This window comes from Pseudomonas sp. GW821-FHT11G12 (assembly GCF_058808055.1).
This window is the reverse complement of record NZ_JBXARH010000001.1, coordinates 1,188,711-1,304,053: the sequence shown is the minus strand read 5'-3', so window position 1 is coordinate 1,304,053 and position 115,343 is coordinate 1,188,711. Positions and strand designations below refer to the sequence as shown.

The 115,343-nt window shown below is 55.7% G+C and carries 88 protein-coding genes and 5 pseudogenes (2 of these 93 cut by a window edge); 58 read left to right on the top strand and 35 right to left on the bottom strand.

Features of this window, described 5'->3' with window-relative positions:
- Window positions 1–877 carry the end of an AAA domain-containing protein gene (locus AC1RR7_RS05855; RefSeq protein WP_493156613.1) on the top strand. 2,753 nt of this gene lie to the left of the window's left edge, so only the last 877 of its 3,630 coding nucleotides appear in the window; its start codon lies off the left edge, out of view; it ends in the stop codon at window positions 875–877.
- Window position 878: 1 nt separating this feature from the next.
- On the opposite strand, the gene AC1RR7_RS05850 is transcribed toward AC1RR7_RS05855, so the two are convergent.
- On the bottom strand, window positions 879–2,174 hold the full coding sequence (locus AC1RR7_RS05850) for an OprD family porin (protein WP_493156611.1): 1,296 nt from the start codon (window positions 2,172–2,174) through the stop codon (window positions 879–881).
- A 163-nt stretch (window positions 2,175–2,337) separates the two neighbouring features.
- On the opposite strand from AC1RR7_RS05850, the gene AC1RR7_RS05845 reads away from it, so the two are divergent.
- On the top strand, window positions 2,338–3,948 hold the full coding sequence (locus AC1RR7_RS05845) for a mechanosensitive ion channel family protein (RefSeq protein ID WP_102619863.1): 1,611 nt from the start codon (window positions 2,338–2,340) through the stop codon (window positions 3,946–3,948).
- A gap of 5 nt (window positions 3,949–3,953) precedes the next feature.
- On the opposite strand, the gene AC1RR7_RS05840 is transcribed toward AC1RR7_RS05845, so the two are convergent.
- Both AC1RR7_RS05840 and AC1RR7_RS05835 read right to left on the bottom strand, forming a co-directional pair.
- Complete coding sequence (locus AC1RR7_RS05840; RefSeq protein WP_273539112.1) at window positions 3,954–5,288, bottom strand: ATP-binding protein; 1,335 nt, start codon at window positions 5,286–5,288, stop codon at window positions 3,954–3,956.
- The gene (locus AC1RR7_RS05835; RefSeq protein WP_102619865.1) at window positions 5,285–6,010 is read right to left on the bottom strand and encodes a response regulator; all 726 of its coding nucleotides are present in this window, start codon (window positions 6,008–6,010) and stop codon (window positions 5,285–5,287) included. Before AC1RR7_RS05835 ends, AC1RR7_RS05840 begins: the two co-directional genes overlap by 4 nt.
- Window positions 6,011–6,156: 146 nt before the next feature.
- Here AC1RR7_RS05835 and AC1RR7_RS05830 point away from each other — a divergent pair, with 146 nt between their 5' ends.
- Window positions 6,157–6,483: a hypothetical protein gene (locus AC1RR7_RS05830; protein WP_096820422.1), complete on the top strand. Its 327-nt coding sequence runs from the start codon at window positions 6,157–6,159 to the stop codon at window positions 6,481–6,483.
- Entirely contained in the window at window positions 6,483–7,163 is a 681-nt protein-coding gene (locus AC1RR7_RS05825; protein WP_493156609.1) for a DUF3313 domain-containing protein, read from the top strand. Before AC1RR7_RS05830 ends, AC1RR7_RS05825 begins: the two co-directional genes overlap by 1 nt.
- An 11-nt stretch (window positions 7,164–7,174) precedes the next feature.
- Here AC1RR7_RS05825 and AC1RR7_RS05820 read toward each other — a convergent pair whose 3' ends face one another.
- From AC1RR7_RS05820 to AC1RR7_RS05810, 3 genes are all read right to left on the bottom strand, one after another.
- A complete protein-coding gene (locus AC1RR7_RS05820) occupies window positions 7,175–8,461 on the bottom strand; it encodes a carbohydrate porin (RefSeq protein ID WP_493156607.1) in 1,287 nt (428 codons plus the stop codon).
- 84 nt (window positions 8,462–8,545) lie between these two features.
- On the bottom strand, window positions 8,546–10,951 hold the full coding sequence (locus AC1RR7_RS05815; RefSeq protein ID WP_493156605.1) for a glucose/quinate/shikimate family membrane-bound PQQ-dependent dehydrogenase: 2,406 nt from the start codon (window positions 10,949–10,951) through the stop codon (window positions 8,546–8,548).
- A 272-nt stretch (window positions 10,952–11,223) separates the two neighbouring features.
- On the bottom strand, window positions 11,224–12,357 hold the full coding sequence (locus AC1RR7_RS05810; protein WP_493156603.1) for an aminotransferase class V-fold PLP-dependent enzyme: 1,134 nt from the start codon (window positions 12,355–12,357) through the stop codon (window positions 11,224–11,226).
- A 148-nt stretch (window positions 12,358–12,505) separates the two neighbouring features.
- On the opposite strand from AC1RR7_RS05810, the gene AC1RR7_RS05805 reads away from it, so the two are divergent.
- Window positions 12,506–13,117 (top strand): dTMP kinase, encoded by a 612-nt coding sequence (locus AC1RR7_RS05805; protein ID WP_493156601.1) that lies wholly within the window; start codon window positions 12,506–12,508, stop codon window positions 13,115–13,117.
- Here the strand turns inward: AC1RR7_RS05805 and AC1RR7_RS05800 are convergent, their stop codons facing one another.
- Window positions 13,118–13,684 (bottom strand): TetR/AcrR family transcriptional regulator, encoded by a 567-nt coding sequence (locus AC1RR7_RS05800; protein ID WP_493156600.1) that lies wholly within the window; start codon window positions 13,682–13,684, stop codon window positions 13,118–13,120.
- A 118-nt stretch (window positions 13,685–13,802) separates the two neighbouring features.
- Between AC1RR7_RS05800 and AC1RR7_RS05795 the strand changes: the two genes are divergently transcribed.
- From AC1RR7_RS05795 to AC1RR7_RS05785, 3 genes are read left to right on the top strand one after another with little or no spacing between them, the layout of a single operon-like run.
- Window positions 13,803–14,960 carry a MexC family multidrug efflux RND transporter periplasmic adaptor subunit gene (locus tag AC1RR7_RS05795; RefSeq protein ID WP_096820429.1) on the top strand — a complete coding sequence of 386 codons (1,158 nt, stop codon included), beginning with the start codon at window positions 13,803–13,805 and terminating at the stop codon, window positions 14,958–14,960.
- A gap of 27 nt (window positions 14,961–14,987) precedes the next feature.
- A complete protein-coding gene (locus AC1RR7_RS05790; RefSeq protein ID WP_493156598.1) occupies window positions 14,988–18,119 on the top strand; it encodes a multidrug efflux RND transporter permease subunit in 3,132 nt (1,043 codons plus the stop codon).
- Window positions 18,120–18,123: 4 nt separating this feature from the next.
- Window positions 18,124–19,527, top strand: a complete 1,404-nt coding sequence (locus tag AC1RR7_RS05785; protein WP_493156596.1) for an efflux transporter outer membrane subunit — start codon at window positions 18,124–18,126, stop codon at window positions 19,525–19,527.
- An 83-nt stretch (window positions 19,528–19,610) separates the two neighbouring features.
- On the opposite strand, the gene AC1RR7_RS05780 is transcribed toward AC1RR7_RS05785, so the two are convergent.
- On the bottom strand, window positions 19,611–20,177 hold the full coding sequence (locus AC1RR7_RS05780; protein ID WP_493156594.1) for a TetR/AcrR family transcriptional regulator: 567 nt from the start codon (window positions 20,175–20,177) through the stop codon (window positions 19,611–19,613).
- A 536-nt stretch (window positions 20,178–20,713) separates the two neighbouring features.
- Between AC1RR7_RS05780 and ectB the strand changes: the two genes are divergently transcribed.
- From ectB to AC1RR7_RS05710, 14 genes are all read left to right on the top strand, one after another.
- A complete protein-coding gene (ectB, locus tag AC1RR7_RS05775; protein ID WP_493156981.1) occupies window positions 20,714–21,967 on the top strand; it encodes a diaminobutyrate--2-oxoglutarate transaminase in 1,254 nt (417 codons plus the stop codon).
- Window positions 21,964–22,431 carry a GNAT family N-acetyltransferase gene (locus AC1RR7_RS05770; protein ID WP_493156592.1) on the top strand — a complete coding sequence of 156 codons (468 nt, stop codon included), beginning with the start codon at window positions 21,964–21,966 and terminating at the stop codon, window positions 22,429–22,431. Before ectB ends, AC1RR7_RS05770 begins: the two co-directional genes overlap by 4 nt.
- A gap of 10 nt (window positions 22,432–22,441) precedes the next feature.
- Complete coding sequence (locus AC1RR7_RS05765; protein WP_096820435.1) at window positions 22,442–23,746, top strand: SidA/IucD/PvdA family monooxygenase; 1,305 nt, start codon at window positions 22,442–22,444, stop codon at window positions 23,744–23,746.
- A 50-nt stretch (window positions 23,747–23,796) separates the two neighbouring features.
- Window positions 23,797–24,420 carry a LysE family translocator gene (locus AC1RR7_RS05760; RefSeq protein WP_102619876.1) on the top strand — a complete coding sequence of 208 codons (624 nt, stop codon included), beginning with the start codon at window positions 23,797–23,799 and terminating at the stop codon, window positions 24,418–24,420.
- Between the two features lie 9 nt (window positions 24,421–24,429).
- Complete coding sequence (locus AC1RR7_RS05755; protein WP_493156590.1) at window positions 24,430–24,732, top strand: hypothetical protein; 303 nt, start codon at window positions 24,430–24,432, stop codon at window positions 24,730–24,732.
- Window positions 24,733–25,006: 274 nt separating this feature from the next.
- Window positions 25,007–26,500 carry a tyrosinase family protein gene (locus AC1RR7_RS05750; RefSeq protein WP_493156588.1) on the top strand — a complete coding sequence of 498 codons (1,494 nt, stop codon included), beginning with the start codon at window positions 25,007–25,009 and terminating at the stop codon, window positions 26,498–26,500.
- 2 nt (window positions 26,501–26,502) lie between these two features.
- Window positions 26,503–26,970, top strand: coding sequence for a hypothetical protein (locus AC1RR7_RS05745; protein ID WP_493157001.1), 468 nt, complete (start codon window positions 26,503–26,505; stop codon window positions 26,968–26,970).
- The gene (locus tag AC1RR7_RS05740; RefSeq protein WP_493156979.1) at window positions 26,853–27,311 is read left to right on the top strand and encodes a copper chaperone; all 459 of its coding nucleotides are present in this window, start codon (window positions 26,853–26,855) and stop codon (window positions 27,309–27,311) included. The genes AC1RR7_RS05745 and AC1RR7_RS05740 overlap by 118 nt, the downstream gene beginning before the upstream one ends.
- Window positions 27,312–27,549: 238 nt before the next feature.
- Window positions 27,550–27,966 (top strand): TetR family transcriptional regulator C-terminal domain-containing protein, encoded by a 417-nt coding sequence (locus AC1RR7_RS05735; protein ID WP_102619880.1) that lies wholly within the window; start codon window positions 27,550–27,552, stop codon window positions 27,964–27,966.
- On the top strand, window positions 27,963–29,603 hold the full coding sequence (locus AC1RR7_RS05730; protein WP_493064847.1) for a GMC family oxidoreductase: 1,641 nt from the start codon (window positions 27,963–27,965) through the stop codon (window positions 29,601–29,603). The genes AC1RR7_RS05735 and AC1RR7_RS05730 overlap by 4 nt, the downstream gene beginning before the upstream one ends.
- Window positions 29,600–30,832: a ferritin-like domain-containing protein gene (locus AC1RR7_RS05725; RefSeq protein ID WP_493156586.1), complete on the top strand. Its 1,233-nt coding sequence runs from the start codon at window positions 29,600–29,602 to the stop codon at window positions 30,830–30,832. Before AC1RR7_RS05730 ends, AC1RR7_RS05725 begins: the two co-directional genes overlap by 4 nt.
- Before the next feature lie 655 nt (window positions 30,833–31,487).
- Window positions 31,488–32,369: a hypothetical protein gene (locus tag AC1RR7_RS05720; protein ID WP_102619883.1), complete on the top strand. Its 882-nt coding sequence runs from the start codon at window positions 31,488–31,490 to the stop codon at window positions 32,367–32,369.
- A gap of 46 nt (window positions 32,370–32,415) precedes the next feature.
- On the top strand, window positions 32,416–33,126 hold the full coding sequence (locus AC1RR7_RS05715; RefSeq protein ID WP_102619884.1) for a ribonuclease T2 family protein: 711 nt from the start codon (window positions 32,416–32,418) through the stop codon (window positions 33,124–33,126).
- Window positions 33,127–34,067: 941 nt separating this feature from the next.
- Window positions 34,068–34,490: a type II toxin-antitoxin system HicB family antitoxin gene (locus tag AC1RR7_RS05710; protein ID WP_493156584.1), complete on the top strand. Its 423-nt coding sequence runs from the start codon at window positions 34,068–34,070 to the stop codon at window positions 34,488–34,490.
- A gap of 225 nt (window positions 34,491–34,715) precedes the next feature.
- On the opposite strand, the gene istB is transcribed toward AC1RR7_RS05710, so the two are convergent.
- Both istB and istA read right to left on the bottom strand, forming a co-directional pair.
- Entirely contained in the window at window positions 34,716–35,519 is an 804-nt protein-coding gene (istB, locus tag AC1RR7_RS05705; protein WP_493156582.1) for an IS21-like element helper ATPase IstB, read from the bottom strand.
- Entirely contained in the window at window positions 35,512–37,011 is a 1,500-nt protein-coding gene (gene istA, locus AC1RR7_RS05700) for an IS21 family transposase (protein ID WP_213632054.1), read from the bottom strand. Before istA ends, istB begins: the two co-directional genes overlap by 8 nt.
- An 87-nt stretch (window positions 37,012–37,098) precedes the next feature.
- Here istA and AC1RR7_RS05695 point away from each other — a divergent pair.
- Window positions 37,099–37,426: pseudogene (locus AC1RR7_RS05695) on the top strand (histone-like nucleoid-structuring protein, MvaT/MvaU family).
- A 118-nt stretch (window positions 37,427–37,544) separates the two neighbouring features.
- Here AC1RR7_RS05695 and AC1RR7_RS05690 read toward each other — a convergent pair.
- Window positions 37,545–37,772 carry a hypothetical protein gene (locus tag AC1RR7_RS05690; RefSeq protein WP_493156581.1) on the bottom strand — a complete coding sequence of 76 codons (228 nt, stop codon included), beginning with the start codon at window positions 37,770–37,772 and terminating at the stop codon, window positions 37,545–37,547.
- A 598-nt stretch (window positions 37,773–38,370) separates the two neighbouring features.
- Here AC1RR7_RS05690 and AC1RR7_RS05685 point away from each other — a divergent pair.
- The 14 genes from AC1RR7_RS05685 (at window position 38,371) to AC1RR7_RS05620 (ending at window position 59,152) form a co-directional block, all read left to right on the top strand.
- Window positions 38,371–38,886 carry an Hcp family type VI secretion system effector gene (locus AC1RR7_RS05685; RefSeq protein ID WP_007918282.1) on the top strand — a complete coding sequence of 172 codons (516 nt, stop codon included), beginning with the start codon at window positions 38,371–38,373 and terminating at the stop codon, window positions 38,884–38,886.
- Window positions 38,887–39,014: 128 nt separating this feature from the next.
- Entirely contained in the window at window positions 39,015–41,921 is a 2,907-nt protein-coding gene (locus tag AC1RR7_RS05680; RefSeq protein ID WP_493156579.1) for a type VI secretion system Vgr family protein, read from the top strand.
- A complete protein-coding gene (locus AC1RR7_RS05675) occupies window positions 41,918–46,525 on the top strand; it encodes an RHS repeat-associated core domain-containing protein (RefSeq protein ID WP_493156577.1) in 4,608 nt (1,535 codons plus the stop codon). Before AC1RR7_RS05680 ends, AC1RR7_RS05675 begins: the two co-directional genes overlap by 4 nt.
- A gap of 11 nt (window positions 46,526–46,536) precedes the next feature.
- Window positions 46,537–47,043, top strand: coding sequence for a DUF4265 domain-containing protein (locus AC1RR7_RS05670; RefSeq protein WP_493156574.1), 507 nt, complete (start codon window positions 46,537–46,539; stop codon window positions 47,041–47,043).
- A gap of 165 nt (window positions 47,044–47,208) precedes the next feature.
- Window positions 47,209–47,694 carry a DUF4265 domain-containing protein gene (locus AC1RR7_RS05665; protein ID WP_493156572.1) on the top strand — a complete coding sequence of 162 codons (486 nt, stop codon included), beginning with the start codon at window positions 47,209–47,211 and terminating at the stop codon, window positions 47,692–47,694.
- 57 nt (window positions 47,695–47,751) lie between these two features.
- Entirely contained in the window at window positions 47,752–48,093 is a 342-nt protein-coding gene (locus AC1RR7_RS05660) for an immunity protein Imm33 domain-containing protein (protein WP_493156570.1), read from the top strand.
- Window positions 48,094–48,127: 34 nt separating this feature from the next.
- Window positions 48,128–48,391, top strand: coding sequence for a PAAR domain-containing protein (locus AC1RR7_RS05655; protein WP_077572604.1), 264 nt, complete (start codon window positions 48,128–48,130; stop codon window positions 48,389–48,391).
- A gap of 701 nt (window positions 48,392–49,092) precedes the next feature.
- Window positions 49,093–51,699 (top strand): AAA family ATPase, encoded by a 2,607-nt coding sequence (locus tag AC1RR7_RS05650; protein ID WP_493156568.1) that lies wholly within the window; start codon window positions 49,093–49,095, stop codon window positions 51,697–51,699.
- 473 nt (window positions 51,700–52,172) lie between these two features.
- On the top strand, window positions 52,173–53,519 hold the full coding sequence (locus AC1RR7_RS05645; RefSeq protein ID WP_493156566.1) for an AAA family ATPase: 1,347 nt from the start codon (window positions 52,173–52,175) through the stop codon (window positions 53,517–53,519).
- 5 nt (window positions 53,520–53,524) lie between these two features.
- On the top strand, window positions 53,525–54,370 hold the full coding sequence (locus tag AC1RR7_RS05640; protein WP_493156565.1) for a DUF4435 domain-containing protein: 846 nt from the start codon (window positions 53,525–53,527) through the stop codon (window positions 54,368–54,370).
- 301 nt (window positions 54,371–54,671) lie between these two features.
- Window positions 54,672–55,403, top strand: coding sequence for a GntR family transcriptional regulator (locus AC1RR7_RS05635; RefSeq protein ID WP_096820453.1), 732 nt, complete (start codon window positions 54,672–54,674; stop codon window positions 55,401–55,403).
- A 133-nt stretch (window positions 55,404–55,536) separates the two neighbouring features.
- Complete coding sequence (locus AC1RR7_RS05630; protein WP_493156563.1) at window positions 55,537–56,826, top strand: MFS transporter; 1,290 nt, start codon at window positions 55,537–55,539, stop codon at window positions 56,824–56,826.
- A 28-nt stretch (window positions 56,827–56,854) separates the two neighbouring features.
- Complete coding sequence (locus AC1RR7_RS05625) at window positions 56,855–57,685, top strand: amidohydrolase family protein (protein WP_493156561.1); 831 nt, start codon at window positions 56,855–56,857, stop codon at window positions 57,683–57,685.
- 90 nt (window positions 57,686–57,775) lie between these two features.
- Window positions 57,776–59,152, top strand: a complete 1,377-nt coding sequence (locus tag AC1RR7_RS05620) for a GntP family permease (RefSeq protein ID WP_493156559.1) — start codon at window positions 57,776–57,778, stop codon at window positions 59,150–59,152.
- A 423-nt stretch (window positions 59,153–59,575) separates the two neighbouring features.
- Here AC1RR7_RS05620 and AC1RR7_RS05615 read toward each other — a convergent pair whose 3' ends face one another.
- The 4 genes from AC1RR7_RS05615 to AC1RR7_RS05600 all read right to left on the bottom strand — a co-directional run bounded on the left by AC1RR7_RS05615 (window position 59,576) and on the right by AC1RR7_RS05600 (window position 63,534).
- On the bottom strand, window positions 59,576–60,574 hold the full coding sequence (locus AC1RR7_RS05615; protein WP_493156977.1) for an NADP-dependent oxidoreductase: 999 nt from the start codon (window positions 60,572–60,574) through the stop codon (window positions 59,576–59,578).
- A gap of 67 nt (window positions 60,575–60,641) precedes the next feature.
- Entirely contained in the window at window positions 60,642–61,511 is an 870-nt protein-coding gene (locus AC1RR7_RS05610) for an alpha/beta fold hydrolase (RefSeq protein WP_493156975.1), read from the bottom strand.
- Between the two features lie 82 nt (window positions 61,512–61,593).
- Complete coding sequence (locus AC1RR7_RS05605; RefSeq protein ID WP_493156557.1) at window positions 61,594–62,382, bottom strand: SDR family NAD(P)-dependent oxidoreductase; 789 nt, start codon at window positions 62,380–62,382, stop codon at window positions 61,594–61,596.
- A 51-nt stretch (window positions 62,383–62,433) separates the two neighbouring features.
- A complete protein-coding gene (locus tag AC1RR7_RS05600; protein ID WP_493156555.1) occupies window positions 62,434–63,534 on the bottom strand; it encodes an alkene reductase in 1,101 nt (366 codons plus the stop codon).
- A gap of 149 nt (window positions 63,535–63,683) precedes the next feature.
- On the opposite strand from AC1RR7_RS05600, the gene AC1RR7_RS05595 reads away from it, so the two are divergent.
- The 3 genes from AC1RR7_RS05595 to AC1RR7_RS05585 all read left to right on the top strand — a co-directional run bounded on the left by AC1RR7_RS05595 (window position 63,684) and on the right by AC1RR7_RS05585 (window position 66,497).
- Window positions 63,684–64,280, top strand: coding sequence for a TetR/AcrR family transcriptional regulator (locus tag AC1RR7_RS05595; RefSeq protein WP_493156553.1), 597 nt, complete (start codon window positions 63,684–63,686; stop codon window positions 64,278–64,280).
- A gap of 126 nt (window positions 64,281–64,406) precedes the next feature.
- On the top strand, window positions 64,407–65,027 hold the full coding sequence (locus AC1RR7_RS05590; RefSeq protein ID WP_493156551.1) for a TetR/AcrR family transcriptional regulator: 621 nt from the start codon (window positions 64,407–64,409) through the stop codon (window positions 65,025–65,027).
- 198 nt (window positions 65,028–65,225) lie between these two features.
- Window positions 65,226–66,497 (top strand): OmpP1/FadL family transporter, encoded by a 1,272-nt coding sequence (locus AC1RR7_RS05585; protein WP_493156549.1) that lies wholly within the window; start codon window positions 65,226–65,228, stop codon window positions 66,495–66,497.
- Between the two features lie 88 nt (window positions 66,498–66,585).
- Here the strand turns inward: AC1RR7_RS05585 and AC1RR7_RS05580 are convergent, their stop codons facing one another.
- Complete coding sequence (locus AC1RR7_RS05580; protein WP_493156547.1) at window positions 66,586–68,046, bottom strand: efflux transporter outer membrane subunit; 1,461 nt, start codon at window positions 68,044–68,046, stop codon at window positions 66,586–66,588.
- Window positions 68,047–68,253: 207 nt separating this feature from the next.
- Between AC1RR7_RS05580 and AC1RR7_RS05575 the strand changes: the two genes are divergently transcribed.
- The 3 genes and pseudogenes from AC1RR7_RS05575 to AC1RR7_RS05565 form a co-directional block, all read left to right on the top strand.
- Window positions 68,254–69,363: an efflux RND transporter periplasmic adaptor subunit gene (locus AC1RR7_RS05575; protein WP_493156545.1), complete on the top strand. Its 1,110-nt coding sequence runs from the start codon at window positions 68,254–68,256 to the stop codon at window positions 69,361–69,363.
- Entirely contained in the window at window positions 69,360–72,449 is a 3,090-nt protein-coding gene (locus AC1RR7_RS05570; protein ID WP_493156543.1) for an efflux RND transporter permease subunit, read from the top strand. Before AC1RR7_RS05575 ends, AC1RR7_RS05570 begins: the two co-directional genes overlap by 4 nt.
- Window positions 72,450–72,512: 63 nt before the next feature.
- A pseudogene (locus tag AC1RR7_RS05565) lies at window positions 72,513–73,129 on the top strand (DMT family transporter); the annotation flags it as partial.
- Window positions 73,130–73,280: 151 nt separating this feature from the next.
- Here the strand turns inward: AC1RR7_RS05565 and AC1RR7_RS05560 are convergent.
- The 3 genes and pseudogenes from AC1RR7_RS05560 to AC1RR7_RS05550 all read right to left on the bottom strand — a co-directional run bounded on the left by AC1RR7_RS05560 (window position 73,281) and on the right by AC1RR7_RS05550 (window position 75,638).
- The gene (locus AC1RR7_RS05560) at window positions 73,281–74,495 is read right to left on the bottom strand and encodes an aldose 1-epimerase family protein (RefSeq protein ID WP_493156541.1); all 1,215 of its coding nucleotides are present in this window, start codon (window positions 74,493–74,495) and stop codon (window positions 73,281–73,283) included.
- Between the two features lie 194 nt (window positions 74,496–74,689).
- Window positions 74,690–74,908 (bottom strand): annotated as a pseudogene (locus AC1RR7_RS05555) (hypothetical protein); the annotation flags it as partial.
- Window positions 74,909–75,356: 448 nt separating this feature from the next.
- On the bottom strand, window positions 75,357–75,638 hold the full coding sequence (locus AC1RR7_RS05550) for a helix-turn-helix domain-containing protein (RefSeq protein WP_234205289.1): 282 nt from the start codon (window positions 75,636–75,638) through the stop codon (window positions 75,357–75,359).
- A gap of 85 nt (window positions 75,639–75,723) precedes the next feature.
- Between AC1RR7_RS05550 and AC1RR7_RS05545 the strand changes: the two genes are divergently transcribed.
- Window positions 75,724–76,173 (top strand): hypothetical protein, encoded by a 450-nt coding sequence (locus AC1RR7_RS05545; RefSeq protein ID WP_493156539.1) that lies wholly within the window; start codon window positions 75,724–75,726, stop codon window positions 76,171–76,173.
- A 508-nt stretch (window positions 76,174–76,681) separates the two neighbouring features.
- Here the strand turns inward: AC1RR7_RS05545 and AC1RR7_RS05540 are convergent.
- From AC1RR7_RS05540 to AC1RR7_RS05530, 3 genes are read right to left on the bottom strand one after another with little or no spacing between them, the layout of a single operon-like run.
- Window positions 76,682–78,796, bottom strand: a complete 2,115-nt coding sequence (locus tag AC1RR7_RS05540; RefSeq protein WP_493156537.1) for a hypothetical protein — start codon at window positions 78,794–78,796, stop codon at window positions 76,682–76,684.
- A complete protein-coding gene (locus AC1RR7_RS05535; protein ID WP_493156535.1) occupies window positions 78,783–80,303 on the bottom strand; it encodes a site-specific integrase in 1,521 nt (506 codons plus the stop codon). Before AC1RR7_RS05535 ends, AC1RR7_RS05540 begins: the two co-directional genes overlap by 14 nt.
- An 11-nt stretch (window positions 80,304–80,314) precedes the next feature.
- On the bottom strand, window positions 80,315–81,568 hold the full coding sequence (locus AC1RR7_RS05530; RefSeq protein ID WP_122742404.1) for a tyrosine-type recombinase/integrase: 1,254 nt from the start codon (window positions 81,566–81,568) through the stop codon (window positions 80,315–80,317).
- A gap of 1,226 nt (window positions 81,569–82,794) precedes the next feature.
- Here AC1RR7_RS05530 and AC1RR7_RS05525 point away from each other — a divergent pair.
- Entirely contained in the window at window positions 82,795–83,862 is a 1,068-nt protein-coding gene (locus tag AC1RR7_RS05525) for an HNH endonuclease (RefSeq protein WP_493156533.1), read from the top strand.
- Between the two features lie 127 nt (window positions 83,863–83,989).
- Here the strand turns inward: AC1RR7_RS05525 and AC1RR7_RS05520 are convergent, their stop codons facing one another.
- Both AC1RR7_RS05520 and AC1RR7_RS05515 read right to left on the bottom strand, forming a co-directional pair.
- A complete protein-coding gene (locus AC1RR7_RS05520; RefSeq protein ID WP_493156531.1) occupies window positions 83,990–85,615 on the bottom strand; it encodes an RNA repair transcriptional activator RtcR family protein in 1,626 nt (541 codons plus the stop codon).
- A 235-nt stretch (window positions 85,616–85,850) separates the two neighbouring features.
- Entirely contained in the window at window positions 85,851–86,516 is a 666-nt protein-coding gene (locus AC1RR7_RS05515) for a nitroreductase family protein (RefSeq protein WP_493156529.1), read from the bottom strand.
- A gap of 110 nt (window positions 86,517–86,626) precedes the next feature.
- On the opposite strand from AC1RR7_RS05515, the gene AC1RR7_RS05510 reads away from it, so the two are divergent.
- The gene (locus tag AC1RR7_RS05510) at window positions 86,627–86,941 is read left to right on the top strand and encodes a DUF7693 family protein (protein WP_493156527.1); all 315 of its coding nucleotides are present in this window, start codon (window positions 86,627–86,629) and stop codon (window positions 86,939–86,941) included.
- A gap of 57 nt (window positions 86,942–86,998) precedes the next feature.
- On the opposite strand, the gene AC1RR7_RS05505 is transcribed toward AC1RR7_RS05510, so the two are convergent.
- Both AC1RR7_RS05505 and AC1RR7_RS05500 read right to left on the bottom strand, forming a co-directional pair.
- Entirely contained in the window at window positions 86,999–88,420 is a 1,422-nt protein-coding gene (locus AC1RR7_RS05505; RefSeq protein ID WP_493156525.1) for a Shedu immune nuclease family protein, read from the bottom strand.
- A gap of 859 nt (window positions 88,421–89,279) precedes the next feature.
- Window positions 89,280–93,866, bottom strand: a complete 4,587-nt coding sequence (locus AC1RR7_RS05500) for an AAA domain-containing protein (protein ID WP_493156523.1) — start codon at window positions 93,864–93,866, stop codon at window positions 89,280–89,282.
- A 350-nt stretch (window positions 93,867–94,216) separates the two neighbouring features.
- On the opposite strand from AC1RR7_RS05500, the gene AC1RR7_RS05495 reads away from it, so the two are divergent.
- Window positions 94,217–95,512 (top strand): ImmA/IrrE family metallo-endopeptidase, encoded by a 1,296-nt coding sequence (locus AC1RR7_RS05495; protein WP_493156521.1) that lies wholly within the window; start codon window positions 94,217–94,219, stop codon window positions 95,510–95,512.
- Between the two features lie 124 nt (window positions 95,513–95,636).
- Here AC1RR7_RS05495 and AC1RR7_RS05490 read toward each other — a convergent pair whose 3' ends face one another.
- Together AC1RR7_RS05490 and AC1RR7_RS05485 are read right to left on the bottom strand one after the other, a co-directional pair.
- Complete coding sequence (locus AC1RR7_RS05490; protein ID WP_493156519.1) at window positions 95,637–96,329, bottom strand: ImmA/IrrE family metallo-endopeptidase; 693 nt, start codon at window positions 96,327–96,329, stop codon at window positions 95,637–95,639.
- 296 nt (window positions 96,330–96,625) lie between these two features.
- Window positions 96,626–97,693, bottom strand: a complete 1,068-nt coding sequence (locus AC1RR7_RS05485) for a DNA-binding protein (RefSeq protein WP_493156517.1) — start codon at window positions 97,691–97,693, stop codon at window positions 96,626–96,628.
- Window positions 97,694–97,889: 196 nt separating this feature from the next.
- Here AC1RR7_RS05485 and AC1RR7_RS05480 point away from each other — a divergent pair, with 196 nt between their 5' ends.
- The gene (locus AC1RR7_RS05480) at window positions 97,890–98,837 is read left to right on the top strand and encodes a site-specific integrase (protein WP_493156515.1); all 948 of its coding nucleotides are present in this window, start codon (window positions 97,890–97,892) and stop codon (window positions 98,835–98,837) included.
- Window positions 98,838–99,224: 387 nt separating this feature from the next.
- On the opposite strand, the gene AC1RR7_RS05475 is transcribed toward AC1RR7_RS05480, so the two are convergent.
- Together AC1RR7_RS05475 and AC1RR7_RS05470 are read right to left on the bottom strand one after the other, a co-directional pair.
- Window positions 99,225–100,016, bottom strand: a complete 792-nt coding sequence (locus AC1RR7_RS05475; RefSeq protein WP_493156513.1) for a hypothetical protein — start codon at window positions 100,014–100,016, stop codon at window positions 99,225–99,227.
- Window positions 100,009–100,425 (bottom strand): hypothetical protein, encoded by a 417-nt coding sequence (locus AC1RR7_RS05470; RefSeq protein WP_493156511.1) that lies wholly within the window; start codon window positions 100,423–100,425, stop codon window positions 100,009–100,011. Before AC1RR7_RS05470 ends, AC1RR7_RS05475 begins: the two co-directional genes overlap by 8 nt.
- A 105-nt stretch (window positions 100,426–100,530) precedes the next feature.
- On the opposite strand from AC1RR7_RS05470, the pseudogene AC1RR7_RS05465 reads away from it, so the two are divergent.
- The 3 genes and pseudogenes from AC1RR7_RS05465 to AC1RR7_RS05455 form a co-directional block, all read left to right on the top strand.
- Window positions 100,531–100,710 (top strand): annotated as a pseudogene (locus AC1RR7_RS05465) (histidine phosphatase family protein); the annotation flags it as partial.
- 65 nt (window positions 100,711–100,775) lie between these two features.
- Window positions 100,776–101,273 (top strand): 3'-5' exonuclease, encoded by a 498-nt coding sequence (locus tag AC1RR7_RS05460; protein WP_493156509.1) that lies wholly within the window; start codon window positions 100,776–100,778, stop codon window positions 101,271–101,273.
- A gap of 338 nt (window positions 101,274–101,611) precedes the next feature.
- On the top strand, window positions 101,612–102,739 hold the full coding sequence (locus AC1RR7_RS05455) for a DUF3800 domain-containing protein (RefSeq protein ID WP_493156508.1): 1,128 nt from the start codon (window positions 101,612–101,614) through the stop codon (window positions 102,737–102,739).
- Between the two features lie 399 nt (window positions 102,740–103,138).
- On the opposite strand, the gene AC1RR7_RS05450 is transcribed toward AC1RR7_RS05455, so the two are convergent.
- Window positions 103,139–104,344 (bottom strand): RES family NAD+ phosphorylase, encoded by a 1,206-nt coding sequence (locus AC1RR7_RS05450; protein ID WP_493156506.1) that lies wholly within the window; start codon window positions 104,342–104,344, stop codon window positions 103,139–103,141.
- A gap of 175 nt (window positions 104,345–104,519) precedes the next feature.
- Between AC1RR7_RS05450 and AC1RR7_RS05445 the strand changes: the two genes are divergently transcribed.
- Entirely contained in the window at window positions 104,520–105,272 is a 753-nt protein-coding gene (locus tag AC1RR7_RS05445) for a HEPN domain-containing protein (RefSeq protein ID WP_493156504.1), read from the top strand.
- A 121-nt stretch (window positions 105,273–105,393) separates the two neighbouring features.
- A complete protein-coding gene (locus tag AC1RR7_RS05440) occupies window positions 105,394–106,773 on the top strand; it encodes a DUF6035 family protein (protein WP_493156502.1) in 1,380 nt (459 codons plus the stop codon).
- A 307-nt stretch (window positions 106,774–107,080) separates the two neighbouring features.
- Here AC1RR7_RS05440 and AC1RR7_RS05435 read toward each other — a convergent pair whose 3' ends face one another.
- The 3 genes from AC1RR7_RS05435 to AC1RR7_RS05425 are packed head-to-tail and all read right to left on the bottom strand — an operon-like array spanning window position 107,081 to window position 110,699.
- Window positions 107,081–109,075 (bottom strand): DUF3732 domain-containing protein, encoded by a 1,995-nt coding sequence (locus AC1RR7_RS05435; RefSeq protein ID WP_493156500.1) that lies wholly within the window; start codon window positions 109,073–109,075, stop codon window positions 107,081–107,083.
- Window positions 109,072–109,527, bottom strand: coding sequence for a three component ABC system middle component (locus AC1RR7_RS05430; RefSeq protein WP_493156974.1), 456 nt, complete (start codon window positions 109,525–109,527; stop codon window positions 109,072–109,074). Before AC1RR7_RS05430 ends, AC1RR7_RS05435 begins: the two co-directional genes overlap by 4 nt.
- A 2-nt stretch (window positions 109,528–109,529) precedes the next feature.
- Window positions 109,530–110,699, bottom strand: a complete 1,170-nt coding sequence (locus AC1RR7_RS05425; RefSeq protein WP_493156498.1) for a hypothetical protein — start codon at window positions 110,697–110,699, stop codon at window positions 109,530–109,532.
- Between the two features lie 436 nt (window positions 110,700–111,135).
- Between AC1RR7_RS05425 and AC1RR7_RS05420 the strand changes: the two genes are divergently transcribed.
- The 5 genes and pseudogenes from AC1RR7_RS05420 to AC1RR7_RS05400 all read left to right on the top strand — a co-directional run bounded on the left by AC1RR7_RS05420 (window position 111,136) and on the right by AC1RR7_RS05400 (window position 114,107).
- On the top strand, window positions 111,136–111,981 hold the full coding sequence (locus AC1RR7_RS05420; RefSeq protein WP_493156496.1) for an abortive infection family protein: 846 nt from the start codon (window positions 111,136–111,138) through the stop codon (window positions 111,979–111,981).
- Window positions 111,982–112,230: 249 nt separating this feature from the next.
- Complete coding sequence (locus AC1RR7_RS05415) at window positions 112,231–112,848, top strand: 3'-5' exonuclease (protein ID WP_493156494.1); 618 nt, start codon at window positions 112,231–112,233, stop codon at window positions 112,846–112,848.
- A gap of 97 nt (window positions 112,849–112,945) precedes the next feature.
- Window positions 112,946–113,262, top strand: a pseudogene (locus tag AC1RR7_RS05410) (DUF7693 family protein).
- A gap of 258 nt (window positions 113,263–113,520) precedes the next feature.
- Window positions 113,521–113,802, top strand: a complete 282-nt coding sequence (locus tag AC1RR7_RS05405) for a hypothetical protein (protein ID WP_223527276.1) — start codon at window positions 113,521–113,523, stop codon at window positions 113,800–113,802.
- A gap of 62 nt (window positions 113,803–113,864) precedes the next feature.
- Window positions 113,865–114,107: an AbrB/MazE/SpoVT family DNA-binding domain-containing protein gene (locus AC1RR7_RS05400; RefSeq protein WP_493156491.1), complete on the top strand. Its 243-nt coding sequence runs from the start codon at window positions 113,865–113,867 to the stop codon at window positions 114,105–114,107.
- A gap of 273 nt (window positions 114,108–114,380) precedes the next feature.
- On the opposite strand, the gene AC1RR7_RS05395 is transcribed toward AC1RR7_RS05400, so the two are convergent.
- On the bottom strand, window positions 114,381–115,343 hold the 3' portion of the coding sequence (locus AC1RR7_RS05395; protein WP_493156489.1) for a UvrD-helicase domain-containing protein. It continues 258 nt past the right edge of the window; 963 of the gene's 1,221 nt are visible here — the last part of the coding sequence; its start codon lies beyond the right edge, outside the window; the stop codon is at window positions 114,381–114,383.

Genomic DNA, 115,343 nt, shown 5'->3' with positions numbered 1-115,343 from the left:
CCAGGACGTTGGCATCATCACGCCATACTCCAATCAGAAAAACCTGTTGATCAAAGCCTATGGCGAGCGGGTCGCTCAGCGAAAGGCACTCAAAATCGGATCGGTACACCAGTTTCAGGGTGTCGGTTTCGAGGTGATCATTTACTCACCGGTGATTTTTCAACGGACCGATCGCGATCACTTCCAGAATGGCAAGCCCAACCTGTTGAACGTCGCCGTATCGCGGGCCAAGCAACAATTCATTGTTGTCGGTAACCAGCACCGCTTGTTAAGCGCCGGAAAATCGCTGGAAAAAATGGCGCGGGTCTGCTCTGCCTCGTTTTTCGTCAGCATGGAGCATCAGAGTCCATCCTTTGCCGGTGTCACACCTGGTGGCGTCAGGCACTACTTCGATTGCGACCACATCCAGGCATTCGAATCGCTTATTACGTCCAGCCAACGCTCTTTCGTTGCAGTGGTGCCGTGGATTCGCCAGGGAATCAGTCATAACCATCCACCGCTCAAACTGCTGCAAGCGGCGCAACAGCGTGGTGTTGAAGTGAAGGTCTACTACGGGCATGACCATATCGAGCATCCCAATGCCGATGACGGTGAAACAGGCTTGATAAAAGCCTATCAAAACAAGCTCGGTCCCGAGAACGTCATCCGCCTTCCCGAAGGTACGCACGAAAAAATCCTGCTGGTTGATGATCAAGTCGCAATGGTGGGAAGCTGGAACTGGCTTTCGCACAGTTATTATCGCTACTGCGAAATGTCCACCGGCACGCCGCTGGCGTTACGTCGGGAAACGAGTGTCGAGTTGCGGGACCCCGCATTGATTAATCAATTGAAGTCGCGCATCACAAGCCGCAATGAGGGGCAATCGCCGATGCGCTGATTCAGAACCCCAACGGGTACTGAATCACCACGTAGATCCGGTCAATATCATCCCCCGCCTGAGCACTGTTGGCCCGGTGCGAGACGTGGGACAGCTGCACGGAAAGATCCTTCGCGGCGCCGGACTGGACGATGTAGCGCAGGTCGATGTCACGCTCCCAGTGCTTGCCGCCGTCGCCTTGCTGTGGCTGGTATTGGCCGCTGTCTGCGTCGAACGGGTTGTAGGCGCCGCCCTTGGGCGCGTGAGTACCGTCGATGTGGCTGCCGGAGACGTAGCGGGTCATGAAGTTCAGGCCGGGAATGCCGAACGCACCGAGATCGAGGTCGTAGCGGGCTTGCCATGAGCGCTCGTGGGCGCCGTTGAAGTCGGCGTATTTGATCGAGTTGGCCAGGTAGATCGAGTCGCCACCGACGAAATCGAATGGTGTGTCACCGTTGACGCGTTGCCAGCCGAGCATCACCGCGTGGGCGCCAAAGGTGTATTTGCCCGAGAGGCTGAACGCGGTGTTGTCGATTTCGCCGGCCAGAGCCTGCCCGGTATCGCGGGTGTGGTAGATGTTGGCGTCGATCAATACGCCGGACTGTTTGAAATGCAGGTTGGCGTAGTACTGGTGCCAGGTTTCGCTGAGGTCAGACGCGTACAGCGCGCCGCCTACCGGGCTTTCACTGAACAGGTCTGCGCCGATGAAGCTGATCCCGCCGGCCTTCGTATTGGCGCCATAACCCTGGAAATCGCCTTTGCCGGTAGAGCTGTCCTGATTCTTGAACGCCGTGAAATGCCCGGCCACCAGATTCACATTGTCGATTTCGCGGCTATTGAGTAGAAAACCGGTGGCGTATTCCGGTTGCAGACGTTTGTCCGAGGTGTCGAACACGGGCGTCTCTACCGTCATTTCGCCGAAGGCGAGGGTGGTTTTCGAGGCCTTGAGTTTCAGCGCACCGCCCGCGCTGGAATAGTCACTTTCGCTACGCCCGTCGCTGTCCACGGGCAACAGACCGGTGCCCGAATGTCCTCGGCCACCATCCAGTTTCAGCCCATAAAAGGCATGGGCATCGAGACCGAACCCGATCGTTCCGTCGGTGAAACCGGATGCGAAAGTGCCGATAAAACCCTGAGCCCATTCCTGTTTGTAGTTCTTGCCGCTGGGCGAGGGCGAGCGGTAGTCGTTGCTCAGGAAGAAGTTGCGGCTGAGCACTTCGCCTTTGGCGTCATCCAGAAAACCACTGGCGCAGGCTGAGTTGGCCAGACCGCCAAACAGCAGGGCCAGCGTGATACGCGATGGCGGAAAACCTTTCATGTGTCAGTGACCGGCGTTGATGAAATGTCGCCGGATAATCGTGCTGTCTGCTTCCGGAAGATTGAGCGGGTGTGCTGAGTTGCCTATCTGACAACCCTTGATCGCTGAACTACGCTGCGTTCTGTATTCCCGCACTCATAACTGTGGCGTAAGGAACTGACACATGCGGAGCCGGTTGCCTGCGTTGTTGATGGTTGTTTTCAGCGTGTTCTGCTCGACACTTCTGTGGGCTGAAGACAGCGCAAAACCTGCCGACGAGCCTGTCGAGTTGAAGGTAGCCAACCGCAGCATCATGGTGTTTCGCGCCACGCTGCTCGGGGAGGCGCCGGCATCTCGGGTCAAACGGGCCAAAGCGGTCATCGCCGAAGCCCTGGATGAGTCGGATGACCGTACCGTCACTGTTGACCCGATGCAGGACAACTACCTGGTGCTGCTGGGCAACAAACGGGCCTTTATCGTCTCGCCCAAGGATGTCGACAGCCTCGACTATCCCTCCGTGCAGATGGCGGCGCAGGGCGCGGCGGAAAAGTTGCGTCAGGTCGTGGCGGAAACGCAGGAAGCCAGGAGCCTGCATCGGATGCTACGTGCGCTCGGCGCTGCGGCGCTCGCCACCGGCATTTATTTCGTGCTGCTGTGGGGCATCGCCTGGTTGCAGCGTCGATGGCTGAAGAGATTGCCCGAGCTGATGCGTCGGCATACCCAGGCGCTGAAGGTCGGACGAATTCCGGTAGTGGATGCCAATTACCTGTATCCACTGGTCATTCGCGTGTTCTGGCTGCTGCGCTGGTTCGTCATTCTGCTGTTGACGTATGAATGGCTGGGTTTTGTCCTGTCGCGATTTCCGTACACCCGCCCTTGGGGTGAGAGCCTCAACAACTACCTCATCGAGGTTGCCAGCTATCTCTTGCAGGCCATCGTGGGCGCCATCCCCGGGCTGGGCGTGGCGCTGGCGATTTTCTTCATTGCCCGAGGCGCCACGGCGTTCAGCCGTCGGGTGCTGCGGCGCATGGCAACCCCGGGAACGTTCAACTGGCTGAACGAGGAAACCCTGCAACCCACCCAGCGCCTGACGTCTCTGGCGATCTGGCTGTTTGCGCTGGCGATGGCCTATCCGTATTTGCCCGGCGCCGGCACTGACGCCTTCAAAGGGTTGTCGGTGCTGATCGGCCTGATGATTTCGCTGGGTGCCACCAGTGTGGTCGGGCAGGCGGCGGCCGGGCTGATCCTGACGTACACCCGAACCTTGCGCCCAGGTGAATTCGTGAAAATCGGTGAACATGAAGGCACGGTGACGGAACTCGGCATGTTCACCACCAGCATCCGCACCGGGTTGGGAGAGGTGCTGACGCTGCCCAATTCGATGATCACCGGCACGGTCACCAAGAACTACTCACGCACGGTGCAGGGCCCTGGTTATGTGGTCGACACGGTGGTGACCATCGGCTACGACACACCGTGGCGCCAGGTGGAAGCGATGCTGCTGGAGGCGGCCCGACGAACGCCCGGCGTGCTGGAGATTCCGCCAGCACAAGTGTTCCAGACTGCGTTGTCCGATTTCTATCCCGAATACCGTCTGGTGGCGCAGGCCATTCCCAGTCAGCCTCGTCCGCGTGCCGTGTTGCTGAGCATGCTGCACGCCAATATTCAGGATGTGTTCAACGAATACGGCGTGCAGATCATGTCTCCGCACTATCTGGGTGACCCCGAAGAAGAAAAACGCGTGCCGAAGGAAAAATGGTTTCCGGCCCCGGCACAAGCGCCAACGGATACGTGACAGCCTCAATCGACAACAGGCAATTCAACCCTCGCCACCAGTCCCGAGCCTCGGCGATTGCTCAAGGTCAGTTCTCCGCCCTGTTCACGAACAATCGCCCGGGCTGCCGAGAGGCCGAGCCCGACACCGCCGGTTTCACGGTTGCGCGAGGTTTCGAGGCGGAAGAACGGATCGAACACCCGTTGCAGCGACTCTTCGGGAATGCCCGGCCCTTCGTCGCAGACTTCGATGCAGATCGAGCGAGCATTGCGACTCAGTGCAATACGCGGACGCTCGCCGTATTTCACGGCGTTTTCCAGCAGGTTGACGATCACCCGTTTGATCCCCAGTGGCCGACCGTCATAGACCATGTGGGCAGGACCGCTGAAGTCGATGAGCAGGTTCTGGTCGCGGTAATCGTCAAGGACGGTTTGCAGCAGCTCCGACAGATCGAACGCTGTAGGTTGTTCAAGCTGTGTGCCTTCACGGAAAAACGCCAGGGCGGCGTTGATCATCGATTGCATTTCTTCGATGTCGCGAATCAGTTTCTGCTGATGATCGAGGTCTTCCATGAACTCGCTGCGCAGGCGCATCCGGGTCAATGGCGCGCGCAAGTCATGGGAGATGGAGGCGAGCATGTGGGTGCGTTCGCCAATGAAATGCTGGATCTGCGCCTGCATGGTGTTGAAGGCGATGATGGCCTGGCGGATTTCGTGGGGCCCTTCGATCTCGATGGGCGGTGCGTTCAAATCACCGCCAAAACGCCTCGCGGCGCCGGCAAAACGTTGCAGCGGATTGGCCAGTTGGCGGGTGGCAATCCAGGCCACCAGCAACGTCGCGACCAGGCCCAGAGCAATGATCACCGCGATCCGGGCATCCAGGCTCAGTCCCCAGCTTCGCTCCGGTGGCGTGAATGTCAGCCAGCTGCCATCGGCCAAAGGTACGAGGGCGACGTAATGCGCCTGCGCACTGCCCGGCGGCCAGTCGTCGGGGTTGAATACTTCGATTTCCCGGTCATCACCGAGCAATTGTCGCAGCGCAGGAACCTTGCCGGTCTCGACCGGTTCGCCGTCCCCGGGCAGATTGAACTGGCTGCGTTGCGCATTCCATAACACTTCAAGCGTCGAACTGCTGGCCGCGCTCGCCAGTTGCGGGCGCAATTGGGCGGGCGCCGCCTCGATCACGCGGGTGCTCGCGGCAATCCGCTCCAGCAATCCGGTTCGTTCGATGGGTGGACGAGCCCAGATGCCCGCGACCTGCACAAACAGCGCATTGAGAATCAGCGAGGCGATCATCGCCGCAACGATGGTCAGGGCAATCCGGCGACTGAGGGTGTCGCGCCGCAAGAGTCGGCCGATCATGAACGGCTGACCTTGGCCGTGAACATATAGCCGCCATTGCGCACAGTGCGGATCAGGTCCGGGCGCTTGCTGTCCGGTTCGATCTTGCGCCGCAGCCGGCTGACCTGCACATCGATGCTGCGATCAAAGGCTTCATGACCCTGGCCGTGGGTCAGGTCGATCAGTTGCTCGCGGGTCAGGATGCGCTGGGGATGCTCGAGAAAGACCAGCAGCAGATCAAACTCACCGCCGGACATCGGGATCATTACACCCTCGGGTGAGCGCAGTTCCCGGCAGGTGATGTCCAGGTGCCAACCGGCGAAGGTCATGACCGGTCGCGCCGGTTCGCTGGTGCGCTGGCCTTGTTCGCCGGCGCGCCGTTGCAATGCGCGCACCCGGGCCAGCAACTCCTGGGGCGCGAAGGGCTTGGTCAAGTAATCGTCGGCACCCAGTTCCAGGCCGACGATCCGGTCGCTCAGTTCAGCCATGGCCGTGAGCATGATGATCGGGATCCCCATCTGCGCGCGGATTTTCTGGCACAGGCTCAAGCCACCTTCACCTGGCAGCATCAGGTCAAGAATGATCGTGTCCGGCCGCGCCTGTTCGATGGCGGCCCACATGGCCTGGCCATCGGGTGCCACGTCGACGTCGTAGGCGTGCTGAACGAAGAACTTCTTCAGCAGGGACAGAATTTCCACGTCGTCATCGACGATCAGCAGTCTGCTCACGTTTGCAGGATCCATGAATCAAAAGAGGGCATCTAAAACCATTTCGAAGGCGGGGTCATATATTTCAATCGAGCAACATTCCTTCGGTGCGGACATCAGCCAGACATCCTCGGGCAAAAAACCTCGGGCACTCTGCCGGCATTCCATCCAAGGGGGTTCATATGAAGGATATGAAAAGCGCTTATTCCACTCAGGGGCATGGCGCGGTGCGTCCACTGATCCTGACCCAGCGCACCAATACCGGCGCTCTCAATGCGCCGATCTTTTTCCAGGAAACCTGTCTGGGGATCGCCCAGGACCAGAGCCAGCTCGTCATGCGCCGCTACTTCGAGCGCTTCAGCCCGGCCGACAGCCATTGGGTGGAATACATCCACTCCATTCCCACCGCCGAATTCATTCACTGGATCATGACCCACGGCCAGTTGCGCATCGAGTGTTCTGAAAATACCCCGTTCAGCCAGATTCAGGCCGCAGGGGAAACGCATTGATGAGAAACCATCACTCACTGGCGCTGTTGCTCGCAGCCAGCCTGAGCCTGTCGGCATGCAGCAATAAAAAGGTCGCGCCTGACATGTATTCCGGGTTTTTGAACGACTACAGCACGCTGAAGGAGCAGCAGACACCCTCGGGGCAGACGATATTGAGCTGGATCAGCCCGGCGTTGGCGAGTGGCCGCTACACACGGGTCTATCTGGCGCCAAGCCAGTTTTATCCGAAGGTCGAACCGACTGGACGAATTCCGCAGAGCACCCTGTCGGGTGTGACCGGCTACTACGACGCGGCCCTGAGGCAAGAACTGGGAAAAGTGCTGCCATTGGCTTCGAAGCCCGGCCCGAATACGTTGGTTGTGAGGCCAGCCATCACGCAGGTCGCCACCAGTACCCAAGGCCTGCGGTTTTATGAATGGCTGCCCGTCACCCTGGTCGCGGCCGGCGTCAGCACGGCTGCCGGCATTCGTGATCAGGACAGTGAAATCGCCACTGAAGTGTCCCTCGAGGATGGTTCGACCGGCGAGGTCGTGGCGAAGGTTGTCCGCAAGGGCACAGGCGTTCCACTGGAAAACGACAAGCAGGTGATGACGGCCGATAACGTCAAGGGTGTGCTCGATGGTTGGGCCACGGACTTGAGTCAGTCTTATGTTGTGGCCCGCAAAGCATCGTTACGCTGACAGCGCCGAGGTCAGAGACTTGCTTTCACCTGCAGTCCGAACACCAGTGCATTGTCGATGTTCTGCCCGGAAAACGCGCCCGGCTCGATGATGTACTGCACGTTCGGTCGCAGGGTCAGCCATGGGGTGGCCTGGTAGCCGTAATCGAGTTCGATCAACTGTTCAGCACCGTCCAGATTGGAGAGCGGCGTGCCGTTGGCCAGCGCAGCGTCTTGTTGCACGTCGCGGCTGCGCGGGTTTTGCACGGCCCGGCCGTAACCCAGGGCGACGGTGTCACGCGGGCGACCTTCGAACGGTTTGTACAGGACCACGCCGGTGCCGTACCACTTGCTGAACGGTGAAGCCGCTTCGCTGGCCGCCGAGTATTGACCGAAGGCGTGCAGGCTGCGGCCCTCAGATGTCTGCGAACTCCAGACGGCCTGATCGATCAGCAGGTAATGACCGCCGCGACCGGACACTTCCTTGTCGCTGCCGATGCGTTTCACGTCGGAGCTGTCGTAGTAGTAGCCGAGTTTGTATTCGCCGGGCAGGGTGCCCGCGCGTTTGTAGACCAGTTCGACAGGGACCACGGTGCCGGTGGTGTGTTTCGGCCCCAGGTGCCAGGCGCGGCTGGAGTTGCCGTTGCTTTCGGGGTCGACGTTGAACGCTGCAACCCGCAGTTGCCATTCCGGCGACAGGTCATATTTCACCCGCACACCGAGGTGAGCGTTGGGGTAGTTGGTCCAGCCGCTGCCACCGGACATGTTCAGCGGGTGGCCGCAGAAACCGGCGTTCATGAAATTGCAGAGGATGCCGCTGTCGAGGCCGCCGAGGTCGTTGCCCATGGCCATGTAGCCGAGTTTGACGTTCAGTGCCGGGGTGAAAAGGGTGCGCTCGTAACTCAGTTCGGTCAGACGCGTGTAGAGGCCACCGTAGTTTTCCTGGATAGGCAGACGGTTGCCGACCAGATCCTCCGAGGCGCTGTTGCCGCGACGGTCGTTGATGGTCAACTGGACCTTGCCCGCGTTGTCCACACCATAGATTTTGCTCAGGTCGAACTGTGCGCCGAGCTTGATGTTCTGCGAGTAACGGGCGGAACGGTGCAGGCCGCCGTCGGCGTTGTAGGCGGTTTCGCCAGTGTAATCACCGGTGAACTTGATGCCGTCTTCGTCGAGTTGGTGGCGCAAACCGCCCCAGTCGCCGGTCAGGGTATTGCGGGTGAACACGTTTGAATCGGTGTCGGCGAAGGCGGGCAGGGCGGAGCTGCAGGCAAGAGCGAGCAGTACGCCAGTGTGGGAAAAGCGAACAACGAATGACATTGCTGAAATCCAGAGCCAAGGACATGAAACGACGCGACACCCGAAGGTGTCGCGCACAAGTGAAGTGAAGGAGGGCGCAGCGGTTTACGGCAGGGCGTAAGCCATTACGTAGTCACCGCGATCGGTCGATTGACGAGCGCCACCCGCGGTGATGACCACGTACTGCTTGCCGGTTTTCGGCGACACATACGTCATTGGGCCGCCCTGACTGCCGACCGGCAGACGTGCTTTCCAGATTTCTTCACCGTTGCCGCTGTTGTAGGCGCGCAGGTAGAAGTCCTGGGTGCCGGCGATGAAGATCAAACCACCTTGAGTCGACAGCGTGCCGCCGAGGGTTGGCAGACCGATCTTGATCGGCAGGTGCATGCGGATGCCCAGGGGACCTGTGTCTTCAACGGTGCCGACCGGAACCTGCCAGGCGACTTTTTGGGTCTTCATATCGATGGCGGTCAACGTGCCGAACGGCGGCGCCTGGCATGGAATGCCGGCCACCGACAGGAAGCGGTTCTTGTTCACCGCGTAAGGCGTGCCTTTCAGCGGAACGGCGCCCATGCCGGTGTTCAGCGCTTCGCCACCGGAGGTTGCCTTGCCTGTGTTCTGCGAAGGGATCATCTGAATCCACAGACCCAGTCGCATGTCGTTGACGAAGATGAAACCGTGCACCGGGTCAGTGGAAATGCTGCCCCAGTTCATGCCGCCCAGCGAACCCGGGAAGCTCAGCGTTTTGTCAGTGCCCGGCGCGGTGTAGAGACCGTCGTAACGCATCGACTTGAAGTCGATCCGGCACAGCAACTGGTCGTACGGCGTGGCGCCCCACATGTCCGATTCGGTCAGGTGCTGGGCACCGATCTGCGGCATGCCCACGGATTTAGGCTGGGTCGGCGAGTAGGGCTCGTTCGGAATGTTCGACGCCTTGACCGGTACTTCTTTTACTTCGGTCAGTGGTTTGCCGGTGGCGCGATCCAGCACGTAAATCTGCCCGGCCTTGGTGCCGATCACCAGCGCCGGCACGGTTTTGCCGTCCTTGGTGAAGTCGATCAGGCTTGGCTGCATCGGCAGGTCGAAGTCCCACAGATCGTTGTGCACGGTCTGGTAGACCCACTTTTCTTCGCCGCTGTTGGCGTCCAGCGCCAGGATCGATGCGCCGTAGGTGTGGTCGAGTTTGCTGCGTTCCACGCCGTAGATGTCGGTGGAAGAGCTGCCCATTGGCAGGAATACGGTGTTGGTTGCCGGGTCGTAAGACATTGGCGCCCAGCTGTTCGGCGTGCTGCGAACATAGGTTTTGCCATCGGCCGGCGCCTTTTTATCCTGCGGGTTACCCGGGTCGAACGCCCAGCGCATGGCGCCGGTGATCACATCGAAACCACGGATCACGCCGCCCGGCATGTCGGTCTGAACGTTGTCGGCCACGCGACCGCCAACGACGACGGTGGTGCCGGCCATCAGTGGTGCGGAGGACAATTGGTAGTAGCTGTCCGGGACATCACCCAAACCGGCCTTCAGATCAACCTGGCCGTTGTTGCCGAAACCCTGGCAGAACTCGCCGGTGTCGGCATCGACTGCGATCAGGCGCGCGTCGATGGTGTTGGTCAGCAGACGGCGTGTGCAGTTGGCGGCGGGAGCGGCCGGGGTATCGGTCACAGGCGAGCTGGCTGGTTTGGCGACCGCAGCGCTGGCGTCGAAGTAGGCCATGCCACGGCAGCGCTGCCAGACTTTCGACTGGGCGTTGATGGCGTTTTTCCAGAGTTCTTTACCGGTGTCGGCATCCAGCGCGATCAGGTTGTTGTGCGGGGTGCAGATGAACACCTTGTTGCCGATCTGCAGCGGGGTGAGTTGGTCTTCAGCGCCATTGCCGTCACTCTCGGCGATGTCACCGGTGTGGTAGGTCCAGGCGACTTTCAACTTGTCGACGTTGGTGCGGTTGATCTGGTCCAGCGCAGCGAAGCGGCTACCACCTTCGGTATTACCGTAGTGCGCCCAGTCTTTCTGCGCCTTTTCCGGTTCGACCGGAGTGAGGCCCGGGCCGGTGCCGGTAGGGGCGACGGTCGGGTGCGCGACGAACATGTTGCCGGCCGCTACGGCCAGGCCGACCGCCAGAACAGCGGCAACGCCGTACGCGCCACGTCCCGGAACGCCACCATTAGCGCGCTTGAGCATCGGGTAGACCAGCGCGACCGCCAGGCCCACGGCGCTGAACATGAACAGACGAGAGAACACCGGCCAGAACACCAGGCCTGCGTCGCTCACGGCCCAGATCGCCGTCCCCAGCAGAAACGCGGCGAAAAGCCACGCACCGGCAGGTTTGCGACGTGCGATCAGCAGGCCGGAAATGGCCATGACCAGACCACCCACCAGGAAGTACCAGGAGCCTCCCAGGCTGACCAATTTCACACCGCCAGCGGCCAGTGCCAGGCCGAGCAGGGCGATGATCACCCCGAGCCCGACCAGAATGAATGTTGATATGCCCGAGAGGCGTTGACTCTGCTTCACGTTGAATGTCCCGTTGAAATGAGACGTGCAGTATATAGATAGGTAACTACCTAGTTAAATCACTAATTCAGAATGAAGAGAGATTTGGCGCTCAATGGCGTTTCGGAAAGACGCCGGGCGCATCCACGCGGATCTTCAGGGGTTATTGGAACGCCAGGAAAGTCGGATTTTTGCCAGCGGATATGGAATTTTTGACAGGTTGATCGCGGCTTGGTGGTTCCCGCCGAACAGGATCGGCGGGAACGGCATTTGGCTGTGGGCGAGAAGAGGGCTTAGTTAGCCATCACCTCATCCAGTGCCTGCTCAAGCGTGCTGACCGTACGTTCGATGTTATGCAGCTTTTCCAGTCCGAACAGACCGATACGGAAAGTCTGGAAGTCGGCCGGTTCGTCGCATTGCAACGGCACCCCGGCGGCGATCTGCAGGCCGTGGTTGGCAAATTTCTTACCGTTTTTGATATCGGCATCATCGGTGTAGCTCACCACGACGCCTGGGGCCTGAAAGCCGGCTGCGGCCACGCTTTTGAAGCCTTTGCCGGTCAACATTGCGCGCACCCGATCACCCAGAAACTGCTGTTCGCCGCGGACCTTTTCGAAACCGTAGGCTTGCGTCTCTTTCATCACGTCGTTGAACCGCGCGAGGGAATCACTGGGCATGGTCGCGTGGTAGGCATGTCCGCCCTGTTCGTAGGCCTGCATGATCTGCAGCCACTTTTTCAGGTCGCAGGCGAAGCTGCTGCTTTGCGTCTGCTCTATGCGCTCGAGGGCCAGAGCACTGAACATCACCAGGGCGCAGCAAGGGGAGGCGCTCCAGCCTTTTTGCGGTGCGCTGATCAGCAGGTCGACGGCGCATTTGTGCATATCAACCCAAAGCGTGCCGGAAGCGATGCAGTCCAGGACGAACAGGCCACCCACTGCATGCACGGCGTCGCCGACGGCCCGCAGGTACTCGTCGGGCAGGATAATCCCTGATGAGGTTTCAACGTGGGGGGCGAAGACAATCTGCGGCTTCTGCGCCGCAATGGCTGCCAGCACTTCGTCCAGAGGGGGCGGGGCGTAGGCAGCCTGGCGACCCGTTTCGACCGGTCGGGCTTTCAGTACCGTAGTGGCCGCCGGGATGTTGCCCGTCTCAAGGATCTGGCTCCAGCGATAACTGAACCAGCCGTTGCGTATCACCAGACATTGCTGGCCGGTAGCGAACTGTCGCGCCACCGCTTCCATGCCGAATGTGCCGCTGCCCGGAACCACCGCAACCGCCTCGGCGTTGTAGACCTGTTTCAGGGTCTGGGAAATGTTTTTCATCACTGCTTGAAATGACTGCGACATGTGGTTGAGCGAGCGGTCGGTGTAGACCACCGAGTACTCGACAAGCCCTTCAGGATCGATTCCGGGATATAGCTTTGACATGGGGTGACTCCTTAAGTGATTCCCTGGCAGTCAAAAGGTCTGGCGAACATCATCGGGAACCAAGTCTAGGCAAAAGGCAGGGATGAGCAGATTGAATTGCAGAAATGACGATAGAGTGGTCATCAATGCCTCAATCGTTGTGTGAAAAATGAATCGTCCGCTGTTTATTTCTCTGGATGGGCCAAAAGGAACCGGCAAAACCACATTACTGGAAGCCGTTACGGCAGTACTGAGGGCCGACAACAAGAAAGTCATCCGACTTTGCGAGAGAAAAAGCGATCCCTACCGGGGTGCCACCATGGCCCTCGTCAACGAACTTGCCAGAAATCATTCCCGGGATCTGGAGTGGGCGGTGTGTCAGCGCTTTGCTGATAGCCGTAGCTGGATCTCCCGGCACGTGCTGACTGAACAGCCGGTGGGCAGCATTATCTTGATCGATCGCTGGTATCCGTCTGACGCCGCGTTTCGCCAAACCGTCCCGTTTGCAGAGATTCTCCAGTTGAACATCGAGCGAAACGTGCAGGTGCCTGACCTGCATGTCGGCGTCGTCACCGCGCCGGATATTTCATGGGCCAGGGCAAAGGCACGATCCAGAGGACTGGGCGGTACTGTGATCCAGAAGCACGCTGAGCATGTCGCGTGTACAGAGACGTTCGAGCAAGCGGCTGCCGATCATGGCTGGGCTTTGTGCCGTAATGAAGGAACGATCGAAGACGCTACGATGCAGGTGGTTTCCGAGATCCGTAAATTGTTTGGCTGATCAAGAAAGACGCCGAGCAGCCAGCACCCCATTCAAAAACATTTGTTCAAGCGTCCGCGCCGAATCCGCATGGGCCGCACGCCCGCGCAGTTCGGCATCCACCAGCCCGTAGACCAACGATACGAACAACTCGGTGAAGATTGCCGCAGTGATATCGATGCGAAACAGCCCAGCCTGCTGGCCTTTCAAAAAGAACCCGTCCAGCGCCTCCAGATAAAACAGCCAGCGTCTGCCCCCCTGTTCCAGATCGAGAAAATCAGGACGGTATTGCGCCATCAAAAAGGCCAGCAACTCGCGGTGGGCGAGGTGTTCACGAATCAATCGGCGCAGCGCCTCCAGCGGTTCCAGGTGCTGCAGGCCGGCGTTGTCGATGATCAGCTTTAGTGTGCTTTCTGCGTGCTCTTCCAGTTTTGCGGTCAGGTTTTCCCGTGTTCCGCAGTAGCGGTGCAGGGTGGCCTTGCTCACGCCTGCCAGTTGCGCCAGTTCCTTCATCGTCGCCCTCGGCCGGTTGGCCACGGCCAGGGTCAGCGACTTGAGCAGCTGTTCATCATGGGAAATCGAGTTCATCAGAGGCCTTGAGCGGTGTTCATATAAGATTCACAAAATACCCACATGAGACATTATTGACTCATTGGGATTTGAAACGTAGCATTCGCGCCAAATTCGATCAAGCCTTGGGTGAGTTATGGGCAATTTGCGTGCAGTAGGGATGGCGGGATCGCTGGCAGTCGCCATTGCGTTGGCCGGGTGTGGACCGGCGAGTGAACAAGCGGCGGTGGCGGAAGTGGCGCGTCCGGTAGAAGTGGTGGCCGTGAAGACCGAGCCTTTGGCGCTGACGTCGGAGCTGCCGGGCAGGGTGGAGCCGATGCGCGTTGCGGAAGTGCGCGCTCGGGTGCCGGGCATCGTGATGCAGAAGCGTTTTGAAGAGGGCGCTGATGTCAAAGCCGGGGATCTGTTGTTCCAGATCGATCCGGCACCGCTGAAGGCAGCGTTGTCGCGGGCCGAAGGTGAACTGGCTCGCGCCCAGTCCGTTGCACTTGAGGCCCAGGCACGGGTCAAGCGCTATGAACCGCTGGTAAAGATCGAGGCGGTCAGCCAACAGGATTTTGACAGCGCCATGGCTGACCTGCGCAGCGCTCAGGCAGCCACCCGTTCGGCCCAGGCCGATCTGCAAAGCGCCCGGTTGAATCTCGGTTATGCCTCGGTAACCGCGCCAATTTCCGGCCGCGTCGGCCGTGCACTGGTCACTGAAGGGGCATTGGTCGGGCAGGGGGACGCGACGTTGATGGCGCGGATTCAGCAGCTGGATCCGGTGTATGTCGACTTCACCCAGTCGGCCGCCGACGCACTGCGTCTGCGCGAGTCGCTCAAGGACGGAAAACTCTCCGCCGACGACAACAAGGCACTGTCGATTCGCGTCGATGGCACCCAATACGAGCGTCAGGGTGCGCTGATGTTTACCGATGTCGCCGTGGATCGCGGCACGGGGCAGGTGTCGTTGCGCGGCAAGTTCGCCAATACCGACGGCGTGCTGTTGCCGGGCATGTATGTCCGTGTGCGTACGCCACAGGGCACTGACAGCCAGGCCATTCTCGTGCCGCAACGTTCGGTGCAGCGGGGCAGCGATGGCGGCGCCCAAGTGATGGTGGTCGGCGCAGATGACCGGGTCGAATCACGCAGTGTGGTCACCGGTGCCATGCAGGGATCGCGCTGGCAGATCAGCGAAGGGTTGAAGGCGGGCGATCAAGTGATCGTTGGTGGCCTTGCCGGTCTGCAACCGGGGGCCAAGGTCGTACCGGGTCAGTCTCAGGCCGTGGCTCAGTCGTCTGAGTCGAAACAGTAAGGGCGCCGTCGCCGCGAGGATTTCCCGATGTCCAAGTTTTTCATCAAACGCCCGAACTTTGCCTGGGTGGTGGCGTTGTTCATCTCTCTGGCCGGCCTGCTGGTCATTCCGATGCTGCCGGTGGCGCAGTATCCCGACGTTGCGCCGCCGCAGATCAAGGTGACGGCGACCTATCCCGGCGCCTCGGCGAAAGTGCTGGTGGACTCGGTCACCAGCGTGATCGAAGAGTCGCTCAACGGTGCCAAGAACCTGCTGTATTTCGAGTCGACCAACAACTCCAATGGCATCGCCGAAATTGCGGTGACGTTCCAGCCGGGTACTGATCCGCAGCTTGCCCAGGTCGACGTGCAGAACCGCCTGAAAAAGGCTGAGTCGCGCATGCCGCAAGCGGTACTCACCCAAGGTCTGGAGGTGGAGCAGGCCAGTGCCGGTTTCCTGCTGATCTATGCGCTCAACTATAAGGAAGGCTCCCAACACACCGACACGACCGCGCTGGGCGATTACGCCGCGCGCAACATCAACAACGAACTACGTCGGGTGCCGGGCGTCGGCAAGCTGCAATTCTTCTCCTCTGAAGCCGCGATGCGCATCTGGCTCGACCCGCAGAAGCTGGTGGGTTATGGGCTGTCCATCGACGACGTGAGCACCGCCATTCGCGGACAGAACGTGCAGGTGCCGGCCGGCAGTTTCGGCAGCACGCCAACCAGCAGCCAACAGGAACTGACCGCCACGCTGGCAGTGAAAGGCACTCTGGATAATCCGCAAGAATTCGCACGCATCGTTCTGCGCGCCAACGAGGACGGCTCGACGGTCAAACTGGGCGACGTCGCCCGAGTGGAAATCGGTCAGGAGAGTTACAACTTCAACTCGCGTCTGAACGGCAAACCCGCCGTGGCAGCGGCGATCCAGTTGTCGCCCGGCGCCAACGCAATCCAGACTGCAACGGCCGTAAAAGAACGCCTGGCCGAACTGTCGGCGTACTTCCCGGACGACGTGGAATATTCCGTTCCCTACGACACGTCGCGTTTCGTCGATGTCGCCATCGAGAAGGTGATCCACACCCTGATCGAGGCGATGGTGCTGGTATTCCTGGTGATGTTCCTGTTCCTGCAGAACATCCGCTACACCTTGATTCCGTCGATTGTGGTGCCGGTGTGTCTGCTCGGCACACTGGTGATGATGTACCTGCTGGGCTTCTCGGTGAACATGATGACCATGTTCGGCATGGTGCTCGCGATCGGCATTCTGGTGGACGATGCCATCGTGGTGGTGGAGAACGTCGAGCGGATCATGGCGGAAGAAGGGTTGTCGCCGGTCGATGCCACGATCAAGGCCATGGGGCAGGTATCGGGCGCGATCATCGGTATCACCCTGGTGCTCTCGGCGGTGTTCATGCCGCTGGCGTTCATGTCCGGTTCGGTGGGGGTGATCTATCAGCAGTTCTCGGTCTCGCTGGCGGTGTCGATCCTGTTCTCGGGTTTCCTCGCGCTGACGTTCACACCAGCACTGTGCGCCACGCTGCTCAAGCCGATTCCTCAAGGACATCATGAAAAGCGCGGCTTCTTCGGCGCCTTCAACCGTGGCTTCGCGCGGCTCACCGAGCGTTACTCGATCCTGAACAGCGGACTGGTCGCGCGTGCCGGTCGGATGATGTTGGTGTACGTCGGCATTATCGCGATGCTCGGTTTCTTCTACCTGCGCTTGCCGGAATCCTTTGTGCCCGTGGAAGACCAGGGCTACATGATCGTTGACGTCCAGTTGCCACCGGGCGCGACCCGGACTCGCACCGAAGCGACCGGCGAACAACTGGAACGCTATCTCGCGTCTCGCGATGCGGTGCAGTCGATGTTCCTGGTCTCGGGTTTCAGCTTTTCCGGGATGGGTGATAACGCGGCACTGGCGTTCCCGGTGTTCAAGGACTGGTCGCAGCGTGGCGAAGATCAATCGGCGATGGCCGAGGTCATGGCGCTGAACGAGCAGTTTGCCGTGACCAACGACGGCGCCGTGATGGCGGTGCCGCCGCCACCGATTGACGGTTTGGGCAACTCCGGTGGTTTTGCGCTGCGCCTGCAGGATCGTGCCGGCCTGGGTCGTGAAGCCTTGCTCGCCGCCCGTGACCAGGTGCTCGCTCAGGCCAACGGCAACCCGAAAATCCTCTACGCCATGATGGAAGGTCTGGCCGAGTCGCCGCAATTGCGAGTTGTGATCGACCGTGACAAGGCCCGCACGCTGGGCGTGAGTTTCGAGTCCATCAGCAGTGCGTTGTCCGCCGCATTCGGTTCTGAAGTGATCAACGACTTCACCAACGCTGGCCGCCAACAGCGTGTGGTGGTACAGGCCGAGCAGGGCGACCGGATGACGCCCGAGAGCGTGCTCAAACTGTATGTACACAACAGCGCCGGCAATCTGGTGCCGCTGAGCGCTTTCGTCACCACTCACTGGGAGGAAGGTCCGGTGCAAGTGGTGCGTTACAACGGATATCCATCGATCCGCATCGTCGGTGACGCCGGACCGGGCTATAGCACCGGTGAAGCCATGGCGGAAATGGAACGAATCGCTGCGCAATTGCCGGCGGGTTTCAGCTACGAATGGACGGGGCTGTCGTATCAGGAAAAGGTCTCCAGCGGTCAGGCGACGCAATTGTTCGCGCTGGCGATCCTGGTGGTGTTCCTGTTGCTGGTGGCGCTCTACGAGAGCTGGGCGATTCCGTTGACGGTGATGCTGATCGTGCCAATCGGTGCCATCGGTGCGGTGCTCGCGGTGATGGTCACCGGCATGCCTAACGACGTGTATTTCAAGGTGGGCCTGATCACCATCATCGGTCTGGCGGCGAAGAACGCGATCCTCATCGTCGAGTTCGCCAAGGAGCTGTGGGAGAAGGGCTACAGCCTGCGTGACGCCGCCATCGAAGCCGCGCGCCTGCGTTTCCGGCCGATTGTCATGACTTCCATGGCGTTCATCCTCGGTGTGGTGCCGCTGGCATTGGCCACCGGGGCAGGGGCGGCGAGTCAGCGTGCAATCGGTACCGGTGTGATCGGCGGGATGCTCAGCGCGACGTTGCTGGGTGTGCTGTTCGTACCGATCTGTTTTGTCTGGGTGCTATCGCGGTTGCGCAGTAAACCCGCGCCTATCGAACAACCCGCTTTGGCTCAGGAGTGATTCCATGCGTATTTCAGCATTCTCTACGCTGGTGATCGCCATGCTGTTGGGTGGTTGCTCGCTGGCACCGACTTATGAACGTCCAGTTGCGCCGGTTGCGGAGCACTGGGCGGGGGAGTCGACCAAGCAGGGCAGTCCGATTAACCAACTAGCTTGGCAGACGTTTATCGTCGATCCCGAACTGCGTCGCCTGGTGGTGATCGCGCTGGACAACAACCGCTCTTTACGCCAGACACTTCTGGATATCGAACAAGCGCGGGCGCAATACCGTATCCAGCGGGCGGACCGGGTGCCGGGCCTGAATGCCGGTGCATCCGGCAATCGTCAGCGCTTGCCGGCGGATCTGGCCAGCAATGGCCAGGCGGGGGTTGCCAGCAGCTATCAGGTCGGCGTGTCGCTGCCGGAATACGAGCTGGATCTGTTTGGCCGGGTAAAGAGCCTTAGCGACTCTGCATTGCAAGAGTATCTGGCGACTGAAGAGGCGGCCCGCGCCGCGCAGATCGCCCTGATTGCCGAAGTCAGTCAGGCTTATCTGATTCACGATGGCGCCCAGCGTCGCCTGGATCTGACTCAGCAAACGCTGATCAGCCGCGAGTACTCGTTTGCACTGATCAGCCAGCGCCGATCAAACGGTACGGCGACAGCGCTGGACTATCAGGAAGCATTGGGACTGGTGGAACAATCGCGCGCCGAACAGGAAAGCAATCTGCGGCAGAAACAGCAGGCTTTTAACGCGCTGGTGTTGTTGCTCGGGACCAAGGATGCAGCGAAAGCAATTCCTGAACGGCTGTCGACGGAGCCGATGCTGGTTCAGGACATTGCGCCCGACACCACCTCCACATTGATCGAGCGCCGACCGGACATTCTCGCCGCCGAGCATCGATTGCAGGCGCGCAATGCCGACATCGGCGCTGCACGGGCGGCGTTCTTTCCGCGCATCAGCCTGACCGGCAGCTTCGGCACATCCAGTGCGCAAATGTCCGGTTTGTTTGACGGTGGTTCGCGGTCCTGGAGTTTTGTGCCGAACCTGTCGCTGCCGTTGTTCGATGCCGGGCGCAACAGTGCTGGCCTGAGCCTGGCCGAAGCCCGTAAGGACTCGGCGGTGGCGGCTTATGAGGGCACGATTCAGACGGCGTTTCGCGAGGTCGCCGATGCACTGGCCGCCACCGACACCTTGCGCCGGGAAGAGGCGGCCCGACGCGCGCTGGCCGACACCAGCAGCGAAACGTTGAAACTGGCCAAGGCGCGTTATGAAGGCGGCATCGACAGTCACCTGCGTTACCTCGATGCCCAGCGCACCCGCTTCGTCAACGAAACGGCATTTATCGAGGTCAGCACCCAGCGGCAGATTGCCCTGGTCGATCTGTTCCGCTCGCTGGGCGGAGGCTGGTCGCCAGAAAAGTCCTGACAACAGCTCCTTTGGGTTGGCACGTCCAGCCATTCAGCCCCGTGAACCGAGAGGTCACGGGGCTTTTTTTGCTTGGTGGAACGTTACTGAGGACGGGCGGGATTGGCAGCGCCATGCAGGAACATCTGTTCCACGACATTGGCCGAGTTGGCACTGGCGGCACGCCCACGGCGTTCGGCATCGACCATGGCGAAAATCATGGTCAGGAACAGCTCGGTGAAGACCGCGGCAGTGATATCGATACGAAACGCACCCAATTGCTGGCCGCGCAGAAAGAATGCATCGAGGGCATCGAGATAGAACTGCCAGCGTTTGCCTTCATCGGTGTTCACGAAGGTGTCGGGGCGATACTGAAAGAGCAGGAAAACCAGCATTTCACGATGTGCCAGATGCTCATTGACCAAACCGCGCAGGGCTTGCACCGGATCGCCATTCAACAGGTCGGTCGAGGTGGTGATCTGGTTGAGAACCGTCTCACCATGGCTTTCCATCATCAGCACCAGATTGTCACGGGTGCCGCAAAAGCGGTGCAGAGTCGCCTTGCTTACGCCAGCGGCTTCAGCCAGCTCCTTGAGCGTCGCGCGGGGGCGATCAACGATGGCCAAAGCCAGCGCCTTGATGAGTCGTTCGTCTTGGGGAGTCAGGGACATCAGTCAATCTCGGATCGAATTTCAATGTCGGGAATTGTGCAGGAAAAGCTCTTTACTGCAACGAAAACCAAAAAAATCGAGAAATTTACTTCATCTGAGACAATTTTTACTCAACGCCCCCGGCACGCCGCGCAACGCTCTTGCCTCCCGCCAATCCCAAGCCTGAAACGGGCGACGGGCGATTCTGCCGACCAAAAACGCCTCATCACGGTTACTGATTTGTATGTTTGGGCATTTCACAGAACCAGTAATAAGCATATGAATTTATAGTTGGTCGTTTGTTCTCGAATTACTGATAGTTTAATAAGCGAAAGACGTCATTGTTCCTGCTGGCCAACAGAGCGGGTCATGTTTCAACGGATGAAAGTTGTACACGGACTTCACGGATGATAGACCTCTCAGCATTCGCTACATGGCCACTGGGAAATCGCTATGCCTGTTGGAAGTCCATTCAATTGGATTGATAAACGGTACCTGACATGACGGCTACGCTGAACTACTCACTGTCCCACCTTGCACCTGCCACGCCACAGTCCCTGGATATATTTGAGCTTAAAGAGTCTAACGTTCGTTCTTACTGTCGTGACTTCACTGCCACCTTTCACACCGCTGAAGGGTCGACCTTGACCAGTGAACAAGGTCAGGTGTTCATTGACTTTTTCAGCGGCGCGGGGGCTCTGAACTACGGACATAACAACCCGGTTTTGAAAGCTGCGCTGCTCGACTATATCGAGAGCAATGGCATTACCCATGGCCTGGATTTCAAAACTACGGCCAAGAAGAACTTCTTGACGGCGTTCGATGAGCAGATCCTGGCCCGTCGCAACTTACGCTACAAAGTACAGTTTCCCGGCCCTACCGGTACCAATGCGGTGGAGGCCGCCATCAAACTGGCCCGCAAGTACACCGGCCGCCAGAATATCGTGGCATTCACCAATGCGTTCCACGGCATGTCCCTGGGCAGCCTCGCCTTGACCAGTAACCCGCGTAAGCGAGCAGGGGCCGGGGTCACCTTGAACAACGTGACGTTCATGCCGTATGACCAGTATTTTGGCGAAGACCTCGACACCTCGTTGTACCTGTCCAAGATGTTGCGCAGCGGTAGCGGCATCGATAAGCCAGCGGCCATCGTACTCGAGACAGTGCAGGGTGAGGGCGGTGTGAACAGCGCTTCGGCCGCCTGGGTACAAGCGGTGCAACGTATCGCCCATGACCATGACATTCTGTTGATCATCGACGATATACAGGCAGGCTGCGGCCGCACAGGGGACTTCTTCAGCTTTGAGGCCCTGGGTGTCACCCCGGATATCGTGACCTTGTCCAAATCCATCAGCGGTTATGGCTTGCCCATGTCCCTTGTTTTATTGGCGCCCCATCTGGATGTATGGGAGCCGGGGGAACACAACGGCACGTTTCGCGGCAACAACCTGGCATTTGTCACGGGCAAGGCGGTTATCGATCACTATTGGAGCGATAACCGCTTTACCCAGGAGCTCAGCGCCAAGGCAGACCTCCTGCATCAAGGGCTGCTGGCGTTATCCCGGGACTTTGCGAGCAAGGCGCCTAATCGCCTCAAAGGGCGCGGGTTCTTCCGGGGCATTGAGTTCAAGGACAAGTCCCTGGCGCAGAGAGTTGCGGCACAGGCTTACGCGGGCGGGCTGATCATTGAAACTTCAGGCATCGACAACCAGGTGCTCAAGTTCCTGCCGGCGCTGACAATATCCCCCGCGCAGATCACTCAGGGTTTGCACATACTGGAGCAAGCCTTTGCCGAGGTGACCGCATCATGAGTGATCAAATCATTACCCGGTATGCGTCCCTCGACGACGCTGCGGCGATTGCGCCATTGCTGGACAAATACCGCCAGTTCTATGGTGAAGTCTCCGATCTGGTCCGCTCACTGGAGTTTATTAAACAGCGCTTTTTTCTGGGCGAAACAATTTTTGTTATTGCTGAGGTCAATAACGAAGTCATTGGATTCACCCAACTATTCCCCAGCTTCTCAAGTGTCACACTGGAGCGCCTCTGGATACTCAATGACTTATATGTCGAATCGTCAAAGCGCAAGAAGGGAGTAGGGCTGGCGTTATTGAATGCAGCAAAAACATTTGCGCAGACAACAGGCGCCAAACAACTATTTATCGAAGGCGCAGACGATAATCCACGAGCACGAAACCTATACACTCGATTTGGATTTATCGAAAACACCGCGTATCACTATTATCATCTTCCATTAAAGCAAATCCAGGGATAGGAGCTTTTCCATGTCAAATACTGTCTTCGATATTGTGGGAATTGGCTTCGGCCCCTCCAACCTTGCATTGGCGATTGGCCTCGAAGAGTCAGCATCAGCGCTGACTTATCGCTTCCTGGATGCCAAGCAGACGCCGGACTGGCAGGATGAAATGCTGCTCAGCGGATCGGATATCCAGAACAACCCTTTACGGGATCTGGTTACGCCACGCAATCCACGCAGCCGCTATGGTTTCGTCAATTACCTGAAAGAAACCGGTCGCCTGTTCGACTACCTCAACTTGCCACTGACGTATCCGTTACGCCGGGAATATGCCGAGTACATCAAATGGGTAGCCAGCCATTTTCTCGGCGATGTCGAATCTTCGGCGTTCGTCCAGCAGGTTGAACCGCTTCTGTTTAAGGGAGAGCAGGTGTGGAAGGTCACCTATAACGATCAACGAGTCGTTTATGGGCGCAGCCTGGTGCTGGGCACCGGGCGTACGGCGAATATCCCGGCAGTTTTCGAAGGTCTGACCGGGCCCCGAGTGTTCCACCTCAATCATTATCTGGAGCACATCAACAAGCTGCCACCGAGTGTGCAGCGTATCGGCGTGGTGGGTTCCAGCCAGAGCGCGGTGGAGATCGTCCTCGATCTGACTGCCAGGTTCCCGGACAAAGAGGTTTATTCGTTACATCGAAGCTTCAGCTTTCGACTCAAGGACACCAGCCCGTTCAGTGACAAGGTGTACTTCCCGGAATTCATCGACTACTACTTTGACCTTCCACCAGAAGCCAAATCGCGGCTGGACAAGCAATTGCGGGGCACCAATTACAGCTCTGCCGATGAAGATGTCATCAACGCGCTGTACGTACGCATCCATGAAGAAAAACTGCAGGGCAAGCAGCGCATCAAGATCCTCAATAACATCGCCATCGAGCAGGCGCACATCGATACATCGGGCCAGGTACAACTGGCACTCAGGGAGGTCAATCAGCTGACGCATTCAACCCTTGCTCTGGATGCGTTGGTGCTCGCCACGGGCTTCAAGGATATTGCGGCCAAGGAAAACGGTGAGCTGTATCCCCCGTTGCTCGCGCCTCATCATCGCCAGTTTCGCGCCGATGCTCACGGGGCCCTGGTGGTCAATCGCGATTACAGCCTGACGCCTCTGGATGACTTGCCCGCGGTGTTTCTCAATGGGTTATGCGAAAGCTCCCACGGCTTGGGCGATGCGGGCTCGTTCAGCCTGATTTCCTTGCGGGTGGAACACATTCTTTCCGCCCTGGAGAATAAATTGGCTCAAATCGAGGCCCCGGTACAAGCATTGGCTTGATGCCACCCGGCAGCAGTCTGGAAAGACTGCTGCTCAAACAAGGAGGTTTTATGTTCACAGCGGCGTTGATTTACATACTGGCGGTAATAAGCCCTGGGCCGAATTTCATCATTGTCAGTCGATTCTCTTCACTGGGCTCGGTTTCCACTGGACTTGGCGCGACCTTGGGCATCTGCACTGTAGGGGTGTTCTTCTCGACCATTTCCCTCTTGGGACTGGCAGCATTGCTGCATGAGTACCCGGCCTTTTCCAAAGTGGCCACCTTGTGTGGTTCGACGTACCTGCTCTACATCGCCTACAGCATCATCAAAAGTGTGCTGGCAAAAAATACTGGCACCACCGAAAGCGCCGCTGTTGGCGTCACCAGCTTCAGTAAGGCTTATCGGGTAGGAGTCATCACCAACATCAGCAACATGAAGACGATCGCCTTCATGATCAGCATCTACGCCGGCTTCCTGTCCTCGCCACGCACCGACATCGAAAAAGTGCTGGTGGTCGTGTTGTGCTCAACCCTCGAAGTCATCTGGTATTCCCTGGTGTCGTTGCTCTTCGGCCAGGGCCCGATAAAGGCGCTGTTTCTCAAATACACCCGGCAGATTGACATAGGCCTGGCCGTGTTTCTGGTGGCGTTCTCTCTCAATAACGCAATTCCAGTATTGATTGCCAGTCGATGAGGTCGGGTCATGGAGTGGAACGATATGCTCAAGGATGTAAGCGTGCGCTTCAAATATCGCAGTTGGTTGCTGATCGATTTGCCCTGTGATGGCTTGCCACTGAACCGTCGGATGCGAAACCTGACAAGTGATTATGTCCCGGTCACTTTGATCCTCGACTGCGATCTTGAGGACGTCTTTTCCATCGTGGATGTCTTGGGCCCCGGGATCAGCTACGCAGCCTCGTTACAAACGGCCAGGCGATATGTTCAAGCTGTTGTGGCTGAATTACCGGCGGCAGGAGCTTTTCAGGACTTCAAATGGGCGTGTTGATGTGCCACCTACAAAAAGGTCTCGGGCAATACGCGAGGAGGAGGGGGCCAACAACCAAAGGCCTGCTCTTTAGCTTTAGTGTGAACGTAGGCAAAAAGTACGAGCCTCTAAAGCTGATCTATAGTCTTGGAACGCAGTGAGCTGGAAGAACCGTGGTCCGGTAAAAACACTCGATGACAGGGAGGTCCGATCAGTGACTTTTATACGACGCAATGTCTGGAGCCTGCAACAACCGTGGGCTCCAGAACTACTGTGGTATGCCCGCGGAGTCAAGGTGCTGAAGTCGCGCCCGTTTGATGACATCACCAGTTGGAAATACATGGCGGCGATTCATGGCATTGAAGAGGTGGTCTGGCGCCAGTTCGGGTGGTTGGCACCGGATGAGCATGTGCCGGACACGTCGGAATACCTCGATCAGGATCGGAATCAGTGCCAGCACCATAATTGGTATTTCTTTCCGTGGCACCGGGGTTATCTATCGGCTTACGAATCGATTGTGCGAGCCGCGATACACACGTTGCCGGATGCACCGGACGACTGGGCATTGCCCTATTGGAATTACAACGACACGGCGGTCGCCAATCCGCGACTGCTGCCGCAAGCCTTCGCGACGAATTCCTGGCCCGATGGTGGCGACAACCCACTGTTTGAGCCTCGGCGTTTTGGCCGTGGGGATGGCGTGGTGGTCATCCGAAAGGAGGATGTCGATCTGAAGGCGGCCTTGAGCGATCCCGATTTCGAAGGAGTTCGAAATGGCTCTCCCGGGTTCGGCGGTGTGCGTACACCGTTCCAGCACAACGCAGAGCGCCCGAATGAAGGCTTGCTTGAACAGGGACCACATGATCCGGTGCATGGTCTTGTTGGCGGTTACCTCACCGGAACGGACCCCCGGGACTGGCATAACCTGGGCTTGATGTCTATGCCAATTACAGCCGGGCTCGATCCGATTTTCTGGCTGCATCACGCCAACATTGATCGGCTATGGGAGGTGTGGCTCAACCGAAATTCGAACTTCAGGAACCCGGTGCTCAAGTCATGGCTCGATGGGCCGAGCGGCAAGCGGCGCTTTGTGATGCCACAAGCGGATGGCAGTCGAAAGGAATTTGCCCCAAAAGATATGCTGGACACGAAGGCGCCCGGGCTCAACTATTTGTATGAGGACATTTCCGATCCGCTGAGTGGTCAGCAGCGCCTGAACCTTCGGTTGGTATTGTTGAAAACGCTCATGGACGTCCCCGGCATCACTGACGGTCTGGAGGTCGAAACCATGCCCAAAAAGCCCACGGTTGAACTGCTCGGTGCAAACAGCAAGGCGATTACCCTGGGGAGCGATCCCTCGGCCACCGTTGTGAGGACCGATAAACCCACCGTCCGCAAGCTCACCGACAGCTTCAAACTGTCCACGTTCGCGCTGCGCGCGAGCCCGGAACCTGATCGCGTATTTCTCAATCTGGAGAACATCACGGGGGAAAACGACGCGGCCATTTTCGATGTATATGTCGGTTTGGCCGAAGGCGCCGTTGCCGCTGATCACCCGGAGAACCGAGCAGGCGTTGTGTCGTTGTTCGGTATCAGCGAGTCGACCAACATTGCCAAGCCCCATGGCGGATCGGGCCTGAGCAAGGTGATCGAGATCACCGATACGATTGACCGGCTTCATCTGACAGGCGAGGCCAATCTGAATGCCTTGCCGGTATTGATCGTGCCGGTCAATGACGCGCGCGGGATATCGATCAAACGGGTCAGCATCTATCGTCAGTCGACCTGACGATGTCCGTGTCGGCACGGCTTCGAGAAGCAGGCCTTGACCCGCTTGCTTGCACGTTATGGAGTATCAGTCTCGTCGCGTTCAGCGTCATTGCCCTCAGTGACAACGTCCACGCCGAACTGATGCTTCTGTGCCGTTCCAATCCCGGCCCGGTGTTCGCCGAGAGCCTGAGCTATCTGCATTTTTATTACTCGACCCTGGACCTCGCCGCGTTTGCGGCTGGCATGACCTTGATGTTGGTGGCGATGATGACGCCCGCCTTGGCGGGGCCTGCGCTGCACCTGTGGTTTCGCTCGCTGTCGCGCCATCGCTGGCGAGCCATCGTGCTGTTCCTGCTGGGCTATTTGTGTGTGTGTGGCTGGCGGCCTGTGCGCTGCTTTTTGTCATCGCACTGCTGCTGGTTTCGCTCACGGATTCAGAGCTTGTGGCCGGGGCCATGGCGGTGGTTGGGTGGCTTATCTGGCAATTGAGCGTCATGCGTTCACGCTGTCTTGCGCGTTGCCATCAACAGCCCAGGCTCTCCGTTTTTGGCATGGCTGCGCTGGTCGATCCGTTGTGCTTTGGCGTAACACACGGGTTCTGGTGCGTCACGACGTGCTGGGCACTGATGTTGATTCCGCTTTGCCTGCCTTACGCCCATTTGCCGGTCATGCTGGGCGGTGCCGTTCTGATCGCCTATGAGCGCGCAAGTACTAACGGTCCAGCGTTTTCTCAGATGACGGGCGCAATCCGTCGCGGTCTTGCGCCTCGTTGGAAGACCATCAGGCAGCGGCTTGCGGCTGCACCTGCAAATTCCCGTCCACATCCTTGACCAGTCCGCTGGCCAAAAACAGCGGCACCAGGCGCTTGTGCAGTCAGGGGGTGACAAACTCCTTGTCGGTCGCCAGCGCCAGGGTCCCGTAAACATAAGGCGTAGCTGGAATGTTTCACGCTGAGTTTCAACCCCGTGCAAAAACTTGCGGAGTAGTCATAGGGCTCCTATCGTCTTATTTGCTCGCCACGTAGTACGCCTCCGTGGGGGAGGCATAGTAGACCATGGAGGTGGTTCCATGCCGTTCCTGCACGCAACGTTCTCGGCTTTGTCCCAGGCGCTTATGGATGACCCACAACTAGACGAGCGTCTGTGTGAGACGGTGTTGATGGGGATATCTGAAGGGCGCAAAGCTTTGGTTGAGCAGGTGCTGCGCACATGGGCCGAGGCACCAGCCGATGCAGATCCACAGCAATGGATCAAGCAGCGACTATGGACGGACCCGGCGTCTCAGCAGGTGTGCCGGGACATTGTGCTGTCATGGTGTTTCGGCCAGTGCTTTCGCGATGGTAAGCCGCAGGCAAGCGCCGATGTTGGGCCCGACACACTCACAGCTTTGTGGTTCTCCGGTTCGTTCTGGCGTCTCGCGAAAGCCCACCCCCCAGGCTTGCCAGGAGGCTACTTCGGTCATTGGTCATATCCGGGGGAAGCGTGAGCGAAGCCGACGTGGATGTCCTTATTGTTGGGGCCGGGGTTGCAGGGGCACTCTTGGCATGGCAGCTATCGCTCCAGGGCCATAAGGTGCTCCTGGTTGAAGCTGGACCATCTGTTTTACGAGAGGATGCACTGGGGCAATGGGCTGCTGCACCGGTCAAGACCCTGTCTTCTCCGTACCGCCAGTCACAGGCGGACAAGTTCGCGTTCTCTCCTGACGGCTCCGGCGACTACAAATATGTGGCGACACCGAAGAGCTTCAAGAGCACGTACCTTCGACGTGTTGGGGGCAGCACCTGGCACTGGCAGGGCAGCACGCCGCGACTGATCCCAAATGATTTCCGGATGCGTTCGGCCTTCGGCGTCGCAGTGGACTGGCCAATCAGCTACGACGATCTGGAGGCGTGGTACGCGCGAGCAGAAGAGGCGCTTGGAGTTTCCGGCGATCACGACGCCTGGAGCGGTGTACACAGCGCATGGCGCAGCACCCCGTTTCCCATGACGCAGATCTGGCCTTCGTACCTTGATAAGGTTATTGCCGCGAAGGTAAACGGCCTCGAATTTGAAGGCGCTACGTTGCGCGTCCGTACGACCCCACAGGCCCGCAATTCTCGCCCCTACCAAGGCCGGCCACCTTGCGCCGGCAACTCGATTTGCATCCCGCTATGTCCGATCCAGGCCAAGTACGATGCCACTGTGCATGTTAATTTAGCACTCACACAAGGCGCTGAGCTGCTCGATCGCACCGTGGCCACGAAGGTGGTAGTTGCTAACGGAAGCATCGATGGGATCGAACTCGCCGCCTGGACAGAAACGGGCGAGGTTCAGCGTTCCACTCTGCGTGCCCGTAAGTACGTAATCGCTGCTCACTCGATCGAATCGGCTCGTCTGCTGCTGGTCTCTGGAATTGGTGACCCTGCTGTGGTCGGCCACAACTTGATGGACCACCCTACGGGGGAAATGGTGGGTATCGCAGACGAACCGTTGTACGGCTATCGCGGACCGCCGGTGACTTCGGGCATCGACGATTGGCGCGATGGCCCTTGGCGTGGCGACCATGCGGCCTGGAAGATGTCTTTAGGAAATGACGGGCATGGACGCTTCAGGACACCGGAAGCAACCGTGCAGAAATGGATGGACGAGGGACTGTTCGGTACTGCCTTGCGTGAGCGAATCGCGGACGTTGCTCCGCGCATGGTTCGAATCAGTTGGGCATCGGAACAACTACCCAGTGCTGGCAACTACGTTGAGCTCATCCCTCAGAGCTACGACGCGCTGGGAATGCCTGAAGTGCGCCTGAACTATAGCGTGGATACATACACGCTTGGCTCCTTCGTGCATGCACGCTCGCTGATTCGAGCCATCTATGAGCGCGCAGGCATCACCAATGTGGAAGCATCTGCTGACCCAGCGGCATACGGTGGATCAGGCCACGTAATTGGAACCTGCCGCATGGGCACCGATGCGGCTGCGTCAGTCGTCGACGCGGACTGTCGCGTGCATGGCTACGAGAACTTGTTCGTGGTCGGCGCTAGCGTGTTCCCAACGGCAGGCACCGCCAACCCGACCCTCACAGCAGCAGCTCTGGCCCTGCGTCTTGCCGCTGTAATCGCCACTGAACTCCCGGAAGGCAGATGATGCCCACCAGCCGAAACGAGCTCTTGAGTTTGCTGTCAGAGGCTTGCGAGATTGAGCATTCGCTCGCGTGTGCCTACCTGTACGCCGCCTTCTCCTTGAAGAAGGAAACGGAGGACAGGCCCAGATGGCGCGATCAGCAAATCACACAGTACTGGGCTGGTCAGATCTATTTTGTAGCCTCGCAAGAAATGCTGCATCTGGCGCAGGCATGGAACCTTTTGGCCGCGATCGGCGGAACACCCTATTTCATGCACCCAGTCTTTCCGCAACCTAAGAGTTATTGGCCCCTGCCTGCTGCGCTGACCCTGCAGTCGTTCTGCCTCGAGACCGTTGAACGCTTCCTACAGTGGGAAGCACCTGTCGAGTCGACGCTGCGCCCCGGCTTTATCCACTGGGAACATTCTCCAACTGAACAGGACCTGGCCTTCCGCAGTGTGGGAGAGCTTTACGAGTTGATTGCGCATGGCATAGAGGCAATGCCCGAGGCGGACTTATTCATCGGTAATCCGGACCTGCAAATTGGCCCCGATCTGGCTGACTTCCCGGACCTCGTGGCCGTGTATGACAAGCGAAGCGCACTAGAAGCAATTCGACGAGTTCAATTCCAGGGGGAGGGCATCCATGACGACCGCGAGGACTCCCACTTCGGGATCTTCCATGAAATGCGCATCGAACTTAACCGGATGCTGGGCGCGAACCCGCACTTCCAGCCCGCATACCCGACGCTTCAGAATCCAACTACACGGGAGCGTGCGGGCGCAAACTTGATCACGCATCCTGCGGCACGTCAGGCAATGACCCTATTCAACAACATCTACGTGTTGACCATTCGGATTCTTGGCTGGGTATTTGGGCCAGGCTCACCAGGACAGCCGCAAACACGTGGGTTCGCTCGCGCTAGTATCGGCGCCATGCCCGTGATCCTCAAGCCGCTGGGGGAAGCCTTGGCACGGATGCCCTCTGGCGACGGCACGCATACTGCCGGCGCATCTTTTGCGATGCAGAGGCATGTCCCGCTACCGCATGACGCAGATGACGCACTGCGACTCGTCAGCGAACGCATTGATGAACTTATCGTTGCCGCCCGTGAGTTGCAGCAACGCGAGGACATCGATCAGGACTTTTCTTGGTTAGCCGGGCGGCTGGAGTGGATGCTCGGTGTGGTTCACGGTGAATACTCAAGCACCCAAAAGGGAGGTCATGATAGCAAGGGCGATCAAGGAAAATGACGGCAAGCTCACAGGACATTCCTCGCGAAGTGGGGGGCACAAGCTCAGGCAGCGCTAGAGCAGGAGCTCCGGAACGACCTGGTGGGGCAGGGCGCAACCAACGAATCCTTCCACCTATTCCTTCGCTTTGCATCAGATGCATTAGATGGGTATGGCCGTCTGCTCGCCTACGTAAACACAACACAGGGGGGAGTGCCGTACACTACCTTTTTTGTGGATTACCGATGGCCACTCCCCCCGAGTCTTCAAGTTAGGTAGCGTGCTGGTTGCAATGTTTCGACGTCATTTCTTGATTTGTATAATTTTTACAGAGCCACAATCTCGTTTTCTAATTGCATTTATTTCAAAATGTGATCATTAGCTTCTTGCCGGATGGCAGGGTTAAGTCTTCACTGTTGTTGGAGTATTGCGGCGGAACTCGTATTGCTGTGTATTTTTATGGGGAGTCAACTGGCTCAAGCGAGAGATGAGAGTAGTGCTGCCTATTCAACAATAGGCGGCTAAGAGGATATAAAAAACCAGCAGCATTCTGGCCGCTAGACATTGCGTCTTGTCGAGAGTTAGTTGCAGCGGACTTCCAGAATCTCGCGTGAACTGAGCCAAGTTCACGCAATCCACGCATGAATGCCTTAATTTCGCAGGCAGGGAGTTTGCTATGTCACTTGGTTTCTACAAACTGATCAAGGGCCGTTTAATTGTGAGGGAGCGTCAGTCGCCAGATGGCGATAGCATGCGCTTCATTGCGGATGACATGTCGCTGTTCGAATCCCTGCCACGCTATACCAAACCCAAAGGTAGCGATGGTTTGGCTAGCTATCAGCTACGGTTTCAGGCCATCGATACGCCTGAGCTTCACTATGGAGGCGCCGCGCAACCCTATGGCGTGCAATGTCGTGACGGCCTGTTGCGATGGTTAGGGGTAAATCCAGAGGCGTGGCATTGGGAAGTGGCTCCGGCGGGTTTTGAGTGGGAGACGCCCGCCGAGATCCTGACCGATGGATTTGAAGCTCATTCTAGGCCAGTTGCTTTTGTATTACGCGAAACAGGTCTGCAGGATGGGAGCGAAATCAAGCTCACAAATGATCTTTTGATGAGCAGCTACAACCACCACGCGGTCGAAACTGGACTGGCATATCTGGGGCTCTATTCGGGAGGACTCTCGGCGGAGATCAAGTCTCACCTGATCGCCACTTATAAAAACGCAAGGGCCGATAAACGCGGCATCTGGGAGGCCGACGGCACCAGTCAGTTCACAATCAGCACCCTGGATGACCTTCTGCCGGAGCACGGGACGTTAATTTATCCAAAAATTTTCCGGCGGTGCGTTGATGCGCTGAAATGGGCAGGTGGCGAACTCAAGCCAGGAAGTGATCTGGATGACTTCTTGATGGCGAAGACCAATGAGAACGACAGTTTTTATGTCGAGGATGCCCATGGAGGCCGTCTAAAAAGCAAACTGAGCAATGTGCTAGAGCAGGTCAATAACCAAATCATAATCCAGGTCGATCTGAATACCGTTGAATTCGTTCCAAAGTAGACATTAAAACGGATCGTAAACATGTCATTGGCGGAAGGATGAAAGCATGTATAAGCGCAGGATTCTGGCGATTACTCTCGTTTCGCTCACTCCAGTACTTGCTACTGCCGAGCCGTCGTGCAAGGTGGATCCCGCAAAGAAAAAACTTTATCGCCTTGAGCTAACGGTTCCTGCTGCTTTTTGTCGGTCGGCAGATCAAGAGGATCCCAGTTGCAAGCAGCTTCCAAAGGAATCACTGGTACAACTCCACGGACTTTGGCCTAATTATGAAAAAAATTTCCCGGAGGGAGGTTGCAGTCCTGGCGAGTGTGAGGAGCAGAAAGTTAAGGACGGCAAATTCTGCAAGTTTCCAGAATTGCCTAAGCTGATCGCGTCCGAAACCTGGAAGGCCAATAAGGATTTCATGGCTGGAACTGAAAAATGTCTCGAACGACATGAGTGGGCCAAGCATGGCACATGCTCCCCAATGAACGTTGTAGAGTATTTCGACTGGTCGTTGAGTGAAACCCGGCACATCGTCGAAAGCCTCGATATAACGCCTGATGTCGAAATGACACGCTCGGAGTTTGAGCAAAGAGTGCAGCAGAAGCTTCCTGAGCTTAACGGGGCTGTCCATCTCAATTGCAAGGGTAAACTGGTTACCGGCATGTATGTACTGTACGAATGGGGGCAGACGCCAGGAGCCCCCATAAAAACGAAAAGTGGGCAGAATAGCTTTGGTAATTGCAAGAACGATTTTACGTTTGTGAGTAAATAACTGATTGCCCTTGAATCCGAGTTTGGAAGGGTATGTTCCCAAAAAGCTTTCGGATGAAGGTGCAAACGTCGCAAAAAGTACTCAAGGGCATTATTAGAGCGGACATGTCAAAAATGATAAATTCTGCTCCGGACTGCATAGCTTTTTTGTCAGGAGCCACATAAGGCGGGCCTGGTAAAGCTCCTCCCAGACACATCATTTAACAAGTGGGCGATGTCATATGTTCATAAGCCACTCACGGGCCGGAGATTGCTGACTCAAAGTCCTCGAAACAAATACGGCCGTTCATCGATTGATGTTCATAAACCTAGTTTCCTCGACGTCCCTAGCCTCGCCGCCCCGACCTCCCACGGTCCCTGTCCAGAGGCTGATGGACGCTGGTTCAAAAAAACATGCTTTGGGACCTTGTTGAAAATCTGGCAGAACTTGGCAGGCTCAAAAATTGAGCAGTGCGGGTTGTCCCGGAGCTGGTTGTTCATGGCGCTTCCTAATTGGCCTCAGTTTAAGGCAAAGAGGTGTCTACGAAACCCAGGGCGATTCATACTGTAGTGGTCTAATGAAACCGGACACCCATTTAGGCGAGAATGCTCGCCAGAGAGAGGTGCCTGATGACCAAACAACGTCGTTCCTTTTCCGCTGAATTCAAACGCGAGGCCGCAGCTCTCGTGCTCGATCAAGGCTATTGTCACGCATGTACATGCATTCTGCGATGCGACGACCTTGCGGGCCCGGAGTATGAGTAGTCCATTGATTAGTAGATCGCATTGAATGATTGCCGAGGGGAGTTAGCGGGGAAAATGACCCTGCACACAACCAGCTCCAGATGTGCTACAGATTGCGTTTGCGCTGCCGATCAAAGCCAGTGAGCGAGCGGTCGAAACTCGACGTTGAAGTCTAAGAAGGATCGACGAAAGATTGCCAATTTAGAGAGGCGTAAAGCTATGTATCACTACTCGCTAGTGCAGCATACCGAGCCCACCGGTGTATGGTTGTCATGCACCGATATTCCGGAAATGAATGCCGAAGGCAGTACGCTGTGCGAAGCATTCGCCGAAGCCCTAAATGGTTTGGAGTCTGCACTGTCGTTGTACGTAGAGCAGGGGCGCAAGATTCCAGCACCCTCCGCGCCAAGTGCCCCTGCAATGGTGCTGCACTTGCCGGTGCTGACTATGGCCAAGATCTTGCTATGGAATGCCATGTGTGACGAAGGCGTGAGCCGCGCCGAACTTGCTCGTCGAATGGTCTGTTCGCGGCAGGTTGTCGACCGTCTGGTGGACTTCATCCACGCCTCGAAAATTGAGCAGATCGAGCGTGCACTTGTATTGCTGGGTCGGCGTCTGTCGCTGGTCTTGGAAGTAGCCTAACGCCGGAATTTACCATGTCCCCAAGCGCACCATTGACGTCTGCTGTTGGTCTGATTGTCGGCGCTGATTGAAAACTGACCCACCCTGCCGATTGAAAATTGACCCAGGGCAGATTGCCGATTTGTCATCAGCAATTGTGGATTAGCGTAGCAGTCCTGTCCGATCTCAAAAGATCGAAAGCCCCACCACATGTGCGCATGTGACAGGGCATTTTTCCGATGGGGATCAAAATGGCTCATCGTCCTCAACAACATCACCTTCCTTGCGCTTTCGCTCACGTGTCTTGATCTTTGTCTGGTCAGCCAGAGTGCTGTGTTGTAGCCGATAGGACTCATTACCTGTTTCAACGATGTGGCAGTGATGCGTCAGTCGATCCAGCAGCGCTGTGGTCATTTTGGCGTCGCCAAACACACTCGACCATTCCGAGAAGCTGAGGTTGGTCGTGATGATCACGCTGGTGTGCTCGTAGAGCTTGGACAGAAGATGAAACAGCAGCGCGCCACCGCTTTGGCTGAAGGGCAGATAGCCCAGCTCATCCAAGATGACGAGGTCTGTGCGCAGCAGCCCCTGTGTAATCCGGCCCGTTTTCCCATCGTACTTTTCACGTTCCAACAGATTGACCAGGTCGACCGTGGAGAAGAAGCGGACTCGTTTGTTGTGGACGGTGATCCCGGATACAGCCAGTGCGCTGGCCAAGTGTGTTTTGCCTGTTCCAGGGCCGCCGATGAACACCACGTTTTGGGCCGTTTCCGTGAACTCCAGGCTGGATAGTTCCTTGACCAGACGGGCATCAGCGCTGGAAGCGCTGAAGTCAAAACCTGCCAAATCACGGTGCATGGGGAGCTCGGCCATGTTCATCTGGTGATTCACGGAGCGCACGGCACGATCTGCTTGTTCCTGCTGGAGCAGATGCTCCAGCAACCATTTTGAGGACGCTGTCGAGGCTTCTCCTTGGGCTGCCAGTTCTTCCCACGCGTGCGCCATGCCATGCAGGCGAAGCTCTTTAAGTTCTGCCATCAAGTCACGCATTGCGGCTCTCCTCATCTTTGGCGCGCAGTTGGTCGTACCGAGCCGTGTTGGCAGCCGGCGCGACCTTGAGCTGAAGACTCGTTTCTACAGAAGGCGGCGGTGCCGTGGACGTGAGTCGAGCCAGGACATTCAGGATGTGATCCGCGCTCAAGCTGCCAGACTCAAGCACCAGCTCCACGGCCACCAAAACTGAGTCCAGGCCGGTAATGGGCACCGCAGCCAAGACTTGTGTCATGACGCGATCACCGTTCACGTGACGCCGCAGGCCACGCTTGAGCAGGCGTAATGGCTTGGGCAAATCGGCAAACGGAGCGCCATTGCGAAGTGCGCCAGGCTTGCGCTCGATCAGCGGGATGTAGTGCTGCCAGTCGTAGCTGACTTGGTCTCGATCAAACAGTCGCTCATGACTGGCGATAGTTGTTTCATCAGCAACGACCACAACCCGCGAGGGATATAAACGGCTGCTGACCCACTGACCGACGCGCTCGCAAGGCACCGAGTAACGATTGCGCGCCACGCTGATCAGGCAGGTACTGGAGACCCGTACTGTGCGTTCGACATAGCCGTCGAAAGCGCTGGGCATCGGCATCATTTCCACCCGCTCCAGCTCCAGAACATCTGCCACCGTAAGCCCCTTATATTGCGGGTGTGGCAGCTCGCTCCAGAGAGTCCGACAGCGCTGGCCGAGCCAGACATTCAGCTCATCGAAGGTATGAAACAGGCAATCTTGAGCATCGAGCCAGATACGTCGCCGACTGTCTTGGACGTTCTTCTCGACGATCCCTTTTTCCCAACCTGAGGCTACGTTGCAGAAGTCTGGATCGAACAAATAATGCGAGCACATCACGGCAAAACGGGCGTTGACCGTCCGCCCTTTGCCTTTGCTGACCTTGTCGACAGCCGTTTTCATGTTGTCGTAAATGCCGCGACGAGGAACGCCACCCAATGCCCCAAACGAGCGAGTATGGGCGTCAAACAGCATCTCGTGACCTTGGCTGGGATAGGCCACCAGCCAAAATGCGCGGCTGGCACAGAGCTTCATGTGGGAGACCTGGATCCGCCTGAACAGCCCACCGATCAGCAGACCTTCTTCACTCCAGTCGAACTGGAAAGCCTCGCCCAACGCGAACGTCAACGGCACAAAGGCTCGCAAGGATTTTCCTTGCTCGCCGCGCCACGCGCGGATGAATGCGGTCAGTTGGCTGTAGCCGCCGTCGTAACCCTCGGCTTTGATCTGCTCGAAGAGAGCCTTGGCGGTTCTGCGGTTGTGTTTGGCCCGAAGCGAATCGGCTTTGAGTGCCTGCTCCAGTATTTCGTGGAAAGGACTGAGCTTGTTGAAAGCGGCTTGCCGCTGGTACACCGGCTGTTTGGTTTCGGGGGCTCTGATCCACTTTCGGATAGTGTTTCTGGACAGCCCGGTACGCTTCGCTATCTGGTGAAGCGAAAGCTTGTCGCGGAAGTACATCCGCCGAATTTTTCCCATCATTTCCATGCTGATCACCTGGTGTTCTCCTGCTCGGAAAGTGAGCAGAAGCAGTTGAACACCTGGGTCAGTTTTCAGTCGGCAGAACAGCCTTTAATGGGTCAGTTTTCGGTCAGCGGCAACACTTAAAAACGACGATGGCCTGAAACGCGAGATTGAGTTCGAGCAGAAACTCCGTGGGCTCTTGGGTGAATACGGCTACAGCTTGCGCAACATCGTTGCGATTCTCGACCCACAGTCCTCCAGCCGCCGGGCTCCTGTAGCCGCAGAGACCAAAGGTACCCGAAAGCCTCGCGCCGTTAAGGTTTACAAGAATCCTCACACCGGCGAGGTCGTCGAAACTAAAGGCGGAAATCATAAAACGCTGAAGGATTGGAAAGCAGAGCATGGCTCCGCGACTGTTGAGTCTTGGCTGACGAAGTGAGTTTGGTTTAAGTGCAAAAGGGCCCGAGAGGGCCTTTTTTTTTGAGGGATATTCGGCGCGAGTGATCGATACCTGCTCTGTGAGAAAGAGGAGTATCTCTGCAGCTATCTGATGGGCATTACTCTGACTGTGTACGCAAAATCTTGCCGGCCTTCACTTCGTCTGCGTATTGAATCAACCGATCCGCTTCGACATGCAGTGCCTCAATTCTCTGCATGGCTGCCAGCAACTCGGCCTCACCATCCCGCTTGGCCATTCTGAACATGTCTTGGGCAGCGTCTTCGAGTGCTAGGGCAGCGCTTTTCAGATCACGGCGCAAATCCTGATTAGTTTTCGTCAGCCCCATGCGGATTGCCTCCTTCAAAAGTCGTTGGTGAGGTCGGTATGTCAAACGCCTACAGTATGAGTCGCCGTTAAGCCCTTGGCATAGCGGCTAGGTCGCATCTTGAAGATCTCGTGATCGAAGGGAAATCTGGCAGCCCCGTACTGTCTTGGAAAATAAAAAGTGTGGCTCCTTCGGGCCAGGCTTGGGTTGCGATTTCTCACGGTTTTGGAAAGGGAGTGCCTCTGATTTTCGGCTGTGCTGAAGTGCTGCTTTGGTCTGCCTCCATCAAAATTTCAGCCGTTGATGTGTTGGGGGAGCTTTTTTGAAAGTGCGCAACTTCTTGCGCACTTGTTCCGCATATTTGGCTCGATAAATCGCTACAACCCAAGTAGATCGCGGCCTGCAGCCAAGTGCGCAACTTCTTGCACACCACTGCGCAACTTCTTGCGCACTTTTCCTTTGTTTTCTGCGGATTTATCCCAGCTTTTCCGAGGAAAACGCTCGCAAGCCCCGGTTTATAAGGCTCGAAAAAAGTTGGCATGTAATTTGATAGCAAATGGCCGCCTCTTAGGTGATTTCACCTATGACTCATCCACTGATCCAGCAAGGAGCACCTCCCATGGCAACACCAGCGTACATGTCGGTTACCGGCGAAAAACAAGGCCTGATCACTGCCGGCGCCTTCACCGCCGACTCCGTTGGCAACACCTACCAGGAAGGTCACGAAGACCAGGTCATGGTTCAGGCTTTCACCCACGACGTGATCATCCCGCGTGACCCACAGTCCGGTCAGCCAACCGGTCAGCGCGTTCACAAGCCCGTTGTGATCACCAAGGTCTACGACAAGGCTTCGCCTCTGCTGCAAGCGGCTCTGACCTCCGGCGAGCGCATGAGCGAAATCGTTATCCAGTGGTACCGCACCTCGGCGCAAGGCACCCAAGAGCACTACTACACCACCAAACTGGAAGACGCGATCATCGTCGCCATCAACAACAAAATGCACAACTGCCAGGATCCAGGCAATTCGCACTTCACCCACCTGGAAGAAGTGCAGTTCACCTACCGCAAAATCACCTGGACCCACGAAGTATCCGGTACTTCGGGTTCCGATGACTGGCGTGCTCCAGTCGTTTAATTACGGCTGATGGTTGTACCGCCTCGGCCGGTTTCGCCGGTCGAGGCACCTTCACTACTCAAAGAATTTTCAGCGTCAGATCCTTATCGATCTGGCGTGCGCTGCAGCACAGCACGAGGGACAAGGGAATGTTCTCACCGGCCAACCAGGCTCATTTCAACCTGACCATCGATGGCGCGGACAGCGATTTCCAGGTGCTGTCGTTCACCGGTCGGGAAGCCCTCAACACGCCCTTCGAATTCGAGCTGGAACTGGTCAGCGAAAAGGCCTCGATCAACCTCGAAAGCCTGCTGCACAAACTGGCGTTTCTTCAGCTGTCGCCGAGCGGCACCGGGATTCACGGGCTGATCTACAGCATCGCCCAGGGCGAGGCGGGCAAGCGCCTGACCCGCTACAAGATCTCGCTGCGCCCGCAGCTTTCGTACCTCGCGCACCGTTTCAATCAGCGCATTTTCCAGCAGATGACCGTGCAGCAAATCATCAGCCAGGTGCTGGAAGAACACGGCATCCTCGCCAGCGATTACCACTTCCAGCTCAGCGCGATCTATCCCGAGCGCGTCTACTGCACGCAGTACGACGAAAGTGACCTGCATTTCGTCCAGCGCCTGTGCGAAGAGGAGGGGATTCACTACCACTTCCAGCACACGTCCAGCGGCCACAAACTGACCTTCGGCGATGACCAGACGGTGTTCCCGAAACTCGCGCCCGTGGCCTATCAGCAGGACTCCGGGCTGGTGGCGGACAAACCGGTGGTCAAGCGTTTCGGCTTGCGCCTGGCGACCCGCACCAGCCGCACCACGCGGCGCGATTACGACTTCGTCAAACCGAAGATCGAGCTGGAAAGTGACGCCAAGAGCAGCGCCCAACCGGACCTGGAAGACTACGATTACCCGGGCCGTTTCGTGGATCGCGAGCGCGGCAAGCACCTGGCCAACCGCAACCTCGAGCGCCACCGCAGCGACTATCGCCTGGCCGAGGGCAACAGCGACCAACCGATTCTGGTCACCGGGCACTTTCTGGCCCTGACCGACCACGCCAACCCGACGTGGAACGACCTGTGGCTGCTCACCGAGATCTTCCACGAAGGCAAACAGCCGCAGGTGCTGGAAGAGTCGGTGACCAGCGACACCACCGACAACAAAGACGATTTCCATCAGGGCTATCGCAACCGTTTCAACGCCATCCCCTGGGACGTGCCGTACCGTCCGCCGCTGGATCACCCGAAGCCCAAGGTCCTCGGTTCGCAAAGCGCCGTGGTCACCGGGCCGGAAGGCGAAGAGATCTTCTGCGATCAGTACGGCCGGGTGAAGGTGCAGTTCTTCTGGGACCGCGAAGGCCAGCACGACGACAAGACCACCTGCTGGATGCGCGTGGCCTCCAGCTGGGCGGCTGAAACCTTTGGCTCGATCAACATTCCGCGGGTCGGCATGGAGGTGCTGATCACCTTCCTCGAAGGCGATCCCGACCAGCCGCTGATCACCGGTTGCCTGTACCACGGCGCCAACCTGCCGCCGTACAAACTGCCGGATTTCAAGACCCTGGCCACGGTCAAGAGCAAGGAATACAAAGGCAGCCGCGCCAACGAACTGCGCATCGACGACACCACCAGCGAAATCAGCATCGCGCTGCGCAGTGATCACGGTGCGAGTGCGATCAACCTCGGTTACCTGACCCATCCGCGCCCGAGCGGTGGCCAGCCACGCGGCGAAGGTTTTGAACTGCGCACCGACCGCCACGGCGCCGTGCGTGCCGGTGCCGGCCTGCTGATCACCACCGAGCCGCGCCCGAACGAATCGAAACACCACAAGGACCTGCCGGAAACCGCCGAACGTCTGGCCACCGCGAGCGATCAGCAAGATGGTTTTGCGGTGCAGGCCAAAGAGCTACAAGCGCAGGAGGCCGGCGATCAGGACGACGTGGCCAAGGCCTTGCACGCCCAGCACCAAGGCGTGCTCGGCTCGGGTCCGGCAAACCTCACCGCTAACGAATTCCCCGAGTTCACCGAGCCGCATCTGGTGCTCGCCAGTCCGGCCGGTATCGCCCTGACCACACCGCGCTCCAGCCACATCGCCACCGGCGAACATCTGGCGCTGAGCAGCACCGGGCACACCAGCCTGTCCATCGGCAAACGCCTGCTGGCCAGTGCCAGTCGCGGCATGCGCCTGTTCGTGCAGAGCATGGGTTGGCGGCTGGTGGCGGCGTCCGGCGACATCGACGTCAAGGCGCTCAAGGACAGCATCAACCTGCTGGCCAAACTCAACATCACTGCCAATGCCGACCGCATCACCATTACCGCCAAGACTGAGTTGGTGATCCAGGGTGGTGGCAGTGCCACGACTTACAACGCTGGTGGCATCACCCACGCTACCAGCGGCCCGTACACCGCCCATGCGGCGAACTTTGCCTACACCGGTGCCAAGAGCTTGGCCGGCGTGTTCCCGGAACCGCCGAAACCCGGCAAGGGCAACCTCGAACTGTTCAACCAGTACGCCGGGCGACAGGGCATCAAGGAAGGCGATTACGAAGTCATTGATGCGCTGGGCAAGAGCATCAAGGGCAAGCTCGACGCCAAGGGTTTCGCCAGCGTTGCTGGCGCTGCACCGGGACCGGCGCGCGTGCTGTTCGGCAAGGATCCGGCGGACACCTGGAGCGATGGCAGTTACATCGGCAAACCGGAGTGGCCGTTGAATCCGCCGGGTGCCGAAGACATTCCGAGTCAGGTGCAGGCCATGGTGGCGCAGGCGTTGCCGAGCAAGAACTGGGACATGCTGGAGAAGGGCAAGGAAATGGCACAAACAGGGATGGGTGCGATGCAGACCGCGCAGGGCGCAATGCAAACGGCGCAGCAGGTGAAAGGCGCCGTGCAGGGCGGAGTGGCCGGACTGCCGAAACTGGCGAGCGCGGCGATGCCGAGTGCGTCGAGCATCCTCGGCGCCGCGAGCAAGGGCGGCCGATTGCCGACGCTTCCCGCACCAACGCTGCCAAAGCCTTCCTTGAAAACCCCGGACCTGTTGGCGGGTGAGATGCTGTCATGACCACTGAAATCGTAAAACGTGAACCTCAGGTTGCCATTGTTCCCCTGAATGCCATCGATATTCAGGATGTCGCCAGCGGTGCGGCGACCTTTGATGCCTGGCTTCAATCCGCCACTGATGGCGTGGTCACTCTTGATCGAATCAAGAACTACGCGGGCTTTGTGCCGGTGGTGGGCAACATCATGGCGCTGGTCGATGCGCTGGGTGACATCGTCACGCTGTCGAACGCCAAGCAGCGCGACTTGCTCGCGTGGGCCAGCCTTGGCATCAACCTGATCGGCGTATTGCCTTTGCCGCCGTCGATGGCAGCGGCGCGCATGACCCTGCGCCCGACACTGTTTCTGGTGCGTCAGGAGATGAGAGCCAGCAGCAAGTTGTTGCTCAGCACTTCCGTGATCGAGGTGCTGGTCGGTCACCTGAACGCCTCGATTATCGGCACGCTGGATGATTTTGTTGAACAGGCTAAAGGCAAGTTGCCCGGTATTTTGGCGGACGCTGGCAAGCTCGGCGAAGAAGTCGTTAACGAAATTGCCAAAGGCATCGAAGCGGTGGCGTTTGGCAATCTGGATGCCAAAGGTGATCTGAATGCAGCCAGCGCCCAGGCAAGCGCTGCGGCCGACCAATTCAAGAATGATCCGCTGGCGTCTTTCAGTAATGTGTTTGGGGCTGCCAACAGTGCGCTGAAGTCAGCAGGTAAAGGCCTGGCCAACAGCGTGGCGCAAAACCTCGTCCCTGATGACTTCAAAAAAACCGTTTCCGACGAAACCAAAAAACTGCGGGCGATGGGCCCGGAACTGCGCACCCAATTGAGCAAGCTGGACGATGAGTCCGTTCAGAACTCCATCGGTTGGTTGCTGCTGATCCTTTCCAGCGCCGTGACGTTGTGGCGCAAGCGCAATGCCCATGGCCAGAACGCCGCCGTCCACCCGGAAAAGACCGGTCAGGCCAAGCACACGGCTTCCGAGGGTGAGTTGGGCTCCGACGGCAAACAGGCTCCGGCGAAAGGCGCACCCAAGCCAGAGAAATGTCCGTGTACCGGCACGCGCTTCAGCATCAATTTTGCTTTGGGTTCAGAAAGCCTCAGCCATACCGATTTCAGCTTGCCTGGCCCATTCCCGGTCGAGTGGACGCGCACCTATAACTCGCGCCTCGACGCCTACGATCACAGCGAAATCGGCGCTCGCTGGGTCAGCGAATTCACCTCACGGTTTGACTGCGTGGACGATGGCTTGACGTTTTACGGCTCCGATGGCCGCGACCACAGCTATCCGCTGCCCAAACTCGGTCTGTTTCACTACGACGCCATCGAAAACATCACGCTGGTTCGCAGTGGTGAAGACCAGTTGCTGTTGTGCCGTGGTTTCGAACGCAAGGAAACCTACGTCCGCCGTGGCCAGCGTTTTGTGCTGACCAACATTTCGCTGCGCAACGGCGCCGGGATCATGCTGCATTACGAGCATCGGCACGGCGAACAATCGGTGCTCTCGGACCTGATCACCTATCAGGAAAACGACACCAGCAAGGTCCACCTTCACCTCGGCACAATGATCGACGACCACGGCCGGTTCATCGGCCTCTGGCAGATCGTTGACGGCGAACCGTTGCGACAACTTTGCGCCTACCAATACGACGCCTATGGCGACCTGATTCAAGCGCAGGACGAGAACGGCGCAGTCTGGTCGTATCAGTTCCAGCATCACCTGATCACCCGCTACACCGACCGCACCGGACGCGGCATGAATCTGCAGTGGGACGGCCCCGGCGCCAAGGCCAAAGCCATCCGCGAATGGGCCGATGACGGCAGCTTCGACACGCGTCTGGAGTGGGACGAAAACATTCGTCTGACCTACGTCACCGACGCCCTTGGCAACGAGACCTGGCACTACTACGACATCCTTGGCTACACCTACCGCATTCGTTACGCGGATGAGCGTTCGGAATGGTTCTTCCGCGACGAGGCCAAAAACATCGTGCGCCGCGTCAATGCCGACGGCAGCACCGATCGCTACAGCTACGATGAACGCAGCAACCTGCTCGAACACATCCGCGCCGATCACACGGTGATGCATTACGCCTACGACGATCAGGACCTGCTGATCAAGATCAGCGACGCCGAGGGCGGGCAATGGCAACGCGCCTATGACGACCAAGGCAACCTGGTCGAAGCGCTCGATCCGCTGGGCAACAAAACCGAATACGCCTACAACAAATCCGGCCAGCCCACCGCGATCAAGGACGCCAACGGCAACGAAAAAACCCTCGACTACAACGACGCCGGGCAACTGGTCGAGTACGTCGATTGCTCGGGCAAAACCAGCGCCTGGGACTACAACGAACTCGGGCAGATGATCTGCTTCACCGACGCCGCCGGCAACGCCACCGAATACGAATACAAGGCCGGCCAACTGGTGTTGATCAAGCACCCGGACAAGACCGAAGAGCGCTTCGAACACGACGCCGAAGGTCGGTTATTGGCGTATGCCGACGGTCTCGATCGCTGCACCACGTGGAGCTACAGCGCTGCCGGTTTGATCACCGAGCGTGTCGACGCCGCGGAACAAACACTGCGCTATCGTTGGGACCGTCTCGGACGGCTGACGGCCCTGGAAAACGAAAACGAACAACGCGCGCACTTTCACTACGATCCGGTCGGACGCCTGCTGGAAGAACGCGGCTTTGACGGGCGCAGCACGCGTTATCAGTACGACCCTCTGACGGGTCGCCTGGCCCAATCGATCAATGGCCAACGCGTAATCTCGTTGAGCTTCGACCCGATGGGCCGCTTGACCGAGCGTCGCGCCACCTTGGGTGACCAGTCGCAAAGCGAAACCTTCGCCTACGATGGCAACGGCAACATGGTGCTGGCCAACAACGCCGACAGCCGCCTGCAATGGTTTTATGATCCGGCAGGAAATATTCTGCGCGAGCACCAACACTATCTGGGGTTGGACAGCCCGATGGTCGCGGTCTGGCGGCACGAATACGACGTACTAAACCAGTGTATTGCCACGACCCGTCCAGATGGCCACCGTGTCAGTTGGTTGACCTACGGCAGTGGCCACTTGCTGGGTCTACGACTGGACGATCATGAACTGGTTGGCTACGAGCGCGACGACCTGCACCGCGAAGTCGCCCGCCATCAAGGCAACCACCTGGTGCAAACCCAAAGCTGGGATCCGGTTGGTCGCTTGCAGGAGCAATTGCTGGGACGCAGGGACGACAAATCCACGCTGCTCAAACGCGAATACTCCTACGACGCGGCCGGTCAACTGACTAACATCAACGACAGCCGCCGCGGCCCACTCGCCTATCGCTACGATCCTGTTGGTCGACTGCTCAGCGCCGTGACTCGTCAAGGCGTGGAAACCTTTGCCTTCGACCCGGCCGGCAACCTGCTCGACGACAAGGAGACAGAAATTCGCCGACCACTGGGTCTGACGCCACAGCGCAGCAAACTGGTCGACAACCTGCTGCGCGAATATGTCGGCACGCATTACGACTACGACGAACGCGGCAACCAGATCCAGCGCTGGCACAACGGCCAACGCAGCGATCTGCGTTGGGATCTGTTTGATCGATTGGTGCATTTTGAAGACCCGCGTCTGAGCGTAGATTTCGCCTACGACGCTCTGGGACGTCGCCTGCACAAAAACTCTCGTGCGCACTACAAGCAGCGTCCGGAAGCAGGTTCCCTTTGGAACAAAAACGAGCACGCTCGTAAACAGCGCGAACTCGGCTGCGGCTTCACCTTGTACGGTTGGGATGGCGACAACCTCGCTTGGGAAAGCAGCCCGGAGCAGAGCGATGGTGAGCCGGGTCGCACGGTTCATTATGTCTTCGAGCCAGACACCTTCGTCCCGATCGCTCAGGCTGTACGGCATGCGCCAATCGAGCTGATCGGTTTGCCGGATTACAGCGGTGAATACAGCCTTGATGAAGATCCTGTGTGGAATCACAAGGCAACGGCATTACCGTTTGATGCGCTGGCCTGGTACCAATGTGATCACCTCGGCACGCCGCAGGAATTGACGGACTCGCAAGGCAACATGGCCTGGACCGCGCAATACAAGGCTTGGGGACAGGTGACGGAGCAGCGTTCGGAGTGGGCGCGGCAGCATGATGTGATGAACCCGATACGGTTCCAGGGGCAGTATCACGATCATGAGACAGGCCTGCATTACAATAGATATCGTTATTACGATCCTTTGGTCGGACGTTTTATAAATCAAGATCCGATCGGTCTCGCAGGGGGATTGAACGCCTACGAATATGCACCAAATCCCGTGCAATGGATCGACCCATTAGGTCTAGCGCGTATTCCTAAGTCGGTGAAAACCAAGGTAGCTATCGAGAACAAGCAATTTCACGGAGTGGAATCATGTGAGAAGTGCTTGGTCACAGTAGTTCCTGGTCAAAAGAGCCAGAGGGGTGTAACTCCGCCACCGAATGAACGACAATTCGATCATATCCAACCTGATTCATTGGGAGGTGCAAACGATGAGGGTAATACCCAGATTCTATGTCGCCGTTGTAATCGCGAAGCTTCAGATTCAATCAAGCCGGATTACAAAACACTCAACCGTCTAGGCGGCTCCCCACCTTGAGCGTATAAAATATGAACGATATTTTTCACAAGATTGTCTTTGAACTAACGCCTGACGAGGATGATTATCCTCCTGTATCCGCTGAGTCGATTTGGGGCGTCTATGTCGGTGATGGTACCTATATCTTAGACAATACTCCCTATTACGTTTATGGCGTGAGTAAGGGAGATTTCGTGCAGGTAAAGTCCAGTGGCGATGAGATGATAGCTGTGCGTGTCGCAAAACGGGGTGGCCATTCGACTGTCAGAGTTTTTGCCAGTGATACTGAAGAGAAAAGTAAAATAATCGCTCATCTTCATCAGTTGGGTGCTTCGTGTTCAGTTAGTCAGGAAATGTCGCTGTTTGCAGTGGATATTCCCTCAGATTGTGATTTTTTCGCGATCGACAAATATTTGTCTGATATTGCTGATGGGGAAAATATTGCATATGAGGATGCTTGTCTGCAGCACTCACATATTGATTCATCTCGTATAGGGGAGTGTCTGTCATTGGCCTCTTTACCACTACTAGCTCATTGATTGAGTAACCCTAAATTGGATCATGGAGACAGGTCGGGATAAAGAAAGTTTTCGGAGGTGGGCTGCGCTTGTATAATTAATGAAGCGTAGTCTGTTCCCAGTAAAAAGGTGGCCATCTCAAACAAGGGGTTTCGTGTGTTGAGCGTGGGAGTTCTGGAGTACCCTATGCTCGATGAGCAATCAACAGAAATTATTCGTGTGTATGCCGGAAAAAACTCAAAAGGTCCGGTATTTGAAGAGCTGCCGGCTCGCAAAATTGATGAGCTTACGTATGAGCTTCTGTTTTCCCCTGGCTTGGCTTTGAATCTGGCAAGAGGAGATATAGTTTCATTGAAAAATCCTCAAACACACGCTGAGGTCTTGAAGAGAGGGGGCAATTTTTGTATCCATATCTACTCCAAACACATTTCGCCAGAGCGGCTTAAGACACTTGAGGCGGATGTCGCGAACGAGCTCAACGGTACCTTGGACGGCGTATATAGAGGGAATTTGTCATTAGCCATTCCCGCAAGAAATGGAATGGATAGGATTGCAAAATTTTTTAATGCCTTCCATGAACAGACCGGGGTTCAATGGTACTACGCTAACATCTACAAAAATATCGATGATGTAGAGGACGAAACTCTGCTTAATTGGTGGCTAGATAGCTAGAGGTTCTCGCCAGTAAACCGGCGAGTTAGGGTTGCAATGAATTTTTCGGGAGCTGCTATGAACGAACGTATGGAGTTTCGTCCGAATCAACTTCAGATAAATATTTGTGAGAAGTACGGAATGGCGGTGCTTGCGCCTGAGGTCATGGTTGCCGTAGCCCTGCAGACTCTAGGCCGGTCCCCTATTTATGGCAGCAGAGTTGAGCTGCCCGAAGGAGGGACTGTGAGTTGGTTCATACACTGCGGTGAGTATTCAAAAGCGCATGATTTCTACAAGCCCCTTCATGCTCACCATTTAGACGAAATACTGCCGCAAGTGGTGAATTATCTGTGCCTGCCCACCGGCGCAAAATTCATTATCGACACTGGCGGGTATGAAGACGTCTGGATGGCCGAGTAGCGGCATCCAACTTACTAGTCAAAGGAGTGACAACATGAAAGACGCCATTCGCTTGGGCGACTCCACCACCCACGGTGGCAAGGTGCTCGAAGCCTTTTCTCAGACCGATCTTAACGGCAAGCCGATTGCCGGTGTCGGTCACAAGGTCAGTTGCCCGTTGTGCAAGGGGATTTTCCCGATTGCCGAGGGCAGCAGCACCTACACCGTCGATGGCACGCCCATCGCCCTCGACGGCATGAAAACCGCCTGCGGTGCTGCGCTGATTGCAAGCGGCCCGAAAGGCGCAGTGATCAGTTGATTACCTGATCTCATTTTTGGACCCATTGCCTCGGTATGCGACTGACCGTCTCATTCCGAGTTGGCGATGTGCCTCTCCTGCATCACAGAGCAACTCTCTGAGTTTGGCTTGTGCCTGCTTAACGAAAATCATCGATCATGCCCACGATGTTAGCGTTCAAAAAACCGAGCGGCGGAGCAGGGCGTTTTTTGCTGCCTATTCACGCAAAGTTGCCATCCCCATCCCGATGAAGAACATCTTCGGTGTGCATCTCAACCAATTTAAATATTCGTTCCCGTTCTTGGAGAAGCTGCCGGTTCAGTTCCTCGAATTCATTTTCGTATAGCCTGAGCTGCTTCCGGCTGCTTCCGGCTGCTTCCGGCTGCTTCCGGAAGCTTTCGAGGGGCGTCGGGCAGCGAAGCCAGTATTAAGTGTTTTCGATGTCGGAAGAGTCCACGGGAGCGTCTTGCTGTGCGCTGTATTTATATACAGTTATCAGGTCGCGGCGGAGTGGCGAGGGAGGCGACAGGCTTTAGCGAACGGCTGCTTTCGGCCAAAAGCGGACGCTCCCAAGTGGCCACTAACGGCTAAAAGTAAAGTCTTTCCCTTTCCGATTATTACTGGCGAACGCTTACGGACTTCTGGTCAAACCGCACCAAAAGCAATTCGCCACTATTGGCCTATACTCGGTTCGTCCGCGGTTTCTTCAAGGAGAGATCTCAATGGCCGTACCAGATTTGAATGGGCTAGACGCTCCCGTTGCCGACGATTTTGAAATTTGGATCGGCGAAAGAAGCCGATGGTTACAGACAGCTGCCAAGAACCTAATCGAGACCAAGAAGCCACCAACAGACGACCAGGTCAAAGAGCTTGCCCGGCTGTGCATGATTGAATCGAAGAAGGAAGAGGACCCAGGCTTCTGCACCGTATCGCCCGGCTCGTTGGCACTTGCCGCCAGTCGTCCTGCCATACGCATAGAAGGGATCTCAGATGTCTACGGGTTGAATGCGATCAAATCAGGCGCAGCATTACCATTTGGCTCAGGCAACATCACAGTGTTCTACGGTCAAAATGGTTCAGGAAAAAGCGGATATGCACGGCTCCTGAAACAGGCATGTGGCTCAAGGTCAAAAGACGAAATTCACCCTAACGTCTTCATTGAAGAACCTGAGGCCTGCAAGGCTAATTTCCAAGTATCGGCAGGAGAAAAGAAAGGAACTATTGAATGGACGCTGACACAGGGTGCAGATCCTTTACTTCGTCACGCCCAGATTTTTGACTCCAGAACGGCCACCCAATACATGGGTAAAAACGAGGCCAGCTATGAGCCAAGCCAAATGAAATTCGTGGCGTCATTGATCGCCGTGTCAGACAAGGTTAATCAGTACCTCACCGCATCGAAGAATGCATTGCTGAGCGTATTGCCACAATTCCCAGCGGACTTGGAAATCACTGAGGAGCGTAAGTGGCTTGCGAGTATTAAGCCTGCGACGACTGATGCCGTCATCGACAGATTCTGTACGTACGCTCCCGAGCACGATGCTGAGCGGATTATCACAGAAGGTGCGCTGGCCCAGAAAGACGTGGCGGGGCGACTGGCATCAATCACGAAAGAAAAGCAGGGGTTGGCAACAGTTCGGCTAGCTATGAGCCAACTGAAGGATAAGCTATCCAACGAAACAGCGCAGATCATCGTAAGTGCCAACGCTGATGCAAAGGGCAAGCGGCATGCGGCCCAGAAATTTGCTCAACAACTTTTTTCCGAAACTCCCCTCGAAGGAGTCGGCGAAGCGGTGTGGCAACAGTTATGGGCCCAAGCTCGATTGTTTTCTCAAAATCATGCTTACCCTGGCCAACCATTTCCTGTTGTGGGTGAGCAGGCAAGGTGTGTGCTCTGCCAGCAAGAGCTCAATGAGGATGCTGGCCATCGGTTGACCCACTTTGAGCAATTTGTTACCGAAGGTTTGGAGTTAAGCGCAAAACAGGCAGAAGACAAACATAAGGGCTTTGTACAGGCCTTACCCCAATCACCGAAGGAACAGGACTGGTTAGCTCATATGGCCCTGATCAAACTGGATCAACAGCAGGCCATCGATCTGCATAAGACTCTGGTGAAAAGACGCTCCGATCTTGAGACCGCTGAAAAAATCGAAAATGTGACCCTATTCGACTGGTCACTAGTAGATCAAGCACTGGCAGAAGTAACAGAGCAGTTAGGTGGCGAAGAAAAGTCGTTGAACGAGCTTTCTCAAGACGGCAAACGACAGCAAATGGAGGCACAACTCCGTAAGCTGAAGGCTCTGCAATGGCTGTCGCAAAACAAACTTGCAGTCGTTGCCGAACGGGACCGGTTGTTGGCTGTTGACCAGTACGGGAAAGCCATCCGGCTTGCTGCAACTAACACGCTTACTATCAAGAACAACGAGTTGGCGAAATCCGAGGTGGAGGCAGGATATCAAACTCGCTTCGCCTCCGAACTGAAACTATTAGGTGGCTCGAGGTTGCCTGTAGCCCCTCAAAGCAAAACAGTCGGTAAAGGCAGGACCACATTCGGACTGACACTCGTTGGCGCGAAAGGAGCCCGCCCACCAGAGCAAATTCTCAGTGAGGGCGAGACAAGAGTTGTAGCGTTGGCTGCATTCCTAGCTGATATTACTGGGTCCAATCAAGTAGCTCCCTTTATTTTCGACGACCCGATTTCCTCACTCGATCAAGATTTTGAGGAGCGAGTTGTCGCACGCCTTGTAGATTTGGCGCAGTCCCGCCAGGTCATCATCTTCACCCACAGACTTTCGCTGGTGACACTTCTGGAATCCGCAGTAAAGAAAGTGAAGGAGCATCCAGATATACAAGACATCATCTTTAACGTTCAGACACTTCGACGTCTCGACAAAACATCCGGGATTCTGACGGGACAAAGCGCTCGAGACTCAAAACCGAAGCCGGCTATCAACAAGCTACTTAATGAGAACTTAGCCCAACTCAAGAGACACCAGGCAGAGGGCGATGCTGAAAGCTACGACCTCCTCGCCAAGAGTGTTTGCAGTGACTTCAGAATCATCGTGGAGCGCACTGTTGAGGTGGTAATGCTGAACAGTGTCGTTCTGCGATTCCGCAGGGAAGTGATGACCAAAGGGCTACTGAGGCAGCTAAGTAACATCACTCAGGAGGATTGTGATCTGATAGACGACTTGATGACACGATACTCTGTGTATGAGCATTCTCAGGCAGACGATCTGCCAGCGGTCCCCCCCGAACTCGCCCAGCTCGAAACAGATATGCGATCGCTTTCGGACTGGATAGAGGGGTACTCGAAGCGAGTGGCCTGACCCACATTGAAACGCCGACTGCTCGGTCCCAATGGGGGTCGCTTGTGAGCGTCCGCTAAATGGCCGGAAGTGGACGGTCCGGCCCAAAGCAACCATTCGATATGGCTTTCCAGATCCGAGCCGATTGCAGAAGGAGTTGATGCGAAAGCCCCACATCTCGGCTAAGTGAATCAGCGTGAGGCAGCTGTTTGTCGACGTCCACAGAGGGATCGAATTAGATGACTGGTACTCTCTAGTAAGAAAAGGGTTACTAGTCTGGTATGAAATGAAATCCGGTGAAGGTCCTCCATGTTGAAAATGAATTTTTCATGGAAGAGGTGAGTCATAGCGGCCATGCATTCATCGCATTGGCAAGTGGCCATGCTTTTTGAATAGACATAAAAGTCTAAATGACCTAGTGTTCTTTCAGGTGCCACTCAGATACTAATTAAAAAGCTCCAAGGATAATAGGAAAGACAAATAAGGGACGGTATATGATTATAAAAAACTTTCACGCTCAACGAGTATATGGCTATCTTGACTTTGAGATGGAATTCAATTCAGACATAAGCTTTATAACAGGAGGTAATGGGTCAGGAAAAACAACCGCATTAAAATTAATTAATGCATTGCTAGTGCCGAACTTTGGTGAGTTGCTATTTATACCTTTTGGAAAGATAAAATTAACCGTTTTAGATAAGCACGAAACGATTACAATTGAAGCCAGAAGCATAGAAAACAATATTTCCCTAACTATATCAAATGTTGAATCCTCATTAATTCTTGAAAGCTACTCCGAAATAGAACAGGATTTGTTTTCTCCAAAAAATAAAGGTAAAGAAGATTTAGTAGACGAGATCAATCGGAGAAATACAGACCACCCTGTTGTTCGCGCGATATCATCGATTCTATCCCCCGTTTTTTTAGGCTTGGACAGGAAAAGGGAAGATATTCCCGTTGAGTCAGGTGGTTATTACTACGAAAGAGATCGTGCTACACACGCTCAGAGCGCTCGGTCTATAAGAGCAAGAAGATTAATTCGCGGTTCGCTCGGCGTAAGCCTGATGGAAACTGAGCTTCTGGTTCAGGACGCCTATAGAAGAATGCGGCGTGCAGAGGAAACGTATTCTATAAGATTAAGGGACAGTATCCTGCTATCCGCATTTCAATATACGGAATTTGATTACTCAAACGATGCAGATTTTGATGACAAAAACCCTTGGTTGGAAAAGGGTCGTGTTTTGCAGCGTAAGACTGAGATTAAGGACGCTCTTTCTAAGATAGGCATAAATGACAAGCGTCTCAGTACTGAAGTTGATACCTTCTTTGATAGACTTTCCCGTCTTTTTGAAGATATGCAAAAATCCAAAGAAAAATTCAATATTGAGCTCTTGACTAACAAGGCTCAAATTGAACGAATCACCAAAGTTGTTGAGATCATAGATGAGCACAAGTCAAAGATCGACAGAGTCTTCAAGCCTATAAACTCATTTTTGACTACAATTAATAAATTCTATAACGACTCCAACAAGTATTTAGCTGTTGATACGGTCGGACAATTAGTAATAGAACGACCTGATGGAGTGAAGTGCACTATAGAGAGTTTGTCTTCAGGAGAACGACAGCTTTTGGTGATATTTGCGCATGCTTTCTTTAATCGAAACAGCGATTCCGCAGCCGTGTTCATTATCGATGAGCCAGAGCTATCATTGCATCTGAGGTGGCAGGAAAAATTTGCTGACACCATTTTGGGAATCAGCCCAGGATCTCAATTCATAATGGCTACACACTCGCCTGAAATATTGGGTCAAAATAAAAACAAATCCATTAAGTGCAGGTGATAAACATGGAGCGTAGTTTATCGGCCAGATCGGCAAAGTCGGTATTCTTCGAAGAGTACAATGACATTGATATATTTGTCGAGGATACAGCCTTTGGGTACGAAAAAATATTTATGGAGTTGTTTTCCAGAGTGTTTTCTGGAGTTTATAAAGTTTCCAATGTATTTCCTCTCGGTTCTAGAGGGGCTGTAATTGCGGAGTACGAACAGCACTTGGCTGAGATTAAACGACCCACTTTGTATATTGTGGATGGAGATCTGCACCTTATTAATCAAAACACACAGAACCGTACTGGCTTATATACTTTGCCGTACTATTGCGTGGAGAATCTGTTGATTGATGAAGAAGCTATACTTAGGTTGATAAACGAAGAAAATGCTATGCTTTCGAAAGAAGCTCTGATTGAGGCTTTCGACTATCAAGGTTGGGTGAGTAAAAACTCAAGCCTTCTTATAGATCTTTTTATTGACTATGGGGTGGCATTTTCAGCCTGTCCAAGCATTCAAACGGTAGCGTTTGATATATCAAATCTTGTTTCATCTAACTCAGGGGATGTTGACCCCCAAAAAATTGCGAACAGAAAGAAAGAAATTGTTGATGCGACAGTTGAAAGAATAGGCATCGATGAGTACCAGCGCCATCGAAGTCGTATTGAATCTTTTGCCTTAAACAATCCAAATGCGTTTTGTACTTTTGTCTCTGCGAAAGACTATACTTTGCCTTTATTGCTTATGAGAATTAGAAAACTTACCTGTACTCGAGCTCCAAATATAAATATCAAGCTCCGCTTGGCTTTGAGTTGCGATTTAGCAAATATTGAAGATTCAAAAAATTACGTCGCAAATGTTTGATTTTCAACCGGGCCTCTTTGAGAGGCCTTTTTATTCTGTACGCCTGATATTCTAAAGCGTACATTGCCCTCATTTTTTTCGACGACAAATGACTGCTTCTGGCCGATAGCTGTCACTCCTGACCGTCCGCATTCGGCCAGAATCTGACATTGCCGGCGAAAACCCGCATGTCTATGAGAAGGGCAGTGGGGCAGCCATTCGTCAGCAGGACGAAAAGCCCCTCCTTGACAGGCAAGTTATCTGGGCAAATACTCGCCGCAAGATTCATATAGATGACTAGATAACAAGGTGAATAAAGTCGATGAATTCTTTATCCAGTGATGCCCGACTGCCGCTGTACCAACGCCTGCGTGACCAATTGGCTGAGCAGATCGCCAATAATCGCTGGCGTCCGGGGGAGGCGATCCCTACTGAAGCGGCGCTGTCTGCGGAATACCAACTGTCCACCGGCACGGTGCGCAAAGCGATTGATGCGTTGGTCATTGAGGGCATTCTGGAGCGTCAGCAAGGGCGAGGGACGTTTATTCGCCGGGCGCAGTTTCAATCCTCATTGTTCCGTTTCTTCCGATTCCAGACTGTTTCCGGTGAGCGCCAGGTCCCGGAGAGTCGCATCCTCTCGATCGAGCCCGTTGCCGCACCTTCGGCCGTAGCGCAAGCACTGGGGTTGCCCGCCGATGCGCCGGTCATTCGTATTGTCCGTGTGCGTCTGCTCGATGTTAAGCCGGTGCTCGCCGAAGAAATCTGGTTGCCCCGCCAGCGGTTTCAGGCGCTGCTGGAGATCGACCTCAGTCGCGAAGGGCCGCTGCTGTATCCGATCTACGAAGAAGTGTGCGGACAGGTTGTTGCATCGGCCGAAGAAACGCTGACCGCTGAATCGGTGAATGACGTGCATGCCCGATTGCTCCAGGTAGCGGTCAACAGTCCGGTGATCGTGATCGAGCGTCTGGCCCGCGATTACGCGGGTAGCCCGCTGGAATGGCGTCGCTCGCGCGGCCACGCGGAGCACTTCCGCTACAGCGTGGATATTCGCTGACGTCTGCCTGCGTAGCGGAGCGTTCTGCGGCGGCTAGATCGCCGCCCGATTTCTGTTTGTTTGCCAAAGCTGACCCTGTCGCGGTGCGGTTGGCTGTCGGCTGCCTTGCGTAACACCTATAAGGATAAGAATCATGTTCAGCTGGTATCGCCAAGTTACTCCTCGGGAGCGCAAAACGTTTTGGGCCTGCTTCGGCGGATGGTCGCTCGACGCGTTGGAAGTACAAATGTTCGGTCTGGCGATTCCGGCGCTGATCGCCGCTTTCGCGCTGACAAAGGGCGATGCCGGATTGATCAGCGGCGTTACCCTCGTCACCTCGGCACTCGGTGGCTGGGTGGGTGGGACGTTGTCTGACCGCTATGGCCGTGTGCGCACGTTGCAGTTGATGATTTTGTGGTTCTCTTTTTTCACCTTTCTCTCGGCCTTCATCACGGGGTTCAATCAGCTGTTGGTGGTCAAAGCGCTGCAGGGTTTCGGGATTGGCGGGGAGTGGGCGGCCGGCGCGGTGCTGATGGCCGAGACGATCAATCCGCACTATCGCGGCAAGGTCATGGGCACTGTGCAAAGTGCCTGGGCGGTGGGTTGGGGCCTGGCGGTCGGGGTGTTCACGCTGATCTATACCTGGGTACCACAGGACATGGCCTGGCGTGTGATGTTCCTTGTTGGGTTGCTGCCGTCGTTCCTGATCATCTGGGTGCGTCGTAACGTTGAGGAGCCGGACAGCTTCCAGCGTCTGCAAAAAGACAACGCCATCCCGCAGAGTTTCTTCAAGTCGCTCGCCGGCATTTTTCGCCCGGAACTGATTCGAGTGACCCTGTTTGGCGGGCTGCTGGGACTGGGCGCGCACGGTGGCTATCACGCGGTAATGACCTGGTTGCCGACCTTCCTCAAGACCGAGCGCAATCTGTCTGTGCTGAACTCGGGCGGCTATCTGGCGGTGATCATCATCGCCTTCTGGTGTGGTTGTGTGGCCAGTGGCTATTTGATCGATCGCATTGGCCGTCGTAAAAACATTGTGCTGTTTGCCTTGTGTTGCGTGGTCACGGTGCAGTGCTACGTATTTTTGCCGCTGACCAATACGCAGATGCTGTTCCTGGGGTTCCCGTTGGGGTTCTTCGCCGCCGGTATTCCGGCCAGTCTGGGAGCGCTCTTCAACGAACTTTACCCTGCCGATGTACGCGGCGCCGGCGTTGGCTTTTGCTACAACTTTGGCCGGGTGCTGTCCGCTGTATTTCCATTCCTGGTCGGGCACATGAGTGACTCCATGTCGCTGGGTTCGGCGATTGGTATCGATGCCGGGATCGCCTATGGCGTGGCGGTGCTTGCGGCACTTTGCCTGCCTGAAACCCGGGGCAGGGACCTTCAAGCCAATGCCACCTCCGTTAAGGCCGGTATCAACGGCAATCAACGTGCTCGGGCGTGATGATCCTAACCTTCAGTAGATAAAACCCATGTCAGATACCCGCCCCAAGTCGATCACCGGCATCGACTCCCATGCCCATGTGTTCAACCGTGATCTGCATCTGATCGGTGCACGGCGCTACACCCCTGAGTACGACGCCACGCTTGACCAGTACCTTGAGCATTTGCAAACGCATGGTCTGAGTCACGGTGTATTGGTGCAACCAAGTTTCCTTGGCACCGACAATAGCTACCTATTGGCGGCGTTGAAGCAAGCGCCGCAGCAGTTGCGCGGTGTGGTGGTGCTGGAGCCACGCGTCAGTCGTTCTACCTTGAATGACATGGCTCGACTGGGCGTGGTCGGCGTGCGCTTGAACCTGATCGGCAAGGCGTTACCTGATTTTCGTGACAGTGCCTGGCAAGGGTTTTTCAGCGATATCGCTGATCTCGACTGGCATGTCGAGTTGCACAGGGAAGTCAAGGATCTGCCGGGCCTGATCCAGCAATTGACGCCGTTCGGCGTGAAGTTGGTGATCGATCACTTTGGGCGGCCGGACGCGAATGCGGGTCTCGATCAGCCCGGGTTTGGCGAGTTGCTTGAGGCCGGATCGAAAGGTTCGATCTGGATCAAGGTATCGGGAATCTATCGTTTGAGAGGTACGCCACAACAGAACATTGACTTCGCTCGAAGGGCATTACCGTTGCTGGAACAAAGCTTCGGCCTGCATCAGTTGGTATGGGGCAGCGACTGGCCGCATACGCAGCATGAGCAAAGCATCGGTTTCGTCACCGTCGTCGACCAGTTGCAAGCCTTGGAACTTTCGGCGCAAGCCAGCGACTCGCTGCTGGTGCAAGCGCCTCGAAGGTTATTCGGTTTTTAGGAAGTCGAACGCTGAAGCTTAGCCGTTGCAGATGCCATTCATCTCACCCACTTACAAGAATTTGGGCACCAGCCCAACCGAGAACCTTTCATGACTCCCTTAGATATAGATCTGTTACTGACCGCATTGATCAGCGTCCTGGTGCTGGTAGCGCTGATCGTCTCGCGCCTCAAAATGCACCCGCTGCTGGCTTTGCTGGTAGTTTCCGTCGGCGTAGGCTTTGCAACCGGTATGGAGCCAGATGGCATCGTCTCCCACTTGGTCATCGGCGCCGGCAAGACACTGGGGGCAGTGGGGGTGGTCATCGCGCTGGGGGCGATGCTCGGCAAAATTCTTGCTGACGCCGGCGTCACCGAGCAGATTGCTGCGGTCATCCTCAAGCGCACGTCGGATCGGATGATTCCGTGGGCGATGATGATGGTCGCGTTTGTGATTGGCATTCCGATGTTTTTCGAGGTTGGCCTGGTGATCATGCTGCCGCTGATCTTCAGCGTGGCGCGCAAGCTGGAAAGTCAGGCGCGTTTCAAGGGTTCAGCGTATGTCTATGTGGGCGTTCCGGTGATTGCCGCACTGGCCACCATGCACGGTATGGTCCCGCCGCACCCTGGCCCGTTGACGGCCATCGCCGCGCTGAAAACCTCGGTCGGGCCGACCATGCTCTATGGTTTCCTGGCGGCTATTCCGGCCATGATTTTAGGCGGTCCACTGTATGGCGCATTCATTTCCCCGCGCATGAGCACTCGGCCCGATCAGGTGTTGCTGGATCAGTTCACCCTGGCTGAAAAAGCCAACGATAAACCAAGCCCCAGCGTATACCTTGGCGTGCTGGCAGCCTTGCTGCCGGCGATCCTGATGCTGATCCATGCCGTCGCTGAGATGGTATTGGCCAAGGACAATGCGCTGCTGAAAATGGCCGGTTTCCTCGGCAATCCGCTGATAGCGATGCTGCTGGGCGTGCTGTTCGCCGGGGCCAGTCTGGTACTCGCGCGCGGCGGCGATGCGGGGCAATTGCGCGACTCGCTGGGCAAGAGCCTCAAGCCAATCGCCTCGATCATCATGATCATCGCCGGCGGAGGTGCCTTTCAGGAACTGCTGACCAGCGCCAAGGTGGGCGATGCGATTGTGCACCTGACTCAGCAGTCGGCGTTCCCTCCGCTGATCCTCGGTTGGTTGATCGCCATGTTGCTTTCGGTATCTACCGGTTCCGCCACGGTAGGTATCGTGGGGGCTGCCGGCTTGCTGGCGCCGCTTGCCGGTGCTGATCCCAGCCTCAACCTGCCGCTGCTGGCCTTGTCCATTGGCTGCGGCTCGTTGTTCTTCAACTACGCCAACCATGCAGGTTTCTGGATGGTGAAGGAATCCTTCGGCATGACGATGGGCGAAGCCACCAAGACTATTTCGGTGGTGCAATCGATCGTCGCCGTGGTCGGTTTGATTGTGGTGTTGCTGTTGAACGTGGTCGTGTAATGACCTGAGGCGGCGTCAAATCAGGACGCCGCCCTTATTGGCCGTCGATCAGGCGCGGCAGTTGCAGCGGATTGGACTCGCGCAGTACCTTACCGACCGTTTTTGGCCGAAAGCAGCACCTTTCACCCGCTTCCCTTCGGCTGTAATCAAAGACCAGATTCTTTCGCATCACAAATAACGCACTGCCATTAGAAATAGTCAAAGCAATCCATACTCGCGCTTTTTCCACGCAACCAGTTATCTATTGCTCAAGCATCAAACGGCGCCAGAGGATCACTGGCGGCGCGAAAGGCATGACGGTAGTTTGCTGTGTCTTCTGTTCCTGCAATGCTGCTTCACTTACCTCGGTTAACCCGGAGGACGAATGCGGGATTGCTGAACTTTACCCAGGCTCTTCAATCGACTCATCGCAATGCAGCGTAGTCATCTGATCGAAACAACGACTTTGCCCTTGGCGCGTCCCTGTTCGACGTATTTCAGAGCCTCTGCAGTTGATTCAAAAGCGAAGGCGCGGTCAATCACCGGTTCGATCATGCCGGCCTCCACCAGCTTGGCGATATGTTGCAACTGGGCGCCGTTTGCGCGCATGAATACGAACGTGTAGCTGATGTCCTTTTTGCGTGCCTTGCGCCGAATACCCAGACTCAAAAGGCGCATGACTTGCTGCAACGGCCAAGACAAACCTTGCTCCTTAGCGAATTGCACGGTGGGTGGCCCGGAGATAGAAATCAGCTGTCCGCCACGCTTGAGCACCTTCAGCGACTTCTCCAGAACATCGGCGCCGAGGCTGTTCAACACCACGTCATAGTCGTATAAGACATCTTCGAAGTTCTGCTGTTTGTAGTCTATGACCACATCAGCCCCCAACGCCTTGACCCATTCGACATTTGCGGTGCTGGTGGTTGTCGCGACAAACGCACCGAGGTGTTTGGCGAGCTGGAGGGCAACGGTGCCGACGCCGCCGGAGCCAGCGTGGATCAGCACCTTCTGGCCCTTTTGCAGGCGAGCGGTGTCGACCAGCACTTGCCAGGCAGTCAGTGTTACCAAGGGCAGGGACGCGGCTTGCGCCATGCTGGTATTGGCAGGTTTCAGTGCAATCGCGTTCTCGCTCATGGCTATCAACTCAGCGAACGTGCCGATCCGTGCTTCCGGCGGGCGAGCGTACACCTCGTCACCCGGCTTGAAGCGCGTCACTTCCGGGCCGACTTCAACCACAACCCCCGCCAGGTCATTGCCCAATATCAATGGAAAGGAGTAGGGCAGGATCAGCTTGAAGTCGCCTTTGCTGATCTTCGAATCCAGCACGTTGACACTGCTGGCATGTACCTCGATCAAGACGTCGTGGGCACCGACTGCGGGGGCGGGCGCTTCACCAATGCGCCCGGGGTTCTTGCCATAGCGATCAATTAGAAATGCTTTCATCGTGGTGCGGCTCTTGCTGGTTGTAAGGAGGGTAGCCGGTGCGTTGCGGTGTTGCTGCGTGACGTGGTCAAGCATCGAGGAACGCCTGCGCCTTGACCACAAAGTCAGCGTGATGCTGGAAAATACCGCCGTGCCCGGCGTCCTCATAAATCACCAACTGTGCGTTGGGGATACGCTTGGCCAGATCAAACGAGTTAACGCTGGGCACCATGATGTCGTTGTCGCCGTTGACGATCAGCGTCTGCGTCCGCAAGCGTCCGAGCTCTTGCCGCGGTTGTTTGCCCCACGCGGTGATGGCTTCCAACTGCCGCAGGAAAGCACGGGGCGTCGGGCCCTTGTCGCGTTTTTTCTTGCGTGCCTTGAGGCGTCGTAAATACTGCGAGGCGGACCGTCGTCCATTGGCCGTCGAAGTGAAGAAAAGGTAGAACTTGGGATCGCGCAGGGTCAGCAAGCCTTTGAGGATCAATGGCCACGACACCGTGCCGACCTTGTCGATACCGGTGCCGCCGGCCGGTCCAGTACCGGTCAGAATCAAGCGGCGCACCAAATCAGGCGCCTTCAGGGCTATGTCCTGAGCGACGAAGCCGCCGAGGGAAAAACCGAGCACATCAACGGTTTCCAGTCCCAGCGCCTGGATCAGTTGGATGGCATCGTCGGCCATTTCACCAACCGTCAGTGGCGCGGTTCCAGCAGAACCGCCGATGCCGCGATAGTCGGTGGTAATGACGCGTCTGGTTTGTGCCAGGCCATCGATGATCGCGGGGTCGAAGTTGTCCAGCACCGCGCCCCAATGGTTGAACAATACGAGGGGCACACCGGTTGCTGGCCCGGAGTCGCGGTAGGCGAAGGGAATGCCGTTGACCGTGATCGACTGGTTCGCCGCGTTGATGAACGACGGCGGCGAACCCGAGGGGGAGTTTGTCTGCGTTGAATTCATTGTTACTCCAGACAGCGGGATGGATTCGATGCAGTGCCATGCGCCTGCATCGAATCCGGCGCGAATGCTCGCTACCAAAAAATCACTGTGGAGTCTGGTAGCGCTGGGCAACCGTAGACTGGCGGATTTGCCCCAGCAGACCCTGTCGTGCGCCCTGCAGGTCATCCCAGCGCTCCGCTTCTTGCAGCGGCGGGATGGTCACAGGTTCGCGACGATCGAAACCGACCAGTGCGGCATCCACCAGATCGTCCACTTCCATGATTTCGTTCAAGGTGTTGATGTCGATACCGGAGCGATCCCAGATCTCCGTGCGGGTGGCGGCGGGCAACACGGCCTGCACGTAGACGCCCTGAGGCGAAAGTTCCAGGCTCAGGCCCTGGGAAAGGAACAGCACGAATGCCTTGGTCGCACCGTAGACCGTCATGCCGAACTCCGGCGCCAGGCCCACCACCGAACCAATGTTGATGATTGCGCCGTCGCCTGCCTTGGCCAGGCGTGGGGCGATGGCGCTGGCGAGCCGCACCAGCGCCGTGGTGTTGAGGGCGACCAGTTGCGCAACGCTGTCGGTGCTTTGATCGACGAAGCGACCGGACAGCGCGGCGCCGGCGTTATTGACGAGAATGCCGATACGGGCGTCGTCGCGCAGGCGGCTTTCAACGGTGGTCAGATCGCCGAGTTGGGTCAGGTCCGCCTGAATCACCTCGACGGCAACGTCGAGTTCGCTGCGCAAGCGCGCTGCAAGCGCGTCCAGGCGAGCCTGATCGCGGGCGACCAGTACCAGGTCGTGGCCGCGTTGCGCGAAGCGCGCGGCGTAGACAGCGCCAATGCCGGTGGAGGCGCCAGTGATCAGAACAGTAGGGCGAGTGCTCATGGGTATCTCTCTTTCATGATGTGAGAAACAGAAAGCGCGTTCACTGCTTACTCAGCTTGCGTTAGCGCTCGATTCAGCCAGCGTCGGGTAGTCGATGTAACCTGCCGCGCCGCCGCCATAGAGGGTGGCGGGATTGAACGCGGACAGCGGCGCACCACGTTTGAGGCGCTCCACCAGATCCGGGTTGCCAATGAAGGGACGACCGAAGGCGATCAGATCGGCCTGGTCTTCGGCGAGCCTCGCAGTCGCCAGGTCCAGGTCATAGCCGTTGTTGGCGATATAGGTATTTTTGAAACGCTGGCGCAGAACGCCGAAATCGAAGGGCGCCACGTCGCGCGGGCCACCGGTCGCGCCTTCGACAACGTGCAGATAAACCACATCGAGGGCGTCGAGTTGCTCGACGACGTAATCGAATTGCGTTTGGGGATCACTGCTGGAAACGCCATTGGCTGGTGACACCGGAGACAAGCGCACACCGGTGCGATCCGCGCCAATTTCATTGATGACGGCCGCCGTCACCTCGAGCAACAGACGCGCACGATTTTCAATCGAACCGCCGTAAGCATCGGTACGCAGATTGGCACTGTCCTTGAGGAACTGATCCAGCAAGTAGCCGTTTGCACCGTGAATCTCTACGCCATCGAAGCCGGCGGCGACTGCGTTAGTCGCGGCCTGGCGAAAATCAGCGACGATCCCCGGCAGTTCGCTGATGTCCAGCGCGCGAGGCTCGGAGACGTCTTCAAAGCGGTTGTTGACGAACACTTTGGTAGCGGCACGCAGTGCAGAAGGGGCCACGGGGGCGGCGCCGTTTTCTTGCAGATCAACGTGTGAGACGCGTCCGACATGCCACAGTTGCAGGAATATTTTTCCGCCCTTGGCGTGGACGGCATCGGTGACTGTGCGCCAGCCATCGATCTGCGCCTGCGTATAGATCCCGGGTGTGTCCTGATAACCCTGACCCTGTCGAGAAACCTGTGTAGCTTCGCTGATCAGCAAGCCGGCGCTGGCGCGCTGGCTGTAATAGGCGGCCGCGAATTCGCTGGGGACAAAGCCTTGGCCCGCGCGGTTGCGTGTCAGCGGTGCGAGAACGACGCGATTCGACAGCGCGAGGCTACCGAGGGTGTAAGGGGTGAACAGGTTCTGATTGGTCATCTGGAGTTTCTTCCGTGCCCGTTGATGGAGATCGGTGGTGCGTTCAATTAGGATGATGATCGAAATCTAAACTGTCAACGGTTTTGATTATGACCAGCATCTATGTATGATTGGACGCATGATTTCCCGGTAAACACGAGGTATTGCACGTGAGAGTGACCAAGGCCCAGGCGCAGGCCAATCGAGAGCACATCGTTGAAACGGCCTCAGAGCTGTTCCGTGAGCGCGGTTTTGACGGTGTCGGTGTGGCGGATCTCATGGCGGCTGCCGGTTTCACCCATGGAGGCTTCTACAAGCATTTCGCTTCGAAGGCCGACCTGATGGCCGAAGCCTCGGCCTGCAGCCTTTCCAAATCGCTGACGGGCGCGCAAGCGCTCGATGTGCCGGGCTTCATCGACGTTTATGTGAATAGAGAACATCGCGACGGGCGTGGCAGCGGTTGCACCATGGCCGCGCTGTGTGGCGACGCGGCGCGTCAGTCGGACGATGTGAAAACAACGTTTGCCGAAGGCATTGAACACACCCTGCAAACCCTCGGGGAAAAATATCCGACAGGGCCGGATGCCGCGGAGGGTGAGGGGAGAAAGAAAATGATCGACTTGCTGTCGCGTGCGGTCGGCGCAATTGTCTTGTCACGCGCCTGCCCGGATGATTCCGCATTGGCGGATGAAATCCTTGAGGCATGCCGCGCTGAAATGCTTGCTTCATTACCGGTGTTGCCGGGCGACAGCGTGAAAACGCTGTAGAAGGACGGTTTTCGGCGATTACCCGTTTCCATCCGATCAGTCAGGGTTTGCGATTGTTCGATTCGTGACTATATGCTCTATTGGTCACGATTTGTAAGTCCTCGACAGGGTGAGTAAGCTACTCCCATGAATCAGCCATCAATATCCTCGCCCGGCCCACGTGGCCCAGTCGATCACGACATTCGTGATCAGATTGTCGCGGCAGCCAATGAACACTTCAGTCAATACGGCTACGGCAAAACCACGGTTTCCGACCTGGCGAAAGCCATCGGTTTTTCCAAGGCTTACATCTACAAGTTTTTTGATTCCAAGCAGGCCATCGGCGAGGCTATCTGCGCAAACTGCCTGGCAGAGATCGTCCGGGCGGTGGAGCAGGCTATCAATGTAGAAGGCCTGACGCCGACGGAGCGCTTTCGACGTTTGGTCAAAACGGTGATGGCCACCGGTGTGAATCTGTTCTTCAACGACCGGAAACTCTATGACATTGCGGCGTTCGCGGCCTCGGAAAGCTGGCCCAGCACGCAGGCTTACGACGCACAGATCAAACGTTTCCTGGTGCAAATAGTGCGAGAGGGGCGAGAGGTTGGCGAGTTTGAACGCAAGACGCCGCTGGACGAGACAGTGGAAGCGATCCATCTCACGCTGCGACCATTCGTCAACCCATTGCTTCTGCAGTACAACCTCGATTACGTCGAGATCGCGCCCACGCTCACCTCGAACCTCATATTGCGCAGCCTCATGCCTTGACCCAGCGCTGATCAAATTATTCTGCTGATTTGAGTCAACGCGATATCCCCCTCTCAACGCTTCCATTCCCGGCACTTGAGTGCCTGTAGTGCATTCAATTTCGCTGTTCGTGACCATTGACTGAAATGGTCACTTGGATAATATGGCTTCACTGTCGTTTTCGATGTTGTTTTTCAGTGATCCCATAGAGTCCAGATAATGAAAAAAATAATGCTCAAGAATCCCGTCGGCCTGGCCGTCGCGCTGGTGTCCTCCAATGTGTTGGCCGGTGGTTTTGCACTCAACGAACAAAGCATCAGCGGGATGGGGTCCGGTTTTGCCGGGCGATCTTCATCAGCCGAAGACGCCAGTACGATCTACGGCAACCCGGCGGGCATGGCGCGGCTCAAACGAGAGCAGGTGAGCGTGGGTGCGGCGACGCTGTTCGCCAAATCGGACATCAGCCGGACTCGCAGTACCTTCGGCGGCAAGGAAGACGGCAACATGGTGCCCACCACCACTGTACCGATGGGGTATTACGTCAAGCCGATCGATGAGCATTGGGCATTCGGCGTCGGGTTTTATGTGCCTTTCGGGTTGATCACCGATTACGGCAGTGGTTTTGCCGGACGCTATTACGCCAACAAGAGTGAAGTCACCACGCTGACCTTCCAGCCGACGATCAGCTACGCCTTTAACGAAAAAGTCTCGATCGGATTCGGGCCAACCATCAACCGTATCGGCGGAGAGATATCAGGCATGGTGCCCAATCCACTCAGCCCGGGGCGTAATGACGGTAAGCTTAAAAGCACCGGCGATGACACCGCACTGGGTTTCAACGCCGGCGTGCTGGTGCAGGCGACCGATCAGACCCGTCTGGGCCTGACGTATCACTCCAAAGTCAGTTACCACTTGGACGCCAAAACCAAGGTCACGGATGGCATCTTCAGCGTGCTGGGCGTCAGCGGCCGTAGCTATGACGCGTCGCTGGATGTGGACACGCCGGAGTCGGTGGACTTTTCGGTGACGCATCAATTCAACAACGACTGGACCCTCTATGTGGGCAGTACCTGGACACGCTGGAGCCGCTTCAAGGAACTGACGATTGAGAACAGCGGCTTGCCGCCGTTGCTGAGCGGCCCATTGGGGACGATCAGCGAAGAGCAGAACTGGCATGACACCTGGGCTCACGCGATCGGTGCGGCCTACCAATTGAATAACCAATGGGTGCTGCGTGGCGGGTTTTCGGTTGATCAGTCACCCACCAACAATACCAATCGCGGCCCTCGGATTCCTACCGGCGACCGTAAGGTTTTCAGCTTCGGTGCCGGCTGGACACCCGTGGACAATGTCACGATCGATCTCGCGTATTCCTATCTTTGGGAGGAGAGCGTACAGATCAACGACACCTCGGCAACCCGGGGTGCGTACAGTGCCATGTACAAGAACAGTGCGAGCGGGTTCGGTACTTCAGTCAGTTACCGCTTCTAGTTGAACGCGGTTAAGCCAAATGCGGGTCGGGAGTACGCATGCCTCCCGACTCGGAATAGCCTGGTCTGAAGCGATCTGGGGTTGCTGCTCAGCGCGCCGTTACAGACTGCGATTCAGCGGGTTGCCAGCCACCGCCGAGCGACTTGAATACCGCCACCGCCGCGCGGGCCGACTCCGTCCGCGCTTGCGCTCTGGCGTCGGAGGCCTGCAGCAGTGTTTCGTCGGTGTGCAAGACATCGATCAGGCTGGCTGTGCCTTTTTCATAGGCGGTGAACGCGGACTGGCGAGCTTGAGTCAGCGCCTCTTCGCCGCCGGTAAGGGTGGTGGTCTGAGCTTGCCGATTCACCAGCGAGGACAGCGCGTTCTCCACATCCTCGGTGGCTCGCAGTACTGACTGGCGATACGCGGCCAACGCTTCAGCTTCCTGCCCCTTGGCCTGATCGATCTGGGCGTTGATGCGTCCGAAGTCGAAAAGCCTCCAACGCAGGCCCAGGACACCGCTCGACTGGCTCGCGCCGCTGGTGAAAAGATTGCCTCCGGATACCGCTGTTGCGCTACCCAGCAAGGCGCTGAGGGAAAATTTCGGGTAGTACTCGGCAATCGCTTCACCAATGCGCGCGTTAGAGGCTGCAAGCCGACGCTCGGCCACGATCAGGTCCGGTCTGTGCCGCAGCAGATCTGTCGGTGTACCCAGCGCAGTCAACGACGGCACCTTGGGAATTTCGCCCTCACGTGCCAGTTGCGTGCGGTGAGTGCCCGGAGGCATGCCGAGCAGCACATCCATCGCATTCATGGCCGCCTCCAGACCGCTTTGCAGTACCGGAACGCTCGCCTGAACTTGTGACAATTCACCCTCGGCCTGGCGCACTTGGTACTCCGCGGCCAGGCCCTTCCCGTAAAGCAACCGAACCTTCTCCAGCAACGCGCGCCGGGTATCGACTTGCTGGTTGGCAATGTCCAGCCGTGCCTGCAATCCGCGCAGGGTGATGTAGATATCGGCCGTTTGCGCGGCGATTGTCAGCCGTGTAGCGGTGAAACCCGCTGCTGATGCCTGGTACTCAGCCAGTGTCGCCTCACGCCCGCGGCGCAGTCCGCCAAATACATCGACTTCCCAGCCCGCCTCGAAGTTGGCCTCGTAGGCATTGCCATAACGTTCATAGCCCGGTGTTGAATTCAAAACCTGGCCCAGTGGCGTCTCGACGGACTGATAAGCGCGTGCAGCCTGTGCGTTGATGTTCGCCGAGGGCAGCATTGCTGCGTTTGCGGCACCCAGGCCGGCCCTTGCCTGGGTGACTCCCGCCGACGCCTGCGCCAGGTCCAGATTCTGCTGCAGAGCCTGGTTGATGAAGTCGGTCAGCATTGGATCATTAAAGTTTTCCCACCACGCGACAAGGCTGCCTGGTGTTGATTCGGACCGCGGTTCGACAGCGGACTGGCCCAGGTAATGGTCCGAAAGTGGGGCGTCCGGATGTTGGTAATCCGGACCCACCGCACAACCTGCCATCAGGCCGGCGGTAATCAAAAGAGCAATCGGGCGGAGGGGAGGCATTGGAGTTCCTTGGCGGATTGATTGTGACCATAATATGTTTTGGTCACAATCTGTCAATTGACAACGCCTGTGTAGACGCAGCATTTCCGAGGATTCTTGAGTGTTTGGCCGAATTCATGAAGCGGAAATACTTCATTGTCGTGACTGTTGACTGAACTGGTCACAAGGATGAGAATATGATGATCATCCTATTTAGTAAGGGAATCTATGCGACGGCTTCGATCTTTCCCCATTGCCGCATGCCTGTTGCCACTCGCTCTGGTGGCGTGCGGTGATTCTTCCCCCGTATCCGACCCTCGTACGCAGGCGCCTTGGGTTCGGACCACCGCCGTTCAAGCTGCGACTGACGGTTCTCGATCCTTTACGGGGGTTGTGACCGCGCGCATTCAGACCGACCTGGGTTTTCGCGTATCGGGCAAGGTGCTCGAACGTCTGGTTGACACGGGCCAGACCGTCAAGCGTGGTCAGCCGCTAATGCGACTTGACCCCATCGATCTGGGGCTGCAGGCACGCGCGCAGCAGGAGTCGGTCAGCGCCGCCCGGGCCCGCGCCAGGCAGACAGCCGATGACGAAGTTCGCTATCGCACCCTGGTCAGCGCTGGCGCCATTTCCGCATCGGCTTACGATCAGATCAAAGCCGCCGCAGACACTGCCAAGGCGCAGCTCAGCGCTTCTGAAGCGCAAGCGGACGTTGCCCGCAACGCTTCTGGTTATGCGGTGCTGGTCGCCGATGCCGACGGCGTTGTGGTGGAAACACTCGCAGAACCCGGACAGGTCGTCAGCTCGGGACAATCGGTCGTTCGACTGGCGCGGGCAGGGCAGCGCGAGGCTATCGTGCACTTGCCCGAAACGTTGCGTCCCGCCGCAGGGTCCGCCGCGCAAGCCACACTCTATGGTGACGCCTCGGGTGCTGTGACAGCGAAACTGAGGTTGCTTTCGGACTCGGCGGATCGCACGACGCGCACGTTCGAGGCGCGCTATGTACTGGAGGGAGCGCTGGCCAATGCGCCGATAGGTTCGACTGTCACCCTTAGAGTTGCCGAGGGCTCGACACCTGCCGCTTCATTACAGGTGCCCATCGCTGCTGTTTACGACGCGGGTAAAGGCCCTGGCGTGTGGGTCATCTCCGGTACACCGCCAACAGTGACCTGGCGACCGGTTCAGGTGCTGGGGTTGAGCGACGATTCGGCGCGAGTGGCCGGCGACCTCCGCATCGGCGAACAGATTGTGGCGCTGGGCGCTCACCTGTTGCGCGAAGGTGAACCAGTAAGAATACCCGTGCCTGATGCGACGACCGTTGCCGGGAGTCGTCCATGAGCGAGGGACGATTCAACATTTCCGCCATCGCCGTTCGGGAGCGCGCGATCACCGTCTTTCTGATCTTCTTGATCGCCGTTGCCGGCATCCTGGCGTTCTTCCAGTTGGGGCGTGCCGAAGATCCTCCGTTTACGGTCAAGCAGTTGACCGTCATCACGACGTGGCCGGGGGCGACCGCACAAGAGATGCAGGATCAGGTCGCGGAACCCCTGGAAAAACGCCTGCAAGAACTCAAATGGTACGACCGCTCGGAAACCTATACGCGGCCAGGGCTCGCTTTCACGATGGTCTCGTTGCTCGATAGCACGCCCCCTTCGCAAGTGCAGGAGGAGTTCTATCAGGCACGTAAAAAACTCGACGATGAATCTATCAAATTGCCGGCGGGCGTCATCGGGCCGATGGTCAACGACGAGTATTCGGACGTGACCTTTGCGCTGTTCGCCCTGAAAGCCAAAGGCGAGCCACAGCGATTGCTGGTCCGCGATGCGGAGTCCATGCGGCAGCGCCTGTTGCATGTGCCGGGGGTGAAGAAGGTCAACATCATCGGCGAACAAGCCGAACGGATATTTGTTTCGTTCTCGCATGACCGTTTGGCGACCTTGGGCTTGTCACCGCTGGACATCTTCGCCGCGCTGAACAGTCAGAACGCACTGACCCCGGCCGGGTCAATCGAAACCAGCGGGCCACAAGTTTTTCTGCGTCTTGATGGTGCGCTCGACAAGCTGCAGAAAATCCGCGACACCCCTGTTGTCGTGCAAGGGCGGACGCTCAAGCTGTCTGATGTGGCCAAGGTCGAACGTGGTTACGAAGACCCGGCCACCTTTCTGGTGCGCAATAACGGCGAAGATGCTCTGTTGCTCGGTGTGGTGATGCGTGAAGGCTGGAACGGTCTTGATCTGGGCAAGGCGCTGGATTCCGAGACCGTCAGGATCAATGAGGAAATGCCCCTGGGCATGAGCCTCTCCAAGGTCACCGACCAGGCAGTGAATATCGACTCCGCCGTTGGCGAGTTCATGGTCAAGTTCTTTGTCGCGTTGCTGGTGGTTATGCTGGTTTGCTTTCTGAGCATGGGCTGGCGTGTCGGCGTGGTAGTCGCTGCCGCCGTACCGTTGACCCTGGCGATCGTGTTTGTGGTGATGGCGGCCACCGGTAAGAATTTCGACCGTATCACCCTCGGGTCATTGATCCTGGCGCTTGGGCTGCTGGTTGACGACGCCATCATTGCCATTGAAATGATGGTCGTGAAAATGGAGGAGGGCTACGATCGCATCAAGGCGTCTGCCTATGCCTGGAGTCACACGGCAGCGCCGATGTTGTCCGGTACCTTAGTGACGGCGATCGGCTTTCTACCTAACGGATTCGCTCAGTCCACGGCCGGTGAGTACACCAGCAACATGTTCTGGATCGTGGGCATTGCACTGATCGCTTCCTGGGTCGTTGCGGTGGCTTTCACCCCTTATCTGGGCGTGAAGTTGTTGCCAGACATCAAGGCCGTGGAGGGTGGACACGCGGCGATCTACAACACGCCGCGATACAACCGCTTCCGCCGAGTTCTGACTCGGGTCATTGCGCGCAAATGGCTGGTCGCGGGCACGGTGGTCGCGCTGTTCTTCGTGGCGGCTGCGGGCATGGGCCTGGTGAAGAAACAGTTCTTCCCGACCTCTGACCGTCCCGAGGTCATGATCGAGGTGCAGCTGCCCTACGGCACCTCCATCGAGCAGACCAGTGCCACGGCTGCCAAGGTCGAGGCCTGGCTGCGCCAGCAGGACGAGGCAAAAATCGTCACGGCCTATATCGGTCAGGGTGCGCCGCGTTTCTTCCTGGCGATGGCGCCGGAGCTGCCCGATCCGTCGTTCGCCAAGATCGTGGTGCTGACCGAGAGTCAGGAAGCACGGGAAACCCTCAAATTGCGTTTTCGTGACGCGGTCGCTCAAGGGCTTGCCCCTGAGGCGCGCCTCAGGGCATCGCAGATTGTGTTTGGTCCTTATTCGCCATTTCCGGTGGCTTACCGGGTGATGGGGCCTGATCCGGCAAAGTTGCGCGTGATCGCCGAGCAGGTGCGGGGCGTGATGCAAGACAGTCCGATGATGAGAACCGTGAACACTGATTGGGGGCCGCTGACTCCATCGTTGCATTTCAACCTGGATCAGGACCGTCTGCAGGCAGTGGGGCTGACATCGACTGCGGTTGCACAGCAATTGCAATTCCTGCTCAGCGGAGTACCGATCACGGCGGTGCGTGAGGATATTCGTTCAGTGCAGGTCATGGGGCGGGCAGCGGGCAATATCCGCCTCGATCCCCAGCAAATCGGAGGCTTCACCTTGGTTGGTGCGTCGGGGCAACGAATCCCGTTGTCGCAGATCGGCGAGGTCGATGTGCGCATGGAGGATCCGATGTTGCGCCGGCGTGATCGCACCCCGACCATCACCGTGCGCGGCGACATTGCCGAAGACTTGCAACCGCCGGATGTTTCCAGTGCGCTACTGAAGCAACTGCAACCGATCATCGAGAAACTGCCTTCCGGTTACCGGATTGAGCAGGCGGGTGCGATCGAAGAGTCCGGCAAGGCCGGCAAGGCGATTCTGCCGTTGCTACCGATCATGATCGCTATGACCCTGGTCATCATCATTGTGCAGGTGCGTTCGATCTCGGCGATGATCATGGTGTTTTTCACCTCGCCGTTAGGGTTGATTGGTGTGGTGCCGACACTGCTCATCTTCAATCAACCGTTTGGCATCAATGCGCTGGTCGGGTTGATTGCACTGTCGGGGATCCTGATGCGCAATACGCTGATTCTGATCGGGCAGATTCATCACAACGCGCAAGAAGGGCTGGATCCGTTTCACGCAGTCGTCGAAGCCACGGTGCAACGTGCGCGACCGGTACTATTAACGGCGCTGGCGGCAATCCTGGCGTTCATTCCCCTGACACACTCGGTGTTCTGGGGAACGCTGGCCTATACCCTGATTGGCGGCACGCTTGTCGGCACCATCATGACGCTGGTGTTCCTGCCCGCGATGTACTCGATCTGGTTCAAGATCGGTCCTGAGGATGAGAGGCAACCTGAAACAGTAAAACCGGTGTAGCTATAAATCTTGAAATCGAGGCCTGCTCTGTCGGGCCTCTTTGCCGCCCTCACATGAACCCAGCACGCTGCGGCAGGTGTGGTGGTGCTGATGGCCAGTGCCTCAATTTCCTCGATCATTCTGGGGTGCATTTTCCTCAAGGATGCCATCTCCGCGAACGCTACTGTTGGCGCCACACTGGCAATCGCTGGGATCTCGGTAATCTTCGGCGGCGACCTGTAGCAGCGCTTTACCCTGCAAGGTGCTGCGCTCGCCTCCATGGCCGGTTCCGGCTATGGAGCCTTTTCGATTGCCATGAAGCGTATGGGGGGTGTCGGGGGGAGGGGGCTGCACTTCACCCGGCAATTGTTGTTCTTTGGCAGCATGTACTAACTGATGCCTGCAGCGGCCGATGGTTTCGTGATAGGCGAGCTGTCGCCGCTGGCGGTCGCTGTGCTGCTGGCGCTGGCCACGCTGCCGACAATCCTGGGCTTCTTCTGCACCACCAAAGCCATCGAGTATCTCAAGCCATCCCAAGTGCAAGTGCAAGCGCTGGAGCTGACCGAACCGATGTTAGCCGCGTCAATGAAGTACCGCGCGATAGCCTGTACGTGGGAGCGGCACTGATAGTCGTCGGCCTGTGTTTCTCCAATGAGCTGATCCGTTTGGGCAGCAAAGCCTCCGTCCCGTCGACCGAGTGAGCTATTTTCGAACCCTGAATAACTCTGTCGTCGCGAGCAGCCCATCGACTGTTCAAGGTCACGCGCTGGCGGACCTTGAACAGTCGATGGGATCAGACGCGAACAATTGTTCGAGGCGCTGCAATATCGGCCCACAATGCTCTAGCCAGCGTCACCCCTTGGTCAGATCAACCAACGGTGTCTGCCGCACTTCAGTCTCCCGCCCACCCTGAATCTCGCTCACCTGCTTCAAGGCCTTATCCACAGCCACCTTATCCACCAACAAGCTGTAGCTGATGCGGAACTGCTTGTGCTCCTTCGGCCCAATTGTTGGTACGAGGTTCAGTGGCCGTTGATAACGGCGGTTGTAGGAAAAACTTGTCCCCGGCTCCAGCCCCGTGACATAACCCTGGCCTTGGGTATCGGTGTTTTTCCACAGGGAAAACACGGGCAGTGTTTGAGTATTGAAGCCGACCGAAACGCCCAGGCTGCCGCCCTTGTTGTGCAACACTGTCAACGTATCGCCCTTGGCATCGGCATACGGCACAACGTTGTAAACCGTTTCGTCGTAGTCCTTGGTCGGTGCGCGGTAGGTTTGCCATTCGGGCAGATCGCCCTTGGCCTTATCGTTGAACGGCGACACCTGTTTCACCGGCGCGGCGAAACGAGCGCCTTGCTCCAGGAACGGGGTGCTGAAGTTACTGTGATACAGCGCCTGGTATTCCTTCGGATAGTCGCCGTTGTTGGTCAGGGTATCGTTAAGGGCGAACACTACGCTGCCGGGTTCGGTGACCAGTTCGGTGGCGACGGAGAAGTCGACTTTCTTGAACGCCTGCTCTTTCAGTTCACCGCGCAGGGTGATGGCGTACGGTGGAGTTTCATCGATGTGCAGGGTGACTTTGTTCGCAGGAATGTTGGCGGCCCGGCCGTGCAGGGTCAGCAGTTCGCCGTTGTCGACACCGGGATGGCCGACCCATTCGTATCCACAGCGGGTGACCAGTTCATTGAAACCTTCCAGCCAGCCCAGACCACCGCGGCCATTGAGTTCGATGAAGGACGGATTGACCACTTCCTTGACCGGCGAATCCCAGCCCATACGCACACTGCCGACCGAGGCCTGCAAGACGTTCATTCCGCGCGTCGGCACCACCGAGAGTTTCATCTTGCCGTTATCGATGTCGACGATGCTGACTCCCTCCTGCCGACCGCCATGCAAGGTGCGCAGGGTAATGCTGAAGGGTTTGTCGGTTTTTATGCCGAGTTGTTGGCTCGTGATCTGCCAGTTCAGGGCGGCTTTGTCGGTGTCGAGCAGAACGTAATCCCAGGCCATGGCGTGGGAAGAAGCGGACAGGGCACTGAGGACAACAAAGAGTTTGAGCGGGGTCATGGCAGCAGCCTTTCTTGAAGTTGTGCCATTTTTATAAACGTGATGAAACGTTTCAGCAAGCTTGAAAAGTGAAACAACACCGGTAAAACCAAGAAAGACTTGGGTCAAACCGAAAAATTGAGTCGATGCGATGCCGCAAATCCGCCGCAAGCTTCTCTGGCTCTTTGGCAGTCATCAGCACTGGCTCATCAGGTATTGAAGCGTTTCTCGAACAGACCTCCAAAGCGCTGGGTACTCTCGAGCAGCGTGCGGTAAAAAGTGCGCAGTTGATCGACCAGTAACCGCGCCTCGCTCGCCATGGGCTCCTCGCGGGTGGTGAGGTTGGCAGCGTGCAGCGAGCGCAGGGCGAACACGGTAATTTCGCTGATGACCGGTAGCGACCTGCCGCGAAGGACAGCCAAGTGTCGATAAATGCCGCCTTACGAGTGGCAGCTTTTGGCTGTGGATTCAACCGGTCGACGCAACAGATTGGCTAATAGTTGCTGCTTATGACCGACCGCTATCGGCCTGCGGACTATCGACACTGGCTGGGGGCTTTTTACCGGTCACGACGGGCACCGTACGTCGCTGTGGCTGAACGTTGATACGATCCTTGCCTCTACCGATACACAGGCACAGGAGAAGGGAGATGTATGACGATGCGAAGGTTCAGGCATTTTCTGCCTTTCACGACTTATTGGTCGTTCCGGACGTCCGAATGAATGCTCAAGAGCAGTCTGCGTTCTGCCGAAAGAAAACACTCCCTCATCGTGCCAGTAGCTGATCCTTACTTATATTCAACTGCTTGGTCTGTGTGAGCTCAGTCCGCGCTCAACTCTTCAGTTGATACGTTATGCCGATAGAACGTAATCCGTCAGATGCTTATTCCATACCGTTTGGTAGTTCCGCTCGAATTCGAGAGAACAGTTCGTCGAGTGAGATCGGGTGGCCCTGAAGTAGATAACAGCCAACGAGAATTGTCAGCGGATGTACGTCCAGTACCGTTGCCAACTCGTCCACCTTCTCGATCGTAGGGCTCTTCAGACCGCGCTCCAGGGTGCTGAGATAAGTACGGCTACTCACGTCGGAGAAGTCTTCCTGGGAAAGCTTCCTCTCCGATCTCAGCATTTTCAGGGACGCGCCAAATGCCTGTTTCAGTTCCATATTGCCGACCTCGCAAAAGGAACGATGAAGCCTTCGCGAGCTCTATAGAGCTACAATCTATAGTGTTCACTTTTGGGATGGCGCTATGTTCATCACTCACAAGCCAGCAGAGATTTTCCTCAGTGCGTACCTGGGTGACGGCTCTACCCAGTATTGGCAGTACGTTGAGCAGACCACTCATTGTCCCTGGTTTTACGTCAGCGTGGGTCGACAACAAGACGCTGAAGCGTTGACTAGCATGGTTATGCTTCCAAGCATTTCAGCGTTTGAGAAGCTACTTAATGAACAGGGAGCAGACATCTGGCTGTTGGATGCGCAGCTGGTTTCACCGGCTTATCTGAACGGAAGTGACGGGTGGAAGATGGAGAGGCTGTTAGAGGTGCGCGAAACAGTGGGTGACATCAGTGAGGAGGCGGCCTACGTGTATAGCCTGGAGGGAGGGCATATCTACACTGAGACCTTGGGGTCCAGCACATCAGATTTGCAAAATCCTCGTATCATTTTCTCGGCTTCACCGGCATCTCGGAGAGCATGAGATCAACACGCTCGAAAGGTTAACGGCATCTTCGACGCGCTAGCGGTTAGGTAATCTTGCCCGCCCGCCGCGTCAGTTGGCGGTGTTGGCAACCTTTCTGCCACTTACCGCTTTCGCAATGGAGTCAGTATGCTTTCGACATCCAAACCTTTCAGCAGACAGTTGTGCGCAATTGCCGACAGTGCTTCAAAGAGCTGGTCTCGCTGCTTTATCAAGTCGGCATTCTCCGCCTGCAGATTAACAATACGTTCTTCGAGGCTTCTTCGGCGGCGGGCACCGTCTGGATCTCTCCCACTCTCCTTGAGTTGTGCGATACGGGCGGACTCGATTCGCCTCCCACGGTCCCCCACTAAGGTAGCTCGGCTAGTCAGGCCCAATCGACGCTGCACTTCGGGGCGTGAAATAGGCGCGTTCTCTAGTCCTAAGCTAATCATTTGGGCGAGGAGGGCGTCGATCGCCTCATCCAAGGTCCCGCCTCTCAAGGTCTGTCGATGAGCCATGGTCGCCTCTAATTATCTGAAACAGAGCTGTGCCGTTTGTCCGTGTCCGCAATCGTCATTGGATGCCCATTCGGAAATACGCGTTGCACACCTACATTGGTATCGCGTGCGAGGACGGATTTTAAATTGTTGAGCTTGTCTTCCTGGTCCGCCAGCCATACATCGCTGCCTGCCTCTCCGGCGCCGGCATCGCGCATGATGGTGATTGCCGTCGTCAAATTCTCGGCTTGTTTCTCAAGGTTGGCCCGCTCCGACGGAGTGCCCATCAGATGGAGATGCGAGCAGCCATTCCAGCACTGAAGATGCTTAGGGCAGGGCGCTTGGGAGAAATCGTGAATGCAACCTCCGAAGGGTGTTACGTGTAGCGCCGTGGCGTGTACGGTGAGGAATGCTTCTGCAGTTGTCGTGCCTTTATCTGACAGCAACGCATGGTAACTGTCGGTTAACGCGCCCTGAATGCGTTTATCTCTTATGCCTGTATGCAGAAAATCGATGCGCTCGTGATGGCTATTGAACGCCAAGAACTCGTGATGCGCAGCAGTGTTTTCCTCAATGCTTGTGTGTTGGTAGTAGACATTCTGGTCGAGGCGTTTTCGCCCTAAGGCCAATGCTTGCTGAACATCACTCATGCCGGTCAGATGATAAATAGTGTTTCGCCAGTGTCGGGGTTGGTGGCTTGTTAGCCTAATCGGAGTGCCATCGGATTCGGTTAGTAAACGACGCGAAAAAATGGACGCATATTTTTCATCATCACCTAACGCGTGATTGATATCCACGATGCTGACCCGACGCGGGACCGCACGAAACACATTTGCCTCACGTCCACCGAAACGAAATTGCCCGTCGAAAGCGATGGCAAGCGTTTCGCTGGTTCTAAGTACGATACGAGCCTCCCCCCCGACATTTTCTGTTAGTACCGCGTGCCCACGAAGCTTCGGGACGATCAGTCTTTCAATCTCCCCCGCGACGTAGCGTCGCTTTAACGACCTTCCTCGTTTCTCATCGGGCTCATTGTCAAACGGATGGACGCCGTTGCGTGTGAGGAAAAGGTATAGATTTCTGTTTGCACTCCTTGTTTCGCTAAAACCTAGCCAATCCAAGACCATTGCATCGGAGATCACCGACTGAGGAGGGTAGCTCCAAATACGTCCTGGGTGGAGTTCTTGCCAAGCGGCAATCTCTCGCTGCTCTTCGGTTAGCGTCTTCAATCTCTCTACCGCTCGCCTGGCTAAAGGAACGTCGCTTTCAGCCAACCAATGAACACGGGATTGAAATTGCTTTTCCGCAAAGTACCTAATTCCGCATTCGATCAGAGGCTTACCATTGGCATCTACAACGACCTCTCCTGTGCTCCCTTTGATCGGCCTCTCGACCCAACAATCAAAGGGGATGACTGCTACTTCGTTACCTCGCTGTCCAGTCGCAATCAATAAATCGATCACGCGCAGCAAAATTTCTTCGCCGTCACTGAGCGGGTTGTTCGAACATAGGGCGTATGCTTCCATCGCCTCACGAGAAGGCAATCTATCATCAGATTTACGCTGTTTTACCGCACGATCAGGATCGTGCAATGAGATGTACTCGTGGCGGCGTTTCTCTGGTTTTGCATCATGTACGAAGTGGATGGCGGTCTCGGTTAATTGCAGTTTATCGATCGTATCCGCTATTACCTGAAGATGAGAGATCGCGTCGTAAAGGTTCTTGTAGCCACTCACGCGGAGAAATTCTACGACGCGGTCAAAATAACCCCGCGTCAACTGTGTAGGGTCGGATACGCGTCGTTCAAACAACGGATTGTAAAGCCGGCGTACGGCAATATTGTAGGCCGCGACCATCGAAAACTTCAGGCTTCGGGTGCGTTGAAGATATACGATTAATGCCTTGCAAAAATCCTGGAAATCTAAGGGCAGGGCAGCTTTAGGAGGAACAGAATAGCCATTCTTTTCAAGCGACTGTCGGTGAGTTTCAAAGGTTATGGTCTGTTGCTTTAAGCGCTGCGGCAGCCAATGCTCGACCGACCATAGCGTTAGCTCCCAAGGGGTTGTAATCGGTAATGACCGAAAAACCACTTGTTCCTGTTTGATGAAGCCTTCGAGACTCTGCGTTGCCCTAGACTGCGTCATCTGCGGCATCCTCCGTGTGTTTCCGGCAGCGCTCGATCATAGCGCTTACCGCCAGGATGGTTGTCTGATGCTGGGCGAGGGGCCGGTTGTGAATGAGATCTCCGGCTTGTTCCGCCATGTCTATGAACCGTTGCGCTTCTCGTTGCAGCGCCTCTTTTACCTGCTCATGGCGGCCGTCAGCAAAGGGGTGAAACTTCTTGCAGGTGTAGCAGGCGTAGACGGGATTGTAGGGGCAGTGCGTATGAACCGGGAGGGCGCATGCACCGATGTCCCCAATGTACTGTGTGTCGATCACGCCACGGATCGCTCTTTCGGCAACAGTATCGCGGCGTTGCACGACTTCCCCGGTCAAGAGACTGCGCATAATGCGTTGATAGGCGGGACTCTTGCCGAGTGCTTTTTCTTTGATCCGGGCAATGTTGGGAGTTGCCGTGACGTAAGCGCGCGCCGCTACTGTGCTGTTGTGGCCAAGCAGTTCGGCAATCATGTCTGCCGGTGTTCCCTGGTCAGCCAAACCTTGCCCGAGGTGATGACGCAACAAGATAGTTACCTGGTTAGGCTTGTCTATCCCTGCTTCACGCAGTTCATGTTTAAGGCCTATGCCGATTTCGTTAACTGACAGACGTTTTCCATTAGGATTGACAAACAATGGTCCGCAGTCGCTGCCAAATTGGCGTTGAATTTCCGAGATGTGGCGTGAGATTTTTTCACCCAGTCGGGAGGTGACTTTGCGGGGCCGTCGCTCAGGCCTGCGCTGGCCGACCTTTTTGGCCATGGGTAACCACAGGGTGTAGTACCTCTCATGATCAGCGCTTTCAATGAACTCAAAATCCGCGATGTCAAGCGAGTGGAATTGAATCGAGCGTGGTGCGAGTTCGAAACCTAAGTGAAGTACTATATTAAACTGGGCCTCCTCCCAAGAGATAGGTGAAAACTCTCGTTCAATGCGTTTGAGCAATCGAACTTCCTCATCGAGGTCTAAACCAGACTGCGAGAGAAAAATTCGCGCATACGGGTCAACTCGATCTGATTTCACATCCTTGATTTTTAAGTAGGTGATTGGATCGAAGCCATTGATTCCTCTATCCATTGCCCATCGGTAAAGCCTTCGAAATCCTATAAGTACTGCCCTCGTTTTTTTGAGTTCCTCGAGAGCAGTGACCAGTTGATGGGTGTCCCAAGGAAGTCCGGTCGCGAGATTTGTACTAGATAAAAAGCGTAGGGTATCTGCGAACATTACCGCGGTTCGAGGAGCATATTTCTCAAGTGCATAGGCCATAAAACCTTTGCCTATTTCTATTAGCTCCGAATTCAATTGGAGTGCAGTCCAATCAATTTTCATCGCGAGTCCACCGTCGTACCACGTCCACACCGGCAGGCGGGTATCGACGTATCGTGGCTGGTCAGTGGTGCGAGTTCGAATCGCAACCTGAGCCGGGCCCTCGAACGCGTAGGTCGGAAAAGAGGAGGAGGGTGAAGCGTGTTCTTGATCGGCTGATTTGGTCACGGCGAACCTCCTTAACTGTCAAGTCGGCTCCAGGCTGCCGAAGCACGCTGGGCGTTGTGGAGGTTAGCCGACTCGGCTAGATAACGACTTGCATAACGGCGTGGCATCGTCGAAGTATCGGACCAACCGCAGACTCGCCGGAGCTCGTCCGTGGCCCGCTCGAGGTCATACCCACGCTTCTCGACAAGGTAAGCCAAAAACCGATCGGCAAAGGTGTGGCGAAAGTCATGCGCGGAAAGTGTAGGCAACAACCCCGGATGAGCCAGTTCAATGGTCAGAAACAGCCGATCAAGGACGTTAGACAACGCGCGGATCGACAGCGGGCGACCTCGGTCAGAGATGAACAAATAGCGGTACAGCAATTTCATTGGTTTGCCATTACGCAGGGGGCGTCGCTCGCCCTGGATATAACGCTCGTAGACCTCATACAACTGCGCGGAGATACCTACTGTCCGTCCGTGTGTTTTCAGCGCAGGCTCTTCAGCGCGCGGGTCGCCGGGATCATGTTCGCGGTCATTGATGCTGACATAGGCATGCTGAGAACCCTCATTGACATCGGTGGTGTAGAGCTTGAGAAGCTCCCCTCGGCGCATACCGGTCTCCAGTAGTAATTCAATCATTAGCCAATTGCGCAGCTGCAGCCTTTCCGGGAACGGATTCTCCGTAGCGCCGGGGCGAATCAATGTGCGAATGATCTGGAGTTGCGTATCCGTCAGGCTGCGGTAACGAGCGCGGTCCTGCCGAACGTTGATGATATGGCTCTCAAAGCGCCGCTCAATGACGTCGGCGACATCTGCAAATACAACCTCGATGTTAGCCAGGGTGGTTGAATTTTGACGAGCGCGCGGGATGTATCGGGTGACACACCAGGACAGGTATAGCTTCAGCAAACGCAGGTACTGGTCACGAGTACGCGGATCGATATACGGAAAAGGTGCCGTTTCAGCTTTGCCGATTCGGGCGACCAGGTTGTCGGCTTGACGGCCGCTTTGGAGCCAGATGGCGTAGCCGTCCAGTAACGCCAGAATCGACTCGAATTGGCAGGCCAAGATGGCGTCATCAATATTGAGGTCACGGCTTTTAGCATAGATATAGAAAGCCTGGATCGCGCGCAGATGTGCCGCCGCCGTATTGTAAGCCCGGTGCCTGAGTCTGAGTTGGACGTAGATGAACGGAACGAGTATGGGCAACGGCTCCGCGTTACCAGCGTGCACGAGCAGCGGAACACGCTGACCTGAAGAGAAACGGCACTGAATCAGCTTCATCGGCAGCCACCACATTCAATGACTCGCCATGAACACGAAGGACATGGCCCGTTGAAAGAGTGGACGCCAGAAACGGATTTGTCGAATCAGTGGCTTAGACAGCTCATGAACATCTATGACATGACCTGTCGTTTAACATAATATACATTACACGTAACAAGATGTTGCGAGATCAGCCCGGTTGCACACCCGATTTCAATCTCCACCATGGCTCCTCAAAGCACCTTGCCTTTGATACCAGTACTCGGAAGTAAAGATTCAGATAAAACCGGAAGTAAACGGTTGGTAAGCCGTGTCTTCGTCTATTTCAGTCGATTACTGCCAGTTTTTTACAGAGGTTCACTCCGTTTCAACCGATTACTGACACGATTTCAGCGTCTTCCTCCGTTTCAACCGATTCCTGACACGATCTCAGTGTCTCCCTCCGTTTCAATGGATTGCTGACACGATTCTTAGCGTCGTCTGTCTCCTTTTATAACGATTACTGACACGATCCCGATCGCCTGTTTCTATTTTTATCCTCTGATTCCAGACCGAAGCTGGATTCCCGCTTCGGTAAAGACATTGCCAATCACCTTGCCCCGGGGAAACTGGCGGCCTGCAGTGCGGTAGCCGTCATATGGCCAACTCCAGTTCAGGATAGTCGTAACGCTTGGGCGAGACATCTCTACCGGCGTGTATGTCTCGTTGGCCAACGTTGTGGCCTTATGTACCAACCTGCACCTGCACCTGCACCTGCACCTGCACCTGCACCTGCACGAGAGCTGTGCGTGGGAGCACGGACTTTGGGAATCCCTAGGTTGACACCAACCAGTTGGGCGTAGGATGTTTAGTATCGGACATGAAGCTTGGGAAAAAGCGCCGCCCAGTCTGGACACGGCGGTTTAGTTTTTGCCTCAGTCAGTGACATGTGTGACATGCTGCAAGCGCTCCCCGCCCAAGATCTAACCTCCGCTTGACGCCAGCTCAACTAAATGACTATTTAGTTGAGCTAAAACAATGACTTACATATATGGTAATAGACTGTTGCTCGCGCGCGAGCTCTGGGGTCGCTGGATCTGCGGGGAACGCGAACTGCTGTCGTCATCCGAAACGACACCGCGTACTACGTTTATAAGTGACCAGCGGATCGCTTACCACGCATCAGTGATACTACCCACGGCTTGTACTGAGTGCGCAGCAGTGATGCATACTGATCAGACATTTCGTAGCCAGGGATGGACGTTATGAAGAACAACCGTGCTGTCCTCGAACTACTAGCATTGGGAATGGACTCATCGCTGGCTGAAAACCTCCACGCCAGTGGCTGGACGCCTCCAAAACTTCGACAACAAAGCGATTGGGAGTTGTTGCAACTTGGAATCGCCCCCGAAATTCGGCAATCACTACAGTTTGATGAGCCTCCTGCAATCCCCATTAACACGTTGAGTGATGTACTGGATGCCAGCCGCGGGATGTGCTGCATTTGTCGACTGCCTAACCAAACAATCGTAGCGCACGCCATCATACCGCTGGCTGCCGGTGGCAATTACTCACCTAATAACCTCGCGATTCTCTGTAAATATCATCAGATTGAGGCTAAAGCCACGCGTCCTGCTCGAGGTGGCTCTCAAAGCGGCCCAATGAATGACTGGCTGGTCACTGCCAAAAAAACTTGGGAAGTCTACTACGAGGAATGCGATTCTATCTCCACTATACAGAGTCACAGTAAGCGTGGAGAGCTGAATTGGTGGTACTTCAACCTACACGGTCTTTGTGAGGTTGTTAAAACAAAAGTAGAGCTTAACCAACTACCGCGCTTTCAATCTCTGTTCTCGAAAGGCCTATGCGACACAGAGGGAGTTCCAATCTACGCCCAAGATGCACCCTCGCCTTACCAAGGCAACGGCGGCTTGGCTCTGTATTCATACATGTTTGACATTTTATTTGAACTCTTGGGAATACGTACCCTTAAGAATATCTACCCTACAGATCGGCAGGCATCAGTGATCGGTACTGTGCACACGGGGGATCTTATTTGCTTTCATGGTGAGCATGCTTTCGATGATTTACCGTCCGCAAATACCGACCAAACGTTAATTAGAGGCACATGTAGATTTAGAAAGGTAGAGATTACTTTTGTATTCGACTTGAGTGAGAGTACGTCGAAGTTAGCAAGATCTAATTGGCTTTGCGGTCAAAGAAAATTGGCGAGCTTCATGTTGGTTAGTAAAGTTGGGTGGGCAGGTGCTAAGTACTGCATTGTAGGAAGCGTAATGGCTATACGAAGTGTCAGTGACCAGATCGATAGGTAGAGCCGAATTCCGCGAAGAAATCGCTATTAGCCAACACCCTACTACTTCATTGGGCTCACCCTCCTCTCTTCATCTGCGTGTAATCCTAGCATATACCATGCAGCGTGAAATCGGTCGCCCACATCTCTCAGCCTCTTGAAGCCCGGAGCTTCTCCTTGATCATTTCCAAGCTCAATCCGTATCTAAAAAGATAGTCGCGAGATTTCTGTGAGGGGTTGTTGCCTACGGCGTTCCCATACAGGCGCCTACCAAGCTCTGCATAGCTTGGACAGTTCAATGCCATGCGGATGGTATAATCCAGTTGGTTCTGCTCGAAAACGTTAAGTTTATGATCAGGTATGAGCATGCTTACGTAATCCTCTGCGGCGTTTGCACCTGATACCATTGAACTGTTCCCTCCAAGTTCTACATAATTGAACCCTAGGGCAGCCCATTTGGCCCGAAGTGTGTCGATCTCTACTTCGACAGCATCTTCAGAAATTTTTTCGTCAACGGAGCGCGTGATCATCCGCTCGACAGAGGTCGACAGATCCCGGAAATTTGCCATCCATGCGCCTTCCTCAGAAGCAGCGAACTTTAGGTATCGCGTCAGCGCCTTTGTTGAGAACCGTTGGACATAAGGCAGGCGGTTCGTCGATTTTCGGAGTTCATACTCAAGGTTAGGCTCAATATCTTCCAAGCGTTGACGCAGCGGCGGCAACCTGAACTCCCACGTGGCGAGCCTAGCCAGCAAATCTGCTCGAAACTGGCCCTTCTTGACCATTCCCTCAAGATCCTTGTTGCTCGCAGCAATCAGCTGGAAGTCGCAATTTATGGACTCACGGGAACCCAATGGGGTGAAGAACTTATCTTCCATCGCCTGCAGGAGCAACGCCTGCGCGGACAACCCGAGTTCATCGATGTTGTCGAGGAACAGCATCCCCTTGTTTGCAAATTGAAGTGCACCTTTCTGGGCGCTCGTGACGCCAACCAATGTCCCCTCCTTATGACCGAACAACGCGGACATCGCTAAGGCATCCTTCAAGGCTATGCAGTTCACCTCAACAAAACGTTGAGTGAGCAAGGTAGTTCGTGCCCTGATCTGGTGCAGCCGGCGCGCCATGACCGTTTTTCCAACGCCTGAGGGGCCGCTTAGCAAGATTGGACTCTGCGAACACAGTACAGTGCTTTGGATGTTCTCGACCATCTCGTTGTAGTAGACGTTTCGCGTAGCGATATAATCCTTGAGAAAGCTGATGCTCTCAGGGTGGCCCATTGGGTATTGGTTGAGGATAACGTCGTATCTTGAAAGATCCAGGTCGATGACTTGTATCTTGGAAGCTAAATCACCAGTCTTCGCGTCCAGGCATTGAACGAGCTCAACCGGCCAGCGGCGCGATTCTGCAAGGGTACAGAAGCAAATCTGCTGGATGGGCGTACAAGTAGTAATGTTTAGATAGTACTGATCAGCTGGGTCGAACCTGAGAACATCACTGAGCCGCAGCACGTTCCTATAGGTTGAGCTCAGATTGGAGGAGCTTGGGCTCGTCTCTATCAATTGAACATCAAAGTCGCTACGCATTCGGTTAGCGTCGTCCTTGACCCGGTATGCTAGGTCTTCGTCAGTTTTTTCGTAGAGAAGGATCATGCGATCGATCTGCGGTTCTCTCGCCAGTGCGAGCCCGACGTTTGGACGCCACTTTGTGCGGCGTTTGTCTTGGGTACCACCGTCCAGGGAGGTACTGAGAAACGAGATCATGATCGACTTGGACATATACCTCCCTGATTTATCCCTTAGGCTTGCTCACCTGAAAGTTAAGCATGTAAGCGTTGAACCTCGTAGAGTTTTTTCCATGGTCGTGAGTGACCTCAGGGCCTCCTCATTACACTCGATAGCATCAGAAACATGGTCAAGTCCTTCATGCGCGAGCCCCTGCACCTTTAATGCTGCGGCCTTCCAACCTGGGTTTTCATCAGTCCCCGTGCTCGAGCCCCGATCACAGCAGTCACTACCCGCCCCAGCTCACACCTCCAGCCTCGAGCATGGTTTCCGCGGTCAGGATTATGTCGACGAAGTTAACTGAATCTAGCAAGGCCCCATCCGCACCATACCTATAACCGACACAGAGGCCGAAAACGGGATAGACCTGAGGAGGTAAACCAAGCTCCTTTGCAACCCCTTCAATGTCGTTACGTATGGCCCCAATGTAGACGCTACCGAGCCCGAACGACTCCAGAACTACTACTGCGTTTTGCGACGCCAGGGCTGCGTCGATCGTCCCGAGCAGCAAGCTTTCAAGGTAAGGCACTGCTTCCAGCTCCACCTCTTGCTGCTCAGCCACTCGAGCTACTCTGGAGAGGTCGGCAAGCCAGACGAAGAACAGAGGCGCCTGGCGAATATAGGCTTGGTTTCCTGCCAAAGCTGAGAGACGAGCCTTTCGATCGCCATCCTGAACCGCAACAACGCTCCAGACCTGCAGGTTTGATGAGGTTGAGGCTGACTGCGCCGCGGCGATCAGGGTCTCGATGGTGCCGTCGGGCAGTGGCCGATCAGTTAAGGCACGAACGCTGCGATGATTGAGCAGTAAGTCGATCGTCTCGTTCCATGACTTGAGGGGAGAGATGTCTGCCGCGCCGTAGCGGGCAGCCAGTTTCAATTGAGGGTTGGCTGTCATTCGAGATCTCTAAGAGGTCGAGCCTACCAAATCGCCGGAAGCGCGGCACGCCTCCCTGGCGAAGTTTCATATACCATGCACGCTAAACAGATCCACACAGGGCGTTTAGTTTGCCAGCAAAACCTCTTACCGCCCGCGAGGCCTATCAGGTGCTTCGCGAACTTGCCTTGGGTGTTCGCACCATGCGCCGTCTGGGTGAGAAGTCATGGACTGAAATGTACTGCGGCATGATGACCGTTGAAGCCGATGGATGGGTCATCACGTTCTACAACGATTGCGACACTCTCGATTACTGCGACAGCTGTTATAGCCCAGACGGCCGAGCTTACATCTTCAATTCATCGCAGCAATTCGGGACTGACCCAGTCGAGCTTCTGAGCACGTGGGAACATGCTCAGATAGAAAAGATGCTGGCAGATATTTGATTGGCCGCGGCGCTTTCTTGCAGGGGCGTTCAGTCAGAATCGCATGCGGCTCGGCCTTCAAAAAATATCTGGAATCTCGACTGGGTCTGCGGGCGCCAAATGCTGAGCCAGCAGTTGCAGCTTACCTAGCAACTCGTCAAAAGTGACGACCTCGACGTCCTTGCAGGCGTTACGAAATATCTCGAAGCTGCGCCGGCGACCTTCATCGGTTGGCTTGGTACCTGCAATGACGACGCACCTCGCTGTGTCAGGATGCAAGTCCCGCATCGTCGGATCTTGCAGGTGTGACAGCCAGTTGGTGCGCGTCAGACCTTGCTGATGCAATACCTGAGTAATCGCTCCGCTGAGCTGTAGATGAGGGCCGAATACATCGCGATTGCGATACGGCCGGCTTTGCATGAGAGGGGTGGAAGGCTTCTTGATCTCCACGATGGCCAGCTCGCGTCCCTGCGAGAAAAGCAGGTCGCCGATGTGAGCGCCAGCTCCATTCAACATGGATCCCCGAGCATGGAACTGAGTGTGCAGAAGCGCTACTGGGCGCGCGAACACCATTCCTAGGATGAACAGGTTGGCTTCGAAGAACTGCTGCCAGTGTGCCTCGCTGAGGTTCTGGCCAAGCATGGTCTCGAACTTTTCGATCATCACAGCCAGAGTGACCCTCTCGATTTCCGCTCGCAGTTCGAAAAGTTCGCGAGGCGCTTCTTTGGCCAGCATCTCAACGCCGACCTTCACCTCCCTAAGCTGGTGACGCCGGGCTCTCACAGCGGCTTGTGCAATCGAGTTGTTGACTCTACGAGCTGTTGTATCGCTCGCCAGCACAGGGCGGCTGCCTTCGAACACCACGTTGGGCATCAGCGTCGGAAACACCTGGCTCATCACCCAGTGCAACTGGGCTGACGTCTCACTCTTTTTTCGGGCCCGGGCAATCCGCATGCATGTTCTACGGCATTCATCCACCCTCGCCTCACTCACAAAGACAATGTCGTCTGTGATCGAGGTGTCACTATCATCCGATATGACTAGGGTTTTTAAACCAGGAGCGAATCGCAAGCCTCGCCAGAGCGGAGTGAGCTGTTTCACAAGCCCTAGCCCTTCATCACAGGAATCAAACAGTTTGCGAGGGAGACTGACGTCGATGTAGAGCACGGCATCATCCGGAGTGTCTGGAAAGTCGCGCGTCGACTGATGGCTGTACTGGATGCAACCCACGTTTCCGTTCTTAGGGCTCCGATAGCGCTGAGTGTGTGGGTTGGTGTAGATGGGATACATCGTAATCCAGCCAGGCTCGATCGTTGCTAGGTGATGCCATCTGTCTTCGGGCAGTGACCGCCATTTGTCCATGGAGACTTTTTCGAAGACCTGAAGATACAGGTCAACGCAAAAGCCGCTTTCCAACGGCCGGCGAATGGTGATGAAGCTGGGCTCAAGCACGTCCTCCCCATTCCACATGTCCTGCGAGGTTTGCTTAGGCCCTTCCATTGCTCTATCTCCATGACGATTGTTATTGGTATCGCTGGTTGGTGAACATGAAGCACACATGTCAAGGACTGTCCGCGATATTGCCTAGCGAAGGCTGGTTGAGCTGACAGTGCAATGCTCTTACAGCATAAAAAGTCGGGGGACTTGCCCTGTCAGCCCTTGCGACCCTAAACGCCGCACCTAGCTAACCAGTCCCTGGGGTAACCCCATATAGTGATTGCGCCAGAGAAAATATAGGTTGTTGCCTAGAACTAAAGTTTGCCCCTCGCAGGCGCCCTGCTGCTCTCAGTTACGGCACCCAAACCGGCAGTTTCGAGCTCCCAAGTTTATCGATGATGATCGCCAGGCTTTGCTTGGCCCGAGTAGCTGCAACATAAAAGGTAGCCGCTGATGTTGATTACAAATAGATCTGTTTCTGAATGAAGGACTTTATTGGCGCCGTAGGCATGATTAGCACACGCTCGAATGTGGCGCCTTTCGACACTTTGAAATTCATGAAGTCCAACGGGAACTCTTTGCCAGAAGCTATAGTGCTGCGTAGGCGTCACCGGATCCACACTCGCTCCGAATAGTGCCTTCCGCATTTCTTCTTCACTTAATTCAATAGCCATAGATCTACCTTGGAAAGCATTCAAAGCTGTCGCGGGCGTGAGTGCTCGTCTAACTCCGGTTGGAAATTTTGTTAAGGCGCTTGTTCGACAACATGATCGAGACCTGCGGATCCCGACGATAGCACTGAGATTGCCAGGCCTATTGCCGATGGCCACAAAGTCTAATCTTCATCGCCAGCTGCTCCGTCGAAGAAGCCAGCCTAGGACTGCCGCGCACAAGTTGTTCTTGCGCGCAGTCATTCAGATCTTCAAATCGCTAAGACTTGCTGCTCCTCGCCGGTAGCCGGAGGTACTGTCAACTCGCCGATGTCTTCGTCATCTTCATCCATGGATGTGCTAACCGCGGATGCCCACTCCCGTAGCTCTACTACAGACGGAAGCTTTTCCAAAGCATGGGTTGGTTCGATACCCAGTTCAGCCAGGCGCTGGAGTAGCTCTCCGAAGATTTCTTCCTTATGCATGCTCCAAGATGAAGCAAAGCACCGCCAGAACGTCCAGCCTGCACGTTCGAGGATACGTTGGCGATTCATGTCTGCCTCCCAGCGATCAGGGCCATGGAAAGCGTCCCCATCACACTCGATGGCCAGACGATTATCGTTGGCGCCTTCTACGACCATGTCGAGCCTGAATGCCCCACTCTTCACCTGCGGGATGACGCGGTATCCCCGCTCAACCAATCTGCTGAATACCTGCTGCTCAAACCCAGACTCGCACAGCTTGATGAGGCCATCCTGATCGACCTCCTGCTCAGTTAGCGGTTTGCTGAAGTACTCGAGGAGTGTACGACGAACATCTTTCTGGGAGAGGTGATCAAGAGTGACCGAGCGAATCAGGTACATCCTGTCACGCGCACGGCTAGCGGCTACGTTGAACCGCTGTTCAGCAGCATTGCCTGAAAGCGGATGGCAGTTCTCTGGATCTGCGACCATGGAAATGAAGATGATGTCGCGCTCGCTTCCCTGGAAGGTGCTGGCGTCACCACACGCAAATTCGCGAGCATGGAGTTCCACGGCCGGGCATCGTTCACGTACTAGCGAATCGATGAATTTGGCTTGTTCCATGCCCCCTAGCAGCGTCACCACGCCAATCGAGCGACCCGCATACTTGTCGTCCTTGATAAGTGCCTGGATTTCTTCAACGATGGCTTCGGCCTCAAGCTTGTTGCAGCCCTTCTTGTTCCGCACTCCTTCTTTGACATAGATGTCCACAAGCGGTGGATCGAGGCGCTCGGATGGTCGAGGGATTCGAAGGGGCTGGATCGCGCCGCCGTAGAACTGGTTGGAATAGGAAATGATGGGAGGGACGCAGCGGAAATGCTCACGCAGCATAACCATGTGGCCTGCGAAGACTCGCGATGCCAAATCGTAAAGAGATTTATCCGGCGTCATGTCGGCGCCATAGGGCTGGTCATTCAGGAACCGGTTACGAAGCTCGCCGATCCTCTTGCCGGATTTGAAACCGCCATCGGGAGAAACCTGCTTGTCATCCCCTACTACCAGTACCTTTTTGGCCCTGACGATAGCCGGCAAAGCCCATAAATCTGACTGGCTCGCCTCATCCACAATCACCAGGTCGAAGGCGCCTATTTCCGCCGGCATGGACTCTGAAATCTTGGCGTGACTCATGATCCAGCATGGCACGGCGCCGGCAGCATCCTGCATGCACTGTTGAGCATCGCGGCGATAACGCTCCGCGTTCGGCCCTGTCCCCTGCCCTATCTTGCGTATCGCTGTCGAGTAGCCGGCTAACGCTTGCAGTACCATCGGGCTGGCATTGGCCTTAGTGGACAGCCAAGCCGCTCGGCTCACCACTTCCCGATACATACGCGCCAGGCCAGCCTCGAGTTTTACTCGCTTGCCGTTTAGCTCGACGAGTTCATGACGCGCTTCGATGCTTTGCAGGTGAGAGCGTATCTGCGCATGCTGCCACGCCTCCTTCCAACTACTTGGGAAAGCCAGGTCTTCAGCACCGTTCTCAACGGGGACAGTCAACAACCGCTCGGAGAGCTTTTCCGCTCCAGCTGTCATCACCCGATTCGCGCCCTCCCTGACATAATTCAGGAGGCCACCGAGTTCTCTGATCCGCTGTAGTTCTGTCAGCAGGTCGACGTACTGGCACACGACCCGATGCGTATCCTGATCCGGGCTGCCCAGGCACTCCAGAACGAATGTACGAAGCTGGCAGGCGATTGGGCCGTCGCCCGCGACTTTGGCCTGCAGAGTCGCGAGTGAGGCGCCCGCCATGCTGAGATCTAATCGAGCAAGATTTTGAGTGAGGTGATCCCGCAGGCGACGAATCTCGACGATTGTCAGCCTATGCAAGTTATCCGGCGCATCTGCGAAGACCTCCTCGCAGAGTGGCTCTACTTTTTCGGCGTACAGTGAGGTGAGCTCGAGAGCAGCCTGAACTGTACTAACGGTGATCTCCAGTTGCCGCAGATGGGCCATTCCCGCTTGAAGTCGCGGGATCCCCAGTGTCTCAGCCAGAGGATTCCAACGCGCAGTGAAGGATCTCACGTCCGCGTAAAGCTTCAGGTAGTCCTGGACGGTCTTCCACTGCTCGGCAGACTTTGGCGCTGAGCCATTGATCCGGACATTGCTGACGTGTGTCTTGGCTAGGGATGCTCCGAAGCTCATCAGACCAAAAGGCTTTCCTGTTTCGGTAGCTCTATCCACGGCCTCAGATGTTTTCTCGCAATCCAAGGCTTCCTCTGGGAATTCAACAAAGTTTTCCAGCATGACCTTGCGCCGCTGCATCAAAGCCTGGGCGGCTGGAAGCATGCCTACTAGGACTGAGATTTCACTGTCGTATCGTCCACCAGCCGCCTTGAGTCGCAGCTTCTGCGCCCAAAGAATTTCGCAGTCCCCGCCGTCGTGCAACGTCACAAACTTTTCTTCGCACTGACCCAGCTCCAGATCTAGCTTATTGGCGGCAGCAACAACGGCTTCACTGTCGGATGTCAGGGGTATGAGATCCCCCTTACCTAGAGCATATTCGAGCGACTTTAGCTGGCAGAGTGAGCCGTGGAGCTTGCCGATCTCCACCGCTGCTGGTAATTGCTCAACCTCAGGCAGACTGGAATTGATATAGACAAGGTCACGCCCTAGGTCGCGACGGGCCTGTCTTAAGCTCCTACCGAAGTCATCGTCAAAAGGCAGCGAGTGTTCGGGAGACAATGAAAGTTCGTCGTCAAACCAGGCGTACTGGTCGCCGCCCTTCATCAGAAGCTCAGCAAGCTCTTCCGCACGATACTTGGCATCGCCTACTTTGATTTCGGAAAGCTGACTCAGGGCAATCTCATTGACGCGTCGATCAAGCCTCACCAGCTCGGTATGAGCAAGATCAATGGACTGGTGCAGGCGATCAATCTCACCCCGAGCAAGTGATGGATTGATTTGCGAAACTTGGTGTTGGATAGCCTCAATCGAGCTTTGGAATTGCCGGATACCCTCGCGGTCACTGGTGAGCAGCGCAACCGTCAGAGGCCGAACCTCAGCTGGTATTTTCGACTGGAGTACCTTCAGGGCCTGCTCGCCACGAGAGGTAACTAGGACACGTTTGCCAGTCGCCAGATAGTGGCAAATGATGTTGGCGATCGTATGGGTTTTGCCGGTACCAGGAGGGCCCTGAACGGCAACCCCTGGTGCGTGCTCCAGACGCTGAACGATAGTGACCTGCTCGTCATTGTATGGAAGGGGGAAATACAGTTCCTTGGGTTCAGCCCTAGATCCATCCATGCTTCGGCTGGACAGTCCGCGGAAGTTAACGTGCTGGTAATCGATTGCAATGTTCGAGGCCGGGGTCACCAACGCAAGTGGGCCGGCAGGAAGCTCGAGACAGTCCTTAAGTTTCTCTCGGATCTTTCGAAGGTCGTTGATCAGCCAGTTACTGGGTTTGGGGCGGGCAAACACCACCCACGCATCGCTTATCTGCAGCGTATCACCTGGTTCCGGGAAGCCGTGGGCTCCATCTCCCATCACCTCTAAATATTTGCCTTTGCTGTCGAGGCTTCTGGCCGAGAGCTTGAGCACATCAGCAAAGGTCGATGGCAAGAATGGGTTCAAAGGGGAGTCGACATGTCTGCCTAGATGATCGCGAATAGCTCTTTCGCACTCGCTGGCGCCAGGGATATTGGCGTTGATCAGCGCATCGAACTCGATCATCGGCTCTGTGGCACGCGGGCGAACTTCGACCGCCATGCTCTCCTCGTTCAAAGAGATGTCTAGGGCTTGGGTCAACAATGGATAATTGAATCCCTGCTGCGCATCGTTGATCGTTAACGTCCAAGCGCTAACGCCCACGCCCCATACCAGCTCGCGAGCAGATTTTCCCGTCTCCATCTGCTGCATCAATGCAAACATGTCGCCATAGAGGCTAATGGTCTTGCGACGTGGTTTCTCAAGCTCAGCCCATTCGTGCCACAGGACAAGATACGCCGTAAGAGCAGCCGAAGCTTGCGCGCGTACTTCGGACTCCACTGCGGCGATATCCACACCCGGATCTTTGTCTTGCTGTTCGCGGATTAACTGGAGGAGCACCTGCTCAGAGAGCAATGGTGGCTTGGTGGGATTGTCACTGGCTTTGATGACGGAGCTATAGTTTCCATCAACTGGTGCTGGAGCACGTGACTCTTCGAGCCGTTCGATTTGCAGCCAGACATTGTCGCCTGGGAACTGGAGATCAAAGTGCAGCCCAGGAAGACCTAGAAGGCCTGTCGGTGGATACACGTCATTAACAGAGCTCGATAGTTGATAGCGCGACGGATCAAGCTCCTTGAGGCTTTCCTCTGCGTACTCGAATAGTCGGCTGAGGAGCTCGTTAGGCGTCCGTTGCATGTTAATACTCCGATGATTCAGGGGGTGCGACTTCAACAGTCAATATAGAGTCAAGGATGCCATATTGCCTCTAGGTGTGGTTTTGAAATAATCGCTTCCTGACGAGTGCCCTTGAGAATCAGAAGGAGTCAAATCTAGCGATACGCAGATGACGTCGGCGGGCCAAACTAACAATGTCGTCAGCGGTTGTCTGGACGCTAACCTTCTGGTCATTGACATAAAAGTAGGAAAAAAGACCATCATGGTACCGAGCTGAGAGCCAGCATGCCCGGTGGTAATCCGTTTCTCGAGCGCTATCTATTCACGCACGACTGACATTCTGATCCGTTACCAAGGAGTCCGCCCTACATATGGAAATTGAAGCGCTCAGCACCTATGCCAAGGGCGACCGATTCGAGGAGCAGGTCTTTGAGTTCCTGTCTCGTGAGATCAATGAAGGTCGCTTCTATGCGTTCCGACCTGAGTGCTGCAAAATTTTCAGGAAGAAGGGTTACTACTCGCAAGACCGAGAAGACTTCATCATTTTTGACATTTCTGTCGAAGTGTTCCTGCCTGGTTTCGAAACCCCATCGTTGCTTGTGCTCATCGAATGTAAGAACTACAGCGGCAAAGTGCCCGTGGGGGACATCGAAGAATTTGGTTCGAAGATAAGCCAAGTGGCCGGCTTCAATGCCAAGGGTGTTTTTGCGTCCGCCAGTGCGTTTCAGTCCGGCACGTTCAACATTGCTCGGAACCGAGGCTTCGGTGTCTTGCGTTACTTTGATCAATCTGAGTTTCGATGGGAGCTTCCTCGCGCCCTGCTAACCGGGGCGAGGAGCGCTAAAGCCCGTAAGCGCGCAGAGATCGAATACGCCCTAACCCAGGCGGATTTTCGGCCTACCGTTTATAGCGCCTATGCCGTAACACCTGCCGGCTTTACGGATGGCTGGGAAGGCATCTGGAAAGGCCTCGACCTTGAGAGTGCCTTTAAAGAGAACGATCTGAGTCTGATTCGTCAGCCCACGCTAATCGTAACACCCAGGGTCGCGTTCACTTCGCGGGACAGAATAGATCGCTTGGCTCAGCAGGCTTTGAAATCCATTTCATACATCCGGGGAGAGGTCGATCTTACTAAGCTAGTGTCTAGGGAGGCTGATGTAAGTGGACTATCCGTGAGTTTCATTGAGGACACGGGCCCAGCCCTCGGCAGTATCACGTTCAGCCCGCTTGAGATCAAAATCTTCGCGGCAGATAGCCAATCCCACTTGGCCCGATTCACACTCGCCCATGAGTTGGGGCATCACTTTCTAGGTCATAAGCGCTACATGACACGAGAGGCCATCCGAGCACAGGACATTGACCAGAGCCAGCTCATCACCATCCCTAAAGGGGAGGTCGAGCGGCTCGAGTGGCAAGCAAATACGTTCGCTTCATGTCTCTTGATGCCTAAAGAGGACTTTCAGGCTGCGTTTGGGTTGTTACTACAGCATCTTGGCATCCGAAACCGTGGTCACGGCCATCTGTACCTGGACAGTCAGAGGGACAACGTCATCCAGTTTCATGCTGTGTGCAATTCCCTGAGCGATTATTTTAACGTTTCGAAGACAGCGATCCGTTTGCGCATTAGGGCGTTGGAGCTGCTGGTCGAGGTAGGTCGGCAGGATTGATTGATCAGCATCTGTCGGGAAGTTATGTCGCATGGTCGGGCGGTGCTTGAGCGTACAGTCTTATACCACCCCGCCACTCTTTTACACTCCAATCGATACCTAGCGCCTAGTTTCAAGCGCCAAGCTAAGGCCAGCGTACTAAACCTAGCTCCTTGAGTCGTAACGCCATTGCCGAATCGGATACCCCAAACTGCGTAGCAAGCGATACGACGTTGAGATTATTGAAGCGTTGGCACCGCGCCAGCGCAAGCTCTCGTTCCAAGGAGTCTGACGACGCATACAACAAACCTTCGATGTTATGCGCATCGAGGTGATATGCGACCGTATCGTTAAAGTGAAGCTGGTCTCCACATAGGAATAGACGCCTGAAGCGGTCGGCGACAAGCTTCGCAGGCATCAAAAAACAAGCTGCAAAGAAATCAGCTTCGCGCTCTTCAAGGTTTCGCGGCCCGCCCACTGGACGGCCATCTAACCCCCGATCCCTATGCATAACCTCACCTTTATGTAGGGCGAGGTGGCCGATCTCATGAGCACCCGTGAACAGTTTTACCGTCGGAGAGAATTCTTGGGAGATGGCAATGCGGTTCGCTTGGCGATCAATCAGACCTGCAATCTTAGGGCCGGAGCCGCCTTGGATGAATTTGGGGTCACCAAGATTCGGAAGCTCCCGATATTCAAAGCCGTACGCTAACGCCGCCTTCCTCGGATCACGCGCCTGAAGCGGAGTGATATCTTGATCGCCCCACAGGTGATATCGGTCGCGCCAGAGCATGCGCAATAGCTCGGATGCTTCTTGTTCGATACTTGGCATATCCATGCAAATCACCGCATGTAGTGGTCATGGCTTGATAATAACCCAATATGTAGGGTTTTCAAGTCCCTCGAACATGCTCTGGTGGTGCTCGGCACACTGCTGCTAATTTGCTTTACTCGAGTCAGCCGCTTCGATACCTGGCTTAGCTCGGGTTTCCAATCGAGTGCGGGTGTCGAGCTGTATGAAAGCTGGCGGTAATGTGCTGTTCGCCAGCATCAAGGTGAGTCGCTGATGAGCCCACTGAAGCGCGGAGCATTCTTCATTGGGGCCTATCGGTTTGAGCGTGGCTTTGTTCATGGTCACTTCCTCGACGGTTTTGTGGGGGCTGTCTTTGGCTTCTCGGATGCAGGCGCAAATGTGGTGTTCGAATCGCTTCCCTCTGCCTCTGTCTCGGTAGCCTGCAGTCGCCGGAGTTGCTCATTCTCCGATTGGGCAGCGACAAGCAGCAGTCTTGCCTCCTGCTCGCGCTCGCCGCTCTTGGCTGCTGCTTCATTCAGTGCCGTGGCGTCCTGTCGAAGCGTGGCGATCTGTTCCTGGAGCTGCTCAGTAACCCCAGCGGATTTCGCCTCCGCCAGCTTCAGCCCTTGGATCTCGCCAGTCAGTGTCTGTATATGCGCCTCATGGCCATGTAGCAGTTTCACCTGCTGCCTGGACTCTCCAAGCAACCGCTCGTTGTCACGATTTAAACGAGTTAGGTCATCCTGTTTCAGCACCAAGGTTTCCTGGAGTTTGCGCTTCTCCACTTGAGCCTCGTGGAGTTGGGATTCATGCCGGCGTTGATCCTGATCCCGCTGCTCTTTGACGGACTGCCGGTAGTGCTCCAAAGCACCGCGCGCATGAACATGCTTCTCCTCTAGGGAATGGATCTGTTTATCCCTGTCGCTGACCAAGGCTTCAAGGTCAGTACACCGTTGATTAAGTCCGGCATTGCGCGTCAGTTCTGCCTGAAGCGAGGACTGCGTGGTTTTTAGGTCTGCGGTCTGAGCCTCAATAGCTGCTTGCTGAGTGTCGAGCTGCCTACGCGCTGCGGTCAGTTCAGTTTGCAGGCTGGCGATCTGCGCCTGGAGCTCTACACGCTCAATATCAAAGGCTGATCGGGACTGTTCGATCGACTCGTGGCCCTCCTCCATGAGTCGATCCAGAAGGCTTTCAACCATTGCCGAAAGTTCTTCACCCATGCGTTCGCGGGACGATAGTGGGCGTGGATCGTAGGATTCGATCTCCTTCAGGTACCGGGCAATGGTTGTCTTCGACCCGGTATTCCCCAGTTCCACACGCACGGCATCGATGCTTGGGTATGTGCCCCTAGCGAGCAGAGACTGCCTTGCTTTTTGCACCACCGCCTTGTTAATGCCGCCACGAGCCATTTGAACTCCTACGATTTCGTGCTGTGTTACGTGTCATGTAATTACGTGACACGCTATCACCAATTCTGTGGATGTAAAGTCCAATAATTAAAAAGCTATAATAGTGCTTTATGGCTTCTTGATACTTTCTGGCGCCCAGAAAACCTCCTAGTAGCGCTGGGAAAGCAAAACGCTCCGATTTTGAAGGCAAAGTACGATGGAAAAGGCAGATCGGTACCTCAGCGCCGGTACCCGGGAGAACACGCGAAAAAGTTACCGGGCGGCGATCGAGCACTTCGAAGTGACTTGGGGCGGATACCTGCCCACGACCGGCGCGGGCGTCGTTCGCTACTTGGCGGAGTACGCTGACAAACTCTCCATCAACACTCTGAAGCAGCGCTTGGCGGCCCTTGCGCAATGGCACATCACCCAGGGCTTCCCTGATCCAACCAAAACGCCTGATGTTCGCCAGATGATCAAGGGCATCAAGGTCGTGCATCCCGCAAGAGTGAAACAGGCCGCCCCACTGCTGCTGAAGCACCTAGAGCAGGCGGTCACATGGCTTGAAGAGGAAGCTGCAGCTGCGATTGAACGGGGAGATTACAAATCGCTGGTGCGTCATCGTCGCTCGGTGGCGATTATCTTGATTGGGTTTTGGCGTGGCTTTCGTGGCGATGAGTTGGCCAGACTAACAGTCGAGGATACCCAAGCTGTCAGTGGTGAAGGCATTACCTTTTTTCTGCCTTACACCAAGGGTGATCGCCAGCATGAAGGAACCACGTTCCAGACGCCGGCCCTAACCATGCTTTGCCCTGTGGAGGCCTACATCAACTGGATAACAGTTGCCGGTATCGCTAAAGGCCCTGTGTTTCAGCGGATTGATCGCTGGGGCAATCTGTCAGGCAGACTCATGCAGCCGCATAGCCTGATACCTGTGCTCCGTCGCATTTTCAAAGAGGCAGGATTGCCATCGGAGCTGTATAGCAGTCACTCAATGAGACGAGGCTTTGCAACCTGGGCGTCCGCCAATGGGTGGGACATCAAAGGACTGATGAGCTATGTGGGCTGGAAGGATATGAAGTCGGCGCTCCGTTATGTGGATGCGGGCCGCTCTTTCGGTGAGCTTGCCCTGAAACCATCTGCACCTAAAATGGAAGTTCTTTAACCTCCCCACTGCAAGATGTGCTTTGCGCAAAGCCCCCCCCTGCTCGCGGCTTAGCAGTTCGATTGAGGCGCCGGCCTAACGCGCCAGTGCCAAGACCTGCATTTTGAATTTATGGACGCACATAAGAATGCAATCGGATAAAGCATCGCGCCATCAATGGCAAACCATGTAAGTGCGCAAGGTGGATTTTTAGAACTCTAGGAGCACCAATCGTCAGTCTTTCCCCGCTCTGCAACTGTAACGCAATATGTGTTCACTGCTCGCTTACGACTAATCTCATACACAGGCTTCATTTCTATGTGCGCCACCCCTACGAAGACGCTGACGATTTCGTCAGCGAATCAACTTCAAACATCATCCCACCCTGGATCGGCGCAAAAATCGCTCCTAGGGTTTCGATTCTACATGGGGAGCTTTTCCATCAACCTGCCCAACAGGTTTCTCTACAGGCAGAGGCTGATCGGCTGAGGGGGTTGATATGATTGGCGTGTCGGCAGTTGGTACGCGCCCAGGCCATCCCAGCTGTTCAGCAAGTTGGTTAACGGCCTCTGGAGTATGCGCTTCGGCCTGGTGAATAGTCTGATGGGGGCCATTATTCACAGCGATCATATTTTGGGGGGCAACGCTTTTTAGCGGTTGATCAGCGACTCTCTCCAGATGATGTACGTGTGCGTTAGGGTCTAGAGCAGCCCCTGAGAGACAGTGCGTTGAATCGCTTCGCACTGTTTTTTTTACGCCTGGCATGTCCCTGCGATTATTTGACTCAAGCACAAGCCGCGTTTTCTCTAGCTCTGGATTATCGCGTACCGAGTTTAGACAAGCCTCTGAGTATTTCAGGGCCTCAAGTTGAACTGCATCTCTTGGCTCTTGGATTCGGCGTGAAATTTCTTGGTTTAAGGGGGCTGCTTTCACCATCAAATTTTTGCCATCCTCAACGATCTGCTCGTCAGCTAGACCAGCCATTACCAAATTCGCTCCAGCCCGATCTGTTTGGAGAAGCGTCGGGAGCCCCTTCGCATTTAACAGAACCTCACCTTGGCTGTTGTAAGCGCCATGCTTCATCACAGCTTGCTGAATTTTAGCAGCAACAGCAGGACGGACATGCTTAGGAGGATCTGGCAGCTTGAGGTCTAGCGAGGATGCGGGCTGAATGGTCGGCAGATTGTGATCATCACTCATCTTCGTCACCCACAAAATTCACGAGTTTGTAGATCTTTTGCAGTGCCAAGAATGCTTCGTCACTTCCACCCTCGCGGTCACTGTGCACCAATTGCCTTAGCGAGCGGAACCACTTTTTGGCCAATGCCGCGTCTTCGAAATGTTCCTCCGTCAGGCCAAGCAATTGACGCCGCTGATCACCTTCGAGCTTGGTGAGGTAAAAAATGACCTCCGCTTTACGACTAACGAATGGGCCAGGAACAGCATCCACCCATTTCTCCTGCAAAACCTGAATGACCTTAAGAAGGTCATCATAGGATTCAGCCTCGACCTTGAGTGGAGACACCACCTCCTGCAATTGCTGACGCAGCTCAGCTACGGTGCCAAGAGCCTCCAAGCTCTCAATATCGTTTGCGCTGAATATCTTCATTAACCACACCTTCCAGATAGTTTGTTCTGCTGTCTGAATCGCCAGGACGCCAGATGAGCAGGTAGCCTTGTACCACAAGAAACGTGGCAGAGCTTTGAACTCTACATCCTAGTCTTTTCGCACGGACAATTTCTTAACGCGGTAGCTTGGCTCATCGAGCGCAAGTCACTCCGGGTTGATGCCCAAGCGATGATTGAGTGGCGCAGGTACGAGATCGATAATCACGTTCCTAATGGTTGTGGGTATGTCGTGACCCGTGCTCTAGGTGATTCGTCGTGGGCAGTAAGTGATTCAATCGACATAGATGGTGCGGTTACTCTCAACAAGCTACAAGCAAGGTGTCCCATGCCATGAGCATCCAAGCAAAGTTCCTTCACCTCCAAGCAATCCATAACCTCCTCGCGCCATACCGTTACCTCTATTGCGTAGACCTTGAGGCAACCTGTGATCAGGTGGACGAATTTGAGTCATCAAGGCCGCTTGTAGTCGTCCCCGATCAAATGGAAACGATTGAAATTGGCCTGGTGGTGATCGATTTGGAGTCGCTGGAGATCGTCGATGAGTTCCGGCGTTTCGTTCGACCTCAGATCAACCCTACCCTTACCGATTTCTGCAAAAAACTCACCTCCATCCAACAAGCAGACGTGGAAGGCGCCCGAATCTATCGAGAGGTCGGCGACGAGCTACGAACATTTGCTGCGAATTATCCAAACGCGGCTTGGGCATCGTGGGGCGACTATGACGCAAGACAGATTGAGCGCGATGCTGGCTTAGCTGGGTGCCCTTCCCTGCTCGAGGGCCTGCCACATTTCAATGCCAGGAAATGGCATGCCGATACGCGATGCTAGAAATGTTGCTTACCTCATGAACGAGATGCTCGCCCGACTACCTGCTTTAGCCGGGCCCAGATGCCCGAAGAAGCGATGCCCACATTATTAACAGCACCGCACTAGCGCAGTTGGATGGTGGGCAGCGCCATTTACTCTCGTTAAGCTATTCCGCTTTTTACAGTACACCGTCCATGCTAGTCAGTTGATACAAGATAGTGCGACTACCTTGCCTCCAGAGTTTAGAATTCCCCGAACCATTAGGTAACCACCGCTGCAGGTTTGGAGTTTTTCTCCCGCATATGCCCCTCATGCGCTGCTGTCAGCGGCCGTCGACATCCCCACATAAGGAACATGAAATGTCGCAAAAGATCTACTTCGATGAATCAGGCTTTACCGGCAACAACCTTCTACACCCCAGGCAAAATTACTTTGCTTACGCCTCGGTCGCTACTGACGACGACGAGGCAAGAGCGTTGGTTGAGAAACTGACCAAAAAGTACAACATTCAAGGTGGCGAGCTAAAAGGCGCCAATCTGGTGAAGTTTTCGAAGGGCAGGAAGGTCATTACGGAGGTATTGGATGCTTTCGATGGCCGAATCAAGATCTCCATCTCTGACAAGAAATTTGCCCTCGCGGGGAAATTTCATGAGTATATTTTTGAACCCTGCTACTCCAGCATCAATTCCATTTTCTATGGAATAGGTTTCCACCGTTTCATCGCAAACGTGCTCTACATGGAGTTCACCGCACGAGGCGCAGGCGCGGAAGAGCTTTTTGCTGAGTTCGAAAGCCTAATGCGGGAAGGCACGGGGCAAAACCTCGAAACTATTTTTTCCTCCTCTGCGGTCGCGGAGCATTCCGATACCATCAGGCTGATTCGTGAGTTTGCCCAAGTCCGGCACCAGGATATCCGGAGCGAACTGGAGTCTTTGACTAACGGCGAAACGGGCAAGTGGGTGCTAGATCTAACCAACACAGCCCTCTATACCCTCTTGGCAAACTGGGGAAGCGAGTATGCTGTGCTTACGGCAGTGTGTGATCACTCAAAGCCGCTGCTGCACAACCAAAAGCTCTTCAATGCGATGGTCGGTAACACCCAAAAGATTACATCTGATTTTGGGGGCGAGGAGCATCCCATCACATTCAATCTGTCTGGCCCAATAGAGTTCGCGTCCTCGCATGATACCCACGGTATCCAAATCGCTGATGCCATAGCCGCAGCGGCCGTATACGTTTTTTCCGGAGCACGAGATGAGGCCTCTGACCGTTGGCGACACATTATCGCCCGCCAAGCACACTACGGCAGCGTCGTACCGGACACGGACGAGCTCAGACTCAGGTCTCAGCGCTCCCAGCTTAATACCCTTGTGCTACATCAACTGCATCAGCGTGCGATGCAAGGATTGAGCCTTACGGAGGGAATGCCGGAGGCAATTGCAAACATGGGGCGCAGCTTGAGATTTTCACCGTACTCTGCGGCATAGACAGCTTAAGGAGGGCAGGAAACTAGGTAGCAAAGAGTCCAGTGAGCGCGCATTCATGAAGCTGGGTGCCACCCTGAAAACTGTTGGAACATGGAGCGACATACTTCCCCTAGGACTAGAATTGAGTCCTGGAATGGCAGACATGTTGATTGCCTACGTGGTGCCGAGTAGAAAAACAAAGCCCCGGAGGTTCGCGGCTCCAGGGCTTCTATTTTCGCCTCCACTCGCGACGACTTCGCGCAGAGTGCGAAGGAAAGGATTATTTCCGGTTTGGCCGAAACCTTCGGGGTCGGCATCTCGATCAGATCCGCCCCGAAAGTCGACTTGCCTGTTGAATCAGCGTCAGCCTCCTCTACCCGTTAAGTGGCCCGGCTAAAAGCTCTCACTAGCTTGGGCCCTCTATACGACGGCCTTATCAATGGGGAAGTATTTCACTGCGTCGATAACGTGCTGAACGAGGCTTCCGTTCACATATTCGATACGAGGGGCTGCACGTTGTTTTGGCCCCCGAACTCCTACGCTACCCTGGAACTCCCACTGCAATGCCGTTTCTACGCAGACGGCATGCGAGAACAGGGCGATGTTGCTTCCTGAGGGATCCTGAACCGACTTGAAGATTACGCCGTCGATACATGGCTCTACGCAGGTGGCCAAGTATTCGGCGATGAACTGCGACACTAGATAGTTCCTTTCCGACCCAGGGGGAACTGGCGCGGTAATCATATCGTGTAGGTATTTCAGGAACTCCCTGCGCCCGGACTTCAGGAAGTAGTCGGGATCGAAGACGCTCGGCTCAGGCCCAAGATCGGCTGTCTCGAATCGTTTAAAGTCCAGCACGCTGACCGGTTCGGTTAACCTGAACTCCCCGCTGACGACAGTGCCACCTACCGGAGGCCGGAGCTCAGCCACGCAGGTTATACGCTCGAAAGCACCATAAAATACCGGTACGCCAGCAGGGTTCATTCGACCCTCGCCCGCCAGCGCCTTCGGCGGTGCAGCGAGCTGGATCGCAGGATCGGCGTTGATTTCTTGCACACCTGCGGGCGTCATACAGGTTCGGGCACGGTAGATGGGTGAAGCGTGTTCAGGAGTAAGCACGCGCACCACAGCCAGCGATTCCGACTCTGCGGAGTACGTGTGTACCCCTTCGAAAAGCCAGTCCAAGTACTCTCTGGCGTGCTGGTTGAAGAAGCGGTTGCCATGCCTTACGCCTTCCTCGAACTCGCCCCACTTCAAACCAATGTGACCATGCGTGTGAGGCCGCTTCAGGTATTTTCCGTCGCGCTGGAAGTACTTCAGGTTGCTGCATACAGCGCCCACGATTAGCTCACCGGCTGCGCTGCCAAACATCAAGCTGATCCAGTGCTCGGCGCTTTCGCCGTGCGAGACGGTGGTGGTGTTGTCGCTATCGACGTGACGATGGGTTCCTACACAAAGGTGTTTATCGAGCGCACCTTCGACGTAGAAAACGATCTCCCTGAGCGGCCAGCACGTGCGCGTCGAGTTGCACAATCCGCATGCAACGACGCACCCTTTGAGGCGGATCTGCTCGACCAGGAAAGGGTCGTACACGCACTCGGAACACACATTTACATTTTCAGCCATCGCGTGCTCATCGTCCTTTCGCATAATGGTGGCAAAGTACAAGTACGTAGAGACTCAGCATGATCGCCGATGATCATGCGCAGACCAACACCTAATTTGCCGATCCATTGCGTGACTGGTTGAGCTTACATGCACAGCGACAAAACTCCATGAACGTCACAGGACAGGACATCGTATGAGCAGCGTCAAGGAACACTTCTTCGAGTTGCAACAGCAAGGCTGCATTGAGTGGGTCAAACAGGTATATGACCTCGACATCGACGAGGATGATGAAGGCTGGGAGGAGCTGGCCGCCGAATACTCGGCCATGCTTGACGCGGAAGAGGAAGAAGCTGAGTTCCAATGGCTGAATCGGCATACGCACAGCGAGTTTTTCCTCAAGTTCCCCGAAGAGCTTGCGAACGCATCCAGTCTGTTGACGCTTGGCAGCAGCGAGCAGCACACCGACACGCTTAACAAGCTCGTGTATGCCCATGCTGTCACCCTGATGGAAGCGCTCATCAGCTCCGTCGTTTGCAAGCTTGTCGTGAGTGACAAGAGGCTGCTGATCAATCTGGTGGCCGGGTACCGGAAGCTGAGTACGCGAACGATCAACCTCAAGGATGTTGCCGAGCAGCCCAAGCTCGTGGAGAGCATTGTCCTCACCACACTGAAGGAGCTGACGCTGCACAACGTCGGGACAGTGAAAGAGGTGCTGGGCGCGATGTTTGGCAAGCACATGGATAGCCTGGAGGTGGGCGAGATCGGTCGCATCTGCAGCAAGCGCCATGACATCATCCACCGCAACGGCAAGACCGTCGACGATCAGCCGATCAAGCTCACCACGGAAGAGGTCAAGCAGGCAATCCGCACCATTCGTGAATTTGCTGAAGAGCTGAAATCCAGGATCGACAATGCCGCCTGCGAACGAGAGTCCGCTGATTTCTAGATGGCGCGCCAGTGGACGCTGACCAGGCGGAATCAAGGGTGCGAGTAAGTGTAAAGGGTTCGGTGGCAGCGGCTCGCTGATTTCCGGAAGCTGGTTAGGACATCCCACGTAAGGAAGCCGTATGTTCACCCATGAAATCGCACAGCCCACCGACACCATGCTCCTCACTGAGATCCTCGACATGGAGACCGGTGAACACATCAACCTGCAGGTGTTCCTGAGCCGCGAGCTGGGCCTGGTCATCAAAGACCGGGCCGAGCTGGCCAGCCGGTATGTACGCAATACTGAAGAACCCTGGCTGGTCTGCCAGTTGTGCTCGGCGCCGGTGATTCTGGTGCGCACCAAGGGTCGACGCTTTCACTTCCGCCACCATCCCCGCGAAGAGATCGAGCAGAAGTGTTCGATCTCCACACGTGGTCAGCTCAGCGCTGAGCAGATCAACTGCATCAAGTACAACGCTGCGAAGGAAAGCTCTGCCCACCTCAGGCTCAAAGGCATCATTCGCGACAGCCTGCTCGTTGATGAAAAATGCAGTGAGCCGCAAGTGGAAGCTGTCTGGAAAGGCATGCGACTCGCTGACCGAGCACAATGGCGCAAGCCGGATGTCCAGGTTGAACACGCCGGCCAGCGGCTGGCATTCGAAGTGCAGCTCTCGACCACCTATCTGACCGAGATCGTAGGCCGCCGCGAGTTCTACCGGATGAACAACGGCGGCATGGTCTGGGTTTTCCAGAGCTTCGATCCGACCGTCACCCGCACCTCCGAGGAAGACATCTTCTACCTGAACAACCACAACGTTTTCATCGTGAACGAGGCAACGCTGGAGCGATCGCGGCAGGCGAAACGTATGGCCATGGATTGCTGGTATGCGGTACCGCACCTGAGAGGCAAGACGATCATCAACGAGTGGGTGATGGAGGAGGTTTTCCTTGATCAACTGAATGTAGACTCCAAGGCGCAGAAGGTGTTCTTCAAGGACTACGATGCCATTCGTGCCGAGCTGGAGAGTTCATTAGATATCTCGAAAGCCCGCCAGGCGTTCTATGACTTCTGGTTCGAGCATGCCCCGAATGACTGCAGGGAAACGGATGCCGCCTGGGTGATCCTACGGGAAAAGATGCGCGTCGCTATACCGCGCCTGCACCTGCCGACGGACTACCGCACGGGCAAATTTCATGGAGCGATTTCACTTGTGCTTAGCGCCCGCCTTGGCCGGCCTGTGGGTTACAACCTTCCGCGCTTGCTGAACGTTGCCAATACTGCGTTCGACCACTACAAACAGTACCTCTACCCGTTTGGCTGGGCGCTCAAACTCTGTGATACCGAGAAGCTGCTGAAGGAGCAGGACACCAAGGGTACGTGGCTTCGGCGCATTGAGGTCATCAAGGAAGGCATGAGGAACCATGACGAAGCCTTCCGGCAGGATCCTAGCCTCAACCATCTGATTGCATTCCTCGTTCCTGAGATCACCGAAAAGCTGGCCCAGGCCAGGGATTGGTAACCCGCGAAGAGCAGCGCGATACGCGAGCGCTCCATTTGACGAAACAGATCCATAGCCGTTTCCTTCATTCACACTGCACAGGGGGTAAGCGCTGCGCAATCAAACGACCACCAACCGTTACAGGCCAATCTCCATGGCCAAGTATGCGTCCAACAATGGATCAGTCGCCTTGCCCCGTTGGATCATAAAGGAATGCAGAAACAACAAAGCCCAGCAGTCAGGCCGGGCTTTGCAGATGGGTACGCCGGAGGCGTTACCTGAAGCCTCTAAAACTTCAGTTTGTGAGAAAACATTTCAAAGCCGCAAGTCAGTCAGCGATAAAACCACGCGTACGCCACTGCTGCCTCACAAAATCACCGAAATTATAACCTTCCCCGAGATCGAGTCCGTCGGCGTGATCACAAACGATAATCTGTGGCCTCATACCAGTTTGCACTGCAGTATCATCACAGAACTTAGCAAGTTGAGTAAACATGTTCGATACCGCATCGATGTCGTCGTGCAATGCGACACCCTTGGTGTCATCAGGCCTTAAATTATCAGCCACAAATACCTGGCCATCATCCTTGGAAGGGAAATAAACCTGTGTAGGTTGATCAAGGAAGAGAATCGGCGGAATTTTGCACTTATCGGCCCTGGCAGCAAATTGATAGTGCAGTGCCATGAACAAGGTAAGGTGCGAGTAAACCCAGTTTGCACCACTTCCCATAGACCTGAGGAAAACTTTTTTGAAGGCTTCCTTCTCATGCCACAAGTCGAAGCTATTTACGTCAAACTTCAGAGACCCCGTCTTGTACGTTTCTTCGAAGTGAAACTTCTGACCAAGCTCCTTCATTTTTTTGTTGATGTTTCTCGCCAGCCTGTCCAGCTCGATATCAACATCATACTCATCAAGCTGGGCCTGGTATTTCTTAACCTGCGCCTCCCAATAATCCTTCATCTTCTTCAAGTCAGAAGGCGGGTTTTCGATGAACTTGTCGATTTCGATCTCAAGCAGCAGCTTCGTTTTCTTCGGAGCATCCTCCAAAGAGCCGGCCTGGGCCAGTCGCTTTTCCTGCTCTTCAAAAGGCTTGAGGGAGGTCTGGACTTCTTTGAGCCTCTGACGGAAGTCCTTGATATCTTTCCTCAGGTCGCGACTCTCCTGCCCCAGGCTCTCCCGCGCAAACGACGAAAGCTTCAGTTCAGTGTTCAGCCACTCGATGGCCTGTGTCAGCTTGTTGGCTTGATCCTCCGGGATATCGGAGTGAGACTCGCACACTGGGCAGAACGCGTGCTCAAGATTCGTGGAGCGGGGAATCGTCAGCGAGGCATACGAGGCACCAATCCCCTTCGCTTGCTCAACAGATCGCTCAAGTAGATTGAGTCGACCGATCGCCGAACGAAGGTCGGCCAAGTGTTTTGCCTTTTGGTCACGCAGCGAGTTGAGCGTCTTCTCGTAATCATCGGCGAGCCCATCCACGGTGACTGGGGTGCCTTTCATCAACCTGAGCGCCTGACTTGGCTTGAGGAAAATCTCATCAGCCGTCATATCGAACAGGGGAACTCCCGCGAGGGCCAGGTACTCCGTGAGCAGTTTCTCGAACTTCCCAACGGTCTCTTCCCTGACTTTCTCGTCCTTGGGAATTTTCAGCTCAACCCGACGAAGCTCATACGCCGCTTCGGTTAGATCCTTGGCGATATCAAAATACTCTTCCTTCACGATACCCATGAATATCTTGAAGTGGTCGATGGCCTGATCCCGTTTAACCTTCTCATCAAACCGGTAGAAAATAGCGTGTTTGTTCGCTACCAGATTCTGGTGCTGAAGCATAAACGACGGGAAGCTACGCACTGATGGCGTGGCGCCCTTGCTACCCGTTACCTCTTTGTACATCGGGTCTTTGTCAATATTCTCTAGCGTTACACCAAAGTACTTTCCGAGACTCTTTAGGAAGGCATCCTTATGGATGTAAAAACGATCGTCAAAGAAGTATTTAACATGCCCCATAAGCTCTAGGACATTATCTGCCTCTGGCCCGGTAACCTCACGCAGGAAGCAACGTTTAGAAGCCGCTGCGCGTGCCACCACAAGCGTCAGGCTCGGGAACTGCAGAACGGTGAAAAAGGTATCGCCACGCTCAGTCAGCTTACCATCCGGAATAGTGTCCTCGCTGCTGCCCAAGCAGTAGTCAAAGATTTCCAGAATAGCGCTTTTCCCGGTAGACGATTTACCAGTGATGATATTGAGGCCACGGGTGAACTCCACACTGTGAAGTCTTTTATCTTTGTCTACGACGCCGATATATCGTACATAACAGTTCATAGCGATTTCAGCCCCAATGACCTATAAACAGAAACAACATTTTCACCCGTAAACACCACTGCGAGCTTTCGAGCGTATTTCAACAATTGGGCGTTGGCATTATCCGCCCTGATTTTGCCTTGCGGAGCCACCGACATATCTTCGTTGATCTTGATGCTCTGCTCCGAGGTAAGTATGAGCAGGGAAGCATTGGTGATCGGTTTGTACTCCTCAATGCGCGACTCCAAACCGAGAATCCGGCTGGGATCCTGCATCAAGGTGCGGATCGAGCTATTTCTCCCCGCGTAGTGCAGAAACTTATGAATCGGCTTGTAGGTGATCAGGGGTAAAACTAAGTAGCTCAGCAGGATATCTTTCTCGGTCGGATCCCAGTGATCGTAAAAGGAGTGGATTATCGGCGCGAGGGCAAATGGCGTCCGGCGCAGCGTGTAAATATGGTCAGCGGCATTCATACTCACGGCCATAATCTCCAGTAAAACTCTCTTTCCTCGTCATCGGACTTAACGTCAGCAAGCATGTGATAAATGCCATTTCGGAAATCGGTCGTGGTGTCTTCGAAAGTATTCAGCTGCACTACCTCTGCAGCGTGCTGCTTGAAGAAAAACTTTAGTGACTGACGCTTCAGCTGGATGGGGCATGTCTCGTCCATCCAGTCAACCATCGCACTTAACCGACCGTCCAGATGACGATCCAGATGGTTTTTCTGGTAGCGTTTGATATCAAAATCCGAGGCCAGGTTGTCTCGGTACAGCTCATCAATGACCTCGCCGGCAATCAGAAGCTGCAGAGCAGCGTGCCTGATGCGCGAATCGCCATCGATCTCGCGGATCTTCTGCACGAAAAGCCGATCGGCGATCTCATCAAGGACAATCTTCTGCTTCAGCGCATCAACATCCACCTCAGGGAAGGTGTTTGAATGCTTCATGTATCGCCTGGTCAGCTCAACGGTCTTCGCGGTGAACTCCTCGCAGGTGATTTCCCAGCCGGTGTCGATGTACCGGGTGCTGCCGATGAAGCCCAGGATGTCATCGATGTAGGACTGACGCTTCGATTCGCGTATCACCCTCAGCTGGTCAACCTCATAGGCATCGAGTCTCGCTTTGAGCGATGGCGAGCCGGTGATGAAAGCTGCCCTCTCCAGCACCTCCAACAGGTCATCCTTCAGCGCTGGAGCCATCACCGATCGCAGGAGCTCCAAGGTCTCTGAAGGCTCTTTTGCCTTGGAGGCAGTAAAGCGCTGCTCAGCACCGTCGTAGATCACAGTGAGCAAAGCGTGCTTCTCAGCAGCGTTACAGCTGTTCCAGTCGGTCAGCGTCGACTTTGGCGAATACTCCTGGTTTGTCACCAAAATCAGGCTTTCGTATGCCGTATGGTCAAACGCTTTGTTCAACCAGTTATTGAGGGTGTTCCAGATGTTTTGGTGGCCATCCCTCAATGCATCGGCGTAGAGCTTAACCTCAACCTGAGCTTCGTCTTCCAGAGTCACATCCCCGAAAACCTCGACCCACAAGCGCTTGCCCTTCTTCAGCTTGTGGCAATACTCAAGCGCAACCACAAGCTGGTACGTGAGAGCTTCGAAAAGCTTAGTCGCGTCAAACGGTAACTTATCTGGCAATTTATCCATAAAAATTCCACGACCGCCTTCGGAGCACGAGCAAATGACTTGGCTGTACTGATGGCGGGATGACCAGTGTTTTCCGCAGCACTTGGCAACGGAAAATAACAGTGCGAATAGACAGTAAAGGATTACGTTAATTCGACATTGAACTGTATATAAATACAGTTGTTCTTATTGAAACCACTCGATGGTAGCACTTCAAACTCGATGATCGCAAAGGGCTATCAAGCAATTAAGCTCGGCCAATTTCATCCAGCTATCAAAGGGATATCCATGGGGTACCCGAAGGCTATTCGGACAGCATCTTTAAGGTATCCCGTGTATTTGATGTAGTAAGCAGAAACACGTAGCACTTGCCGATGCGAGCGGCCAGGGGTAGCCGGCGTTCAAACGAAGCACTGATACACTCAGTGCATGCTCAATAGGAATGCAAGGAAAGCAGATGGAAACTTACACTATTCCTCAATACTTAATATCTGCAGTTGCCGACTCCGTTTCAGCCTTTGAAACTCACGCCAGTTTGGACAGCCTGTTCATGTACGCCAACGCTCCAGGCGATCCCCCGGAGGGTAGCAAGGCCGTCAAGGCGCAGGAATGGCTGCGCAGAATCAGCAAGGAATGCGGCGCGGATGCACTCCCCATCGTCGGTCGCATCATCGAGAGATACATGGAAGATGAGGAAGACACCTCTGGGCGCTTCTGGACTGATCCGAAGCAAACCAATGAGCGGAAGGCAAAGATCGACAGGATCAAGGACGGCCTGGAGCGCGCCGGCCTCACCTACAGCCCAGGAGGGATACTCACCAAGGGCGAGGGCCTGGCGACCAAGACGCTGTCCGAGCTCATCAAGAGCCGCAACATCGGCGCCATCGACTTCGAGTTTGAGCGGGCCATCAAGAACATCGAGTCGAGCCCTCGCGAGGCCGTATCGGCAGCGTGCAATATCCTCGAATCGGTCTTCAAGGTGTACATCGAAGAGCACGACCACCTCATCATGCCCGCCAAGCAGGATCTACAAGCTGTTTGGAAGATCGTCAGGGCTGACCTTGGGCTGGATGCCTCAATACTTGAGGAGCGAGACCTTCAGGAGATCGTGACGGGTGTGGTGGCGACCGTCCATGGCATTGGCGCACTGCGCACTCATGCCAGCTCGGCCCACGGTGCGGGTAAACGGCCCTACAAACTCAAACCACGGCATGCGAGGCTGGCGATCCATGCGGCTCACACCATCGCCGCATTCGTTCTGGAAACGTGGGATGAAAAGAGCGGTCGATCACGGACAACCTGACCGCACTACCACGGATTCAGTGCATCGACTCCGGGCGAACACCCTCAGGTGTCTGCTGGTTCAGTCACGCATGCAGCGCCTAAGATTGGCGCTGTTTTTTACGACTGTGTACAGCCGAAATGCCGTACCTTCTGGCGCATAGTCAGATGCGTTAAACCTGATGGAGGTATTCATTTGCTCTTTCGCCAATATGTATCGATCGGATAGTTCGGGGTAACCTGAACAGATCAAAGCTAGGTCAGCTATGCCATGAGCATTGAAGCAAAGCTCCTTCACCTCCAAGCCATCCAAAACATCCTTGCGCCGTACCGCTACCTCTATTGCGTCGACCTTGAGGCAACTTGTGATGAAGTTGGAGAGTGCGAACCTCCAAGGCCGCTTGTAGTCGTCCCCGATCAGATGGAAACGATTGAAATTGGCTTGGTGGTGATCGATCTGGAGGCGCTTGAGATCGTCGATGAGTTCCAGCGTTTCGTTCGACCGCAGATCAATCCCGTCCTCTCCGACTTCTGCAAAAAGCTCACATCCATCCAACAAGGAGATGTAGACAGCGCAGGAACCTATGTGGAGGTCGGACAGGAGCTAGGAGCGTTTATTGCGCGATATCCAAACGCTGCTTGGGCATCGTGGGGTGACTATGATGCAAGGCAGCTTGAACGAGATGCTGGGTTTGCTGCTTGCCCTTCTCTGCTCGCCGGCCTGCAGCACTTCAACGTGAGGAAATGGCATAAAGGCCTATACGACAATCAAGAGAAAGGTCTTAAGCAAACGGTAGAGGCCATGGGCCTAGTTTGGCAGGGTACATATCACCGAGGAATCGACGATGCCAAGAACGTTGCATCTATCATCAAGGAGATACTCGGCTGATTATGTGAGCCGGGCCCATTGGCCCGAAGGAGCGATCTCTCCATTCACTGCACACCACCGCTTATCCGGGCAAGCGATGACTCGAGCGTAGAATGATTTGAACACAATCTCCCCTCTCACCGCCCGCGAAGTCTGCCAGATACTGACGGACGTCGCGTTAGCAAATGCATCATGATGCGAATCTCTATCCAGTCATGGAGTGAGATCTATCATGGCCTCATGCCCGTGAGCACTGACGGCTGGGTACTCACCCTCTTCAATGACTGTGACACCCTGGACTACTGCGAGTACTGCAGGTCGCCTGATGGCCGAGTCGGCACGCTTGAACTCTGGCAGCGCGACGCCGCGGATCCTGTCGAGCTATTGAGCGCCTGGGAGCGAGAACAGCTTGAGCGATTGCTCGCTGGGCTCTGAGCATGCATGCAAAACGGCAGGTGAATGTTTGGCCGCTTCAGTCATCTCGAAAGCTGCATCCAAGACTGGAGCTATGACATCATTTTTCATCACAGACGTTTGCCGCCAAGCCTTGGTAGGCTTACCAGGATTTTTAACCTGGAATCCGGGTAACTGCCAATCTGCGATGCAACCACAAATATAAGCGGCCCTGCCCTTACTACTGCTCAATGTACCAATCGAGTAGCGAGTACCTGGCTTCCGAATAGGAGTAACAAATTGCTGAACCGTCCCGACAAAGACGCGCTCCGTGCAATGCTGGAATCGCAAGTCCAAGAAAAGCTGCAGCACGACCCAGACGCGGTAACAACCTATGCGGCCCAACCTGTACCAGACAGAAAACCGTACACCAGCAAACCCACGGTTCAGGACAAGGCATTTCACAAAGAGCTCGAGCAGATGCGTGCAGACGCCGAAGCTGGAGTGATACATACGCCTAAGCGCGAACAGGAGGACGGAGGCGCTCCTAGTCTTAAGCTTGATGATTATCCGGATCTGTAAACGTGCCACTGAGAATCTACAGGCGGGTACGGCTTGCCTGCTCATAGCAACGGAGATCAAATGTGAAAAAGCCACCGATGAAAATCGTCATCGAAGAATGGGATGGTGACGGTGCGATTCGAATTCCGGACGAAGCGCTGCAGGAGCTCGAACTGGATGTCGGCGACGCTGTGTACCTGATAGAAGAATTTGTTGGCAACACGCGTTGCCTTGTCCTATCAAAAACGCCTCAGATTGCGGATCGAATAGACGAGCTCACTGAAGCCTGGGATAGCGCACGGCTTGGTAACGCCCCGGAGAAATGAGGCAGCTGCAATGCGTCGTGGTGGGCCAAATTTGGAGTGACTCGCCCAGGGCATGAGAAGACTTGGGGTCGAGCCGGGCTTAAGAGGGCATGTTCAGTCCTTAGCGTGCAGCTAGGCCTCAAGCAAACTTTGATCACTACCACGCTTCGGCAGGGCTCGGCCAGGGATCAACCTTCTAGGAGGCTGGAACCATAGGGAGGCCTTCCCGACCATCGTAGAGTTTCTTACATCGTTGCTCCATTAATGCCTGACATCAGTGACATCGAAAGCTGTCTAGAGGTTGGGCAGGGGAAACTCCAAAATCGGCGTTTTGCTTGAGATTGTCAGAGTGTGTCTAGCCCTGGAAATAGCCACGTAGAAAGATTTCGCCGCAGCAGTCTTCTGCTTCACGTAATGCATTGCATCCGGGATCAAGACGTGATCGAACTCCAAGCCTTTGAGGAGCAACGGAGTCGAAATCGTCCTCGCTACAGTGGCCCGACCGGTAATGCTTAGTCGCTGCCTTACAGCTTCCGACGCAGCTACCAGGCTCTGATGTCGGCCATCCGCAAGCTCCGTCAAAGCGCGCTTGGTGTCCCCGATGAGCTCACCTCGGTACGTCCTTGTATGAGGATGGCTCCTTTCCAGCTTCAGCACATCCAAAGCGTTATCGGGGGATCCGCCAATCGAGAGTTTTGCCCATGCGGCGTAGATTTCCAGGTCAAGGACGACATCAGTGGCGACCCCTGAATCAGCCGAAACGCGAGTCACAGCATCATCCATTAGAGACCTCAAGGCGTCGGATCGAGCCTGGGGAGTAGATTCCGGCATGTCCCACACTTCGGCAAAGTCCATCAGACGCTTTGCTCCGATCTCCTCGATTGACTGGAAAGCGCCTTTGGTACTTTTCGCGAGTTGATTGCAAGTGTTCCTCCAGCAGTTGATCGCCGCAGTTGAGCCCGTCCTTGAATCAAATCCATCAAAGAACAACGACATGTCAAACGCATCATTGCTTTGGATATAGGTGACCGGCCCATCCCTGAGATCTATCGGTTGCCCGGTCATAAGCTTCTGCCGGGTAGCTGCAATCCATTTGCCCAACTCCACATTCGCCGTTGCCCAACGGTGGGGGGTTTCGAGCTCGTAGGCCTGAGTGAAATAGCTTGCGACAGATGCGCTCCAGCCGATCTTAGTTTCGACGAACTCAAAAATGCCCTGCATCGGATCGCCAAAAATCACAGTTGGGACAATGCTTGA

Coding starts and splice junctions, on each gene's coding strand:
- AC1RR7_RS05620 (WP_493156559.1), top strand. CDS start 57,776: ATGACTCCCTTAGATATAGATCTGTTACTGACCGCATTGATCAGCGTC.
- AC1RR7_RS05600 (WP_493156555.1), bottom strand. CDS start 63,534: ATGACCAATCAGAACCTGTTCACCCCTTACACCCTCGGTAGCCTCGCG.
- AC1RR7_RS05725 (WP_493156586.1), top strand. CDS start 29,600: ATGATGCCCACCAGCCGAAACGAGCTCTTGAGTTTGCTGTCAGAGGCT.
- AC1RR7_RS05540 (WP_493156537.1), bottom strand. CDS start 78,796: ATGACGCAGTCTAGGGCAACGCAGAGTCTCGAAGGCTTCATCAAACAG.
- AC1RR7_RS05450 (WP_493156506.1), bottom strand. CDS start 104,344: ATGGCTGAAAATGTAAATGTGTGTTCCGAGTGCGTGTACGACCCTTTC.
- AC1RR7_RS05605 (WP_493156557.1), bottom strand. CDS start 62,382: ATGAGCACTCGCCCTACTGTTCTGATCACTGGCGCCTCCACCGGCATT.
- AC1RR7_RS05805 (WP_493156601.1), top strand. CDS start 12,506: ATGAATCGTCCGCTGTTTATTTCTCTGGATGGGCCAAAAGGAACCGGC.
- AC1RR7_RS05480 (WP_493156515.1), top strand. CDS start 97,890: ATGGAAAAGGCAGATCGGTACCTCAGCGCCGGTACCCGGGAGAACACG.
- AC1RR7_RS05735 (WP_102619880.1), top strand. CDS start 27,550: ATGCCGTTCCTGCACGCAACGTTCTCGGCTTTGTCCCAGGCGCTTATG.
- AC1RR7_RS05785 (WP_493156596.1), top strand. CDS start 18,124: ATGCGTATTTCAGCATTCTCTACGCTGGTGATCGCCATGCTGTTGGGT.
- AC1RR7_RS05585 (WP_493156549.1), top strand. CDS start 65,226: ATGAAAAAAATAATGCTCAAGAATCCCGTCGGCCTGGCCGTCGCGCTG.
- AC1RR7_RS05430 (WP_493156974.1), bottom strand. CDS start 109,527: ATGAATGCCGCTGACCATATTTACACGCTGCGCCGGACGCCATTTGCC.
- AC1RR7_RS05675 (WP_493156577.1), top strand. CDS start 41,918: ATGACCACTGAAATCGTAAAACGTGAACCTCAGGTTGCCATTGTTCCC.
- AC1RR7_RS05650 (WP_493156568.1), top strand. CDS start 49,093: ATGGCCGTACCAGATTTGAATGGGCTAGACGCTCCCGTTGCCGACGAT.
- AC1RR7_RS05670 (WP_493156574.1), top strand. CDS start 46,537: ATGAACGATATTTTTCACAAGATTGTCTTTGAACTAACGCCTGACGAG.
- AC1RR7_RS05415 (WP_493156494.1), top strand. CDS start 112,231: ATGAGCATTGAAGCAAAGCTCCTTCACCTCCAAGCCATCCAAAACATC.
- AC1RR7_RS05455 (WP_493156508.1), top strand. CDS start 101,612: ATGTCGCAAAAGATCTACTTCGATGAATCAGGCTTTACCGGCAACAAC.
- AC1RR7_RS05545 (WP_493156539.1), top strand. CDS start 75,724: ATGTTCATCACTCACAAGCCAGCAGAGATTTTCCTCAGTGCGTACCTG.
- AC1RR7_RS05505 (WP_493156525.1), bottom strand. CDS start 88,420: ATGGAAGGGCCTAAGCAAACCTCGCAGGACATGTGGAATGGGGAGGAC.
- AC1RR7_RS05485 (WP_493156517.1), bottom strand. CDS start 97,693: ATGGCTCGTGGCGGCATTAACAAGGCGGTGGTGCAAAAAGCAAGGCAG.
- AC1RR7_RS05830 (WP_096820422.1), top strand. CDS start 6,157: ATGAAGGATATGAAAAGCGCTTATTCCACTCAGGGGCATGGCGCGGTG.
- AC1RR7_RS05500 (WP_493156523.1), bottom strand. CDS start 93,866: ATGCAACGGACGCCTAACGAGCTCCTCAGCCGACTATTCGAGTACGCA.
- istB (WP_493156582.1), bottom strand. CDS start 35,519: ATGCGTGACTTGATGGCAGAACTTAAAGAGCTTCGCCTGCATGGCATG.
- AC1RR7_RS05825 (WP_493156609.1), top strand. CDS start 6,483: ATGAGAAACCATCACTCACTGGCGCTGTTGCTCGCAGCCAGCCTGAGC.
- AC1RR7_RS05645 (WP_493156566.1), top strand. CDS start 52,173: ATGATTATAAAAAACTTTCACGCTCAACGAGTATATGGCTATCTTGAC.
- AC1RR7_RS05490 (WP_493156519.1), bottom strand. CDS start 96,329: ATGGATATGCCAAGTATCGAACAAGAAGCATCCGAGCTATTGCGCATG.
- AC1RR7_RS05845 (WP_102619863.1), top strand. CDS start 2,338: ATGCGGAGCCGGTTGCCTGCGTTGTTGATGGTTGTTTTCAGCGTGTTC.
- AC1RR7_RS05640 (WP_493156565.1), top strand. CDS start 53,525: ATGGAGCGTAGTTTATCGGCCAGATCGGCAAAGTCGGTATTCTTCGAA.
- AC1RR7_RS05660 (WP_493156570.1), top strand. CDS start 47,752: ATGAACGAACGTATGGAGTTTCGTCCGAATCAACTTCAGATAAATATT.
- AC1RR7_RS05655 (WP_077572604.1), top strand. CDS start 48,128: ATGAAAGACGCCATTCGCTTGGGCGACTCCACCACCCACGGTGGCAAG.
- AC1RR7_RS05680 (WP_493156579.1), top strand. CDS start 39,015: ATGTTCTCACCGGCCAACCAGGCTCATTTCAACCTGACCATCGATGGC.
- AC1RR7_RS05460 (WP_493156509.1), top strand. CDS start 100,776: ATGAGCATCCAAGCAAAGTTCCTTCACCTCCAAGCAATCCATAACCTC.
- AC1RR7_RS05495 (WP_493156521.1), top strand. CDS start 94,217: ATGGAAATTGAAGCGCTCAGCACCTATGCCAAGGGCGACCGATTCGAG.
- AC1RR7_RS05760 (WP_102619876.1), top strand. CDS start 23,797: ATGTTCACAGCGGCGTTGATTTACATACTGGCGGTAATAAGCCCTGGG.
- AC1RR7_RS05720 (WP_102619883.1), top strand. CDS start 31,488: ATGTCACTTGGTTTCTACAAACTGATCAAGGGCCGTTTAATTGTGAGG.
- AC1RR7_RS05550 (WP_234205289.1), bottom strand. CDS start 75,638: ATGGAACTGAAACAGGCATTTGGCGCGTCCCTGAAAATGCTGAGATCG.
- AC1RR7_RS05475 (WP_493156513.1), bottom strand. CDS start 100,016: ATGAGTGATGATCACAATCTGCCGACCATTCAGCCCGCATCCTCGCTA.
- AC1RR7_RS05625 (WP_493156561.1), top strand. CDS start 56,855: ATGTCAGATACCCGCCCCAAGTCGATCACCGGCATCGACTCCCATGCC.
- AC1RR7_RS05580 (WP_493156547.1), bottom strand. CDS start 68,046: ATGCCTCCCCTCCGCCCGATTGCTCTTTTGATTACCGCCGGCCTGATG.
- AC1RR7_RS05755 (WP_493156590.1), top strand. CDS start 24,430: ATGGAGTGGAACGATATGCTCAAGGATGTAAGCGTGCGCTTCAAATAT.
- AC1RR7_RS05835 (WP_102619865.1), bottom strand. CDS start 6,010: ATGGATCCTGCAAACGTGAGCAGACTGCTGATCGTCGATGACGACGTG.
- AC1RR7_RS05610 (WP_493156975.1), bottom strand. CDS start 61,511: ATGAATTCAACGCAGACAAACTCCCCCTCGGGTTCGCCGCCGTCGTTC.
- AC1RR7_RS05590 (WP_493156551.1), top strand. CDS start 64,407: ATGAATCAGCCATCAATATCCTCGCCCGGCCCACGTGGCCCAGTCGAT.
- AC1RR7_RS05770 (WP_493156592.1), top strand. CDS start 21,964: ATGAGTGATCAAATCATTACCCGGTATGCGTCCCTCGACGACGCTGCG.
- AC1RR7_RS05800 (WP_493156600.1), bottom strand. CDS start 13,684: ATGAACTCGATTTCCCATGATGAACAGCTGCTCAAGTCGCTGACCCTG.
- AC1RR7_RS05780 (WP_493156594.1), bottom strand. CDS start 20,177: ATGTCCCTGACTCCCCAAGACGAACGACTCATCAAGGCGCTGGCTTTG.
- AC1RR7_RS05665 (WP_493156572.1), top strand. CDS start 47,209: ATGCTCGATGAGCAATCAACAGAAATTATTCGTGTGTATGCCGGAAAA.
- AC1RR7_RS05745 (WP_493157001.1), top strand. CDS start 26,503: ATGTCCGTGTCGGCACGGCTTCGAGAAGCAGGCCTTGACCCGCTTGCT.
- AC1RR7_RS05520 (WP_493156531.1), bottom strand. CDS start 85,615: ATGTCCAAGTCGATCATGATCTCGTTTCTCAGTACCTCCCTGGACGGT.
- AC1RR7_RS05790 (WP_493156598.1), top strand. CDS start 14,988: ATGTCCAAGTTTTTCATCAAACGCCCGAACTTTGCCTGGGTGGTGGCG.
- AC1RR7_RS05765 (WP_096820435.1), top strand. CDS start 22,442: ATGTCAAATACTGTCTTCGATATTGTGGGAATTGGCTTCGGCCCCTCC.
- AC1RR7_RS05525 (WP_493156533.1), top strand. CDS start 82,795: ATGAAGAACAACCGTGCTGTCCTCGAACTACTAGCATTGGGAATGGAC.
- AC1RR7_RS05530 (WP_122742404.1), bottom strand. CDS start 81,568: ATGAAGCTGATTCAGTGCCGTTTCTCTTCAGGTCAGCGTGTTCCGCTG.
- AC1RR7_RS05445 (WP_493156504.1), top strand. CDS start 104,520: ATGAGCAGCGTCAAGGAACACTTCTTCGAGTTGCAACAGCAAGGCTGC.
- AC1RR7_RS05435 (WP_493156500.1), bottom strand. CDS start 109,075: ATGAACTGTTATGTACGATATATCGGCGTCGTAGACAAAGATAAAAGA.
- AC1RR7_RS05820 (WP_493156607.1), bottom strand. CDS start 8,461: ATGTCATTCGTTGTTCGCTTTTCCCACACTGGCGTACTGCTCGCTCTT.
- istA (WP_213632054.1), bottom strand. CDS start 37,011: ATGGAAATGATGGGAAAAATTCGGCGGATGTACTTCCGCGACAAGCTT.
- AC1RR7_RS05515 (WP_493156529.1), bottom strand. CDS start 86,516: ATGACAGCCAACCCTCAATTGAAACTGGCTGCCCGCTACGGCGCGGCA.
- AC1RR7_RS05810 (WP_493156603.1), bottom strand. CDS start 12,357: ATGTCAAAGCTATATCCCGGAATCGATCCTGAAGGGCTTGTCGAGTAC.
- AC1RR7_RS05710 (WP_493156584.1), top strand. CDS start 34,068: ATGTATCACTACTCGCTAGTGCAGCATACCGAGCCCACCGGTGTATGG.
- AC1RR7_RS05850 (WP_493156611.1), bottom strand. CDS start 2,174: ATGAAAGGTTTTCCGCCATCGCGTATCACGCTGGCCCTGCTGTTTGGC.
- AC1RR7_RS05635 (WP_096820453.1), top strand. CDS start 54,672: ATGAATTCTTTATCCAGTGATGCCCGACTGCCGCTGTACCAACGCCTG.
- AC1RR7_RS05560 (WP_493156541.1), bottom strand. CDS start 74,495: ATGACCCCGCTCAAACTCTTTGTTGTCCTCAGTGCCCTGTCCGCTTCT.
- AC1RR7_RS05840 (WP_273539112.1), bottom strand. CDS start 5,288: ATGATCGGCCGACTCTTGCGGCGCGACACCCTCAGTCGCCGGATTGCC.
- AC1RR7_RS05795 (WP_096820429.1), top strand. CDS start 13,803: ATGGGCAATTTGCGTGCAGTAGGGATGGCGGGATCGCTGGCAGTCGCC.
- AC1RR7_RS05615 (WP_493156977.1), bottom strand. CDS start 60,574: ATGAAAGCATTTCTAATTGATCGCTATGGCAAGAACCCCGGGCGCATT.
- AC1RR7_RS05470 (WP_493156511.1), bottom strand. CDS start 100,425: ATGAAGATATTCAGCGCAAACGATATTGAGAGCTTGGAGGCTCTTGGC.
- AC1RR7_RS05440 (WP_493156502.1), top strand. CDS start 105,394: ATGTTCACCCATGAAATCGCACAGCCCACCGACACCATGCTCCTCACT.
- AC1RR7_RS05685 (WP_007918282.1), top strand. CDS start 38,371: ATGGCAACACCAGCGTACATGTCGGTTACCGGCGAAAAACAAGGCCTG.
- AC1RR7_RS05630 (WP_493156563.1), top strand. CDS start 55,537: ATGTTCAGCTGGTATCGCCAAGTTACTCCTCGGGAGCGCAAAACGTTT.
- AC1RR7_RS05690 (WP_493156581.1), bottom strand. CDS start 37,772: ATGGGGCTGACGAAAACTAATCAGGATTTGCGCCGTGATCTGAAAAGC.
- AC1RR7_RS05425 (WP_493156498.1), bottom strand. CDS start 110,699: ATGGATAAATTGCCAGATAAGTTACCGTTTGACGCGACTAAGCTTTTC.
- AC1RR7_RS05420 (WP_493156496.1), top strand. CDS start 111,136: ATGGAAACTTACACTATTCCTCAATACTTAATATCTGCAGTTGCCGAC.
- AC1RR7_RS05570 (WP_493156543.1), top strand. CDS start 69,360: ATGAGCGAGGGACGATTCAACATTTCCGCCATCGCCGTTCGGGAGCGC.
- AC1RR7_RS05715 (WP_102619884.1), top strand. CDS start 32,416: ATGTATAAGCGCAGGATTCTGGCGATTACTCTCGTTTCGCTCACTCCA.
- AC1RR7_RS05575 (WP_493156545.1), top strand. CDS start 68,254: ATGCGACGGCTTCGATCTTTCCCCATTGCCGCATGCCTGTTGCCACTC.